Annotated in this window: 86 protein-coding genes and 3 tRNA genes; 48 read left to right on the top strand and 41 right to left on the bottom strand. The window is 62.0% G+C overall.

Annotated elements, in window-relative coordinates; genetic code table 11:
* Positions 1 to 831: 831 nt before the first annotated feature.
* Positions 832 to 1,755, bottom strand: coding sequence for a LysR family transcriptional regulator (locus ACT9T4_RS16585; RefSeq protein ID WP_042554708.1), 924 nt, complete (start codon positions 1,753 to 1,755; stop codon positions 832 to 834).
* Positions 1,756 to 2,073: 318 nt separating this feature from the next.
* Between ACT9T4_RS16585 and ACT9T4_RS16580 the strand changes: the two genes are divergently transcribed.
* Positions 2,074 to 3,126 carry a gamma-aminobutyric acid-binding protein gene (locus tag ACT9T4_RS16580; protein ID WP_179539858.1) on the top strand — a complete coding sequence of 351 codons (1,053 nt, stop codon included), beginning with the start codon at positions 2,074 to 2,076 and terminating at the stop codon, positions 3,124 to 3,126.
* Between the two features lie 70 nt (positions 3,127 to 3,196).
* Here ACT9T4_RS16580 and ACT9T4_RS16575 read toward each other — a convergent pair whose 3' ends face one another.
* Positions 3,197 to 4,609 carry an amino acid permease gene (locus tag ACT9T4_RS16575; RefSeq protein ID WP_042554706.1) on the bottom strand — a complete coding sequence of 471 codons (1,413 nt, stop codon included), beginning with the start codon at positions 4,607 to 4,609 and terminating at the stop codon, positions 3,197 to 3,199.
* Between the two features lie 695 nt (positions 4,610 to 5,304).
* Positions 5,305 to 7,257: a DNA topoisomerase III gene (locus ACT9T4_RS16570; protein WP_499118005.1), complete on the bottom strand. Its 1,953-nt coding sequence runs from the start codon at positions 7,255 to 7,257 to the stop codon at positions 5,305 to 5,307.
* A 140-nt stretch (positions 7,258 to 7,397) separates the two neighbouring features.
* Between ACT9T4_RS16570 and ACT9T4_RS16565 the strand changes: the two genes are divergently transcribed.
* The 4 genes from ACT9T4_RS16565 (at position 7,398) to ACT9T4_RS16550 (ending at position 12,872) form a co-directional block, all read left to right on the top strand.
* Positions 7,398 to 7,640 (top strand): exodeoxyribonuclease VII small subunit, encoded by a 243-nt coding sequence (locus tag ACT9T4_RS16565; RefSeq protein ID WP_042554704.1) that lies wholly within the window; start codon positions 7,398 to 7,400, stop codon positions 7,638 to 7,640.
* The gene (gene ispA / locus ACT9T4_RS16560) at positions 7,637 to 8,524 is read left to right on the top strand and encodes a (2E,6E)-farnesyl diphosphate synthase (protein ID WP_499118003.1); all 888 of its coding nucleotides are present in this window, start codon (positions 7,637 to 7,639) and stop codon (positions 8,522 to 8,524) included. The genes ACT9T4_RS16565 and ispA overlap by 4 nt, the downstream gene beginning before the upstream one ends.
* Before the next feature lie 125 nt (positions 8,525 to 8,649).
* Entirely contained in the window at positions 8,650 to 10,536 is a 1,887-nt protein-coding gene (gene dxs / locus ACT9T4_RS16555; protein WP_499118001.1) for a 1-deoxy-D-xylulose-5-phosphate synthase, read from the top strand.
* Positions 10,537 to 10,634: 98 nt separating this feature from the next.
* The gene (locus ACT9T4_RS16550; protein WP_499117999.1) at positions 10,635 to 12,872 is read left to right on the top strand and encodes a methyl-accepting chemotaxis protein; all 2,238 of its coding nucleotides are present in this window, start codon (positions 10,635 to 10,637) and stop codon (positions 12,870 to 12,872) included.
* 187 nt (positions 12,873 to 13,059) lie between these two features.
* Here ACT9T4_RS16550 and ACT9T4_RS16545 read toward each other — a convergent pair whose 3' ends face one another.
* The 5 genes from ACT9T4_RS16545 to ACT9T4_RS16525 all read right to left on the bottom strand — a co-directional run bounded on the left by ACT9T4_RS16545 (position 13,060) and on the right by ACT9T4_RS16525 (position 16,815).
* Positions 13,060 to 14,070 carry an AI-2E family transporter gene (locus tag ACT9T4_RS16545; protein WP_042554700.1) on the bottom strand — a complete coding sequence of 337 codons (1,011 nt, stop codon included), beginning with the start codon at positions 14,068 to 14,070 and terminating at the stop codon, positions 13,060 to 13,062.
* A gap of 97 nt (positions 14,071 to 14,167) precedes the next feature.
* On the bottom strand, positions 14,168 to 14,965 hold the full coding sequence (locus ACT9T4_RS16540) for a helical backbone metal receptor (RefSeq protein ID WP_499117997.1): 798 nt from the start codon (positions 14,963 to 14,965) through the stop codon (positions 14,168 to 14,170).
* Positions 14,965 to 15,381, bottom strand: a complete 417-nt coding sequence (locus ACT9T4_RS16535) for a hypothetical protein (protein ID WP_042554698.1) — start codon at positions 15,379 to 15,381, stop codon at positions 14,965 to 14,967. The genes ACT9T4_RS16540 and ACT9T4_RS16535 overlap by 1 nt, the downstream gene beginning before the upstream one ends.
* Positions 15,378 to 15,995: a GTP cyclohydrolase II gene (gene ribA / locus ACT9T4_RS16530; protein ID WP_499117995.1), complete on the bottom strand. Its 618-nt coding sequence runs from the start codon at positions 15,993 to 15,995 to the stop codon at positions 15,378 to 15,380. Before ribA ends, ACT9T4_RS16535 begins: the two co-directional genes overlap by 4 nt.
* A 382-nt stretch (positions 15,996 to 16,377) precedes the next feature.
* A complete protein-coding gene (locus tag ACT9T4_RS16525; RefSeq protein WP_499117993.1) occupies positions 16,378 to 16,815 on the bottom strand; it encodes a DUF192 domain-containing protein in 438 nt (145 codons plus the stop codon).
* A 176-nt stretch (positions 16,816 to 16,991) separates the two neighbouring features.
* Between ACT9T4_RS16525 and ACT9T4_RS16520 the strand changes: the two genes are divergently transcribed.
* On the top strand, positions 16,992 to 18,575 hold the full coding sequence (locus tag ACT9T4_RS16520; RefSeq protein WP_042554696.1) for a peptide chain release factor 3: 1,584 nt from the start codon (positions 16,992 to 16,994) through the stop codon (positions 18,573 to 18,575).
* A gap of 286 nt (positions 18,576 to 18,861) precedes the next feature.
* Here ACT9T4_RS16520 and ACT9T4_RS16515 read toward each other — a convergent pair whose 3' ends face one another.
* The 3 genes from ACT9T4_RS16515 to ACT9T4_RS16505 form a co-directional block, all read right to left on the bottom strand.
* On the bottom strand, positions 18,862 to 19,080 hold the full coding sequence (locus tag ACT9T4_RS16515) for a hypothetical protein (RefSeq protein WP_499117992.1): 219 nt from the start codon (positions 19,078 to 19,080) through the stop codon (positions 18,862 to 18,864).
* 607 nt (positions 19,081 to 19,687) lie between these two features.
* Positions 19,688 to 21,385, bottom strand: a complete 1,698-nt coding sequence (locus ACT9T4_RS16510; RefSeq protein WP_499117990.1) for an O-antigen ligase family protein — start codon at positions 21,383 to 21,385, stop codon at positions 19,688 to 19,690.
* A 99-nt stretch (positions 21,386 to 21,484) separates the two neighbouring features.
* Positions 21,485 to 21,952: a pilin gene (locus ACT9T4_RS16505; protein WP_499117988.1), complete on the bottom strand. Its 468-nt coding sequence runs from the start codon at positions 21,950 to 21,952 to the stop codon at positions 21,485 to 21,487.
* A 257-nt stretch (positions 21,953 to 22,209) separates the two neighbouring features.
* Here ACT9T4_RS16505 and pilB point away from each other — a divergent pair, with 257 nt between their 5' ends.
* The 8 genes from pilB to ACT9T4_RS16465 all read left to right on the top strand — a co-directional run bounded on the left by pilB (position 22,210) and on the right by ACT9T4_RS16465 (position 29,423).
* Entirely contained in the window at positions 22,210 to 23,913 is a 1,704-nt protein-coding gene (pilB, locus tag ACT9T4_RS16500; protein WP_499117986.1) for a type IV-A pilus assembly ATPase PilB, read from the top strand.
* Positions 23,914 to 23,915: 2 nt separating this feature from the next.
* Entirely contained in the window at positions 23,916 to 25,136 is a 1,221-nt protein-coding gene (locus ACT9T4_RS16495; protein ID WP_499117985.1) for a type II secretion system F family protein, read from the top strand.
* A gap of 2 nt (positions 25,137 to 25,138) precedes the next feature.
* Positions 25,139 to 26,011, top strand: coding sequence for a prepilin peptidase (locus ACT9T4_RS16490; protein WP_499117984.1), 873 nt, complete (start codon positions 25,139 to 25,141; stop codon positions 26,009 to 26,011).
* A 381-nt stretch (positions 26,012 to 26,392) separates the two neighbouring features.
* Positions 26,393 to 27,001 (top strand): dephospho-CoA kinase, encoded by a 609-nt coding sequence (gene coaE / locus ACT9T4_RS16485; RefSeq protein ID WP_499117983.1) that lies wholly within the window; start codon positions 26,393 to 26,395, stop codon positions 26,999 to 27,001.
* Positions 26,998 to 27,198 carry a DNA gyrase inhibitor YacG gene (yacG, locus tag ACT9T4_RS16480; protein ID WP_042554690.1) on the top strand — a complete coding sequence of 67 codons (201 nt, stop codon included), beginning with the start codon at positions 26,998 to 27,000 and terminating at the stop codon, positions 27,196 to 27,198. The genes coaE and yacG overlap by 4 nt, the downstream gene beginning before the upstream one ends.
* 164 nt (positions 27,199 to 27,362) lie before the next feature.
* Positions 27,363 to 27,857 carry an MOSC domain-containing protein gene (locus ACT9T4_RS16475; protein ID WP_499117981.1) on the top strand — a complete coding sequence of 165 codons (495 nt, stop codon included), beginning with the start codon at positions 27,363 to 27,365 and terminating at the stop codon, positions 27,855 to 27,857.
* Between the two features lie 85 nt (positions 27,858 to 27,942).
* Positions 27,943 to 28,041, top strand: coding sequence for a DUF3094 family protein (locus tag ACT9T4_RS16470; protein ID WP_082045823.1), 99 nt, complete (start codon positions 27,943 to 27,945; stop codon positions 28,039 to 28,041).
* A gap of 83 nt (positions 28,042 to 28,124) precedes the next feature.
* Positions 28,125 to 29,423 (top strand): NAD(P)/FAD-dependent oxidoreductase, encoded by a 1,299-nt coding sequence (locus tag ACT9T4_RS16465; protein WP_499117979.1) that lies wholly within the window; start codon positions 28,125 to 28,127, stop codon positions 29,421 to 29,423.
* A 182-nt stretch (positions 29,424 to 29,605) separates the two neighbouring features.
* Here ACT9T4_RS16465 and ACT9T4_RS16460 read toward each other — a convergent pair.
* The 3 genes from ACT9T4_RS16460 to ACT9T4_RS16450 form a co-directional block, all read right to left on the bottom strand.
* A tRNA-Lys gene (locus tag ACT9T4_RS16460) sits at positions 29,606 to 29,681 on the bottom strand.
* A 5-nt stretch (positions 29,682 to 29,686) separates the two neighbouring features.
* A tRNA-Pro gene (locus ACT9T4_RS16455) sits at positions 29,687 to 29,763 on the bottom strand.
* A gap of 9 nt (positions 29,764 to 29,772) precedes the next feature.
* Positions 29,773 to 29,848, bottom strand: a tRNA-Asn gene (locus tag ACT9T4_RS16450).
* A gap of 209 nt (positions 29,849 to 30,057) precedes the next feature.
* Here ACT9T4_RS16450 and ACT9T4_RS16445 point away from each other — a divergent pair.
* The 6 genes from ACT9T4_RS16445 (at position 30,058) to ACT9T4_RS16420 (ending at position 37,697) form a co-directional block, all read left to right on the top strand.
* Positions 30,058 to 32,352, top strand: a complete 2,295-nt coding sequence (locus tag ACT9T4_RS16445; RefSeq protein ID WP_499117977.1) for a DUF1631 domain-containing protein — start codon at positions 30,058 to 30,060, stop codon at positions 32,350 to 32,352.
* 9 nt (positions 32,353 to 32,361) lie between these two features.
* A complete protein-coding gene (locus ACT9T4_RS16440; protein WP_042554686.1) occupies positions 32,362 to 32,706 on the top strand; it encodes a PilZ domain-containing protein in 345 nt (114 codons plus the stop codon).
* Between the two features lie 150 nt (positions 32,707 to 32,856).
* Entirely contained in the window at positions 32,857 to 33,708 is an 852-nt protein-coding gene (gene fdhD, locus ACT9T4_RS16435; RefSeq protein WP_499117976.1) for a formate dehydrogenase accessory sulfurtransferase FdhD, read from the top strand.
* Positions 33,705 to 36,026 (top strand): FdhF/YdeP family oxidoreductase, encoded by a 2,322-nt coding sequence (locus ACT9T4_RS16430; RefSeq protein ID WP_042554684.1) that lies wholly within the window; start codon positions 33,705 to 33,707, stop codon positions 36,024 to 36,026. Before fdhD ends, ACT9T4_RS16430 begins: the two co-directional genes overlap by 4 nt.
* A 311-nt stretch (positions 36,027 to 36,337) precedes the next feature.
* Complete coding sequence (locus ACT9T4_RS16425; RefSeq protein WP_499117974.1) at positions 36,338 to 37,057, top strand: TorF family putative porin; 720 nt, start codon at positions 36,338 to 36,340, stop codon at positions 37,055 to 37,057.
* Between the two features lie 205 nt (positions 37,058 to 37,262).
* The gene (locus ACT9T4_RS16420; protein ID WP_042554682.1) at positions 37,263 to 37,697 is read left to right on the top strand and encodes a glycine zipper domain-containing protein; all 435 of its coding nucleotides are present in this window, start codon (positions 37,263 to 37,265) and stop codon (positions 37,695 to 37,697) included.
* Positions 37,698 to 37,737: 40 nt separating this feature from the next.
* Here the strand turns inward: ACT9T4_RS16420 and ACT9T4_RS16415 are convergent, their stop codons facing one another.
* Positions 37,738 to 38,172 carry an acyl-CoA thioesterase gene (locus tag ACT9T4_RS16415; RefSeq protein ID WP_179539840.1) on the bottom strand — a complete coding sequence of 145 codons (435 nt, stop codon included), beginning with the start codon at positions 38,170 to 38,172 and terminating at the stop codon, positions 37,738 to 37,740.
* Positions 38,173 to 38,253: 81 nt separating this feature from the next.
* Positions 38,254 to 39,417, bottom strand: coding sequence for an iron-containing alcohol dehydrogenase (locus ACT9T4_RS16410; RefSeq protein ID WP_499117972.1), 1,164 nt, complete (start codon positions 39,415 to 39,417; stop codon positions 38,254 to 38,256).
* 430 nt (positions 39,418 to 39,847) lie between these two features.
* On the opposite strand from ACT9T4_RS16410, the gene ACT9T4_RS16405 reads away from it, so the two are divergent.
* Positions 39,848 to 40,351 carry a hypothetical protein gene (locus ACT9T4_RS16405; protein ID WP_499117969.1) on the top strand — a complete coding sequence of 168 codons (504 nt, stop codon included), beginning with the start codon at positions 39,848 to 39,850 and terminating at the stop codon, positions 40,349 to 40,351.
* Between the two features lie 110 nt (positions 40,352 to 40,461).
* Here ACT9T4_RS16405 and ACT9T4_RS16400 read toward each other — a convergent pair whose 3' ends face one another.
* Positions 40,462 to 40,884: an HPF/RaiA family ribosome-associated protein gene (locus tag ACT9T4_RS16400; RefSeq protein ID WP_042554679.1), complete on the bottom strand. Its 423-nt coding sequence runs from the start codon at positions 40,882 to 40,884 to the stop codon at positions 40,462 to 40,464.
* Positions 40,885 to 41,000: 116 nt separating this feature from the next.
* Positions 41,001 to 41,603, bottom strand: a complete 603-nt coding sequence (locus ACT9T4_RS16395; RefSeq protein ID WP_042554678.1) for a nitroreductase family protein — start codon at positions 41,601 to 41,603, stop codon at positions 41,001 to 41,003.
* A gap of 265 nt (positions 41,604 to 41,868) precedes the next feature.
* Here ACT9T4_RS16395 and ACT9T4_RS16390 point away from each other — a divergent pair, with 265 nt between their 5' ends.
* The 4 genes from ACT9T4_RS16390 to ACT9T4_RS16375 are packed head-to-tail and all read left to right on the top strand — an operon-like array spanning position 41,869 to position 45,322.
* A complete protein-coding gene (locus ACT9T4_RS16390; RefSeq protein ID WP_042554677.1) occupies positions 41,869 to 42,999 on the top strand; it encodes an MlaE family ABC transporter permease in 1,131 nt (376 codons plus the stop codon).
* Entirely contained in the window at positions 42,996 to 43,778 is a 783-nt protein-coding gene (locus ACT9T4_RS16385) for an ABC transporter ATP-binding protein (RefSeq protein ID WP_042554676.1), read from the top strand. Before ACT9T4_RS16390 ends, ACT9T4_RS16385 begins: the two co-directional genes overlap by 4 nt.
* Positions 43,779 to 44,696, top strand: coding sequence for an MlaD family protein (locus ACT9T4_RS16380; RefSeq protein ID WP_042554675.1), 918 nt, complete (start codon positions 43,779 to 43,781; stop codon positions 44,694 to 44,696).
* Complete coding sequence (locus ACT9T4_RS16375; protein ID WP_042554674.1) at positions 44,693 to 45,322, top strand: ABC-type transport auxiliary lipoprotein family protein; 630 nt, start codon at positions 44,693 to 44,695, stop codon at positions 45,320 to 45,322. The genes ACT9T4_RS16380 and ACT9T4_RS16375 overlap by 4 nt, the downstream gene beginning before the upstream one ends.
* A 212-nt stretch (positions 45,323 to 45,534) precedes the next feature.
* Here ACT9T4_RS16375 and clpB read toward each other — a convergent pair whose 3' ends face one another.
* The 3 genes from clpB to rluD all read right to left on the bottom strand — a co-directional run bounded on the left by clpB (position 45,535) and on the right by rluD (position 50,135).
* The gene (gene clpB, locus ACT9T4_RS16370) at positions 45,535 to 48,099 is read right to left on the bottom strand and encodes an ATP-dependent chaperone ClpB (protein ID WP_042553346.1); all 2,565 of its coding nucleotides are present in this window, start codon (positions 48,097 to 48,099) and stop codon (positions 45,535 to 45,537) included.
* 324 nt (positions 48,100 to 48,423) lie between these two features.
* Positions 48,424 to 49,164: a peptidoglycan editing factor PgeF gene (gene pgeF, locus ACT9T4_RS16365; protein WP_179539835.1), complete on the bottom strand. Its 741-nt coding sequence runs from the start codon at positions 49,162 to 49,164 to the stop codon at positions 48,424 to 48,426.
* The gene (gene rluD, locus ACT9T4_RS16360; protein ID WP_499117964.1) at positions 49,161 to 50,135 is read right to left on the bottom strand and encodes a 23S rRNA pseudouridine(1911/1915/1917) synthase RluD; all 975 of its coding nucleotides are present in this window, start codon (positions 50,133 to 50,135) and stop codon (positions 49,161 to 49,163) included. The genes pgeF and rluD overlap by 4 nt, the downstream gene beginning before the upstream one ends.
* A 147-nt stretch (positions 50,136 to 50,282) precedes the next feature.
* Between rluD and ACT9T4_RS16355 the strand changes: the two genes are divergently transcribed.
* The 4 genes from ACT9T4_RS16355 to ACT9T4_RS16340 all read left to right on the top strand — a co-directional run bounded on the left by ACT9T4_RS16355 (position 50,283) and on the right by ACT9T4_RS16340 (position 54,588).
* Positions 50,283 to 51,284, top strand: coding sequence for an outer membrane protein assembly factor BamD (locus tag ACT9T4_RS16355; protein WP_042553343.1), 1,002 nt, complete (start codon positions 50,283 to 50,285; stop codon positions 51,282 to 51,284).
* A 138-nt stretch (positions 51,285 to 51,422) separates the two neighbouring features.
* The gene (locus tag ACT9T4_RS16350; protein WP_042553342.1) at positions 51,423 to 51,665 is read left to right on the top strand and encodes a PP0621 family protein; all 243 of its coding nucleotides are present in this window, start codon (positions 51,423 to 51,425) and stop codon (positions 51,663 to 51,665) included.
* The gene (locus ACT9T4_RS16345) at positions 51,655 to 53,247 is read left to right on the top strand and encodes a sensor histidine kinase (protein WP_042553341.1); all 1,593 of its coding nucleotides are present in this window, start codon (positions 51,655 to 51,657) and stop codon (positions 53,245 to 53,247) included. The genes ACT9T4_RS16350 and ACT9T4_RS16345 overlap by 11 nt, the downstream gene beginning before the upstream one ends.
* Before the next feature lie 3 nt (positions 53,248 to 53,250).
* Entirely contained in the window at positions 53,251 to 54,588 is a 1,338-nt protein-coding gene (locus ACT9T4_RS16340) for a sigma-54-dependent transcriptional regulator (protein ID WP_042553340.1), read from the top strand.
* 36 nt (positions 54,589 to 54,624) lie between these two features.
* On the opposite strand, the gene thiO is transcribed toward ACT9T4_RS16340, so the two are convergent.
* On the bottom strand, positions 54,625 to 55,722 hold the full coding sequence (thiO, locus tag ACT9T4_RS16335; RefSeq protein WP_499117961.1) for a glycine oxidase ThiO: 1,098 nt from the start codon (positions 55,720 to 55,722) through the stop codon (positions 54,625 to 54,627).
* 109 nt (positions 55,723 to 55,831) lie between these two features.
* Between thiO and ACT9T4_RS16330 the strand changes: the two genes are divergently transcribed.
* The 9 genes from ACT9T4_RS16330 (at position 55,832) to ACT9T4_RS16290 (ending at position 68,676) form a co-directional block, all read left to right on the top strand.
* The gene (locus tag ACT9T4_RS16330) at positions 55,832 to 56,323 is read left to right on the top strand and encodes a GspH/FimT family pseudopilin (protein WP_499117959.1); all 492 of its coding nucleotides are present in this window, start codon (positions 55,832 to 55,834) and stop codon (positions 56,321 to 56,323) included.
* Between the two features lie 102 nt (positions 56,324 to 56,425).
* Positions 56,426 to 56,932, top strand: a complete 507-nt coding sequence (locus ACT9T4_RS16325; protein WP_499117958.1) for a GspH/FimT family pseudopilin — start codon at positions 56,426 to 56,428, stop codon at positions 56,930 to 56,932.
* 14 nt (positions 56,933 to 56,946) lie between these two features.
* The gene (gene pilV, locus ACT9T4_RS16320) at positions 56,947 to 57,513 is read left to right on the top strand and encodes a type IV pilus modification protein PilV (protein ID WP_499118008.1); all 567 of its coding nucleotides are present in this window, start codon (positions 56,947 to 56,949) and stop codon (positions 57,511 to 57,513) included.
* A complete protein-coding gene (locus ACT9T4_RS16315) occupies positions 57,510 to 58,358 on the top strand; it encodes a PilW family protein (protein ID WP_499117956.1) in 849 nt (282 codons plus the stop codon). Before pilV ends, ACT9T4_RS16315 begins: the two co-directional genes overlap by 4 nt.
* Positions 58,355 to 58,999, top strand: coding sequence for a PilX N-terminal domain-containing pilus assembly protein (locus ACT9T4_RS16310; RefSeq protein WP_499117955.1), 645 nt, complete (start codon positions 58,355 to 58,357; stop codon positions 58,997 to 58,999). Before ACT9T4_RS16315 ends, ACT9T4_RS16310 begins: the two co-directional genes overlap by 4 nt.
* An 8-nt stretch (positions 59,000 to 59,007) precedes the next feature.
* On the top strand, positions 59,008 to 62,721 hold the full coding sequence (locus tag ACT9T4_RS16305) for a pilus assembly protein (protein WP_499117954.1): 3,714 nt from the start codon (positions 59,008 to 59,010) through the stop codon (positions 62,719 to 62,721).
* Complete coding sequence (locus ACT9T4_RS16300) at positions 62,718 to 63,173, top strand: type IV pilin protein (protein WP_042553333.1); 456 nt, start codon at positions 62,718 to 62,720, stop codon at positions 63,171 to 63,173. The genes ACT9T4_RS16305 and ACT9T4_RS16300 overlap by 4 nt, the downstream gene beginning before the upstream one ends.
* A gap of 697 nt (positions 63,174 to 63,870) precedes the next feature.
* Positions 63,871 to 67,650, top strand: coding sequence for a pilus assembly protein (locus ACT9T4_RS16295; protein ID WP_499117952.1), 3,780 nt, complete (start codon positions 63,871 to 63,873; stop codon positions 67,648 to 67,650).
* A 282-nt stretch (positions 67,651 to 67,932) separates the two neighbouring features.
* Positions 67,933 to 68,676, top strand: coding sequence for a FadR/GntR family transcriptional regulator (locus ACT9T4_RS16290; RefSeq protein ID WP_179539829.1), 744 nt, complete (start codon positions 67,933 to 67,935; stop codon positions 68,674 to 68,676).
* A gap of 219 nt (positions 68,677 to 68,895) precedes the next feature.
* Here ACT9T4_RS16290 and ACT9T4_RS16285 read toward each other — a convergent pair whose 3' ends face one another.
* The 9 genes from ACT9T4_RS16285 to ACT9T4_RS16245 form a co-directional block, all read right to left on the bottom strand.
* Entirely contained in the window at positions 68,896 to 69,630 is a 735-nt protein-coding gene (locus tag ACT9T4_RS16285; RefSeq protein ID WP_499117950.1) for an oligogalacturonate-specific porin KdgM family protein, read from the bottom strand.
* A 235-nt stretch (positions 69,631 to 69,865) separates the two neighbouring features.
* The gene (locus ACT9T4_RS16280; RefSeq protein ID WP_042553331.1) at positions 69,866 to 70,630 is read right to left on the bottom strand and encodes an ABC transporter ATP-binding protein; all 765 of its coding nucleotides are present in this window, start codon (positions 70,628 to 70,630) and stop codon (positions 69,866 to 69,868) included.
* A 10-nt stretch (positions 70,631 to 70,640) separates the two neighbouring features.
* Positions 70,641 to 71,480 carry an ABC transporter ATP-binding protein gene (locus ACT9T4_RS16275; protein WP_499117948.1) on the bottom strand — a complete coding sequence of 280 codons (840 nt, stop codon included), beginning with the start codon at positions 71,478 to 71,480 and terminating at the stop codon, positions 70,641 to 70,643.
* Between the two features lie 9 nt (positions 71,481 to 71,489).
* A complete protein-coding gene (locus tag ACT9T4_RS16270; RefSeq protein ID WP_499117946.1) occupies positions 71,490 to 72,404 on the bottom strand; it encodes an ABC transporter permease in 915 nt (304 codons plus the stop codon).
* A 58-nt stretch (positions 72,405 to 72,462) separates the two neighbouring features.
* Positions 72,463 to 74,073, bottom strand: coding sequence for an ABC transporter substrate-binding protein (locus tag ACT9T4_RS16265; protein ID WP_499117944.1), 1,611 nt, complete (start codon positions 74,071 to 74,073; stop codon positions 72,463 to 72,465).
* Between the two features lie 50 nt (positions 74,074 to 74,123).
* Positions 74,124 to 75,161, bottom strand: coding sequence for an ABC transporter permease (locus ACT9T4_RS16260; RefSeq protein WP_042553327.1), 1,038 nt, complete (start codon positions 75,159 to 75,161; stop codon positions 74,124 to 74,126).
* Positions 75,162 to 75,225: 64 nt separating this feature from the next.
* Positions 75,226 to 76,839, bottom strand: a complete 1,614-nt coding sequence (locus ACT9T4_RS16255) for an ABC transporter substrate-binding protein (RefSeq protein WP_218878531.1) — start codon at positions 76,837 to 76,839, stop codon at positions 75,226 to 75,228.
* A 69-nt stretch (positions 76,840 to 76,908) separates the two neighbouring features.
* Entirely contained in the window at positions 76,909 to 78,063 is a 1,155-nt protein-coding gene (locus tag ACT9T4_RS16250) for a mandelate racemase family protein (protein ID WP_042553325.1), read from the bottom strand.
* Between the two features lie 429 nt (positions 78,064 to 78,492).
* A complete protein-coding gene (locus tag ACT9T4_RS16245; RefSeq protein WP_042553324.1) occupies positions 78,493 to 78,651 on the bottom strand; it encodes a YqaE/Pmp3 family membrane protein in 159 nt (52 codons plus the stop codon).
* Positions 78,652 to 78,861: 210 nt separating this feature from the next.
* Here ACT9T4_RS16245 and ACT9T4_RS16240 point away from each other — a divergent pair, with 210 nt between their 5' ends.
* The 8 genes from ACT9T4_RS16240 to ACT9T4_RS16205 all read left to right on the top strand — a co-directional run bounded on the left by ACT9T4_RS16240 (position 78,862) and on the right by ACT9T4_RS16205 (position 86,926).
* Entirely contained in the window at positions 78,862 to 79,419 is a 558-nt protein-coding gene (locus tag ACT9T4_RS16240; RefSeq protein WP_499117941.1) for an NADPH-dependent FMN reductase, read from the top strand.
* Positions 79,420 to 79,542: 123 nt separating this feature from the next.
* Entirely contained in the window at positions 79,543 to 80,073 is a 531-nt protein-coding gene (locus ACT9T4_RS16235) for a sigma-70 family RNA polymerase sigma factor (protein WP_042553321.1), read from the top strand.
* Positions 80,066 to 81,019, top strand: coding sequence for a FecR family protein (locus ACT9T4_RS16230; protein WP_179539828.1), 954 nt, complete (start codon positions 80,066 to 80,068; stop codon positions 81,017 to 81,019). The genes ACT9T4_RS16235 and ACT9T4_RS16230 overlap by 8 nt, the downstream gene beginning before the upstream one ends.
* A gap of 115 nt (positions 81,020 to 81,134) precedes the next feature.
* Entirely contained in the window at positions 81,135 to 83,582 is a 2,448-nt protein-coding gene (locus ACT9T4_RS16225; RefSeq protein ID WP_499117938.1) for a TonB-dependent siderophore receptor, read from the top strand.
* A 2-nt stretch (positions 83,583 to 83,584) separates the two neighbouring features.
* Complete coding sequence (locus tag ACT9T4_RS16220) at positions 83,585 to 84,637, top strand: FecCD family ABC transporter permease (protein WP_042553319.1); 1,053 nt, start codon at positions 83,585 to 83,587, stop codon at positions 84,635 to 84,637.
* Positions 84,634 to 85,407, top strand: coding sequence for an ABC transporter ATP-binding protein (locus ACT9T4_RS16215; protein WP_499117936.1), 774 nt, complete (start codon positions 84,634 to 84,636; stop codon positions 85,405 to 85,407). Before ACT9T4_RS16220 ends, ACT9T4_RS16215 begins: the two co-directional genes overlap by 4 nt.
* Positions 85,404 to 86,540 (top strand): ABC transporter substrate-binding protein, encoded by a 1,137-nt coding sequence (locus ACT9T4_RS16210; RefSeq protein WP_499117934.1) that lies wholly within the window; start codon positions 85,404 to 85,406, stop codon positions 86,538 to 86,540. The genes ACT9T4_RS16215 and ACT9T4_RS16210 overlap by 4 nt, the downstream gene beginning before the upstream one ends.
* Positions 86,537 to 86,926 (top strand): YkvA family protein, encoded by a 390-nt coding sequence (locus tag ACT9T4_RS16205; protein ID WP_499117932.1) that lies wholly within the window; start codon positions 86,537 to 86,539, stop codon positions 86,924 to 86,926. Before ACT9T4_RS16210 ends, ACT9T4_RS16205 begins: the two co-directional genes overlap by 4 nt.
* 356 nt (positions 86,927 to 87,282) lie before the next feature.
* Here the strand turns inward: ACT9T4_RS16205 and ACT9T4_RS16200 are convergent, their stop codons facing one another.
* The 10 genes from ACT9T4_RS16200 to bioB form a co-directional block, all read right to left on the bottom strand.
* A complete protein-coding gene (locus ACT9T4_RS16200) occupies positions 87,283 to 89,061 on the bottom strand; it encodes an acyl-CoA dehydrogenase C-terminal domain-containing protein (protein WP_042553316.1) in 1,779 nt (592 codons plus the stop codon).
* Positions 89,062 to 89,167: 106 nt separating this feature from the next.
* On the bottom strand, positions 89,168 to 90,457 hold the full coding sequence (locus tag ACT9T4_RS16195) for a GGDEF domain-containing protein (RefSeq protein ID WP_042553315.1): 1,290 nt from the start codon (positions 90,455 to 90,457) through the stop codon (positions 89,168 to 89,170).
* Positions 90,458 to 90,639: 182 nt separating this feature from the next.
* Positions 90,640 to 92,445, bottom strand: a complete 1,806-nt coding sequence (locus ACT9T4_RS16190; protein ID WP_499117930.1) for a phenylacyl-CoA dehydrogenase — start codon at positions 92,443 to 92,445, stop codon at positions 90,640 to 90,642.
* A 160-nt stretch (positions 92,446 to 92,605) separates the two neighbouring features.
* Positions 92,606 to 93,349, bottom strand: coding sequence for a putative metalloprotease CJM1_0395 family protein (locus ACT9T4_RS16185; protein WP_179539822.1), 744 nt, complete (start codon positions 93,347 to 93,349; stop codon positions 92,606 to 92,608).
* Between the two features lie 42 nt (positions 93,350 to 93,391).
* Positions 93,392 to 93,658 carry a hypothetical protein gene (locus tag ACT9T4_RS16180; RefSeq protein ID WP_179539821.1) on the bottom strand — a complete coding sequence of 89 codons (267 nt, stop codon included), beginning with the start codon at positions 93,656 to 93,658 and terminating at the stop codon, positions 93,392 to 93,394.
* Between the two features lie 89 nt (positions 93,659 to 93,747).
* Positions 93,748 to 94,431 (bottom strand): dethiobiotin synthase, encoded by a 684-nt coding sequence (bioD, locus tag ACT9T4_RS16175; protein WP_499117928.1) that lies wholly within the window; start codon positions 94,429 to 94,431, stop codon positions 93,748 to 93,750.
* Positions 94,428 to 95,219: a malonyl-ACP O-methyltransferase BioC gene (gene bioC / locus ACT9T4_RS16170; protein ID WP_499117926.1), complete on the bottom strand. Its 792-nt coding sequence runs from the start codon at positions 95,217 to 95,219 to the stop codon at positions 94,428 to 94,430. The genes bioD and bioC overlap by 4 nt, the downstream gene beginning before the upstream one ends.
* Entirely contained in the window at positions 95,203 to 95,922 is a 720-nt protein-coding gene (locus ACT9T4_RS16165; RefSeq protein ID WP_042553309.1) for an alpha/beta fold hydrolase, read from the bottom strand. The genes bioC and ACT9T4_RS16165 overlap by 17 nt, the downstream gene beginning before the upstream one ends.
* Entirely contained in the window at positions 95,919 to 97,094 is a 1,176-nt protein-coding gene (bioF, locus tag ACT9T4_RS16160; RefSeq protein WP_499117924.1) for an 8-amino-7-oxononanoate synthase, read from the bottom strand. The genes ACT9T4_RS16165 and bioF overlap by 4 nt, the downstream gene beginning before the upstream one ends.
* Before the next feature lie 85 nt (positions 97,095 to 97,179).
* Positions 97,180 to 98,232, bottom strand: coding sequence for a biotin synthase BioB (bioB, locus tag ACT9T4_RS16155; RefSeq protein WP_042553307.1), 1,053 nt, complete (start codon positions 98,230 to 98,232; stop codon positions 97,180 to 97,182).
* An 83-nt stretch (positions 98,233 to 98,315) separates the two neighbouring features.
* On the opposite strand from bioB, the gene ACT9T4_RS16150 reads away from it, so the two are divergent.
* Together ACT9T4_RS16150 and ACT9T4_RS16145 are read left to right on the top strand one after the other, a co-directional pair.
* Positions 98,316 to 99,053 carry a ComFC family protein gene (locus ACT9T4_RS16150; RefSeq protein WP_499117922.1) on the top strand — a complete coding sequence of 246 codons (738 nt, stop codon included), beginning with the start codon at positions 98,316 to 98,318 and terminating at the stop codon, positions 99,051 to 99,053.
* A gap of 57 nt (positions 99,054 to 99,110) precedes the next feature.
* Complete coding sequence (locus ACT9T4_RS16145; protein WP_499117920.1) at positions 99,111 to 99,875, top strand: TOBE domain-containing protein; 765 nt, start codon at positions 99,111 to 99,113, stop codon at positions 99,873 to 99,875.
* Positions 99,876 to 100,235: the final 360 nt, after the last annotated feature.

The following is a 100,235-nucleotide window of genomic DNA, read 5'->3' as shown; positions in this document are numbered from 1 at the left end:
CCTTTTATGGGGGAGCGCGCCATGCGCGCGAAATCGCGGGCATGGCCCGCTCCCACAGAGGAGAGAGTGACTTCGTGGCATAGGGTGGGCTTCAGCCCACCAAAACCCCGCGAGTCCGCGCGAACCCAACCCCGCAACGGTGGGCTAAAGCGCCACCCTACGAGCGAATCGCAGGGTAACCGACGCCTCACCCATCCACCGTGCACTAACCACGATTGGCCCGCTCTCACAGAGGAGAGAGTGACTTCGTGGCGTAGGGTGGGCTTCAGCCCACCAGAATCCCGCGAGTCCGCGCGAACCCAATCCTGCAACGGTGGGCTGAAGCGCCACCCTACGAGCGAATCGCGGGTAACCGACGCCTCACACATCCACCGTGCATCAACCACGATTGGCCCTTTTATGTGGGAGCGCGCCATGCGCGCGAAATCGCGGGCATGGCCCGATCCCACAGAGGAGAGAGTGACATTGTGGCGTAGGGTGGGCTTCAGCCCACCAAAACCCCGCGAGTCAGCGTGAATCCAACCCTGCAACGGTGGGCTGAAGCACCACCCTACGAGCGAATCGCAGGGTAGCCGATGCCTCACCCATCCACCGTGCACCAACCACGATTGGCCCGCTCCCACAGGGGAGAGAGTGACTTCGTGGCGTAGGGTGGGCTTCAGCCCACCAAAACCCCGTAAGTCCGCGCGAACCCAACCCCGCAACGGTGGGCTAAAGCGCCACCCTACGAGCGAGTCGCAGGGTAGCCGACGCCTCACCCATCCACCGTGCACCAACCACGATTGGCCTGCTCCCACAGTGGCGAGGGCCAATATCCGCGTTTACCCGGCTCTACAGCCCGGCACTCTCGCTAAGCTGGCTCAACCGCTCCCGGCAGAAGTCGACGAACAGTTGCGCCGGTTTGGTGAGCTGGCCGCGTTTCAGGCGTGCTGCCACCAGGCCTGAGGTGGCGACGGGTTCAGTGATGTCCACGGTGACCACGCGCTTGCCGTCGTAGGTGCATTCCGAATGCGGGCGGGTGACCAGCAGCGAGAAGCCGAAGCCCTGCCCCACCATGCCGCGCACCATCTCGATCGACGGTGAGCTGAAGACGATATTGGGGGTCAGCCCCAGCTCGTGGAACAGGCTGACGAAATAGGTACGGCTCGGCTGCACGTCGAGCAGGATCATCGGTTCCAGGCACAGATCGCGCAGCGATACCTGGGCCTGGCCAGCGAAACGGTGGTGCTCGGGCAACAGCACGTAGGGCTTCTGCGGCGGCATCAACGGCTCGGTGGCGATGGTGCCATCGAGGTCGTGCTCATACAGAAAGGCCAGGTCGAAGGAGCCGGCGGTCAGGCCCTGTACCAGCTCCTGCTGCTCGCCATCACGGATGCGGATGTCCACCCCCGGATAGCGCTCGCGAAAGCCGGCAATCAGTTGCGGTAGGTAGAGCGGCGCCACGGTTTCGAAGCAGCCGATATCGATCTGTCCGGCGACGATGTCGTTGTCGGCCAGGGCGTTCTGCTCGAACTCCCGCGCCATGCGCAGCAGTTGCTGGGCCTTCTCGTAGAAGCGCGCGCCGCTGGGCGTGAGCGATACACCCTGGGCGTGATGGCGGATGAACAGTTGCACACCGAAGCTTTCTTCGAGGCCCTTGATCGCCGTGGAGATGGATGGCTGGGCGATGTACAGCTGCCGCGAGGCCTCGGCCACGCTGCCTGCTTCCACCGTGGTGACGAAGTACTTGAGTTGCCTGAGGGTGTAGGAAGCCACGTGTCGATCTCACCGCCATTACTCCCTGCACCTTACCCCAGTAATGCGCCGCTACGGGGCGTAGGCTTGCAAAGTTTTTTCGTATGTCTCGAGCATATTTTTAATAATTTTCCTCCTCGCCGGACTGACGCACCATGTCCCTCACTCGAACACCCCACGGGTCGCCACGACGGCCCGAACGGATTGCCGTTCACGCTCCCCACGGAGCGGACGCCCATAACAAGAGAGATTCCCTGACGCGTGGTACGACGCACAGGTTCGCCGATTCGGCCATTACTGCCTCAGACCTACAACGTAAAAAACAGCGAGGGAGTTTCCATGTTCAAGCACTTGCGTCCATGCATCCGGGCCGCCATCGGCCTGTCCATTCTGGCCGGGGCCAGCACCTCGGCCCTGGCCGAATCCAGCCTGACGGTGATTTCCTTCGGTGGCGCCACCAAGGTCGCGCAGACCGCTGCCTACTTCAAACCCTTCGAGCAGAGCGGTGCCGGCCAGGTAATCGCTGGCGAATACAACGGCGAACTGTCCAAGGTCAAAGCCATGGTCGACGTCGGTCAGGTGACCTGGGACGTGGTCGAACTGGAAAGCCCGGAGCTGCAACGCGGCTGCGAAGAGGGCCTGTTCGAGCGCCTGGATCCGGCCATTCTTGGCGACACCAGCCAGTACATTCCGGGCACCGTCAGTGAGTGCGGCGTGGCCACCTATGTGTGGTCGATGGTGATGGCCTACAACGGCGACAAGCTGAAAACCGCGCCGGCATCCTGGGCCGACTTCTGGGATCTGCAGAAATTTCCTGGCAAGCGTGGCCTGCGCAAAAGCGCCAAGTACACCCTGGAAGCGGCCTTGCTGGCCGATGGCGTAAGCCGCGACGAGCTCTACAAGGTGCTGGGCACGCCCGAAGGCGTCGACCGCGCCTTCAAGAAACTGGACACCATCAAATCCTCCATCCAGTGGTGGGAAGCCGGCGCCCAGCCGCCGCAATGGCTGCTGGCCGGTGATGTGGCCATGTCCGCCGCCTATAACGGCCGCATCGGCGTGGCTCAAAAGGAAGGCGCCAACCTGAAGATTTCCTGGAACGGCAGCCTGTACGACCCGGAGCACTGGGCCATCGTCAAAGGCAGCCCGAACAAGGCACTGGCCGAGCGTTTCATCAAGTTCGCCAGCCAGGCGGACACGCAAAAGGTGTTCTCCAGCCAGATTCCGTACGGCCCGGTGCACAAGCAGACCCTGCCGCAACTGCCCGCCGATGTGCAGGCGCAGTTGCCAACCGCCGAAGCCAACATGGCCGGCGCCCAACTGGTGAACGCCGAGTTCTGGATCGACCACGGCGAAGAACTCGAAGAGCGCTTCAATGGCTGGGCGGCGCGCTGATCGGTCAGCAGCAGAAATGAAAAGGGGCGCCCTCTCACGAGTGCGCCCCTTTTCGCTCATGCCGACGTGGTCAGCGTGCCAGTTTCTTCGCCGCGCGCAGGTGGACCATGACGCCCAGCGCCACGACCACGGCTGCAGCCGCGCCGGTGGAGATGACCAGTACCTGATACTCCTCGACGAAGGCCATGGTCACCAGGCAGCCGACGATGAACAGGATCACCAGGTAGGTCAGCCAGGGGAACAGCCACATTTTCAGGCGGATGTCCTTGCCTTCGGCTTCCAGCTTGCGGCGCATCTTGAGCTGCGAGAAGGCGATTACCAGGTAGACCAGCAGGGCGATCATGCCGGTGGTGTTCATCAGGGTGTCGAGCACGTCCTTAGGGCGCAGGGTTTCGCTGAAGTTGATCAGCGCCACGAAGATGGCCACCGAGCAGGAGGCGATGATCGCGAATACCGGTACGCCGGTCCCCGAACGGGTGATCTTCAGGAACCGCGGTGCATCACCCCGGGTGGACAGCGAGAACAGCATGCGCGAAGCGGTGTAGTGCGCCGAGATCATGCAGCTGCTCACCGAGGTCAGCACCACGAAATTCATCACCAGCTCGGCATACGGGATGCCCAACAGCTCCAGGGTGCGGCGATAGGAGCCGTAGCCCGATTGCGCCATCAGCGGGTCGTTCCATGGCACCAGGCAGACGATCAGGAAGATCGAGCCGATGTAGAACAGGCACACGCGCCAGACCACCGAGTTGGTCGCCTTGACGATCTGCGTCGACGGGTCCTTGGCCTCCGAAGCGGCGATGGTGACGATTTCCGCACCGAGGAAGGCGAACATCACCCCGAGGATGGCCACCACCACGGCTTCGATACCGTTGGGCATGAAGCCCTGGGCCGTCAGGTTGCTGAAACCACGCACCTCCCCGGTCGGCCACAGGCTGAGCACGGCCATGCTGCACACGACCAGGAAGCAGATGATCGCCACCACCTTGATCAGCGCGAACCAGAACTCGAACTCCCCGTAGTGCTTGACGTTGAAGAAGTTGATGCTGATCAGCAGCAGCGTGGTGGCCAGCACGAAGACGTTGACGCTGACTTCGGGGAACCAGCCATGCAGGATGGTGCCCGCCACGTAGGCCTCCCAGGCCATGAGGATCACCCAGAACCACCAGTACAGCCAGCCGATGGTGAAACCGGCCCAGCGGCCGATGGCGCGCTCGGCGTAGGTGGAGAAGGAGCCGGTGTCCGGCGAGGAGGTCGCCATTTCACCGAGCATGCGCATGATCAGCACCACCAGAATGCCACCGGCCAGATAGGCCAGTACGGCAGCTGGGCCAGCGCTGTGAATCACGCTGCCGGAGCCGACGAACAGTGCGCCGCCGATGACACCGGCGATCGACATCATGGTGAGGTGCCGGGGCTTCAATGATGCACTGAGCTTGCTCTCGTGCTCCTGCTTTGCCTTGTCGGCTGATACCGCATCCATAGAAGGACTACCTCTTGTTGATTTTGCTGGAAACAGTGAAGCCGGGCCGCTGTGCACGACGGCCATGCGGCGCGCCAGCAGGCTTCACTGTGTGATCGCTGTCCATGTGAGCGTTTCCGGATCCGGCGAACCGGTCTCGGGCAACAGTTCCTTGCCGAAATCCATCCGGTTCAATCAGAGAAAGGCCCCATCACCACCGTGACCGCCGAGCCATCTACCGCAGCGGTGCTGCCTGAAAAAGCGCCGGCACACCGAGCTGAATGTTCGTTTTACTCTACATACCGGTGCAAACCACCGGCGCCTGGCCAATGCTTTCGCCGTCGATCACGGCTCCGAAAGGCCCCCTGAAACCCTTTAAAACAAGCCGCAGACGGGCATTCCGGCACGAGCGAACAAGCAAATGAAACCCGTTCGTTAAATTCAACGCGCCGGATGGTAACGGAAAATTTCTATTTGGGAATACTCCACGTATGCAACGGGCGGATGGGCGGCACCGGGGGAATGCTGACCGAAAGATTAGGAATCTGTGGCGGAGAGCCAGCAAAACGGCGGCTGAGCCATAAGCGCGTAGGAGCCCCGACCCGGGGCGAAGGGTGGCCGTACCGCAATATCAGATCGTTCCCACGCGCCGCGTGGTAACGCCTGCGGGGACGCTTCGCGTCCCTTGCGAGTGCATCAGGTGAACAGCATTCGGCCTACTTCGGCTTGGCCTTTGCCGTACCCGTGCCGGCCCGTTTGGCAGGTGCACCTTTACGCGCGGCGGTCTTGCGCTTGTTCTTCCAAGGGGCACCGCGACCTTTGCTGGGCGCAGGACCGCTGATGTTCAGCTGCAGGCCAAGGCAGCGCTCGATCTGCTTGCCCATCCAGGTCGACTGCTTGGTGACGAACTCTTCCAGCGGCATCTCGCCGCTCTGCACCATGTCCAGCGCCTGCTCCCAGATGGCCGTGGTGCCAGGGTCGGCGATAGCCCGCGGCACTGCGTCGATCAGGCCAAAGGCCGCCGAGGTGGCGGCCAGGGTCTTGCCCTGCTTGATCAGGTAGCCGCGGTCGAGCAGCCCCTGGATGATGCCGGCGCGGGTGGCTTCGGTGCCGATGCCGGTGGTGTCCTTGAGTTTCTGCTTGAGGCGTGGGTCTTCGACCAGCCGTGCCACGTTCTTCATGGCCTGGATCAGGTCACCCTCGGTGAATGGCTTGGGCGGCTGGGTGTGCAGGTCCTTCAGCGACACCTCGCGCACCGCGCACTGCTGTCCTTCGCGCAGAGCCGGCAGTGCCTGGGGCGTCGGCGCTTCGCGCCCCTTGGCTGGCGCCAGGGCTTCGGGCAGCGCGCGTTTCCAGCCGGGCTCGACGATCTGCTTGCCGACCGCGCGCAGAGCGTGCCCGGCACAGTCGAAATCGGCCTGGGTGCGGTCGTATTCATGGTTGGGCAGAAACTGCGCCAGGTAGCGGGCGCGAATCAGCTCGTAGACGGCACGCGGGCGACCGCTCAAGCGCGCCAGCCCTGCAGCGGCCAGGGTCGGAATGATGCCGTGGTGCGCGCTGACCTTGGCATCGTTCCAGGCCCGTGAACGGCGTTGTGCCTGGGTATGCGCCAGCACCTCACGCAAGCCCGGATCCGCCTGCCCCAGGGCGGCCAGAATGGCTGGCGCCTCGGCGTGCTGGCTCAGCGGCAGATAGCCGCAGTCGCTACGTGGGTAGGTGATCAGCTTGTCGGTCTCATAGAGCTTCTGGGCGATATCCAGGGTTTCCTGAGCGCCGAGGCCGAGCTTCTTCGAGCAGACCTGCTGCAGCGTACCGAGGTCGAAGAGCAGCGGCGGCGCTTCGCGCATGCGCTCGGTCTTCAGTCGCTGCAACAGCGCCTGCTCGGCGCCCTGAATATCCGCGGCGGCGCGCTGCGCGACCTCCTGGCGAAGGCAGCGCCCCTGCTCGTCACACTGCGTTTCAGGGGCACGCCATTGGGCGGTGAAGGACGTGCCGTTGCCGTCGAGCAGTACATCGATCGCCCAGAACGGAACGGGGACGAAAGCGGCGATGCTGCGGTCGCGATCCACCACCAGGCGCAGGGTTGGTGTCTGCACGCGACCGACCGGCAGCACGCCCTGATAGCCGGATTTGCGCCCCAGCAGGGTGAACAGGCGGCTCATGTTCATGCCGATCAACCAGTCGGCCCTGGAACGGCCAAGTGCCGACTGATAAAGGTTGTAGGTACTGGCGCCAGGCCTGAGCGCAGCCAGCGCCTTGCGAATCGACGCATCATCCAGGGCCGATAACCACAGGCGCTGGATCGGCCCGCGGTAGCGACAATGGTCGAGCAACTCGCGGGCGATCATCTCGCCCTCACGGTCCGCATCGGTGGCGATCACCAGTTCGGCGGCCTCGCCGAGCAGCCGCTTGACCGCCTTGAACTGCGCGGCGGTCTTGGGTTTGACGCGCATCTTCCACTGCTGCGGCACGATGGGCAGATCGTCCAGCACCCAGCGCTTGTAGCGCGCGTCGTAGGCATCCGGCGGCGCGGTTTCCAGGAGGTGGCCGATGCACCAGGTCACCGTCACCCCATTGCCCAGCCAGCAGCCGTCGCCGCGCCGCGTGGCACCGAGCACACTGGCGATATCCTTGGCTTGAGAGGGCTTTTCGCAGAGAAACAGACGCATGGGCACGGCTACAAAAGTGGCTAACAGCCGACACGATACTGTATATCGATACAGCCACGCTACGCCGTAGTCGATTGCCCGCGAACCGGGGCTCTGCTAGTGTCCCGCCGAACCGCGAACCCCGCCTGAGAATTCCCGCCATGGCCCGTAAGAAAGCCGCGCTCGATTTCGAGCAATCCCTGACCGACCTGCAAACCATCGTCGAACGCCTGGAAAACGGCGAACTTTCGCTGGAAGAGTCGCTGAGCGCCTTCGAGCAAGGCATCAGCCTGACCCGCGACTGCCAGGCCTCGCTGACTCAGGCCGAGCAGAAAGTACAGATTCTTCTTGAGCGCGATGGCGAACTGGAAGCGGCGCCGTTCGAAACGGACGAACCGTTATGATCGCCAGCTACCAGGCCCGCTGCCAGAAGCAGGTCGACGCCGCCCTGGAGCCGCTGTTCACGGCACCGCGTGTCGAGCTCGAACGCCTGTATGCCGCCATGCGCTATAGCGTGTTCAACGGTGGCAAACGCGTTCGCCCGCTGCTCGCCTACGCCGCTTGCGAAGCACTCGGTGGCACGGCGCAGCAAGCCGACGGCGCAGCCTGCGCGGTGGAGCTGATCCACGCGTATTCCCTGGTGCATGACGACTTGCCGGCCATGGACGACGATGACTTGCGTCGCGGCCAGCCGACCACGCACAAGGCCTTCGACGAGGCCACGGCGATCCTCGCGGGCGATGGCCTGCAGAGCCTGGCTTTCGCCGTGCTCGCCAACGAAAAACGCAACCCGCACGATGCGCAAATCCGCCTGAGCATGTTCAGTGCACTGGCCGATGCGGCCGGGCCAGCGGGCATGGTCGGCGGCCAGGCCATCGATCTCGGTTCGGTGGGGCAACAACTGCAGCAGCCGGCGCTGGAAGTGATGCATCGCCACAAGACCGGTGCGCTGATCGAAGCCAGCGTGCGCCTCGGCGCCCTGGCCAGTGGCCGCGCCGACGAGCGCGCCCTGGCGGCGCTGAGCACCTACGCCCGGGCCATCGGCCTGGCCTTTCAGGTGCAGGACGATATCCTCGACGTGGAGAGCGATACCGCCACGCTGGGCAAGACCCAGGGCAAGGACCAGGCAAACGACAAACCCACCTACCCGGCCCTGCTGGGCCTGGATGCGGCGAAAAGTTATGCCCTCGAGTTGCGCGATCAGGCCCTGCATGCGTTGCGTCCGTTCGACAGTGCCGCCGAGCCGCTGCGCGAACTGGCCCGTTACATCGTAGAAAGGCGCAACTGAACGCACGGCCTCGCTGTCTCATTCAACACGACTGCTGCGGCGATCCGCACCATGCCCATCTTGGGCACGGCCAGCCGCATCAGGTAGACTGCCCCATTCTTTGAATTCTTATAACGACTCGCCTGATGCCGACGACTTTCCACGAGATTCCCCGCGAACGCCCGCTGACGCCGCTGCTCGACCGCGCCAATACGCCGGATGAATTGCGCCGCCTTGGCGAGGCCGAGCTGGAGACCCTGGCGGACGAACTGCGCCAGTACCTGCTCTACACGGTCGGCCAGACCGGCGGGCATTTCGGCGCCGGCCTCGGGGTGATCGAGCTGACCATCGCCCTGCACTACGTCTTCGACACGCCGGACGACCGCCTGGTGTGGGACGTGGGCCACCAGGCCTACCCGCACAAGATCCTCACCGGGCGCCGCGAGCGCATGGGCAGCTTGCGCCAGAAGGACGGCATCGCCGCTTTCCCGCGCCGCTCGGAGAGCGAGTACGACACCTTTGGCGTCGGCCACTCCAGCACCTCGATCAGCGCCGCACTGGGCATGGCCATCGCCGCCCAGCGCCAGGGCAGCAAGCGCAAGTCGGTCGCGGTGATCGGTGACGGCGCGCTGACTGCCGGCATGGCGTTCGAAGCGCTCAACCACGCGGCGGACGTCAAGGCCAACATGCTCGTCGTGCTCAACGACAACGACATGTCGATCTCCAAGAATGTCGGCGGCCTGTCCAATTACCTGGCCAAGATCCTCTCCAGCCGTACCTACGCCAACATGCGCGAAGGCAGCAAGAAAGTGCTGTCCAAGTTGCCCGGCGCCTGGGAAATCGCCCGCAAGACCGAAGAGCACGCCAAGGGCATGCTGGTCTCCGGCACGCTGTTCGAAGAGCTGGGCTGGAACTACATCGGCCCCATCGATGGCCATGACCTGCCGACCCTGCTGGCCACCCTGCGCAACATGCGCGATCTGGAGGGCTTGCAGTTCCTTCATGTGGTGACCAAGAAGGGCAAGGGTTTCGCCCCTGCCGAGGTCGACCCGATCGTCTACCACGCGATCACCAAGCTGGAGCCGATCAATGCGCCAGCCAAGGTTAAAAAACCGTCCGGGCCGAAGTACTCCAGCGTCTTCGGCCAGTGGCTGTGCGACATGGCGGCCAGCGACGAGCGCCTGATGGCGATCACCCCGGCCATGAAGGAAGGCTCCGACCTGGTGGCGTTCAGCGAACGCCACGGGGATCGTTACTTCGACGTGGCCATCGCCGAGCAACACGCGGTGACCCTCGCCGCCGGCATGGCCTGTGAAGGCGCCAAGCCGGTGGTGGCGATCTACTCGACGTTCCTGCAGCGCGCCTACGACCAACTGATCCATGATGTCGCGGTGCAGAACCTCGACGTGCTGTTCGCCATCGACCGCGCCGGCCTGGTCGGCGAAGACGGCCCCACCCACGCGGGCAGCTTCGACCTCTCCTATCTGCGCTGCATCCCCGGCATGCTGATCATGACGCCGAGCGACGAGAACGAGCTGCACCACATGCTGACGACCGGCTACCAGTTCGCTGGCCCGGCCGCGGTGCGCTACCCCCGTGGCAGCGGCCCGAACGCGACGATCGACCGTTCACTGAGCGCCTTGCCGATCGGCAAGGGCGTGATTCGTCGCCAGGGCAGCGGCGTCGCCCTGCTGGTGTTCGGCGTGCAACTGGCCGAGGCACTGCGCGTCGGCGATACGCTGAATGCCACGGTGGTCGACATGCGCTTCGTCAAACCACTGGACGAAGCACTGATCAGCGAACTGGCCGCCAGCCACGAGCTGCTGGTGACCGTCGAGGAAAACAGCGTGATGGGCGGCGCAGGCAGTGCGGTCAGCGAGTTCCTCGCGGGTAGCGGCGCTCTGACGCCGATGCTGCACCTGGGCCTGCCCGACAGCTATGTGGAGCACGCCCGCCCCGACCAGATGCTCGCCGAGTGCGGCCTGGACGAAGCCGGGATTGAAGCGGCCATACGAGCACGCCTGGCACGCTGACGCGCCCCCGACCGGCCTATATCGTCGGCCCATATATTGCAGTAATCTCGAGTTGGGATTGAGCATGTGTGGACCGCCAATAGCGGCCGGGAGCTCGTATGCAGTTGCGTAGCCATAAAATGGATTTCAAGGGCCGCGAGCGTCGCTGGCTGCCCTGGTTCGGCAAGGCAGGGAAGCTGGCCATGCGCTGGTCATGGCTACTCAACGCTGCTCAGGCCGAGCGGGTGGAGAAGACCTTTTCCGGCCTGGCGCTGACCCGCGTCGACCTGCTCACCAACTGGGCACGCCAGCACTGGCAGGAGCTCGAACTGCTGAGCGCTGCACTCACCCAGGGCTGGCCGAGCTTGCCGGATGCCGCGCTGCAGCGCGCGCGGGCGCACATGCCGGAAGTGTCCGAGCTGTTCGTGGTCGACACCGCCGGACGCATACTCACCTCGACACACGCGCCGCGTCAGGGCCAGCGTCACGATAGCGCGGCGCTGGCCGCCGGGCTCGAGGGGCAGTTTCTGCTTGGCCCCTATATCGATGAGCTGACCCAGCAACTGGGGCCGACCGCGTCGAAATTCCATGATGCCGTCACGCTGCTGTTTCACCAGCCACTCAGCCACGGCGGCCAGGTGGTCGGCTGCCTGTGCGCGCGGATTCCCAACGATGTGATGAGCGATCTGATTCAGCGCGAGGCGGGCCACGTCTACCGCGACTCCGGCGACAACTACCTGTTCATGGTGCAGAGCACCCATGACCCGAAGATCAGCCCGGGGACCGCCCTGTCGCGCTCACGCTTCGAGGATGGCGCCTTCACCGGTGGCGAGAACCTCAAACAGGGCGTGCGCACGCCCTTCGGCACCGTCAGGGTGCAGAAGCACACCGAATTCGAGTTGCGCTTCACCGCGCCTGCGAGCGGCGAACTGCACCCCGGCGTGCGTGAAACCATTCGCCATGGCAGCAACCTGTTCGTGCTCTACCCGGGCTACCCCGATTACCGCCATGTGCCGGTGATCGGCGCCGGCCTGACGCTGCGCCTGCCCGGTTCACCGGATACCTGGGGCATGATGTGCGAGGGCGATCTGGAGGAGGTTTACCGTCAGCGCAGCCTGAGCTATTCGCTGTCCAGCCAGTTGCTCGGCGGCCTGTTCCTGTTGGGCGGTCTGCAATGGGCGCTGGAACGGCATCTGCCAGGGCACGCAGCGCCGCTGACCTTCGCGGCAGCCGGCGTGCTGCTGTTCGCGTTCTGGGCGTTCAGCCTGCGCCGCCGCACCCGCACGCTGCAGTCGCTTTCGGACTTCTTCCTGGATACCGCGGAATGTGGCGCACCACTGAGCAACCGGCTGGCGCTGGAGCGTTTTTCCAGTGACGAGGCAGGGGCGCTGGCCGGCTGGGTGAACAGTTTCGTCGACAAGATGGATCACACCATGCAGGGCATCGTCACGGCCGGCAGCGCCCTGCAGCAGACCTCGACAGGGCTGTCCCGAACCTCCGCCAACGCCAGCCTGTGCGCGGCCCAGGGCCAGGCGGCGGCGGTATCCACAGCGCGCGCGATGCTCGACGTCAACCACAGCATCGGCGAGGCCACTCAACATATCGTCGACAGCGAAAGCGCCTCGCGCCAGGCGCTGGCCATGACCCGCAAAGGTGGCGCGGCCGTGCAGCAGAACGCCGAGGACGTCGCGCAACTGGCCAGCCGCATCGAACAGTCGAGCCAGGCCCTCGAGGCCCTGAGCCAGAAGACCGAGCAAATCCAGCACATCACCGAAGCGATCCGCAGCATTGCCGAGCAGACCAACCTGCTTGCCCTCAATGCCGCCATCGAGGCGGCCCGGGCAGGCGACAGCGGACGTGGCTTCGCGGTGGTTGCCGACGAAGTGCGCAACCTGGCCAGGCGGACCGCCCAGGCCACCGCAGAGATCGCCACCACCCTAGGCAGCGTGCGCCAGCAGACGCTCGATACTCAGGCCGCCATGCAGAGCTGCCAGGAAGCGGCGCAACGCAGCGTGACGCGCTCGAGCGAGGCCACGGATGCACTCGAACGCATTCAGCAGGAGGTGGCTGGCATGCAGGGGCGCCTCGACCAGATCAGCCAGGCCATGAAATCGCAACTCAATCAGGTGCAGGCCGTCAACGGGCAGGCTCAGGCAATCACCGGAGCCGCAGAGCGCAGCAGCCAGAGCGCCGACGAAACCCTGCAGGCGGCACAGTCACTGGCGCAACTGGTGCTCGACCTGCACAAGACCGCCAGCCGCCTCAGTCGTCAGGAAAGCCTCGGCAGCAATGCCTCCCACGGCGCGTCGAGCCTCGGCCAGGCCGGTGCGGTTGCGCTCAACGCGATTGCGCATTAGCGCTCTGGCTATCGAGCTAACTCACGAATCGCAGATTCGCCCGCAAGCGGGCTCCTACAACGTCATGCGAACGGTGGACGTGCCGGCTAATCGTTTCGAGAGGTCGCAGCCTGGGCTGTGCGAAGCGATACCCAGGGTGCTCTCCCGATATCTCCAGGCTCGAGCCGGGGCACCATCGACGGGCCAATCAGACCCAGCCCTGAGCCTTGAGCTCGCTCTTCAGGTAGGCGTAGTAGACCGGCGCGGCGACCAGACCGGCGATGCCGAAAGCGGCTTCGAACACCAGCATGACCAGCAGCAGTTCCCAGGCACGCGCCTTGATCTGGCCACCGACGATGCGGGCATTGAGGAAGTATTCGACCTTGTGGATGACGATCAGGTAGGCCAGTGCCCCCAGGGCCACCCAGATCGACAGCGACAGGCCGACCACGAAGATCGCCGCATTGGAGATCAGGTTGCCGACCACCGGTAGCAGACCGGCCACGAAGGTGATGAGGATCAGCGTCTTGGTCAGCGGCAGGTGCACGTCGAACAGCGGCAGCACGCCCATCAGGAAAATGCCGGTGAAGGTGGTGTTGAGCAGGGAGATCTTGATCTGCGCGAACACCACGTTGCGGAACGCATCGACGAAATGCCCCACACGGGTCAGCAACGCCCCGGCCAGCGGCCTCAGTTGACCGGGCTCGGGCACGTTCTGCAGGGCGATCACCGCGCCCAGGATCATGCCGATCAGGACGGTGACGAACATGTGCACCGCGCCCTTGCCGAGCAGTTGCAGTTCGCTGATGTGCCCGCGCAGCCAGTCGTGCAGGGCGATGCGGATATCGTCGACGTTGGCCGGCAGATACGCCACCAGCGCTTCCGGCAACTGGTCACGGGCCCGGTCGATCACTCCGAGCAACTTGCCCATCAGCCGCCCCGGGTTGTTCAGCTCGTGCATCACCAGAGAAAAACCACCGGCGAACACCATGCCGAGCACGCCGATCACCAGCACGCTGAGCAGGCCGACCGCCAGCAGCCGTCCGAGATGCCCGGCGAACAGCCGCTGCATATGGCGAGCCAGACGGTTGACCAGTTCGAACACCAGCAGACCGGCCAGCAGGCTCGGCAGCAGTTTCAACGGGAAGACCAGCAGTAGCGCGGCGCCAACGATCAATGCGCTGGCGGGGGAAAACCAGGGGGAGACAGGGGCTTTCATAACATCTGCAACAAACAGGAAGGCATCCAATCTGCCAGTTGCCGGCGCGCTTTACCAGCGTCATCGCTTGCCGGTGAGCGCTGCGCTGTGACGGCCATCACCGAGTGGGGGCCAGCAGCTCGCAGAGCCTGGCCGTGGCGTCGAGCATCTGGAAACTGGGGCGCTCCAGGCCTTTGTCCGGCAACACCAGCAATTGCTCGCGCTGCACGGCCGAGAGCTGCGGCCAGCGCTGCCAGGCCTGCAACTGCCTGCGGTCGCCGGCGATGATCACCGCCGGGTCGCGCTGCAATACGGCCTCGACGCTCACCTGCGGGGCCGGCAGTTGCAGATCGGCAAACACGTTGCGCGCACCACAGGCCTGCAGCGCATCGCTGATGATCTGCCCGCCCCCGAGGGTATACAGCGGCGCATCCCACACCTGATAGAACACTGACACGGGGCGCTCACGCTGGTAGCGCTCTCGCAGCTCGGCGAGCCCGGCGACGAAGCGTTGATGCAGACGCTGCCCCTGCTCCACCCGCCCCAGGCGCTCGCCGATCTGCACGAACTGCCGAGCCAGTTCGTCCAGCGAATGGGGCTCGAGCACCAGCATGGGGATGCCGAAGGTCTTCAGTTGCGCGCGCTGCGCGGCGCTGACACTGCCCGGCCACAACAGCAGCAGATCGGGTTGCAGGGCCAGCAGGGTTTCCAGTTCGAGTTGGCCATAGCGCCCTACGGAAGGCAGATGCGCCAGCGCTGCAGGGCGCTCGCCGCCGTCGAGCACGCCGACCAACAGGTCGGCGGAGTCCAGCTCGAGGACGATTTCACTCAGCGAGGGCGCCAGGCTGACCACGCGCTCGGCAGCCGACAGCGGCGCCATCTGCAGCACCAGCAGCGCCAACCAGAGACGTAGCATCAGCCCAGTTGCCGGGGGATTCGATAGAGGTAGAGCAGCACCACGCTGGCCAGCGCCAACAATACCAGCGGCACGGCCTCCAGCCCTGCGAATACCGCGAGGGCGGCGATCCAGGCCGGCAGCCCGGCGCCCAGAAAGGCGGCACGACGGCGCTCGGCCAGGGTCAGCCAGGCCGCGGGCTCGTCGGGCGTGTCCAGCGCCTTGGCGGCAGCGAACAGCGCGCGCTTGTAGCCACCGAACAGCGGCAGGCTGACGAACAGCGAAGCCAATCCCGCGACGAACAGCGGCATGGCCAGCACGCCAGGTTGGCGGCCCGCGCCGAAAACCAGATTGATCAGTAACAGCGGAGCCAGGGTCAGTGCCAGTTGCCGCCACCAGAGCAGGGCCAACCGGCGCTTGACCGCGGCACGGGTCAAGGCCGCTCGACCTCACCCTGGTGCAGCTTGCCGAGCATATGCCCGAGCTTGCCGGCCTTGGTGGCCAGGTATTTGCTGTTGTGCGGGTTCTGGCCCAGCTGCAGCGGCACGCGATTGGCCACTGGAATGCCCATGTCGCCGAGCGCCTTGACCTTGCGCGGGTTGTTGGTCATCAGCTTGAGCGAGGAGATCTTCAGGTGCTGCAGCATCGGCAGGCAGATCGCGTAGTCGCGCATGTCCGCGCCGAAACCCAGTCGCTCGTTGGCTTCGACGGTATCGGCGCCGGCGTCCTGCAGCTCGTAAGCACGGATCTTGTTGAGCAGCCCGATCCCGCGGCCTTCCTGGCGCAGGTAGAGCAACACGCCGCGGCCCTCTTCAGAGATGGCGCGCAGCGCACCTTCCAGCTGGAAGCCGCAATCACAGCGCAGGCTGAACAACGCATCGCCGGTCAGGCACTCGGAATGCAGGCGCCCCAGCACCGGCTCGCCATCGGCCACATCGCCGAAGGTCAGAGCGACATGCTCCTTGCCGGTGGCCTCTTCGAGAAAGCCATGCATGGTGAACACGCCGAACGGGGTCGGCAGTTGGGAGGCGGCGACGAACACGACAGGCACCGGATGCTCCTGGTATCGGAAAGGATGCGGATTTGCGAGGGGTGATAGTGTAACAGCAGCACCTACGGGACCGTCAGCCGAATTATCAGCGCGGCTCCTTGCACGGATCGCCTCCCTTCGAAGGCGCCCAATGGAATTGGCCTCCCGTGCAGGAGCGCGCCCTCGGCGCGAAACGATTGCAGCCTTGCCGCTACATCGGCGTTGCCCGCACGATTCGCCGCGGGGGCGCGGTTCCTACAACATTGAGAGCGCGAGATGGACGTGTGGCAGCGTTCACGTAGGAGCGTCGCCCTCGGCGCGAAACGATTGCAGCCCTGCCGCTACATCGACGTTGCCCGCACGATTCGCCGCGAGGGCGCGGTTCCTACACGTTAGGCTGCCTTTATTCAGAATCTGCGCAGTCGATCCTGACGCGACTCCCAACCACAACACCAAGTGCATCGAAGCCGCCCTTGCCCACCTCGACGATGTAGCGCACCGGCTCCTTCGAGCCATGCCGCTGCAGGCTGTAGGGCTGCATATCGACCACTCTGCGCACCACGCCGCGAGCATCGATGAAGGCCGCCGAGAGTGCCACGCGGGTGTCTTTCATCCACAGCTCGCGAATCCCTTCCTCCGGCCAGGCGAAGAGCATGCCGCTGCCGATGTCGTCACGGGCGGACAGCCCCAGCGTGCGCGCTTCGGCCGTGGCGGCCAGCGGCAAGCCCAGCGTGGAGCCATTGGGGAAGTCGACGCGACACTCGGGTAACTGCGCAAGGGCCGCCGAGGAGACAAGCACGAGGGCGCCAACCATGATGCTGCGCAAAAACAAGACGGCCATGAGAGACCTCTAACCTGAACAAGGGGTGTGATCCTACCGACAACGACTACCTCTCGACACCCGGGAGGCGATCCGTGGCTGACAGGAGATGCCCCAGCGCCGCAGCATTTACCGCTATAATCGCGCATTTTTCCGGGCCCACGGGCCCGCCAACGCTTTCAAGCAGGCACGCATCCATGACCACTCAGGCCGCCGAAGTCGCCAAGCGCCGTACTTTCGCCATCATCTCGCACCCCGACGCCGGTAAAACCACCATCACCGAGAAGTTGCTGCTGATGGGGCAGGCAATCGCCGTGGCCGGTACGGTCAAGTCGCGTAAATCGGACCGCCACGCGACCTCCGACTGGATGGAGATGGAGAAGCAGCGCGGGATTTCCATCACCACCTCGGTGATGCAGTTCCCCTACCGCGAGCACATGGTCAACCTGCTCGACACCCCCGGCCACGAAGACTTCTCCGAGGATACCTACCGTACCCTGACGGCGGTGGACTCGGCGCTGATGGTGCTCGACGGCGGTAAAGGCGTGGAGCCGCGCACCATCGCCCTGATGGACGTCTGCCGACTGCGCGACACGCCGATCGTCAGCTTCATCAACAAGCTGGACCGTGACATCCGTGATCCGATCGAGCTGCTCGACGAGATCGAGGCGGTGCTGAAGATCAAGGCTGCGCCGATTACCTGGCCGATCGGTTGCTACCGCGACTTCAAAGGCGTTTACCACCTCGCTGACGACTACATCATCGTCTACACGCCGGGCCATGGCCACGAGCGCACCGCGACCAAGATCATCGAAAAACTCGACTCCGACGAAGCCCGCGCTCATCTGGGTGACGAGTACGATCGCTTCGTCGAGCAACTCGAACTGGTGCAGGGCGCCTGTCACGAGTTCAACCAGGAAGAGTTCCTCAGCGGCCAGCTGACCCCGGTATTCTTCGGTACCGCGCTGGGCAACTTCGGCGTCGACCATGTGCTCGACGCCGTGGTCGACTGGGCGCCGCGCCCGCTGGCCCGCGTCGCCCACGAGCGCACGGTGGAGCCGGTGGAAGAGAAATTCACCGGTTTCGTGTTCAAGATCCAGGCGAACATGGACCCCAAGCACCGCGACCGCATCGCCTTCATGCGCATCTGCTCGGGCAAGTACGAGAAAGGCATGAAGATGCGCCACGTGCGCACCGGCAAGGACGTGCGCATCGGCGACGCCCTGACCTTCTTCTCTTCCGAGCGGGAAATGCTCGAAGAGGCCTGGGCTGGCGACATCATCGGCCTGCACAACCACGGCACCATCCAGATCGGCGACACCTTCAGCGAAGGCGAGGCACTGGGCTTCACCGGCATCCCGCACTTCGCTCCGGAACTGTTTCGCCGTGTGCGCCTGAAGGACCCACTCAAGTCCAAGCAACTGCGTCAGGGCCTGCAACAGCTCGCCGAAGAAGGCGCCACCCAGGTGTTCTTCCCCGAGCGCAGCAACGACATCATCCTCGGCGCCGTCGGTGTGCTGCAGTTCGACGTGGTCGCCAGCCGCCTGAAGGAGGAATACAAGGTCGAGTGCGGCTACGAGCCGATCACCGTCTGGTCTGCGCGCTGGATCGACTGCAGCGACAAGAAGAAGCTCGAGGAATTCTCCAACAAGGCCGTGGAAAACCTCGCCCTCGACGGCGGCGGCCACCTCACCTACCTGGCGCCGACTCGCGTCAACCTGAGCCTGATGGAAGAGCGCTGGCCGGATGTGAAATTCCGCGCGACACGCGAACATCATTGATTGGCGCGGATGTGAAGTCAGGATGAAAAGAACCGGCCAGTAGGCCGGTTCTTTTTTGCGCGTCAGACTTCGCCAAACGCCGGCCTATGGGTTCCGCAGCACCTGAGATGGACGAAAAAAGCGTCACCCACCCTACGCTCACCTCGCCGTACCGCTGCCATCGTCTATCGCTTATCCTCCGGCAAGCTCCAGGCGATGACCGAATCACCGATCCTGGTGCCGAACGAGCCGTGCCCGCCAGCCATCTGCACGACGAACTGCCTACCGGACTTCTCCGAGACGTAGGTCATGGGCGTGGCCTGACCGCCTGCGAGTAGGCCCAGGTTGGCGACTGACAAAGTAGCTCGCAGCGCGCTACAGGCGCTCTACAGCCGAAGAGCTTTTCGTGCCCTCGATAGGTAAGCCCACGGCAAATCATATGCGGGTAACACTCGCCATCACGACGGATGCTGGGATCGAAACGCCAGCGCTCCTCACCCGTGTAGGTATCCAGAGCGGTGGCCACGCGGTGAGGCGTGCAGATAAGCAATCTGTCACCAACCTTCAGTGGGGGAGATTTGGTTGGTCATCTCGCCGGAGTCGCCGGTCCCAGGCAGATCACCAATGTGAAACTCCAAGCCTTTTCCTGCTTGCCGGTGTTTTTCGGTGTGATCAGATCCGCTGTCGAGTAACGATCCCCGTACTTCGAACCACCGTAGGCCGGCCATTCGCTCTGCGAACACCCGGCTTGGCTTTACGGAGTGAGTCCCCACACCTGCGCTTCGCTGAATGCACCCTTGATGGCGTGGTAATCCTGCGTCAGCGAGTAGCTGGCCATCAACGCACGGCCGCACGCCAACGCCCTGAATCCCGCTGGCGCCATCAGGCGAGACTGGCTGAACACCCACACGGCAATTAATGAAGAAGCAGGAGTAGCCAGGGGCTCAGAATGCATTAGAGATCGATCTGCGGCGCCAACTACCACCAATCGAAGAGGACTTCGTAAACTCCGAGCTGGAGTCCTGAGAAGCAGTGCACCGGAAAGACCAGTCGCAGCCCAGCCAGTAACGGCGTCATTTCACCCGCCCTGACTGTTCGTAAAGATCTAGTTCGCTTTACTAGGCTGAAGTTATCTATTTATAAGCGTTGCAATACTCGGGCAGCGTTAAATCATATGCTTTGTCATCAGGAAATCCAGCCTGCTTTTCCGAGGAGATCTTCCCAAGATAGTCGGCTTCTCGATCAGGCCACATCCTCCGAATACTCTCAACCAGGTAGTCATCAGGTAATGACGGATAGACTGCATACCTTGCTTTTAAAACAGAAGAGGCAAATTCGAAATCTTGCCGAGCGAGAGCAAATAGCGCCACGCGCTCCAGATACATGTAAACAGGCTCCTTGGTGGCCATAAAAATGGACTTGCACATTTTATATTCCCATTCAGGACCATCCTCAACAACAAGATACTCCATCAAAACCCTATCAGCAGGCCAATCCAATACAGGACTGAGTGAGCGATCAATCAACTCCTGCATGCGCAGCAAATTCACCCGATAATCTTTCGCCGGATAAACATAACCTGGCAGGGCTGAATACCAGAAAACGACCCCCCCCCCAAGAACCACTCCACCTGCAGCAACCACTCTTATAATATTACCACCAACCCGTTTAGAGACCGGAATGTACATCGCCAAAAATGACAAAAAGAGAGCCAGGAAATTCATATACCACAGGGGATACTCAAGCAGACTGTGCACACACACGATCAACAGGATAGCGCCCACAACAAGACCATTAGCACCATGCCTCAAGCAGTTCCTGAGTACACTCTGCAGCACCCACATGGCAGATACCACTAATGGAAAAGCCCACACGCCAAACTCTACCAAGAATTGAAACACTATATTATGAGCATGAGACCATGTGATCTGCGCTGGCAAACCGGACTCAAGCTGATAGACAAAGCTATAGCGTGCATAGTTTCCAAAACCGACCCCCCAAGGGTGATCCAAAAATATATTCCAGGCTTTTTCCCACTCCCTCAAACGAGACACATCACCTGTGATGGAGATACGCGACGAAGCACCCAAATCGAAAAACCAAAGAACAATCAAGCATAGCGAAAAGAAAATTGCAAAGGCAGTATAATAATAAATAACAGCAGAGTCTTCAGCAGACCAATCGCGTAGCCTGCCAGCCACCAAAGCCAAGAACAGAAGAATCAGTACTGCAAGGACGGCCATGCGCGAAGCTGCATATGCCAGAAGAATAGCCGCGACCGCCAACATCACTACCCCAAACAGAGTATTGATACTTTTTTTACAGAGCAGCCCGCACAAGACAACAGAGAAAATTAAAAGGTATGTAGAGAAATTATTTCGCTGACCGAAATTACCATACACTTCATAGCCACCGCGAAAAACCAATAAAGAAACATGGTCGACCCAGCCAAGCAGCTGAATACACCCAACTAAAACACTGAAACAACCGCCTGCGACAACCCCCCACATACAACCAGCAATAAAGGCATTGCGTAAACCACCCTCAAGCGCAGAAATCGTGGAAAAATAAAAAACCAAACATATAAGTGCCGCAACAGGATAAAACCAGCCATGGTAATAATACCCTCTATCGCCGCCACCCAAGGAAATCAAAAGAAAAAAAGAAAATAGCCAAACAAGATTTGTAACAGCCATGCGCCGACCAAAACACACGACAACAAACAGCGAAAAAATCACCGCCATGGCATCCGAATAGAAGTCCCCATCAGGGTACCCCCTAAACGGAAGAACAAACGAAACACCGCAAATAAAAAACGCAAACATGAACATGATTATATTCAAGCACATACTCCCACTCACAATTCCCTCCCCCAAAAAAAACGCCCCTCGATAACGAGAGGCGTTGTTAACAACTAAACCCAATGGGGTTTAGCTGCCCTTACACCAGCCCTTGGTTACGCACTGACCGGACACGGTCCAAGTCACATTGCGCGTAGTAGTGTTGTAAGCTGGGGTAAGAACGTAGGTATCCGCGGCAACGAAACCATTGGTAGTCTTCGGTACTACGGTCACGACGCCGGCGTTACTAACAGCGATGGTGCTGTATTGAGCTGTTCCAGGAGCATCTGTTGATGCAAGGTCAACTGGAACCGAAGAAGCAGCACGCGAGGCAGTAGGAGGAACCGTAATACCGTCCGCTGTCGCATTCAGGCAGTTTCCGTTAGCCACACACTCAGTGACACCTAGTTTGTAAGGCGCCGTGGCCAAAACAATTTCAGCACCGCGAGCGCGTTTGGTGTAGTCCTGATAAGCGGGCAGAGCGATTGCAGCCAAAATACCGATAATCGCGACCACGATCATCAGTTCGATCAAGGTAAAGCCTTTTTGAGCTTTCATAGAATTCTCCAAAGTTGAGTGCAGGCATACAGGCCTACCCCTTACAAAGCAGAAACCATGCCAACTTAAGAACACGCCGTTTTCAGTAGAGTGAGTTAGCAGGCTCACCTTACAGCCCATCAACTAGGGTTGAGATAACGGCTAGCCGTAACGCAATTTTCCGTACCTTGTGACATTTTTCGTCAGATGAATGACGGTCGTTTGGCAGTCATCGCCATCTACGCTATAACGCACCCATTAGACGGCGCGAGGTGTACATGAGCGACAATATTTCCCTTTCGGGCTTGGCAAAGCAGGTGGTGCTCGCTGAGCTGCTAGATGAAAAGGCCGCTCAGCAAGCGCAGGCTCAGGCCAAGCGCAATAAGCTGTCGCTGGTTACCTACCTGGCACAGAACAAATTAGTTAAAAGCCGGGCCCTGGCAGAGCTAGCAGCGGACCAGTTTGGCGTGGCCTATTTCGACCTCAATGCGCTGGACAAGGAAAGCCAGCCCAGGGACTTGGTCAGCGAAAAGCTGGTGCGCCAACACCGCACCCTGCCGTTGTGGCGCCGCGGCAATAAACTGTTTGTGGGCATCTCCGACCCGTCCAACCACCAGGCGGTCACGGACATTCAGTTCAGCACCGGTCTTTCCACCGAAGCCCTGCTGGTCGAAGACGACAAGCTTGGCGATGCCATCGACAAGTTCTTCGATACGGGTCATAGCGGCCTAGAAGATCTGGCCGACGTTGACCTAGATGGCTTGGAAACGGAGTCAGTCGATGATGAAAAGAAAGGCGATAGCGGCGGTCAGGATGCCGACGACGCGCCGGTGGTGCGCTTCGTCAACAAGATGCTGCTCGATGCGATAAAAGGTGGCTCGTCCGACTTGCACTTCGAACCTTACGAAAAGTCGTACCGGGTACGCTTTCGTACCGACGGCATTCTGCACGAAACGGCACGCCCGCCAATTCAGTTGGCACCGCGTATCTCTGCACGCTTGAAGGTTATGGCCGGGCTGGATATTTCCGAGCGGCGCAAGCCGCAGGATGGCCGCATCAAGATGAAGATATCCAAGAGCAAGTCCATCGACTTCCGCGTCAACACCTTGCCTACCCTGTGGGGCGAGAAGATCGTGATGCGAATTCTCGACTCCTCCAGTGCACAGATGGGGATCGATGCCCTGGGCTATGAGGAAAGCCAGAAAAATCTGTATATGGCGGCGCTCAAGCAGCCGCAAGGGATGATTCTGGTAACCGGCCCAACTGGGTCGGGAAAAACAGTGTCTCTCTACACCGGCCTCAATATCCTCAATACCCCGGATGTGAATATTTCCACAGCGGAAGACCCAGTGGAAATAAACCTGGAGGGCATCAACCAAGTCAACGTCAATCCCAAGCAAGGCATGGACTTCACCCAGGCGCTACGGGCATTTCTACGCCAGGATCCGGATATCATCATGGTCGGGGAGATCCGCGACTTGGATACGGCCTCCATCGCCATCAAGGCCGCGCAGACCGGTCACATGGTCATGTCCACCCTGCATACCAACAGCGCGGCGGAAACCTTGACCCGCCTACGCAATATGGGTGTGCCCTCCTTCAACATCGCCACCTCGGTAAACCTGATCATTGCCCAGCGCCTCGCGCGCAAGCTCTGCAACACTTGCAAGAAGGAAATGCCGATCCCCAACGATGTATTGCTCGAGGAAGGCTTCCCCCAGGACAAGCTCGGCACATTCAAGATTTACGGCCCGGTGGGCTGTGAAAATTGCAAGAACGGTTACAAAGGCCGTGTCGGTATTTATGAAGTGGTTAAAAACACGCCAAGCCTGCAGCGGATTATCATGGAGGAAGGCAATTCCATCGATATTTCCATACAGATGCGAAAAGACGGCTTCAACGACCTGCGTACTTCGGCCCTGCTGAAGGCCATGCAAGGCGTGACCAGCCTTGAAGAAGTCAACCGCGTGACCAAGGATTAACCATGGCAGCAGCAAAGGCAGCGAAGACCAGCATATTCGTCTGGGAAGGCAAGGATCGAAAAGGCGCAGTGGTCAAGGGCGAGCTCAACGGGCAGAACCCAGCGCTGGTCAAGGCACAGCTACGCAAACAGGGTATCAATCCGACCAAGGTGCGCAAGAAGGGCATCAGCCTGTTCAGCGCGGGCAAGAAGATCAAGCCCATGGACATCGCCTTGTTTGCCCGGCAGATGGCTACGATGATGAAAGCTGGCGTTCCGCTGCTGCAGTCCTTCGACATCATTGCCGACGGTCTTGAAAACCCGAACATGCGCAAATTGGTCGATGAGGTTAAGCAGCATGTGGCTGCCGGTAATAGTTTTGCCGCTGCGCTGCGCACCAAGCCCCAGTACTTTGATGATTTGTTCTGCAACCTAGTTGATGCAGGCGAACAGTCAGGCGCCCTGGAAACCCTGCTGGATCGAGTCGCGACCTATAAGGAAAAGACCGAGGCCCTTAAAGCCAAGATTAAGAAAGCCATGAATTACCCACTTGCCGTGATTGCGGTAGCGGTAATCGTCTCATGCATCCTGCTGATCAAGGTAGTGCCGCAGTTCAAGGAAGTATTCTCCAGCTTTGGCGCGGAGCTTCCTGCCTTTACGCTTTTCGTCATATCTTTATCCGAAGGGCTTCAGGAATGGTGGTTTATTTTTCTGATCGCTTTGGTAGGAACCGGCTATGCATTCATGCAGGCCAAACAGCGCTCAGAGAAATTTCGTGACGGCCTTGATCGCACCATTCTCAAAACACCGATTGTTGGCAACATCGTCTACAAATCATCGGTAGCACGCTATGCCCGCACCCTGTCCACAACATTCGCAGCAGGCGTACCTCTTGTAGAAGCACTGGACTCTGTGGCTGGAGCGACTGGCAACGTCGTATTCCGCAATGCCGTTAATAAGGTCAAGCAGGACGTCACCAGCGGTATGCAGCTGAACTTCTCTATGCGTTCGACTAACGTATTCCCGGCAATGGCCGTGCAAATGACCGCCATCGGCGAGGAGTCTGGGGCACTCGATACGATGCTCGATAAAGTAGCCAGCTACTACGAAGCAGAAGTGGACAATGCGGTGGATGGCCTCACCTCGCTCATGGAGCCGCTAATCATGTCGGTTCTGGGCGTACTGGTCGGCGGCCTGATCATTGCCATGTACCTCCCCATCTTCCAGCTGGGCAACGTCGTCTAAAAATGACAGTCATCGACTTCCTGGCCGGCAATACGCCGGCCTTCGTTTTCTGCGCGCTCGTTGTCGGTTTGCTGGTCGGCAGCTTCCTCAACGTCGTGATTCACCGCCTGCCCAAGATGATGTTTCGCGACTGGCGCATTCAGGCGCGTGAGGTGCTGGAGCTACCGGCAGAGCCCGAGGGTGAGACTTACAATCTGGTACTTCCCCACTCCAGTTGCCCGCACTGCAAGCATGAAATCCGCCCGTGGGAGAACATCCCGGTTGTCAGCTACCTTTTTCTGCGTGGCAAGTGCTCTGGCTGCAAGGCGAAGATAAGCCTGCGCTATCCGCTGGTCGAGCTAAGCTGCGGGCTGTTGTCGGCGTATGTCGCCTGGCATTTCGGCTTCGGTTGGCAGGCGTCTGGCATGCTGGTGCTGGCCTGGGGGCTGCTGGCGATGAGCCTGATCGATGCTGATCACCAGCTATTGCCGGATTCGCTGGTGCTGCCGCTGTTGTGGTTGGGCCTGATCGCTAACCACTTCGGCTTGTTCACCAGCCTCGAAGAAGCCCTGTGGGGTGCGGTCGCCGGTTACCTGAGCCTCTGGTCGGTGTTCTGGCTGTTCAAGCTGGTCACCGGCAAGGAAGGCATGGGTTATGGCGACTTCAAGCTGCTGGCGATGCTCGGCGCCTGGGGCGGCTGGCAGATTCTGCCGCTGACCATCCTGCTGTCCTCGGTGGTCGGTGCGGTGCTCGGTGTGATCATGCTGCGAATGCGTGATGCCAATACCAGCACGCCGATTCCATTCGGGCCCTATCTGGCCATTGCAGGCTTTATCGCGCTGCTGTGGGGCAAGCAGATCACCGACGGTTATTTGCAGTTTGCAGGCTTCAACTAACGCCCGGGCATTGCTTCGAGCAAACCAGGCTGCGGGCCGCTGCGGTGAATGGCCTGGCCATCGCCGATAGCGCGGTGAACCTTCATACGCTTCGCGCCGAGGGCGGCGCTCCTACACTTCTGGTGGCGTGTTGCGATTCTGTGGGAGCCGCGCCCCCGCGGCGAATAGGACGGGCAAAATCGATGGTGCGGACAGCGATGCAATCGCCTCGCTTCGCAGCGAATGCCGTCTCGGATAGCGCGCCAAGCCTTCAATCGTTTCGCGCCAAGGGCAGCGCTCCTGCAATCGGGGCGCTTGCCAACACGCAGAGCTGATTCGCCACACACAGGGTCGCTCCTTTACAATTCGCCCCTGATTTCGAATGAGGGGCGCGCGCGCACCATGAAACCCTGGACGCTCGGCCTTACTGGCGGCATTGGCAGTGGCAAGAGCGCGGTTGCCGAGCATTTCGTCGCACTGGGCGTGGACCTGATCGATGCCGACCAGGCCGCACGCTGGGTGGTGGAGCCTGGCCGCCCCGCCCTGGCCGCCATTGCAGAGCACTTTGGTGCACAGGTTCTGCAGGCCGATGGCCAGTTGAACCGTTCGGCCCTGCGCGCACGGATCTTCGCGGATCCCGCGCAGCGCCGCTGGCTGGAGAGTCTGCTGCACCCGCTGATCGCTGAGGAGGTTGCGCAGTTCCTGGCCAATGCGAAATCGCCCTATGCGATCCTGGTGTCGCCACTGCTGATCGAATCCGGGCAGTACAAACTGACGCAACGCGTGCTGGTGATCGACGTCCCCGAGCAGCTGCAGATCGAGCGCACCATGCGCCGCGATCGGCTGTCAGCTGAACAGGTGCAGGCGATTCTGACCGTTCAGGCGACCCGAGAAGAGCGCTTGCGCCATGCCGATGACGTGCTGACCAATGATCGCGACCTGGCCTGGGCGCGAAGCGAAGTCGAGCGCCTGCATGCCTTTTACCTGACCTTGAATGGAGGCCAACCATGAGCACACCTACCCTCGTCGCCTGCCCGACCTGCGCCGCCCCCGTTGAATGGGGCCCGCAGAGCCCGAGCCGGCCGTTCTGCTCCGAGCGCTGCAAGCTGATCGATCTCGGCGCCTGGGCCTCGGAAGAGCACGCGATTCCCGGCAACGAACTGGAAGATGACCTTTTCTCCGAAGATCTGCCGCCTAGCCGGCACTGACAGGCTGCCGATTGCTTCGGACCACTTGCAAGCGCCTGCCAGATGAAGGGCGGTCCGACTTCCAGACCGGCGATTTTCGTCAGCGTGATCGATGATCGTTGCAGCGACCAGAGAGGCCCGCCCATCGGTTGAGGAATCCGCCAGTGAAACCACACGGGAACACCATGAGCCCTCTGCAAACCCTCCTCGCCACGGTGCCGCAGCAAGGGCAGGTGCGCTGGATCGGCGTGCGTCCGCAGTCACGTGGCGAGATGCTCGCTCTGGACGCAGTGGAAGCGCGCCGTGAAGCCGGCCTCACCGGAGATCATGCGCGCCCGGGGCCACGTAACGCGCGGCAGGTCACGCTGATCCAGTGGGAGCACCTGGCCGTGGTCAGCGCCCTGCTGGGGCGCGATCCCGAACGCGCGATAAGACCGGAAGATCTGCGGCGCAATATCGCCATCAGCGGCATCAACCTGTTCAGCCTCAAGGGTCGCCGCTTTCGGATCGGCCAGGCCATTCTGGAAACCACTGGCTGGTGCCAACCCTGCGCACGCCTCGAGGAGCGCCTGGGCCTGGGAACGTTTCAGGCAGTGCGCGGCCACGGCGGCATAACCGCACGAGTGCTGCAGGGCGGCGTCATCCGCCTGAGCGACTCGCTTGAGGTCGAGCCTCTGTAGCGACTCGAGTAGCGCCAGAGCACTCCATGTCGCGCTCCGTGCACAGTGGCACCCTGCTAGACTGAGCGCATTGTGGGAGCGGTGAATGCCCTGCCGATTGAACCTTGGTGATCAACGTCGAGTCGATGAATACCTGAGCGCCCCTCGGCATCGCTGCGCACGTCGGCTTGACCTGCCCTGCTGAGCCGCCCTCCCGAGTCGCCTGGTGCTATGAGCCTTCGCTCGCCCGGACTCGACACCGATTTTTTAGCCTTGTGAGAAGTATCGATGACCCATCGAATCGTAATTGTCGGCGGTGGTGCCGGCGGCCTGGAACTCGCCACCCGCCTGGGGAGAACCCTCGGCAAACGTGGCAAAGCGCATATCACGCTGGCCGACGCCAACCTGACCCACATCTGGAAACCGCTGCTGCATGAAGTGGCTGCTGGCTCGCTGAACTCCACGGAGAACGAGCTCAACTACGTTGCCCAGGCCAAATGGAACCAGTTCGAATTCCAGCTTGGCCGCATGAGCGGCCTGGATCGCGAACGCAAGACCATCCAGCTTGCGGCGACTCTGGATGAAGACAACCGCGAACTGGTGCCCGCACGCGAACTCGCCTACGACTCGCTGGTGATCGCGGTAGGCAGCACGACCAATGACTTCGGCACGGAGGGAGCGGCCAACCACTGCATCTTCCTGGATACCCGTGAACAGGCCGAGCGCTTCCACCGCAAGATGCTCAGCCATTATCTGCGCGCCCATGCAGGCAATGGCGACAACGACCAGATCAGCGTTGCCATCGTCGGCGCCGGTGCCACTGGCGTGGAGCTGGCTGCGGAGCTGCACCACGCCGCCCACGAGCTGGCGGCCTACGGCCTGGATCGTATCCGCCCCGAAAACATGCGCATCACCCTGATCGAGGCAGGCCCACGCGTGCTGCCAGCGCTGCCGGAGCGCATCAGCGCACCCGTGCACCGTACCCTGCAGAAGCTCGGCGTGAACGTGATGACCAATGCCGCGGTGAAGGAGGTCACGGCTGACGGCCTGCTGACCGCCAACGGCGAACAGATTCCGGCCAGCCTCAAGGTGTGGGCAGCGGGCATCCGTGCGCCAGCGTTTCTCAAGGATCTGGATGGCCTGGAGAGCAATCGCATCAATCAACTGGTCGTCACATCGACCCTGCAGACCACGCGCGACGAGAACATCTTCGCCTTCGGCGACTGCGCAGCCTGCCCGATGGGCGATGGCAGCGAACGCAATGTACCGCCTCGCGCGCAGGCCGCTCACCAGCAAGCCTCGTTGCTGGTCAAATCGCTTGCGCTGCGCCTTCAGAATCAGCCGCTGCCGACATACGCCTACAAGGATTACGGCTCGCTGATCTCGCTGTCGAGCTTTAGCGCCGTCGGCAATCTGATGGGTAACCTGATGGGCAGCGTGAAGCTGGAGGGGTGGCTTGCGCGGATGTTCTACGTGTCGCTGTATCGCATGCACCAGATGGCGCTTTATGGCCCATTCCGCACGTTGCTGCTGATGCTCAGCGACCGTATCGGCCGCAGCACCGATCCGCGACTCAAGCTGCACTGATTCCAAGGACAGCCTGTCGTAAGGTGGACGGCGCTTGACCCGTCCACCACTCTGCAAGCGCAATGGTGGATGGAAAAAGCGTCAGCTACGCCCCCATCCACCATACGGGGAGCAGGACGCTGCCGCCAGAAAGCAAAAAACCCGCTCTAGGCGGGTTTTTTACTCTCAAGCAGTGCTTGAAATGGTGGGTCGTGTAGGATTCGAACCTACGACCAATTGGTTAAAAGCCAACTGCTCTACCAACTGAGCTAACGACCCAAAAATGGTCGGGGTGAGGGGATTCGAACTCCTGACATCCTGCTCCCAAAGCAGGCGCGCTACCGGACTGCGCTACACCCCGAAGAAAGATTGGCTCCGCGACCTGGACTCGAACCAGGGACCCAATGATTAACAGTCATTTGCTCTACCGACTGAGCTATCGCGGAACTATGCTTCTTTCAGTCTCTGTTACTAGCTTTTGGCTTTCGCCATTTGCCGCTGCAGAGGCGCGCCATTTTACGGTTCCGCGAACACATGTCAACCCCCTAAATTGCTTTTATGACAATGCTTTGCGAAAGAATGGCCAATTGCTATACCTTCACCGCATACCTGCACTGTTCGAAGCACCACGGTGAGGTTTCAATCAGGATTACAGATGACCACTCAGGGCACGCCGCGGACACCACCAAACGGCTCGCGCACACTGGCAAGCCGAGGCATCCAACCCCGCTTCAGTGAGCTGGGGCAGAGCTGCCGCAAGATGGTGCTCAATCATCTGGCGGATAATCTGCAGCGCACCTTCGCCCAGGTCGATGACACCCTTTTCCAGTGCGCGGAGAAAGCCGAGAACAATCAGGTGCAGGCATTGTTCTTCGACAACATGCGCAGCATCCGCAAATTGCGCCCGCAGATCGAACGCCACTATCACCTCAGCATCTCTCAGGGCATTGCCGACTTTCTCGACGGCAAGCGGGTAGCAACCACGACATCGCCCACTGATATGCATGCCGAGGACATGGCCCTGGTACAGACCGAGGATTACGAAGAGATCCTTCAGGTGACCAATATGGCCAGCCGCGTTCAGGCCCGCTGCGCCCAGGCATTGTTCGCGCTGGAGCAGCGCCTGGCCCTGCTCAATAACGGCCAGCCGCTGCCGGAAGGCAGCAACCCGATCGCGCCGAAAACCATCGCCCAGGCTTTTCTAGGCGCACTGGCTCCCTGTGGGCTGACGCTACAGATAAAGCTGGTGCTGTATGGCCTGTTCGATAAACAGCTCATGCACGAACTGGACAAGCTGTATGACGCGCTCAATCAGCGCCTCATAGATGCCGGCGTGCTGCCCAACCTGAAATACACCGCCACACGCTCGGCGCAGACAGCTCGTGCGCCTGCGCAGCCCGAGGCGGCACGGCAGCAGACCCGCAGCAACGTGACCGATGAGCCCGCGCTGCCCGATCTGGATGCCGCGCCGCCTGCCGACCTGAATCAGCTGGTCGACGGTGTCAGCGCCCTGCTCGCCGAGTACCGCAAGCACCAGAGCGCACTCAGCCTGCTCAGCGGCACGCCCAGCATGGCCAGTTTCGCGCCAGAGGGGGCGAGGCGTACCTACGATGCGGGTGAGTTACTGGCGGCGCTCAATCGCATGCAGCAGACCTCCGCCAGCGAACTGGCCCTGCGCCTGGAACACCCCCTGCAGGTCGCCGGGCTGAAGGCTGACCTGCAACGACAACTGGCCAGCCACAGCGAGGATCCGCAGCAGCACCGCCTGGGCAATCGTGAAACCGATGTCATCGACCTGGTCGGCATGCTGTTCGATTTCATTCTCGATGACGACAATCTGCCTCAGCCCTACAAGGTCGCGCTCTCCCACCTGCATACGCCGTACTTGAAAGTGGCATTGCTGGACAAGGCACTGTTCACCCGCCAGCACCACCCGGCGCGCAAGCTGATCAACGCCATGGCCAAGGCTGGCGTGCTCTACGGCGCAGTGGATGAAACCCATGGCCTGCTGGCCAAGGTGCACTGGGTGGTGAAGCAGGTGATTCAGCACTTCACGGGCGACCTGCACCTGTTCGACGAGTTGTTCAGCGAGTTCAGCGAGTTCACGGGCACGCTCAAGCAACGCGTCGACCTGCAGGAACGCCGTGCCGTGGAAACCGCCAAGGGCCGCGACAAGCTACTTGGCGCACGACACACCGCCGCTCAGGTCATCGCGCAAAGCCTGGCCAAACGCTCGCCGCCGCCGATCATTCGCCACTTCCTCGAACGCACCTGGATCGACGTGCTGGTATTCATTCAACTGCGCCACGGCCCAACCAGCAGCGAGTGGCAGCGCGCCAGCGAAGCCGCCGAGCAACTGGCCTGGAGCGGTACGCCACTCGATGCGGCGCAACGGGACCACCTGCAGCGGGTACGCGTCGAGATGCTCGAAGCGCTACGCAAAGGCCTGATGCTGCTGGGCGGCTATCACGAAGACGATATCCGCCGCCTGTTGCAGGACCTGGTCGCCTGCCAGCACGCCGTGCAAGCGGGCCAACCGGGAATCGCCTCAGGGCTTGCGTTGCCGCCCAGCCCAAGTCAGTTAGGCGCGATGCTGGGAGACGATTCCGCGCTCCTCGACCCGACCCTGGCCAACGCACCACTGTCGAAGGGTGGCATGCGCCTGGTGGGTGATCTGGAAAAAATCGAGTTCGGCACCTGGTTCGAATTCATCGAAGGCGATAGACGGCAGACGCTGAAGCTGTCCTGGTACAGCCCCACGACCCACAACTACATGTTCGTCGACCTCAACGGACAGCGTGCCGCGGTCAAGTCGATCAGCCAGTTGGCCCTGGAAATGGAACAGGGTACGGCACGCCTCAGCAAACCGGACCGCGCGGCGCCCATGGTCGATCGTGCGTTGACCGCCGTTTATCGCGTTCTGCAGCAACTCACCGGCCGCAATCAATGAGGTTCGTGTATGGATGATCGTCGTCAGCATGCCCGTTACCAGGCCACGTCACTGCTTGAAGTTTTCGAACAGCACAGCGGTCGCTACCTCGGCCGTGTCGCCGATATTTCCAGCGATGGGCTCATGCTCTGCAGCCCAACGTCTCAGCCTGCCGATACCCTGGTGGAATGCCAACTGGTGTGCCAGACGCCGCTCAACGGCGTGGGCGAGCTGCACTTCATCGGCGACTGCCTGTGGAGCCGCGAGGGCGAGCCAGGCCAGCAATGCTGGGCGGGTTACCGCATCATCGATATCGATCAGCACAACACCGAGGCGCTGAACGCCGTCCTGCGGCACTTCCAGGCTCATACCTGATCTGCCGACCCGGGCCGGAAAGCCCGATTGCAGAGCCCGACCCGCCTGACCGATAGACAGCATCGATCAAGACATCGGCAACAGCGATTAGACGCATACTGGCCAAGGGCCTACGCTTCTCTGTGTCAATCCGCCGCAGGGGAGCTTGCCGTGCCCCGGTCAGCCGAGATATCCAGCACTTCCGACGTTACCGCACCAGCTGCCGCGCAGCCGGAGAGCTACGCCTACGCGGAGCTCGGCAACCCAGAGACCGGCGACTGCGCCGTCCTGGCTCAGGAGAGTGCGCTGGCCATCAGCTACAACGGCATCAGTTATGCCGTGATGATGGTGTCGCCCACAGCAGTGGAGGACTTCATCGCCGGTTTCAGCCTCAGCAGTGCAGTGGTCGACTCCATCGACGATATTTATGACATTCGTTTGCGTCATATCGGCGCGGCGATCAATGCCGAAGTCGAAATAAGCAGCCGCGCCTTCTGGGCAATGAAGCAACAGCGTCGGCAGCTGGCCGGAAGCAGTGGCTGCGGCCTGTGCGGCGTGGAAGCCCTCGACCAGGCCCTGCCGCAATTGACCACCCTGGCCAAGGCCGAGCTGCCCGACCCCGCTCACCTGGTCAACCTGCGCGAGCGGATCGCCGCCGTTCAGGACCTGGCCCGCCGCAGTGGTGCCCTGCATGCCGCCCTGTATGTCGATGGCAGTGGCGAGATACGCGCCTGCCGTGAAGACATCGGCCGGCACAACGCGCTGGACAAGCTGATCGGCGCCCTGCTGCGCGAACACCTCGATGTTCGCCAGGGCTTTGCGGTGGTAACCAGCCGTTGCAGCCTGGAATTGATTCACAAGGCGGTCAGAGCCGGCCTCGGCAATCTGGTCAGCCTTTCGGCACCGACCGCCCTCACCGTGCAGTGGGCGCGCCGGCACAACCTCAACCTGATCCATCTGCCCCACCACAGCGCGCCCCGGGTCTACAGCCCCGCGCCGCCTGCAAGAGAAGAACAGCCATGAGCCTGCAACCCGTTAACCCGCGTTACAAACCCTATAAAGGCGCTGCCGCCGGTTGGGGTGCGCTGATCAGCGTCACCCAGTTCTGGCTGGACAGCAAACAGCCGTTCAAGAACCTGCGTGCGCTGCTCAAGACCAACCAGAACGGCGGCTTCGACTGCCCGGGCTGTGCCTGGGGCGACTCCCCGGAAGACGGCCGCATCAAGTTCTGCGAGAACGGTGCCAAGGCAGTCAACTGGGAAGCCACCAAACGCCGCGTCGACGCGAAGTTCTTCGCCAAGTACAGCGTCAGCCAGTTGCGTGAACAGAGCGACTACTGGCTCGAGTATCAGGGCCGACTGACCGAGCCGATGCGTTACGACGCAAGCACCGATCGCTACGTGCCGACCTCCTGGGACGACGCTTTCAGCCTGATCGCCAAACACCTGAAGAACCTCGAAAGCCCGAACCAGGCCGAGTTCTACACCTCCGGCCGGGCCAGCAACGAAGCGGCGTTCCTGTATCAGTTGTTCGTTCGCGCGTTCGGCACCAACAACTTCCCCGACTGCTCGAACATGTGCCACGAAGCCAGCGGTGTCGCGCTGATCCAGAGCGTCGGCATTGGCAAGGGCAGCGTGACCTTCGCGGACTTCGAACACGCCGATGCCATCTTCGTGCTCGGCCAGAATCCGGGCACCAACCACCCGCGCATGCTCGAGCCGCTGCGTGAGGCGGTGAAACGTGGCGCCCAGGTGGTGGCCTTCAACCCGCTGAAAGAGCGTGGCCTGGAGCGTTTCCAGCACCCACAACATGCCCTGGAAATGCTTACCAACGGTTCCGAGCCGCTGAACACCGCATTCTTCCGCCCGGCTCTCGGCGGCGACATGGCGGCGCTGCGGGGTATCGCCAAATTCCTGCTGCAGTGGGAGCGCGAAGCGGTCGCCAAGGGTGACAAGCCGGTCTTCGACCACGCCTTCATCGCCGAACATACCGATGGCGTCGACGCCTACCTGGCGGTGCTTGATGAAACCTCCTGGGAATCGCTGGTCGAGCAGTCCGGCCTGACCCTGGAAGACATCGAGCAGGCCGCCCTGATGTACCGCCGTGCCGACAAGGTGATCATGTGCTGGGCGATGGGTATCACCCAGCACTTGCACTCGGTGGCGACCATCCAGGAAATCGTCAACCTGCAACTGCTGCGCGGCAACCTTGGCCGCCCTGGCGCGGGCCTGTGCCCGGTACGTGGCCACAGCAACGTGCAGGGTGACCGCACCATGGGCATCAATGATCGCCCACCGGTGCTGCTGCTCGACAACATCGAGAAGCGCTTCCAGTTCAAGGTGCCCCGCGAAAACGGCCACAATACCGTGGAAGCGATCAACGCCATGGTCGATGGCCAGGCCAAGGTGTTCATCGCCCTGGGTGGCAACTTCGCCCAGGCCACGCCTGACAGCCCACGCACGCATCAGGCACTGCAGAACTGCGAGCTGACCGTGCAGATCAGCACCAAGCTCAACCGCAGCCACCTGACCACCGGTACCGACGCACTGATCCTGCCGTGCCTCGGCCGTACCGACATCGACGTTCAGGCCAACGGCCCGCAAGCGGTGACCGTGGAGGATTCGTTCAGCATGATCCACGCCTCCAACGGCCAGCTCGATCCGCTGTCGAAGGAAATGCGTTCCGAACCGGCCATCGTTGCCGGTATCGCCAAGGCCACCCTGGGCAATCACCCGGTGGACTGGGATGCGATGATCGCCGACTACAGCCGCATCCGTGAGCTGATTGCCGACACCATCCCCGGCTTCCAGGACTTCAACAACCGCGTACAGCACCCGGGCGGCTTCTACCTGGGTAACTCGGCTGGGGCCCGCCAGTGGAAAACCACCACCGGCAAGGCCAACTTCAAGGCCAACGCCCTGCTCGCCGATCTGCTGCCAGCACAGGTCCGCAACAGCGGCCAGACGCCGGATCTGATCCTGCAGACCATGCGCTCTCACGATCAGTACAACACCACCATCTATGGCCTCGACGACCGCTACCGCGGCGTCCGTGGTCAGCGTGACGTGCTGTTCGTCAACGAGGCCGACCTGACGCGACTGGGCTACAAGCACGGCCAGAAAGTCGACATCACGTCGCTATGGGACGATGGCATCGAGCGCAAGGTCGTCGGCTTCACGCTGCTGGCATTCGACATCCCGGCAGGCCAGGCGGCCGCCTACTACCCGGAAGCCAACCCGTTGGTGCCGCTGGAAAGCGTCGGCCTGGGCAGCCACACGCCGACCTCCAAGTTCGTCGCCATTCGCCTGCACGCGGCGCAGGAAACCGCGCGTATTCTGTAAGCCTTGGCACCGCCCTCCCGCTCCGGCGCATGGCTGGAGCGGGAGGGTGACTGGCTGCGTACGGCATGCCCGATGCATGCAGCTCGTCGGAAACCGTGGCACTTATCGCCAAAAATAAGCTCTGATGTCCCTTTGCCGTTACCGCCCTCGGTTAACGTGCCCGCTTGAGCGCTCGACCGAAGCGCGTAGTTTCCAACCCAAGCCACGATGTGGCCCTTCGGGTTTCTGCCAGACGAGCGACAACCGTGCGAATGACCACCAGGCCGACTGCTTGGCACTTGGGTCATTGGCCTGCAACGGGAGGGAATACCATGCGGTTTTCATCTGCCGTCCTGCTTGGGGCGGCTCTGCTGAGCATCCACGCCCAGGCGGCGATCATGGAGCGCGAGCTGGGTGACTACGAGCTCAACCTGGGGACTACGCCGAGCCGCAGCATGGCGCAGGGGCTGGTCAAACCAGAGAGCGGCGGCGCCTTTCACGGTGGCCTCGACTTGAGCCATCCAAGCGGCTGGTATCTGGGACAGTGGTCGCCCAATCTGGGTATCAGTCCAGGCAGTCGCATGGAGCTCAACAGCTATGTCGGCTATCGCCAGCAATTCGTCGACTCGCTTGGCTATGAAGTCGGCACCATTCGTTACAGCCATCCGGGTTACACCTACCTCGACAGTCAGGACGTCTACGCGGGCCTGACCTATGACACACGACGCTTCGGCTTCTCCTTCAGCAATGACCCCAGCCGCCTCAACAGTACGGTTCTGGCCGACCTGGGCCGCATCCACTTGCTGGGCATGGCCGTCGTGGTGCGCTACGGCAATCACTTGCTCGACAACCCCAAGACGGTTTCCGGCGGCGGCCAGGTGAGTTCGTTCAACGACTGGTCCCTGAGCCTGTCTCGGCCCTGGAAAGGCATCGACTTCGATTTTTCCTATTCGGACTCCAGCCTGAGCGGCGACGCCTGTTCGGCCTATTCGGGCCACAATACCGAGTGCGAGGGCTGGTTCCTGATCAAGGCCTCCCGTTCGCTGTTCTGAATACGGGCAAAGCCACGCGCCGCCTGGGCAAGCCCAACGTCGCACACATTTAGATACATTCATTCGTGTATCTTTAATCCCCCCTCTCGGGAATTTCCTTGCAGATCAGGCTCTAAGCTTGTGTCGCCGGTACAGCACCGCCGACCGCATGATCCATGGCCATGCCATGACTACGCCCGCAAGGGTATTTTTCGAGGGTTGCGCGATGCGTACATTCCTTACCGCATTGGCTTTCAGTGCACTGGTTTCTCCCCTGGCCAACGCCGATACCACCAAGACCGCCATTGGCAGCGGCGTCGGTGGCGCACTCGGCAATATCGTCGGTCAGCATCTGGGTGGCAGCACAGGCGCCGCGATCGGCGCTGGCCTGGGTGGCGCAGCAGGTGGCGCCATCAGCTCACGCAACAAAACGGAAGCCGCATTGGGCGGCGGCCTGGGTGCAGCAGGCGGGTCGGTACTGGGCAGCCAGTTCGGTGGCAGCACCGCATCGACCATTGGCGCAGGTCTGGGTGGCGCTGCCGGCGGCGCTCTGGCCAACGAGGTGGCCGACAGCAACCGTAACGAATCCCGCTACCGCGATAACGGCCATCGCCATGGCAAGAAGCACTACAAACGCCATCACAAACATCGCCATCGCTAATATCCATACAACCAAGGGCGCCGTCAGCGCCCTTGGTCGTTCAAGGGACTCGCAACGCGTCCATCGCCAGTCGTAGCGTTTGCGGAATGGCAACCGGTCGGTTGCTCGACCGGTCCACGAACACATGCACGAAGCGCCCAGCCGCACAGGCCTGCTGCTCTCCTTCCTTGAACACCGCCAGCTCGTACTGCACCGAGCTATTGCCCAGATTGCCGACACGCAAGCCGATTTCGATGCGCTCGGGAAAGGCAATCGAAGCGAAGTAGTCGCAACTGGAGCTGACCACGAAGCCGACGACCTCGCCACGGTGGATGTCCAGGCCGCCCACCTCGATGAGATAGGTATTCACCGCACTATCGAAATAGCTGTAGTAGGTGACGTTATTGACGTGCCCGTACAGGTCGTTGTCATGCCAGCGCGTAGTGATCGGCAGGAAATGACGGTAGTGCTCGCGCAGATGCTGCGGCTGCTGCATGGGGACGACACCTTGCGTGGAGGATAAGCCGGCATGGTGCCGGCCTCCGCCACCACTGACAACCCGCGAGCAGCCGTTCGATCAGTAGGCGACCTGATAGATCGCCAGCGCATGGGCCTGGGTCATCTCCCGAGGATTATTGGCCAGCAGACGCTCGTGCAGCATGGCATCGGTAGCCAGACGTGGCAGCAGCGCCTGGTCGACACCGATGTCACGCAGGCGCCCAGGCAGGCCGCTACGCTCGCTGAGGTCGGCCAGTTCGATGATGAACTGCTCGGTATGATCCGTGGCATCGCCCGCGCGCAAACGCTCGCCGAGCAACAGCGGCGCCAGCTCTTCATAAAGCGGTGCGGCGACGGCTGCATTGAAGCCCAATACATGCGGCAACAGCACCGCCGTACTCACCCCGTGAGGCACCTGACAATGCCCGCCGAGGGGATAGGCCAGGGCATGCACTGCCGCCAGAGGCGCGTTGGCATAGGCCTGACCGGCGAGACAGGCGCCAAGCAGCATGGCCTGACGTGCCTCGCGATTACTGCCGTTGTGCACCGCTTCGTCCAGATTGGCGCCGAGCAAGCGCAACGCCTCGCGAGCGAGCATGTCGGACAGCGGATTCTTGCGCCGCGCGCCGGTGTACGCCTCGACAGCGTGGCCCATGGCGAGCATGCCGCAGGCGGCGGTTACAGGCGCTGGCAATTGCAGGGTGAGATCAGCATCCAGCAGCGCCAGGTCCGGCAGCAAACGAGCCGACACCACCGCGATACGCGTCGCATGAGCCGTAGTGACCACCGCAATGGGCGTGACTTCGGAGCCACTGCCTGCAGTGGTCGGTACCTGAATCAACGGCAGGCGCTGCCCCATGGCCTTGTCGAGCCCATACAGATCATCAAGCGATTGCCTGCATTGCGGGTGGGCCAGCAAGGCAACCAGCTTGGCAACGTCCAGAGAGCTTCCGCCGCCGAATCCAATGATCAAGCTGGCCTGCACGTTCTTCGCGAAGTGTGCCGCGGCGTTTACCACGCTCTCGGGTGCTCCCGCCGTTACCCCATCGAATAGGTGCAGGGCGATATCACCGGCAGCAAAGGCAGCCCGTACTTCTTCGACAAAATCGAGCCGAGCGACACCGGCATCGGTGACCAACACCACCGAGCGCGCTCCCCATGCTCGGCACAAGGGCACGAGCCGCTGCACGGCTCCCGGTTCGCAGATGAGATGGGCGGCCGTAGCGAAACTGAATGGCTGCATGACGCTTTCCTCTTCCAGTGGAGCGCTTGGATGATTGCGCGGCAGGCCATGCTCTTTTTACGAATCGTACGACTCGCAGATCACCACGATCAGGCAACGGCCCCTGCTGTTCATAGTAGGCCGTGAAACGACATCTGCCCGGAAAAGCCGATAACTCCTGCCATTCGTCGCGTTCTTGGGGACATACAGCATGCTCCGCAACGCCCTTCCCCGCCGCCAGGCGCTTCGCTCGGGCATTTGGCCTCTGACCGCGCAGGCGAGCAACCATGCACCTTTGCGCGCAGATGACGCAGATCGACGCGACTGCCGGACATTCAGCCACCGAAAAAGTGCTAGTCCATCCGGTTCTTGGGTTTATGACACATCCGCCTAAGGGGTGCGTGATACCAGGCTTAGACTGAAAGCATCGAAGCGAAAGATGAGGTGACTCATGCCCCTTTCTATCGACGGCATGAATATCGGCCAGTACAGCTACCGCCCCGTTACGTCGTCGGGCAATGGCCTGCAGACCAACCAACTGGAGCGGGTGACGCCATCCGCTCAGCGTCTCAATGAAGCGCAGGAGCGCCTGCTCGAACGTCAGCGTCTGGAGCAGGATCGCCAGGAGCAGCTGCGTGAGGCACGTGAGCAGCGCATCGCCTTGCAGGAGGAGAGAGAAGAGCGAGCGCTGCAGTTGCGTCTCGAACGTGAAGATGCGGCGAACGCTTTCGATGAGCAATTGCGTGAGCAGCGCCTGGAGACCTTGCAGGAGCAGCGTCAGGACAACCTCAACCCGCTGTCGGCGGAGAACCTGGCAAGGCAGCGGGTACAGCTGGAAACCAATCCAGCGGCCACCAATGCCTACCAGGTCAGCCCGCGATTGGCCGAGCAAGCTATCTCGACGTATCGGCAGACCGAGTCACCGGACTTCATAGGACGCAGCCTGGTGGCCTGACAAACGAACCGGCCGCCATGGGACGTCGCGATAACGACGCCCCATGGCGGCCGGTTTCATGCACGAGTTGGGAACATGCGCTCACTCGAACGAGTAAGCGCATCGAGAAATCATTCCTTGCCGAGCGCCTCCTGACGTTCCAGAAACTCTTCTTGCAGCAGCGCATCTGAATTTTCCGGCTCGCTGACATCCAGTTCCTGCTCGAGATGTCCGGTACCGACCGCTTTGCTTTCCAGCTTGCCGACCAGATGCTCCAGCGCGTGGCGCATCTTCTCGGCAGCGCCCTCCACCGCCTGATCCAGTGACTCGGCTTTGTGAGTGACCGAAAGCGGCTGATGGCCCTTGGGCCTGGCTTCGATCTGGCAGCGCTTGTCATCGGCACCGCTCTTGCTGCCATTCTCGTCGCTGATGTGCACTTCGACACGCGACAGGAACTCCTCGTAACGCTCCAGACGATCCGCCACCGATGCGCCGACCCATTCCTGGAGTCGGGCACTGCCTTCGATATGGTTGCTGTTCACTTGAACTTGCATGGTATTCCTCGCTTTTGACGGGTCTACAAGCTTGGAGGCAACGGATCAGGACTAGGTTCCTGCTGATTACCCCCTCGGCCAAGATACGCAGCACGCGCCAAGAAAGCGAAGGATGATCAGAACCGGTCGCGGATCACCACCTCGTCGAATGGCAGCTTGCCGATCCTCGGCTTGGCATCGACAGCTTTCCTGCCCACCGCGACCATCAGGCCGATCACGTGATTTTCCGGCAGATTGATCAGCTTGGCCACGGCATCGAAATCGAAACCATCCATGGGACAGGAGTCCAGGCCCTTGCCACGAGCGGCCAGCATCAGGGTCTGCGCCATCAGGCCACAACTGCGCATGGTCTCGTCGCGCTGCACCTGAGGCTTGTCACGGTAGTAGGTGTCGATGGCACCCGCCATGTACTGTTGCACTTCAACCGGCGCCCCCTCCCACACTCGCCCGACATTCTGCTCCCAGCTATCGACCTGCGCACAGATCACCACGAGCATCGAGGCATCGGTCATCTGCGCCTGCCCCCAGCCAGCTTCGCGAATCTGCTGACGCAAGGCCGGATCACTGACCTCGACCAGCCGCACATGCTGCAGGTTGAACGCTGACGGCGCGAGCAGTGCCAATTGCAGCAACTCGTTCTTCTCTTCACTGCTGAGGGTGAACCCTGCGTCGTAACCCTTGATGGCGCGGCGGCTGCGAATGGCTTCGTCGATATGCATGGGAAACTCCTGAATCGCTGACGGAAAGAATCAATGCTAGGGTCTGTTGCCTGGCAAAACCATCGGGCTTTTGCGATTCGATTCATCGCCTGCAACGATTTATTCGAACCCCGTCCGCCCTGGTCAGTCGATTACCCATAGCCCGCACCAGCGCGGGTTTGCCACGCGCCTTGCGAATCGTGCATGCAAGCCAGGGTTTACAAGGGAACCTCGAGGCTCTATTACGGATGTCCCACACGAACGTTCGAGCGTTAAGCTGTCGACCATGACCAACCCGCCCTACATCTCCCTTGCCACTGCCGACGCCGCTGCGCTGAAGGTGGGTGGAGACTGGACGCTCGCACACTATGGTGCCCTGCTCCCTCAGGTGGATGCGATCAGGCGCGAGCGCACCGATGATCTGCATGCCGACATCAGCGAACTGGACGCGCTGGATACCGCTGGCGCCAGCCTGCTGGTCGAGTTGCTCGGTGCCGAACGGCTGATGGAGCTACTGCTCACGGCAACGCTCAGCGACGAACGCCGCGCCTTGCTGCAGACCGTCGCCGCCGCCATGCAGACGGATCAGCAGGCCGCCGAGCATCCCGCCCGCTCGACCTACCGGGAGTTCTTCGGCCATATCGGTGAAGTGGTGGAAGGGGTCTGGCACAAGGCGGTCGGCCTGCTGGGCTTCGTCGGCCTCACCCTCAGCAGCATGCTGCTGATTCTGTTCAACCCGCGCCGCTGGCGGCTGACGTCCCTGGCTTCACACCTGGAACAGATCGGCCTCAACGCGGTGCCCATCGTTGCCTTGCTGACCTTTCTGGTCGGCGCCGTGGTGGCCTTCCTCGGCGCGACCATCCTCGCCGACTTCGGGGCGACCATCTACACGGTCGACCTCGTGGCGTTCTCATTCCTGCGTGAATTCGGCGTACTGCTCACCGCCATTCTCATGGCCGGCCGCACTGCCAGTGCCTTCACCGCGCAGATCGGCTCGATGAAGGCCAACGAGGAAATCGACGCGATCCGCACTTTGGGTCTCAACCCGATGGAGCTGCTGGTGCTGCCGCGGGTGTTCGCCATGCTCATCGCCCTGCCGCTGCTGACGTTCGTCGCCATGGTATGTGGCATGGTTGGTGGCGCCATGGTGTGCATGCTGACGCTGGATATCTCGCCGCCGATGTTCCTCTACCTGCTGCAGGAGAACATCCCGATCAATCACTTCCTGGTGGGCATGCTCAAGGCACCTATCTTCGCTTTTCTGATTGCCGTGATCGGTTGCCTGGAGGGCTTCAAGGTCACCGGCAGCGCCCGCTCGGTGGGGGAACGCACCACCTCCAGCGTGGTGCAATCGATCTTCGTGGTGATCGTGGTGGACGCCGTGGCCGCCCTGTTTCTGATGGAGATGGGCTGGTGAGCGAGAGAGCGATCATCCAGGTACGCGACCTGACCAATCAGTTCGGCCCGCAGGTGGTTCACCAGCATCTGGATCTCGATCTGTACCGCGGCGAAGTGCTTGGCGTGGTGGGCGGTTCGGGTACCGGCAAGTCCGTGCTGCTGCGCACCATCGTCGGCCTGCGTCAGCCCAACGCGGGCACGGTGCGGGTATTCGGCGAAGACCTGCTGACGCTGTCGGCACAGCGTCGCTCCGAACTGGAGCGGCGCTTCGGCGTGCTCTATCAGCGTGGCGCGCTGTTTTCCTCGCTCACCGTCCTGGAGAACATCGCCCTGCCGCTGATCGAACATGCCGGGCTCACCCGTGCCAGTGCCGAGCGCCTGGCCGAATCCAAGGTGGCGCTGGTTGGCCTGCCCAGCCATGCGGGCGACAAATACCCGACCGAGTTGTCGGGCGGCATGATCAAGCGTGCAGCCCTGGCCCGCGCCCTGGCACTGGAGCCGGACATTCTGTTTCTCGATGAACCGACGGCGGGCCTCGACCCGATTGGCGCCGCGGCTTTCGACCAGTTGATACGCACCCTGCGTGATGCCCTGGGCCTCAGCGTTTTTCTGGTTACCCACGATCTGGATACGCTCTACACCCTCTGTGACCGGGTGGCGGTGCTGTCGCAGAAACGCGTGCTGGTGGCTGACAGACTGGAAGTGGTCGCCGCCACCGACGATGCCTGGATTCACGACTATTTTCACGGACCGCGCGGACGCGCCGCCGAGCAGGCCGCTGTGCCTAGGAGTGTTTGAATGGAACCGCGTGCCCACCACGTATTGATAGGCATGTTCACGGTGGCGATCGTCAGCGCCATCCTGCTGTTCGCCCTATGGCTGGGCAAGTCCAGCGCGGACAAGCAGTTCAATTACTACGAAGTGGTTTTCACCGAGGCGGTCAGCGGCCTGTCTCAGGGCAGCGCCGTGCAATACAGCGGCATTCGCGTAGGTGACGTCACCAGCCTGACCCTCGACCCGCAGGATCCGCGCAAGGTGCACGCGAACATCCGCATCACCAGTTCCACACCGATCAAGGAAGACACCCGCGCGCGCTTGACCATCACCAATATCACCGGTGGCGCGGTGATCCAGCTGCATGGTGGCTCACCCGAAAGCCCGCCGTTGAAAGCCGGCAATGGTGCAACGCCGGTGATCATCGCCGACCGCTCGCCGCTGTCACGGCTGATGGCCAATGGCGAAGACCTGATGGTCAGCGTCACTCGCCTGCTCGACCGCGCCAACGCCATGTTCTCCCGCGAGAATACCCAGAACATCGCCAAGACCCTGCGCAATCTCGAGCAGATCACCGCCAGCGTTTCCGAACAGCGTGACGAACTGCGCGAGGCACTGACTCAGATGAGCGCCGCCGGACGCGAAGCCGCAGCCCTGATGAACAACGCCAACCAGCTGTTCTCCGGCCCGGCGCAGAACACCCTGGACAGTGCCGAACGCCTGGTGACCTCGCTCGAGCGCACCAGCAACAACATCGAGCAGTTACTGCAGGATAACCGTGCCGCACTCGACGGCGGCATGCAGGGCATCGGTGAGCTGGGCCCGGCCATCAACGAACTGCGTGACACGCTCGGCTCTCTGCGCTCGTTCTCACGGCGCCTGGAAGAGGATCCCGCCGGCTACCTGCTGCGCAGCGACAGCATCAAGGAGTTCCAACCATGAAAGCACTCGCCACCGCTGGCGCTCTGTTGCTGACCGGTCTGCTCAGCGCCTGCTCGATTCTTCCCGCGGGCGAGACGCTGAGCGTTTACCTGCTGCCCAGCAATCTGCCCGTACGCGCCGCGGATGTGCCGCGAGAAAACTGGTCGCTACGGGTCAACCGACCGCAGAGCAGCCAGTTGCTCGACAGCCCACGAATTGCCGTGCTGCCGGACGGCGACCTGATCAGCGCCTACCAGGGGGCGCGCTGGAGCGATCGTGCTCCCGCCCTGTTTCGCGATCGGCTGATCGGTGCGTTTCTCGATGACGGTCGTATCGGTGCCGTCAGCAGCGACGACAGCCGCCTGCAGGCCGACCTTGAACTGAGTAGCGACCTGCGCGCCTTCCAGAGCGAGTACCGCAACGGTCGGCCGGAAGTGCACATCCTGCTCGACGCCCGCCTGGTGCAGGCAGGCAATCAGCGCATCCTCGCCAGCCGCCGCTTCGAAGTACGGCATATCGCCAACGACACCGCCGTGCCATCGGTGGTGAAGACATTCGGCGCCGCCAACGACCAGCTCTCGCAGCAGGTCATCGACTGGGTGGTGGAACAAGGGCGGCGCAATGCGCCAGGTAGCGGCAAGCCCTGAATGGAGCGGCTCTACTACCTTATGTGATCGTTCTATTGTGGGAACGGACCATGCCCGTGACTTTTTCGCGGGCATGGCCCGCTCCCACAGGGATCTGCACATTCCGCTACAGCTTTGTTAGCACCGACCTTCCCCTGGCCACAAGAGAGCCGAAATAGAACGGCCGGTGTGATCGCTCACACCGGCCGTTTTTATTTCCGCTAGCACGGGCCTCAGGTAAAGACGATTTCGTCACCCTCGACCTTGCCGATCACTGTGCTGCCGGGGTTGAACTTGCCAGCCAGGATCATCTGCGCCAGCGGGTTCTCGATCCAGCGCTGGATCGCCCGCTTCAATGGCCGTGCGCCGTACACCGGGTCGTAACCCACGGCAATCAGCTTGTCCATCGCCTCGTCGGACAATTCCAGGCTGAGCTCGCGCTCGGCCAGGCGCTGCAGCAGGCGCGACAGCTGGATACGGGCAATGCCGGCGATCTGCTCGCGGGCAAGTGGTTCGAACACCACCACCTCGTCGATACGGTTGACGAACTCCGGGCGGAAGTGATTGCCCACCGCGTCCATGACCGCCGCGCGCTGCGCCTCGCGATCACCGACCAGCTCCTGAATCTGCGCGGATCCCAGGTTGGAGGTCATCACGATCACGGTGTTCTTGAAGTCCACGGTACGGCCATGGCTATCGGTCAGGCGACCATCCTCGAGCACTTGCAGCAGCACGTTGAAGACGTCCGGGTGAGCCTTCTCGACCTCGTCGAGCAGCACCACCGAATAGGGTTTACGGCGTACTGCCTCGGTCAGGTAGCCGCCCTCCTCGTAACCGACATAGCCCGGTGGAGCGCCGATCAGACGAGCGACGGAATGCTTCTCCATGAACTCGGACATGTCGATGCGCACCAGAGCGTCTTCCGTATCGAAGAGGAACTCGGCCAGCGCCTTGCACAGTTCGGTCTTGCCGACACCGGTCGGGCCAAGGAACAGGAACGAGCCGCTGGGCCGGTTAGGGTCCGACAGGCCTGCCCGGGAACGACGCACGGCATTGGCGACGGCCACCACGGCCTCGTCCTGACCGATGACCCGCTGGTGCAGCAGCCCTTCCATCTTCAGCAGCTTGTCGCGCTCACCCTCGAGCATCTTAGACACCGGAATGCCGGTCCACTTGGAGACGACCTCGGCAATCTCTTCCTCGGTGACCTTGCTGCGCAGCAACTGGTTTTCGGTCTTGCCGTGCTGATCGACCATCTGCAGGCTGCGCTCCAGGTCGGGGATGATCCCGTACTGCAATTCGGCCATGCGGTTCAGGTCGCCCTTGCGGCGAGCCGCTTCGAGTTCGGTACGCGACTGTTCGATCTTCTGCTGGATCTGCGCCGAGCCCTGAACTTCGGCCTTTTCCGATTTCCAGATTTCATCGAGATCGGAGTACTCCTTCTCGAGCTTGGCGATGTCTTCCTGCAGTTTGACGAAGCGTTTCTTGGCCGCCTCGTCTTCTTCCTTCTTGAGCGCCTGGGCTTCCACCTTGAGCTGGATCAGACGACGGTCCAGTCGATCGAGCACCTCCGGCTTGGAGTCGATTTCCATGCGGATGCGGCTGGCGGCTTCGTCGATCAGGTCGATGGCCTTGTCCGGCAACTGGCGATCGGTGATGTAGCGATGGCTGAGCTTGGCCGCGGCGATGATCGCACCGTCGGTGATGGCCACCTTGTGGTGCACCTCGTAACGCTCCTTGAGGCCGCGCAGGATGGCAATGGTGTCTTCTTCGCTCGGTTCGTCGACCAGCACCTTCTGGAAGCGACGCTCCAGCGCGGCATCCTTCTCGATGAACTGGCGATACTCGTTCAGGGTGGTGGCGCCCACGCAGTGCAGTTCACCACGAGCCAGGGACGGCTTGAGCATGTTGCCGGCGTCCATGGCGCCCTCGGCCTTGCCGGCTCCGACCATGGTATGCAGTTCGTCGATGAACAGAATGATGCGGCCTTCCTGCTTGGACAGTTCGTTGAGTACGGCCTTGAGGCGCTCCTCGAACTCGCCGCGGAACTTGGCACCGGCGATCAGCGAGCCCATATCCAATGACAGCAGGCGTTTGTCCTTGAGGCCGTCCGGCACTTCACCATTGACGATCCGCTGGGCCAGCCCTTCGGCAATGGCGGTCTTGCCCACGCCGGGCTCGCCGATTAGCACCGGATTGTTCTTGGTGCGGCGCTGCAGGACCTGGATGGTCCGGCGGATTTCATCGTCACGGCCGATCACCGGATCGAGCTTGCCCTCTTCGGCACGCTTGGTGAGGTCGACGGTGTACTTGTCCAGCGCCTGACGGGATTCCTCGATGTTGGGGTCATTCACCGCATCGCCGCCGCGCAGGTTGTTCACGGCGTTTTCCAGAGCCTTGCGGCTCACGCCCTGGCCGAGCAGAAGCTTGCCCAGCTTGGTGTTCTCGTCCATGGCGGCAAGCAGCACCAGTTCGCTGGAGATGAACTGGTCACCCTTCTGCTGCGACAGGCGATCGGCCTGGTTGAGCAGACGCGCCAGATCCTGGGACAGGCTCACATCGCCAGTCGGGTTCTGGATCTTGCCGAGGTGATCGAGCTCTTTGCTCAGGGCCTGGCGCAGGCCATTCACATCGAAGCCCACCTGCATCAGCAGCGGGCGAATGGAGCCGCCCTGCTGGTCGAGCAGCGCCAGCATCAGGTGCAGCGGCTCGATGGCGGAATGGTCGTGGCCGACGGCCAGGGACTGGGCGTCGGAAAGGGCAAGTTGCAACTTGCTGGTCAAACGGTCGATTCGCATGGCGTCATCCTTCCTCTTGGAGGCAGGCCGGCGCGATGGATGCGCCTAAATGAAGAACCTGCCGAGATGGAGCATAGATGAGGCCGATTGCGCGGGTTTCAAGCGGAGACGGTTTTGATAGGTGTCAGTGCAGTGACCGGCAACGCAACCGTCGTAGCATTTTGGCCCTGGAGCGAAGGTTGGCGGACGTTAACGCCAACGCATCGCGCCGAGGGCGACGCTCCCACGCAATCGTGAGCTAACACCGATCCGTGGGAGCCGCGACCTCGCGGCGATTGAGTCTGATAACGCCATTATTGCGGCATAACGCTGCCGAAATTGCGCTCAGCGATCCGCCAACCAGATCAGCGAAGCGAACCGGCCGGTCTGCGCGGCACTGCGGTAGGAGTAGAAGCGCGGGTCATTGACGGTGCAGAACCCGCCGCCATACACGGCGTTGATACCCCGGGCAGCGAGACGGATGCGCGCCAACTGATAGATGTCCGCCATGAAGCGGCCAGCATTGGCGCTGGGCACGAAGGCGCTGGCGGCCTGGGCATGCACACTGACGAACGCCTCACGTACCTCGGGCCCGACCTCGAAAGCCTGGGGACCGATGGCCGGGCCGAGCCATACCAGGGTGTCGTCAGGCTCGATGGCCAGCGCATCCAGAGTGGCCTCCAGCACACCGTTCGCCAAGCCACGCCAACCCGCATGGGCGGCGGCGACGCGGGTGCCGGCGCGGTCACAAAACAGCGCGGGCAGGCAATCGGCGGTCATCACCGTACAGGCAACGCCCGGCGTCGATGTCCAACTGGCATCGGCTTGCGCGACCGTTTCCGGGTCAGCCTGGGCGACGGCAATACCATGCACCTGCTGCAGCCAGGCCGGACGGCAACCCAGCTGACTCAGCAGACGCTGACGATTCTTGGCCACGGCTACCGGGTCATCCTCGACATGCTCGGCGAGGTTGAAGCTGTCGTAAGGTGCCGTGCTCACACCGCCAGCGCGGGTGGTCACGCAGGCCCGCACCCAACCTGGCGCGGGCCAATTGGGCGTCAACCAGTCATGGGCCTTGCCACTCATCCGATGAAAGCCTCGCGATCCTGACGCAGCAGCGTCAGCAACCAGACGAAGTCATCGGGCAGCGGTGACTGCCATTTCATCCGCTCACCGGTGATCGGATGATCCAGCTCGAGGAACCGAGCATGCAGGGCCTGACGCGGAAACTCCTTGAGGCTCTGCACCATGGTCTGGCTGGCGGCCGGGGGAATACGGAAGCGCCCGGCATACACCGGGTCACCCACCAGCGGATAGCCGATGTGGCTCATGTGCACGCGAATCTGGTGCGTGCGCCCGGTTTCCAGTTTGACCCGGCTGTGGGTATGCGAACGGAAACGCTCGAGTACGCGGTAATGACTGACCGCGGGCTTGCCGCCGTCGGTCACGGCCATGCGCTGGCGCTGCGAGGAGCTACGCCCGATGGGAGCGTTGATCTTGCCGCCGGCGGTGATCACGCCGATCACGATGCATTCATAGATACGGCTGACCGTACGCTTCTGCAACTGATCGACCAGGCGGGTCTGCGCCTCGATAGTCTTGGCCACCACCATCAGACCGGTGGTGTCCTTGTCGAGACGATGGACGATGCCCGCCCGCGGCACGTTGACGATATCCGGCACGTGATGCAGCAGCGCATTGAGCAGGGTGCCGTCGGCGTGCCCGGCAGCCGGATGCACGACCAGGCCAGCCGGCTTGTCGATCACCAGAATCTGCTCGTCTTCGTAGACGATGTTGAGCTCGATGTCCTGGGCGATCCATTCACCCTGGGCTTCCTGCTCGGCGGAGAGGACCAGCACGGAGCCGCCGTGAACGATGTCACGGGGGCGCAGCACCTGACCGTCGACGGTCAGATTGCCCTCCTTGATCCAGCCGGACAGGCGCGAGCGCGAGTGCTCGGCGAACAGCTGGGCGGCGACTTGGTCGAGGCGTTGACCGCCCAGATCGTAGGGCACCTCGGCGGATAACTGAATGGCCTGCTTATTAATAGATGACATGCTCGGCAACGGCGGGGGCATAGCCTTTGGTTTCAGCTACACGCTTGTGGTTAAATACGGCGTCTTTGCCCCAGGGGTACCGGGGGCGCTCATCATAACAGGACGGCCCTGCCCAAGACAGCCGCCGTCCCAGGGACGCAAGCCGCCATGCAAGTGAAACACCTGCTGCTGATCGCCATCCTCGCACTCACCGCCGCCTGTTCGTCCAAGGAAGTCCTGGATGAAAACCTCAGCGAGGCAGAACTCTACCAGCAGGCTCAGCAAGATCTGGACAACGGTAGCTATACCAGCGCCGTTACCAAGCTCAAGGCTTTGGAGTCGCGCTACCCGTTCGGCCGCTACGCCGAGCAGTCGCAGCTCGAGCTGATCTACGCCAACTACAAGAACGCCGAGCCGGAAGCCGCGCGCTCCTCCGCCGAGCGTTTCATCCGTCTGCATCCGCAGCACCCGAACGTCGACTACGCCTACTACCTGAAAGGCCTGGCCTCGTTCGACCAGGACCGTGGCCTGCTGGCGCGCTTCCTGCCGCTGGACATGACCAAGCGTGACCCGGGCGCTGCCCGCGACTCGTACAACGAGTTCGCCCAGCTGACCAGCCGCTACCCGAACAGCCGCTACGCGCCGGACGCCAAGCAGCGCATGATCTACCTGCGCAACCTGCTGGCGTCCTACGAAATTCACGTCGCCCACTACTACCTGACTCGTCAGGCCTACGTCGCCGCAGCCAATCGTGGCCGCTACGTGGTGGAAAACTTCCAGGAAACGCCGTCCGTCGGCGACGGCCTGGCCGTGATGGTCGAGGCGTATCAGCGCCTGACCCTGGACGACCTGGCCGCGACCAGCCTGGAAACCCTGAAACTCAACTACCCGGATCACCCGAGCCTGGTCAACGGCGAGTTCGTGCCCCGCGAAGAGGAAGCCGACAGCCGCTCCTGGCTGGCCAAGGCCACACTGGGCCTGATCGAGAGCGATGTACCGCCTCCGCCTAGCCAGACCCAGGCTAGCCAGGATGTGATTCGTCAGTACGAAGAAGCCTCGGATCAGATCCCGGCCGAACTCAAGCCGGAAAACCAGACCGAGCAAAGCGATGAGCCGCAAGGCAGCAAACGCTCCTGGTTCAGCTACGCAACGTTCGGTCTGTTCGACTGATCAGCACCGCAACACACGAAATGCCAGTCGATCGACTGGCATTTTGCATTCCGGTCGAGCAAAAACGCTGACCAGGCAACTGTCCGCACACCCCTTCCTTGGCTAAACTGGCGCATTCCTCTATATGAAGAGAGCGTCATGGGCCTGTTCCGCCTGCTGTTCTGGATTGCCATCATCTTCGCCGTCATCTGGGTATGGCGCCGCTACGTCGGTGCGGCTCGCCGACGCCAGACGCCGCCACCGGCAGACACGCCGGCACCGATGGTGCGCTGCGCCCACTGCGGCGTGCACACGCCACAGCAGCATGCCGTACAGTTGGCAGAGCGCTGGTACTGCAGCCAGGCGCATCTCGAACAAGGCCGCAAGCCCGGTGCCCGATAAAGCCCTCGCACTGAGCGGCCTCCAGGGCCGGCGTATTTTCAGGCTGTACCACCTGTACCGCCTGCTCATCGGCGTCTTGCTGGTCCTGCTGGTCTCCGCCGACCTGGATGCAGAGCTGCTCCAACTGGCGCACGTGCCGATGTTCCGCGGCGCCAGCTGGCTGTACCTGATCCTCAATATCTTCGTCGCAGTGCTCATTCACAACCCGCGCAGCCTCATTCAAGTGTTCGGCGTGGCGCTGGTCGACGTCATTTTGCTGTCTGCACTGTTCTATGCCGGTGGTGGTACGCCCAGCGGTATCGGCAACCTGCTGATCGTTGCAGTGGCGATCGCCAATATCCTGCTGCGTGGCCGAGTGGGCGTATTGATCGCTGCGAGCGCGGCGATCGGCCTGATCTACCTGACGTTCTACCTCAGCCTCAACCATCCACAAGCCAGCAGTCAGTACGTGCAGGCCGCGGCCCTGGGCGCGTTGTGCTTCACCGCCGCCCTGTTCGTACAGGGTGTGACGCGGCGCCTGCAGGCCAGTGAAATCCTCGCCGAGCAGCGTGCCGCCGACGTGGCGGATCTGGAAGCCCTGAACAACCTGATCCTGCAGCGCATGCGTACCGGCATTCTGGTGGTCGACGAGCAGCATCGCGTGCTGCTGGCCAACCAGGGGGCCTTGAGCCTGCTGGGGCAAGAGCATCTGGCCGGCAAGATTCTCGATCCACACTGCACAGAGCTGGTCAAGCGCCTGCAGTACTGGCAGGAAAATACCAGCCTGCGCCCAACCAGCTTGCAGGCACGTGTCGATGGCCCGACCCTGCAACCCAGCTTCATCGCCCTGCAACGCGGCGGCCAGCGCCACACGCTGATCCTGCTCGACGATATCTCGCAGATTGCCCAACAGGCCCAGCAACTCAAGCTGGTCGCCCTCGGCCGACTGACCGCAGGCATCGCCCACGAGATTCGCAATCCGCTGGGCGCCATCAGCCACGCGGCGCAACTGCTTCAGGAGTCCGAGGACCTGCATGGGCCGGACAAGCGTCTGGCGCAGATCATTCAGGATCACTCGCGCCGCATGAACCTGATAATCGAAAACGTGCTGCAGCTGTCTCGACGCCGTCAGGCGGAGCCGCAGCTGCTCGACCTCAAGTACTGGCTGCACCGTTTCGCCGCAGAATTTCGCAGCACCGCCCCGACCACGAAAATCCTGCACCTGGCCATCGAAGGCAGCAGCATTCAGACGCGCATGGACCCCAACCAGCTGACCCAGGTGATCACCAACCTCGTGCAGAACGGCCTGCGCTACAGCGCTCAGCTCAATCCGCAGGGCCAGGTGTGGCTGAAACTGTTCCGCGACCCGCGCAGCGATCTGCCGGTACTCGAGGTGCTCGATGACGGCCCCGGCGTTCCTGCGGACCAACTGCATCACATCTTCGAGCCTTTCTACACCACGGAAAACAAAGGCACCGGCCTGGGCCTGTATATTTCCCGCGAGCTTTGCGAAAGCAACCAGGCTCATCTTCACTACAAACCACGCGAAGGCGGCGGCGCATGCTTCCGTATCACCTTCGCTCATCCGCGCAAAATGAGCTGAACGATGAATCGCCAGAGAGCCCTGATCGTCGACGACGAACCCGATATCCGCGAGCTGCTGGAGATCACCCTCGGACGCATGAAGCTCGACACGCGCAGCGCGCGCAACGTCAAGGAAGCGCGTGACTGGCTGGCCAAGGAGCCATTCGATCTGTGCCTCACCGACATGCGCCTGCCCGACGGCACCGGCCTGGATATCGTGCAGCACATCCAGCAGCGCTATCCGCAGACCCCGGTGGCCATGATCACTGCGTTCGGCAGCGTGGATACCGCGATCAACGCGCTCAAGGCAGGTGCCTTCGACTTCCTCACCAAGCCGGTCGACCTCGGCCGCCTGCGTGAACTGGTCGCCACCGCTCTGCGCCTGGGGGGCACGGACGATGAAGGGGCACCAGGCGCCAGCCGTCTGCTCGGTGAGTCGCCACCGATGCGCGCGCTGCGTGCACAGATCCAGAAACTGGCGCGCAGCCAGGCGCCGGTCTACATCAGCGGCGAGTCTGGCAGTGGCAAGGAGCTGGTAGCGCGCCTGATCCACGAACAGGGGCCGCGCCGGGAGCGCGCCTTCGTGCCGGTCAACTGTGGCGCCATTCCATCGGAGCTGATGGAAAGCGAGTTCTTCGGCCACAAGAAAGGCAGCTTCACCGGCGCCATCGAAGACAAGCAGGGCCTGTTTCAGGCGGCCAACGGCGGCAGCCTGTTCCTCGACGAAGTGGCCGATCTGCCGCTCGCCATGCAGGTCAAGCTGCTGCGGGCGATCCAGGAGAAGGCCGTGCGCAGTGTCGGCGGCCAGCAGGAGGTGGTGGTGGATACCCGCATCCTCTGCGCCACCCACAAGGATCTCGCCGCCGAAGTGGCTGCCGGACGCTTTCGCCAAGACCTGTACTACCGCCTCAACGTCATCGAACTGCGCGTACCGCCACTGCGTGAACGCCGCGAAGACATCCCACTGCTCGCCGACGTCATGCTCAAGCGCCTCAACGAGGGCATCGGCCTGCCACCCGTGAAGCTTGATGGCCCGGCCCTGGACAAGCTGAAGAGCTACCGCTTCCCGGGTAACGTGCGCGAACTGGAAAACATGCTGGAGCGCGCCTACACGCTGTGTGAAGGCGATGTGATCTGTGCCAACGACCTGCGCCTGGCCGACGCCTCATCTGCCGGCGAGAACGGCGATGCCAGCCTGGCACAGATCGACAACATCGAGGACTACCTGGAAGACGTCGAGCGCAAACTGATCATGCAGGCCCTCGAAGAAACCCGCTGGAACCGCACCGCCGCAGCCCAGCGCCTGGGCCTGAGTTTCCGCTCGATGCGCTATCGACTGAAGAAGCTCGGGATCGACTGACCGCAGCGCTACTCAGGACGATCGTGCCTGACGGCGCTACGCCAACCGCCCCGATGGTGCATAAGGAGCAGGATCGATGATCGGCTCCCGCCCCAGCATCAGGTCCACCAGCAACTGGCAGGACGCTGGTGCCAGCACCAGGCCATTGCGGTAATGCCCGCAGTTCAACCACAGGCCCTCGTGGCCGGGCACCTCGCCAATGAACGGAATGCCCTCGGGCGAACCGGGCCGCAACCCAGCCCAGTGCCCAACCACTTGGGCATCCTTCAGCGCCGGCAGCAAGGCTTCGGCCGACGCGCGCAAGCTGCTCAGGGCATCGACGGTGGGGGTCTTGTCGAAGCCGGCGTGCTCAAGCGTACTGCCCACCAGGATATGACCGTCACGGCGAGGAATCGCGTAGCGCCCACGGGCCAGCACCATGCTCGGCAGAAAATCTTCGGCGCATTTGAACAGGATCATCTGCCCCTTCACCGGCTCTACCGGTAATGCCAGCCCGAGACTACGCAGCACTTCGCCGCTCCAGGCCCCCGCCGCCACTACCACCTGCTCGCCCAACGACTCTCCGTCGGCGGTACGCACGCCGACAACCCGATCGACATCGCGCACGAAACCTTCAACCGGACTGTTTTCGATCAGCGTGACGGCAGGCATTGCCTGCAGTGCCATACGCAGCGCTTTCACCAGGCGCGGATTGCGGACATTGGCCACGCCCGACATGTAAATGGCGCGTTGAAACCCCTCGCCCAATGGCGCAACGGCGGCGTAAGCGGAGTCGACGGAAACTTCATGCAAGGGTCGCCCTTCACGCTGCGCCCAGGCCAGCGCCTCGGCCTGATCTTCCAGATCCAGCCAGTACAGCCCGGTGACATGCACCTCGGGATCCAGACCCGTCTGGGCCAGCAACCGCTGACCAAGCCCGGGGTAGAAATCCTGAGACCAGTGGGCCAGCGCCGTCACCGCCTGGCTGTAACGCCAGGGATACAGCGGCGAAACGATTCCGCCACCCGCCCAGGATGCCTCGCCACCCAAGGGCCCTCGGTCGAGCAGCGTCACCCGCTTGCCTGCCGCAGCCAGCTGATAGGCCGACAACAACCCGATGACCCCGCCGCCAACAACGATCACATCCGCACGCACAACTCACCCCATCGCATGAACGGCAAACCTTGACAGCGACACCTCAGGGTCTAAACAGAAAAGGCAGGCCAGGAAGGCCGCCAATGATACGCGCAAAGGGATTTGCATCATGAACGGAGATCAACAGAAGGCGTTCAGCCTTGTGGAATGGCTGGCTACGCTTGCCCTTGTTCTGACCCTGGTTAACCTCGCCATGCCATCGTTCGCGAGCTGGATGGAAAGCAGGCGCCAGGCAATCGCCCTCGACCTGCTCACCCAGTACATCCAGAAAACCCGCGCCAAGGCCGTTCTCTTCGGACGCCCCCATCGGCTGTGCGGCTCCAGCGACGGAGAGGCCTGCGACGGTGATTGGGCCGGCTACTGGCTGATTACCACGACAGGTAGCGACGCCACCCTGCTGCGCCAGCAACAGGCACCCACGAAGAACCTCTGCTGGTCCGGTTTCAGCAGTGACAGCATTCACTTCCACCCCAACGGCACCAGCTGGAAAAGCAACGGCACCTTCTCCTTCTGCAATGCGAACGGCCCCCATCGGCAGCTGATCCTCAACCGCCAGGGTCGCCTGAAACATGACAGCGGCCACAAATCGAAATGTTGCTAGACCGGCCATCCGCGCCGCGGAACCGATCATCTCCAGCCGCAAGACAGGCAACAACGGAGCCGTCAGGATTCGCTTGCCCTCCTGTATTCAGACTGGACAACCATGCCAAGACTCTCGGATAGCCAGCCATCGGCGTACTCGCATACGCAACGTGGCTTCACCCTGATTGAGCTAATGATCATCATCGCTCTGGTCGGCATTTTTGCAGCCATCGCAGTGCCAAATTTCACTCAGTTCATCAACAAGAGTCGTACTCAGTCGTTCAACAACGAGCTGCTGGAGTTGCTGCAATTCGCCCGCGCCAGCGCAGTCGAGCGGCGCACCTTCGTCAGAGCCTGCAAGGAAGACACTGCCTGGACAGTGAAGAAGGCCTGTACCGATACCAATGTCATCCGCCGGCTGGACATTCCGTCCACCATCACGGCAACCACGACAACCACCCCGATCAGCTTTCGCTACAACGGGAGCGGCACAGAGGCAACGCTCGTGACTTGTCAGGGAACAGATTCAGCGAATGGCTTCACCATCAACGTCAAGCCTAGCGGCAGCATCCAGGCTTGGCCACGGGGCAAGAATGGGACCAGCAGCGATATGAGCAAGTGCCAGTGAAGGGGCGAATGGCGATGAGCAAACACAATCGGGGATTCAGCCTGATCGAGGTACTGGTGGCGCTGGTGCTGACCACGGTCGGCGTGCTGGGCATGGTCGCTCTGCAAGGACGTAGCGTGCAGTACTCGCAAGACTCCGTGCAGCGTAACGTGGCCGTGGATCTGGCCAGCGAACTGATCGAGATCGTCCGCACCAATCCAGGGGAAATGTTCAGCAATACCGCACCGAAGTCCCCAATGAATACAGGATTTAAATCGAGTTCGATTTTCTACAAAGCCAAAGCTGCCGATTTTTCCGATACCGCCGCATGCGTGTCCAGCGCCACCGTCATCGCCAAGACCGCAAAAGAGCAGCGCGACTGCTGGGCCAGCAAAGCCAAGGCTTTACTGCCGGGTGGCTCGACGGTATTCGTCAGCGATTCGTATATCTGTCGTAGTAGTAGCGCAGGCAATTGCAACGGTCAGGGCTCGATGATCGAAATTCGCCTCGCCTGGCAGGTTCGTGAAGGCACCTGCCTGGACGCGGCAGATACCAACAACTCTTCCACCATCTGTACCTACACCGTGCGAGTGCAGCCATGAGCGATATCAAGCGCCAGTATGGCCTATCGATGATCGAACTGCTGATTGCACTGGCGATCAGCAGTTTCCTGATCCTCGGCATTACTCAGGTCTATATCGATAACCAGCGTAATTACCTGTTCCAGCAGAGCCAAAGCGGCAATCTGGATGGTGGCCGCTTCGCGTCACTGCTAATAGATCAGTATCTGGGCAAGGCCGGCTATCGCCGTACACCGTCGAGTTTGCAGGAGCTGGCCTTTCCTCAGCGTGAAGCATCGGGGGGCTGCATGAGCTTCGCTGCGGGGGCCTCGGTTACCGGCCTGGACGCTTCGGAAGGAACAGGGTTCTGCCTGCGCTATCAACCTCAGGTAAGTGGCGATCTCGATTGCCAGGGCGTGGCCAGCAGCACCACTTTCACACAGGCCTTCCCGTCCAATCTGGCGGCGACTGACCTTATCGTGCTGGCGTTCAAGTATGAACCGGGCGCAACCACTGAACTGCAGAATGGCAGGCTGCTGTGCAAAAGCCTGAATGTCACCTCCCCACAATTCACCGAGCAGCTCACCGGCATCGCAGATATGCGTGTGGACTTCGGTATCGGCAGTACCGATGCCATGGATAAGGAAGTTACCTCTTTCGTTCAACAAAGTGCCTGGACAACGAGCTCTGGCGCCATCCGCAGCGTGCGCTATTCCCTGCTGATGACCAGCCGGACAGGCCAGCGTGATAGCGACGACTCAAAAATACTCACCGACTGGCTGGTCTCTGCCCCAACAGCCACCAAAACACGCCTGCAGAACGGTGACAGCAAACGTATCTACCAAGTTGTGGGAAGCACCCAGACCGTCAGGAATCTAATGCCATGACCAAATTTTCTGATCGCCATTCGCAAAGCGGGGCCGTTCTGGTCGTCGCACTTGTGATGTTGCTCGTGCTGACGCTGATGGCTGTGGGCAGCATGCGTGGCACCACGCTGGAGAGTCGCATCACAGCCAATCGTGCCCATGACACGCAACAACAGAATGCTGCGGATGCAGCGCTGCGTGAGGCCGAGTTTCGTTATTACGGCCCTGCCAATCTGGCGGACAAGCTCGAAGGGAAGACGGCCAACTGTAAAATAACAAATACGCTAAATGCCAATGGCCTCAACAAACCTTGTCTCCTAGCAATCAATGATGCTGACCTACTCAACTTCGTGGATAAGCCCTGGCTGACCGAAGAAAGCTTCCTCAAGAGCGAGTCTGCTGAAAGCCTGCTATGGATGCCTTATCGCGGCACGGATGCAGCCAATCAGACGGTAGCCGGTAACCGCGAAGCAAGCTCCAGTCTAACGACACGCTGGAACAGCACACGAGCGACAACCGTCGGTAACAACGCAGTCAATGCAGAGTACGGCATGGTGGCCGAAGGGCAAGGCACCTACTACTACCTCAACAATGCCAAGGCGGACGATCAGGTTTACCTGCAATCGACTCACGCCAATATCTATCTGGGGCTGAACAATTGAGAGCCGGCATGATGAAATATTCAAAACACGCCTTTTATGTCAAGTCGCTTTCCTGCGCCCTATTCGGCATCACGTTGCTACATGGTGCGACCAGTTATGCGGCAGTATCGCAAACCCCGCTTAGCCTGACCATTGGAGTTCCTCCAAACCTCCTTTTCACCTTGGATGAATCAGGCAGCATGTCTTGGGGGTACGTTCCAGACGCAGTGGAAGACGATGTAATCAGCGGCTCAAACATCACACGCCTCTATGCCGCGAATACATTCAACGCGATGTACTACAACCCCAAAACCAAGTATGTAATCCCGCCATTTTTTAATGAAAATGGCACTGAAGTTCAGCTCTCGACCCAATTCACTAACGCGCCCATCAATGGTTTCAGACCAGGAGATGGGCGTCTCGACCTGTCCGATTATTATCGACCTACGGGTAAAGAATATCGCATGCCTACTGGCGCGCACAATCGGCTCAACGGCCCGGCAAATGACTTCCGAGTCACTGTAGCCTTCTCATCAAATGAGACAAAAAGACAAACCAGCGCGGCCGGAATCCAATTTGAAGTAACTCGTTCAGGATCCAATTCGAATCGCAACTACACGTGTAAAATAATACAATCTGGCCCGGTACTAGACGCCAGCAACTTCTCCTGCACAAGAAGTAACGACGAATACACAGCCAGAACGCCGGCATACTACTACACGTTTGACAACACCCTCAACTCTTGCAACGACTCAAAATCAAACACAAGTTGCTACAAGCTCGTTTTTGTGGGAAATGACGAGAAAGAGAATTTTGCAACCTGGTATTCCTTCTACAGGACTCGGGCCTTGGCGACATTGTCAGCCACCAGTATGGCTTTCGCACAACTATCACCTGCGGTTCGCCTGGGCTGGCAAAATCTCTCGCTATGCGCCGAACTCAATGGTGGCAATGCAGATAGTTGTAAAGATAATAAGTTTCGGCAGTATGATTCACTGCATAAGGGCCAATTCTACAGCTGGCTCAAGGACATATACTTCAATAGTGGGACCCCACTTCCAGCGGCAATGAAACGGGCCGGAGAGTTTCTCAAGGGGGATGTTGCCTGGCAACAGTACCCAAATAGCAGAGACACCTCAAAAAAGAACACGACTAACAACACCTATTCCTGCCGAGCGAGCTATCACATCCTCATGACTGATGGCATGTGGAATGCCACAGCCCCTGACCCCAACCCATTTAACCATGACAACACCACCATTGATCTACCTGACGGCAAAAGGTATACAGGTCAGACCCCCTACAAAGATAGCCAATCCAGCACACTTGCCGATTTGGCTATGCACTACTGGGCGACAGACCTGAACTCTAAACTAACGAATAAACTTCCAACCTACATTCCGTTCAAGAGTGGTAACAGCACCACCGATTACTGGGACCCCCGGAACGACCCAGCTACGTGGCAACACATGACCAACTTCATCATGGGTCTTGGCCTAACCAACTCTCTGAATAGTTCCGGTATTCCTTGGGCAGGCAGCACCCACGTGGGCACAGGCTATGGCGCGCTTGTGGCTGGGACAAAAAATTGGCCTGCTGCTGCCAGCAATAGTGCCAACAACGTCTATGATCTTTGGCACGCCGCGATTAACTCACGCGGAGAATTCTTCAGTGTCGACAGCCCGGAAGCGATGGTTCAAGCGTTTGACGACATCCTTTCACGTATCGCGGACCGTAAATCGACCGCAGCCCGGCCAGCAATCAACTCTGGCCAGGTCAGTGTCGACGAAAACAATAACGGTACGGTCAAGACGGTTTCTTACCAAACCTCTTACGCCAGTGATGACAACTGGTCAGGCGACGTCAAACGCTTTGAAAAAAGCTGGAATGCCCAGACTAAAGCAATGGAAACCAACGAGGTCTGGAGTGCCAAAGCCATGGTTCCGGGCACCCGTACCATCAAAATAGCAAGCACAGATAACACGGGATTGGCAGAGTTCAATTCTGAAAATGCTGCGCTCACCAGCTATTCGGGCACCACACTGCTTTCCTACCTGAATCGTGACCCAGAAAATGCCAACACGGCAGACACGAAGGGCGCGGACCGGATCAGCTATCTGCGTGGTAACCGCGCAGGCGAAGGTACTACCTTCCGGCAACGTAGTGGCGTGCTGGGCGACTTTTACTCCTCAACACCAGCCGTAGTCCTCAACACCCCTCGCTACCTGGAGCAGTTCACTAACCGCTTGGAAGGCAATAACGCCTACACCAAATTTAAAACCGATATCGCGAACCGCACCCCGCGCCTCTACGTTGGCGGCAATGACGGCATGCTGCATGGCTTCAACGCCAAGACGGGGGCCGAAGAGTTCGCCTTCATCCCCTCTGCAGTCTTCCCCAAGCTGAATAAGCTGACAGGTGCCAACTACAGCCATGAGTTCTATGTAGATGGTTCGCCTGTAGTAGCCGATGTTTATACAGGCAGCGAATGGAAAACCATATTGGTGGGCACGTTGAAAGCCGGCGGCAAGTCCATTTTTGCCTTGGACATCACCACTCCCGGTCAAGAAAAACTGCTCTGGCAATTCGACGAAAACAGCATTGCCGATACGAATGCAGTAAAGATGGGTTATAGCTTTTCCCAGCCGACGATCGCTCGCCTGCATACCGGAAAATGGGCCGTGGTATTTGGCAATGGTTACGAAAGTGCCAACAATAATGGCAAAGCCGCGTTGTTCATCCTGGATGCTATGAACGGCACACTGTTGAGGAGCCTGGAAGTTCAGGGCACTACAGGTGTCGCTAACGGCCTCTCGACGCCAAAGCTGGGAGACTTCAACGCTGACGGCACCGCAGATTACGCCTATGCCGGCGACCTACAGGGCAACATGTGGCGTTTTGATCTGATGCGAGCGAATCAAGATGCAAGCAATCCGTTCAAAGTCACGAACAATGTTCCCGTTAGCGATTTCAAGGTCGGTTTTGATGGTAATCCGCTGTTCAAAGCCGCTGCGGATAATGGAGGCACACAGCGACAAGCCATTACCTCCGCCCCTAGCCTGGTGACCCACCCGACCGGCACCGGTTATCTGGTTGTCTTCGGCACCGGTCGTTTCTACGACACAGGTGACAAGGCTGGCGACAAGAGCATGCCTCAAAGCGTTTATGGCATCTGGGACAAACAGACGCTGGGGGAAACGGCAAGCAACCCCAATATCTCGCGTTCGAGTTTGCAGGAGCAAACCATCGTCACAACGACCAACGTAGCGGCCGACGGCAGCACGGCCCGAGGGAGGGTGATAAGCAACAATACCGTACGCTGGCAACAGACCTCTCAAGGAGGCAATACGCTGTCAGCCCAAAATGGCTGGTACCTGAACCTTGTACAGAGCGACGGTGAGATGGTGGTAGAAAACATGTCGCAGTTGGGCCGCACCATCTTCCTCCAGTCGCTGGTTCCCAATGACGATCCATGTGGCGACGGTGCAGCCAACTGGACCTATGCCATCAACCCCTACACTGGCGGAAGAACTACCCAAAAAGCATTTGACTACACCCCGACCACGGATGTCGGCACAACGGTCGTTTCGGCCATTCGTCAGGACGGTGAAGGCGGTGGCACACTGTCGCAAAACTCTGACAGCAGCTACCAGTACTGCACAGGCCAGTCGTGCATCAACATCTACCCGGACCCAACCAGCATCGGCCGTCAAGCCTGGCGCCGTACGGAGGACAAGGAATGAATCGCCTCAGAAGTAGCGCAGGGTTGTCAGGTCGCCGTAACGGCCAAGCCGGCTTCACCCTGATCGAAATGATGGTCGTGGTTGTCATTGTCGGCATCCTGGCGGCCATCGCCTACCCGAGCTACACCCAGTACGTGCAGCGCGGCCACCGTACCGAAGGCCAGGCGCTGTTGAATGATGCGGCGGCCAGGCAGGAGCGCTACTTCAATCAGAATAACGCGTACGTCACCGCTGCCGCCGATATCGGCAAGCTTGGGATGAACCTCTCGAGCAACAGGTCGGCTACTGGGAAATACGTCTTCTCGGTGAGCAAGGCTGATGGTGATGGCGGTTATACCCTTACGGCCACCCAGCAGTTCAACGACACCAAGTGCGGCAACCTGACGTTGACGGCTAGCGGTACGCGCGGCGTAAGCGCCTCAGGAGCCAGCGTGAGCGACTGCTGGCGTTGAGGCCACGGCTGTATCGCTCGATGAAAACCGCGCCTGGCGCGGTTTTTTTTGGTCCGGATTTCGCTACACCACGATCAACCAGCAGCCTCCCGCTGGAATATCCAGAAGCACACTGCACCGCCCCCGAGCCGAGCGCATCAGAGATCCCTGTCTATAGTTAAGGAAATAGGCCGATCACGGCGCCACGAGCTCTCGCCATGAAGCACACCCACAGCGTTGACAGTGCCCCCATCCAGGCTTTCGCCTGGAACAGGGGCCGGCCATGTCGGCAATCGATGTTCGAGCGGCACCGGCACCTTCCGCGCCTCGCCAGCGTTGAGCGCAGACCGGCCCGGATATTCTTGCCTGCCCCCTGTGAATGCAGTCATGACCGTCTATAAAGCGCCGAAGGCCGCCATGAGTTGCCCTCCACCCCCAAGCATCCTCAGGGGGCGCGTCTGTGATAGACCCTCCCCCGTCCCGTGGCAGCACACCAGCAGCGATAGCCGCGTCATCGATTCACCCTCCTCACGGCCGGATAACGATCCGAGCTTCTACTTGCCGCGCCATCACGTGCCGGCGAAGCCTCACGCCATTCGTCATCGACACGCCAGCAGTGACGCTGGCGAGCGACGAGAGGTACCTGATTCAGGAAGAACTATCTGCAGTTGGCGCAAGCCTATACCTGAAGACGTTCGAGCGATGGAGAGCCGGCAGGATGAAATCTCTTACAGCCATCTTGGGCGTTAAGACGCTTTTCCACACCGTTGCCGGTATTGCCTTGCTGAGTGCTGCGAACAGTTACGCAGCCGTCTCGCAGAGCCCGCTGAGCCTAACCACGGGCGTTCCGCCCAACATGCTGCTGACGCTCGATGACTCGGGAAGCATGCGCTGGGGATTCGCGCCAGACGGGCTGAGTACCGAATCAGCTACTCGCCGCGCCAAGTCGAGCGCCTACAACCCGATCTACTACAACCCTTCTGCGACTTACGATGCACCGGTGGTCTTCGATGCAGCCGGCAACGAACAGCAATTGGCGACCTCGTTCACCCAGGCCTGGCATAACGGTTTCAGAACGACAGTGGGTTCGACCAATCTGAGTGGTGCGGGCTATCGAGTCGCCTGGGACGTACCCATTACCACGGTCCCTGGGAGTACCAGCTACAACTATGGCGACGTCAGCAACTACGCTCAACCGACAGGCACCGTCTCCAGGCTGGCCGATAACCCGAGCGCCGACTTCTCCGCCACGGTCGGCCTTGGCACGCTGTTCGCCACCCAGGTGACATCGCCCGGAGGCATCCAATTCACCATTACGCCGATCCTGATCGGCGTACTCGGCTGTACGGCAGTGGCCAGCTATCCCGGTGTTTTTTCCGGGCTCACGGCCGATTGCAGCAGAACGGCCACCGGTTACACAGCAACGCTGGTCAGGCGAGCGGTTCCCGCCTACTACTACATCTACGATTCGAGCAGAGCCAGCAATTGCAACGCCGGCAACGACAGTTGTTATGCCTTGCGATTCGTCGGTAGCGGTGAGCAGGCGAACTTCGCGAACTGGTACTCCTTCTATCGCAATCGTGCACTTTCGACCATCTCAGCAGCAGCTCTGGCGTTCTACAATCTCTCGCCATCCGTGCGACTGAGCTGGCAGGGTCTGGGCCGCTGCACCACGTTCGACGGCAGCGATACCACCTACTGCAGAAACAACGCCTTCAAGGCATATACACCCGCCCACAAGGGTCAGCTATACGCCTGGCTGCAAAACATCGCCTTCGATCAAAGCACCTACCTTCCGGCGGCGATGAAACGGGCTGGAGAGTTCTACAGAACGACCACTCCCTGGCAGGCATTTCCCAATGCCGCCGGCACCAACACCACCCAGAACACTTACGCCTGTCGCGCCAGCTATCACATCATGATGACCGATGGGCAATGGAACGAAGCGGCCAGTGCGCCCAGTAACTTCCGCCATGATGCGGCGACCTTCACGCTCCCCGATGGCAGGGCATTCACTCAGCGTGCGCCCTACTACGACAGTACCGCCAACACGCTGGCCGACCTGGCGATGCATTATTGGGCAAGCGACCTGAACCCCAATCTGAGCAACGACATCACGGCCTACATCCCCTACAAGACGGGTGATACCACCACCGACTACTGGGACCCGCGTAACGATCCGGCGACCTGGCAACATATGACCAACTTCACCATGGGCCTGGGGCTGACCCAATCACTGACGCAGAGCAACATCCCCTGGGGGGGCAGTACATTTGCCGGCAGCGGATATGCCGCGTTGGCAGCGGGTACGGCCTGGCCAGCTGCAGCGGCCAACGCCACGGACGCCAACGTCTACGATCTGTGGCATGCCGCGATCAATTCACGGGGCGAATTCTTCAGCGTGGACAGCCCCGATGCCATGGTTCAGGCCTTCGCGGACATTCTTTCGCGCATTGCCGACCGTAAATCCAGTGCAGCCCGTCCCGCCATCAATTCGGGACAGGTCAGCTCGGATGAAAGCAGCACACAAACCGTGTCCTATCAAACCTCCTACGCCAGCGATGACAACTGGTCAGGCGATGTGAAACGCTTCGAGAAACGCTGGAATTCGGTGACCAATACCATCGACACCGTCGAAGTCTGGAGCGCGAAAACCAAGGTACCGGCATGGTCCCAACGCAGGATAAAAATCGCCAGCCCAGCGTCGATCAACACGAGCGGTCTGCAGGATTTCAATGCCACCAATGCGGCACTCAGCCTGTATTCAGGCAGCACCCTGCTCGCCTATCTGACAAGAAACCCGGAAAACGGCCTAACGGATACCCTGGCTGCCTCGCGGGTCGACTACCTGCGTGGCAACCGAACGGGAGAAGGCACCACGTTCCGCCGCCGTAGCGGACTGCTGGGCGACTTCTACTCCTCCAGCCCAGCCGTGGTCTCGGGCGCTCGTTATCTGGAGCAATTCTCCAATCGCCTGGAGGGCAATACGGCCTACACCACCTTCAAGGCCAGCATCGCCAATCGCACACCTCGCATCTACGTAGGCGGCAACGCAGGAATGTTGCACGGCTTCAATGCCCTGACGGGTGTCGAGGAGTTCGCCTTCATCCCGTCCTCGGTGTTCCCGAAACTGAACAAGTTGACCGGTTCCAATTACTCCCACGAATTCTACGTAGACGGCTCGCCAGTGGTCGCTGACGTATACGACGGCACCACCAGGCAATGGCGGACCATTCTGGTCGGTACATTGAAGGGCGGAGGGAAATCCATCTTCGCACTGGACGTCACCACGCCAGGCAGTGAAAAACTGCTCTGGCAATTCGACGAGAACAGCATCACAGCCGCCAACGCCGTGAAAATGGGCTACAGCTTTTCCCAGCCGACCATTGCCCGCCTGCACAACGGCAAATGGGCGGTGGTGTTCGGCAACGGCTACGAAAGCGCGGGCAACACCAACGGCAAGGCAGCGCTGTTCGTTCTCGACGCCATGCAGGGTACGGTGCTCAGGAGCCTGGAGGTACAGGGCACCAGTGGCATAGCCAATGGCCTCTCGACGCCCAAGCTGGCTGACTACAACGCGGATGGGGTAGCCGACTACGCCTATGCTGGCGACCTGCAGGGCAACATGTGGCGCTTCGATCTGCTGCGCAGCAATCGCAACAACACAAGCCCCTTCACAACCGCTGATGACGCAGCTGCAGCAGCCAGCGAATTCAAGGTTGGCTTCGGCGGCAACCCATTGTTCAAGGCGAGTGCGGACAATGCCGGCACGCAACGCCAGCCGATCACCTCGGCGCCAAGCCTGGTCGCTCACCCAACCGGTACCGGCTATATGGTGGTGTTCGGCACCGGCCGCTTCTTCGACAGTGACGACAAGGACGGAGACAAGAGCATGCCGCAGAGCGTCTACGGAATCTGGGACAAGCAGACCCTCGGAGAAGTGGCGAACAACCCGTCCATCAACCGCAACAACCTGCAGCAACAGAGCATTACCAACACGGTTACGGCAACGACCACCGACGGCGCAAACCGTCAGGCCCGGGTGATCAGTAACAACAGCGTCCGCTGGCAGGCCAGCACCTCTGGCGGCTCGACACTGCCGGCACAAAACGGCTGGTACCTGAATCTGGTGCAGAGCGATGGCGAGATGGTGGTGGAGAACATGTCGCAGCTCGGTCGCACCCTGTTCTTCCAGTCACTGACGCCGAACAGCGACCCTTGCGGTGACGGCGCCAGCAGTTGGACCTACGCCATTAACCCGTTCACCGGGGGCAGAACCTCCCAACGCGCATTCAACTACACCCCGTCGAGCCTCAACAGCGGCACCGGCACCTCCATCGTTTCGGCGGTTCGTCAGGATGGCGAAGGGGGTGGCACCCTTGCGCAGAATCCTGACAACAGTTACCAGTACTGCACTGGGCAGGAGTGCATCACGGTCTACCCGGATCCCTCGAGCATTGGCCGGCAGAGCTGGCGCCGTGTCGAGGAAAGGGAATGAAGTACGTCGGTAAATTGCCAGGCATGCGTATCGGGTGAGTCACGCAATCTGCCCGTACGGATCAGGGTGACGACTAACAGTCCATGCAGTGATCAGCCGCCTGCAAATGACGTGGCCGTTGTGTGCGCAACTGAGGCACCTTGCGGGCTGCCTTCACAACACGATCGTCCATCGTCAACCACACCTCCCCCGCTACTGCTACTATCTCCCTCTGTCATTCGATGCGACCAAATCGCCAGTATTGGGGTCGTATGCCGATAACGAAACAACAACGGATCGATGATGCAGGACAACCCGATTTGGACGCTTCCACCGCGCAAGCAGCGTAGCCGCCTGGCTGAAGACCTGGTGGCGAAGATTTCCCAGCACATGCGTGACGGCACGCTCAAGCGTGGCGAGAAGCTGCCGGCCGAGCTGGATATCATGAGGGCCGAGGGAGTGAGCCGGACGGTGGTGCGTGACGCGCTGTCACGCCTGCAGGTGGCGGGCCTGGTGGAGACGCGCCGGGGTGTCGGAACTTTCGTGTGCGACATGCCTGCAGCACCGGAGCTGCAGCTTGGGCCGGCGACCATCAGCACCGCGCAGGATGTGCTGGAACTGCTGGAACTGCGCATGAGCCTGGAGGTGGCTACCGTGGGCCTGGCAGCACAAAGGCGCACACCCGAATCACTGAAGGAGATCCGCGTTGCGCTGGATGCCCTGCAGCAGGGCGCCGTGCAGTTGCCAGCCGGCCTGCCGATCAGTGCGGACTTCCAGTTCCATATCAAGATCGCCAAGGCAGCGCAGAACGCTCACCTGCTCGACATCATGAAGCACCTGGGTGCCAAGCAGATCCCGCGCAACAAGTTCAACTCGGCCTACAAGGCACACGAGGACGGCGAGGCCTACAAGGAAAACCTCAGCCTCGAGCACGAGATGATTTACGAGTCCATCGCCCGTGGCGATGTCGACTGCGCCCGTGCCGCCATGCAATTGCACCTGATCAACAGCCGTGAGCGTCTGCTCAAGGCTCAGCGTCGGGGCTGATACGCCGCGACTGCTGTACAAAACGGCGGCCTGCCTGTGAATCAAGGCGCCGCACCCCACGGCGAATAAACCGGCAACCTCGATAGCAGGGCGCGGCCACCATCGCCTCGCCCGCAAGCGGGCTCCTACACTGGCGAACGAAACGGACGCCTGCGGACTCTTCACCTTGCGATGTCGAGCCCTCGGGCGTCCGTTATTGGCACCTGCGTGCGCTCTTGATTACATGAAGTTGTACTGAACCCCGATGCGCCAGCGCATCTGGCGATCATCCTCGGTGGGGCTCACGCGTACGTCACCGATTTCGATGAAGGGCGCCCAGGACTTGTCCAGCTTGTATTTGACGATCAGGTTCTGCTCGTAGTCGCTCTTCTTGTTGTCGTAACGGATGTAGTCGGTATCGAAGTAGATGTACTGGTACTCGTAGGACAGCTTGCCGGCCGGGGTGTAGCCGATCCAGCCCTCGTAGCGCTGGGTATTGCGGTTGTCGGAGCCGCGATCCGGGACATCTTCATCGATCCGGTCGCGGTTCAGCTTCAGCGCATCGAAGCGGTAGCGGGCGGCGACATAGAACTGGTCACTCAGCTTGCGGGTGTACTTGAGGCCGAACTTGTAGGTCGTGCCGTTCTCGTTGCTGTCCAGCTGGATCGCCGGTTGCCAGGTCGACACCGCGCTGTACTTGTACTGGTAGCTGGTGGTCAGTTCGTGGCCGCTCGACACGGTGTTGTCGAAAGCGACGTCCTTGCGGTCCCCGGCGGTGCGGTACTTCAGCTCGCCTTCGAATCCCCAGCCATTGTCCATGCGGTAGGACAGTTTGACCCGGTCGGCGTGCATGCTGTCGTCGTCGAGAAACTGGTGGCGATAGTTGATCGAGGCACTGTCGGCCAATGCACTGCCCGCAGCGGCAGTGGACAGCAGGCAAACGAGTAGACGCAGTGTGAGAGTTTTCTTGTTCATGATGATCTTCTTGTTGTTTTCTATGGGTTGAGTGTGTGTTGCCCGGTTTTCAGGCAAAGCGCCGCCCTGCAGCGCTTTGTCCGCATGTTCGAATCGCTGTGTGGGCCATCGCGCAGGCGAGTCCGTGCCGCGGGCCTGCAAGCCCGTGTTGGAAAATCGGCAGGGGAACTCGCGCTAATGCGCGGTGCAGAGCGCTCAGGTGCTGGCGGGCCCCCGAGGCCTGCGGGTTATGCTGTCAAGGCGGTGCAACGGCACCGATGTCACGGCTGGCATCGACCAGCAGTTGGGTGTAGGCGTGCTCAGCACGGTTCTGCGCCAGCAAGCCGGTGTCGAGTGTTTCCACGATGCGCCCGTGCTGCATCACGGCAACCCGGTCACAGAGGTGGGCGACCACGCCCAGGTCATGGGTCACCAGCAGGTAGGTCAGGCCTTCCTGCTCGCGCAGGTCGGAGAGCAGGTTGAGGATCTCCGCCTGCACCGACACGTCGAGCGCCGAGGTCGGCTCGTCGAGCAACAGCACCCGCGGCTCTAGGATCAGCGCCCGGGCGATGGCCACCCGCTGCCGCTGGCCACCGGACAACTGGTGGGGGTAGCGATAGCGGAAGCTGTCGTTGAGGCCGACCTTGTTGAGGATCGAGGTGACCCGGTCCCCCCGATCACCGATGCCGTGCACGCTGAGCGGCTCGCTCAGTGCCGAGTCGATGGTGTGGCGCGGGTGCAGCGAGCCGTAGGGGTCCTGGAAGACCATCTGCACCTGGCGAAAGTGCGCCAGATCCAGCTTGTGGCGCAGGCCCCGACCAGCAACGCTCAGGTGCCCTTCCCAATGTCGGTACTGCCCGGCCAGGCAGCGCAGCACCGTGGTCTTGCCCGAGCCGGACTCGCCGACCAGGCCAAACGATTCGCCCTCTTCGACGCGCAGGGCAACGTCGTAGAGCACCTGATTGCGCGCCGCACTGACGCCGAAACTGAGATTGAGTGAATCCACTTCGATCATGGCCATGGGTGCGTACTCAATGGGTCAGCCAGAGGGGATCGCGCTGCAGGTTGGGCAGGCGCGGACGAGGTCGGTCGATGTTCGGCAAAGCGGCCAGCAGGCCCTGGGTGTAGGGATGCTTGGCGTTGTCCAGGTCGGCGGCATCGAGTGCCTCGACCACGCGGCCGGCGTACATCACCAGCACCCGATCGCAGAAACTGCGCACCATGTTGAGATCGTGGCTGATCAGGATCAGGCCCAGATCACGCTGCCCGACCAGTTCATCGAGCACGCTGAGCACCTGGCGGCGAACCGAGACGTCCAGCGCCGAGGTGGGCTCGTCGGCGACGATGATTTCCGGGTCGGTGATCACCATCATGGCGATCATGATGCGCTGCGCCATGCCGCCGGAGACTTCGTGCGGGTAGAGGCCGTAGACCCGTTTGGGATCACGGATGTGCACCTTGTCGAGCATGTCCAGCACCCGCTCGCGGGCGTCGGCGCGGCTGGCGCGGTGATGCGCCAGGTAAGCTTCGGCGATCTGCTCGCCGACACGCACCACGGGGTTCAGCGAGTACTTGGGGTCTTGCATGATCATCGAGATGCGCTTGCCGCGAATCGCCTGAATCTGCTTGTCGCTGGCACCGAGCAGGTCGACCTCGCCGAGCGTCATGGTCTTCGCGGTGATACGCGCGCTGGCCGGATGCAGGCGCAACAGGCTGCGCCCCACGGTGGACTTGCCAGAGCCGGACTCACCGACGATGGCCAGCTTTTCGCGGCCCAGGCTGAAGGACACGTTGCGAACCGCGTCGACCTCCTTGCGGCCGCTGGTGAAGCGTACGCAGAGGTCGTTTACTTCCAGTTTGATAGCGGACATGGGGCCTCCTTATTCGCTGCGCGGATCGAGAACGTCGCGCAGACCGTCCCCCAACAGATTGAACGCCAGGCTGACCAGCATGATGGTCGCCCCCGGCACGGCTACCAGCCACCAGCACTCGAGCATGTAGCGACGCCCGGTGGAAATCATCGCGCCCCACTCCGGCAGCGGTGCCTGGGCACCAAGGCCGAGGAAGCCCAGCGCAGCGGCGGTGAGAATGATGCTGGCCATGTTCATGGTCAGGCGGATGATCACCGACGACATGCACATCGGCATGATGTGGCGAAAGATGATGCGCGACGACGAGGCGCCCTGCAGCTGCACCGCCACCACGAAATCGGCGTTGCGCAGCGACAGGGTTTCCGCCCGGGCCAGACGCGCGATGGGCGGCCAGGAAGTCAGCGCGATGGCGATGACCGCGTGTTCCAGGCCTGGGCCCAGTGCAGCGATGAAGGCCAGCGCCAGCACCAGGCTGGGGAACGAGATGAAGATGTCGGTGATGCGCATGAACAACGCATCCACGAAGCCACCGAAGTAGCCGGAAATGGTGCCGACCAGCAAGCCGATGGGGCCGACGATGATGGTCACCAGACCGATGATGTACAGGGTGATGCGCGAGCCGTAGACCAGCCGGCTGAACACGTCGCGGCCGTACTCGTCGGTGCCGAACCAGTGCGCGGCGCTCGGCGCCTGCAGGGCGTTGCCGAGGTTCTGCACGATCGGGTCGTGGGTGGCGATCCACGGCGCGAAGGCTGCCACCAGGATCAGCAGCAGGACCACGCTGGAACCCATCAGCGTCATGGGGTTGCGCAGCAGATGCTGCAACACGCGCACGCTGCTGTGGCAGAACGCCTGGAACGCCGAGACTGGCGTCTGTTCGCCCGTGCGCTTGATGGATGAAGATGAAGAGATGTTGGCAATCATCGTATGCCTCCGGAACTCGGTTCGGGTCGGTAACGGGCGCGCTGCCGCGCCCGTTCACTCAACGCTGCTTGTACACACCCAGGTAACGCGTCGCCTCGGCGTCGGCACCCTGGAATCCTTTGACGTCAGCCGCGCTGACCACCGGATCGGTCATCTGCGAAATCATCATGATCGGCCCCACCAGCTCGTCGTAACGCTGCTGCACGCGGTGATACATGCTCAGCTTGGCGGCTTCGTCGCGCTCCACGCCGAGCTTGTCGATCAGGCTGTTGAGCTCGTCGTCCTGGAACGCCGCGCGCCAGCCCTGGAAGTTGGCGATACCGGCGTCATCGCGGTTGTCCGGGTTGTAGACGAAGGTGCGCAGGCTGAAGTAAGGGTGCGGATAGCGCTCGGCGCCGCGGGCCACGATGATCTCGAAGTTGCGCGCACGCATGGCGCCATACACCTGATTGCCGGTACCGGTGACGATGCTCGCCTGGATGCCGGCCTGGGCCAGGGTCGACTGCAGGTTCGAGGCGATGTTGACGAAGGGCGGCTCGGCCAGGGTGCGGATGGTGGTCTTGAACCCCTGCGGGTGGCCGGCCTCGGCGAGCAGCGCCTTGGCGGCGTCGACGTCCAGCGTGTAGCCAGGATCTGGCAGGCGCGCCGTCAGCCCCAGTTGCATGGGCTGCTGGTTGAGCTTGCCGTAATAAGGCATGACCACCTTGTCCAGGCCCTGATAGTCGATCAGCGAACGCACGGCCTTGCGCACACGGATGTCGTCGAACGGCGCCTGCTTCATGCTCATGGCGACGTAGTACATGGTGCCGCGCTGCAGCGTCTGGATCTGCATGTTGCCCTTGGCGGCCAGCGCCTGGACGTCGGATGCGGCCATGCCGTAGCCCATGTCCAGGTCACCGCGTTCGAGCATCAGGCGCAGCGACTGCGATTCGGTGATATGACGGATCAGCACGCGCTTGAGCTTGCTCGCGCCGCCCCAGTAATCGGCGAACGCGGTCATCACCAGGGTGTCGTTGGCACGCCAGGAGCTGAGGGTGAACGGGCCGCTGCCCGCTTCGTTGGTGACCAGCCAGGCAGCGCCCAGATCGCCGTCCTTTTCATGTTCGAGCACGGTCTTGCGATCCAGCACCACGGCGCTTGGCGAAGTGGCCAGGGTGTCGATCACCAGCAGCGGGTCGGTCGGCTGCGGCAGTTCGATGACCAGCGTCGAATCGTTCTCGGCGCGGATCAGTTGCTCAATGTTGTCCAGGGTGTAGCCGTAGGCCTTCCAGGTGGTGGCCAGGCCGAAGTTGAGTTTCAGCACGCGGTACAGCGACCAGGCGACGTCCTCGGCGGTCAGCGCATTGCCGGAATGGAAGCGCACGTCATCGCGCAGGTGGAAGGTCAGCCGGCGACCGTCTTCGCTGACGTCCCAGCGCTCGGCCAATTGCGGGATGTGCGCGTCGGGGCTGCCGTCCTTGCGCAACACCAGGGTGTCGTACAGGTTGGCGTTGATGCCCGAGGCATCGAGCCCCGGCGCATTGGCCGGGTCGATGGAAAACAGGTTGGCCATGCTCATGCCGACGATCAGTTGATCGTCCGGGGTCTTGGCCTGGGCGGTCAGCAGCGGAGCGCTACACAGCAGCGCACCGAGCACGCCGCAGAGCAGCGTGGAGCGAAACGATTTCATGCGGATGTCCCTATTGTAATTATTGAAGGGCTGCAATCGAGTGGGTCGGGTCAGCGGGTGCGCGGGTCGAACACCTTGTACAGCGCATCGCTGAGCAGATTGAGACCGACGAAGATGAAGCCGATCACCAACACGCAGCCCATCACCGCGTTCATGTCACCGAGCAGCAGGCTGCTGGTCAGGTACTGGCCAAAGCCGGGCCAGGCGAACACCGTCTCGATCAGCACCGCTCCTTCGAGCAACGAGCCATAGGCCAGCGCCACCACGGTGAGCAGTTGCACGAGGATGTTGCGGAAGGCATGGCCCCAGATCACCTTGCGCCGCGACAGGCCCTTGACCCGAGCGGTGAGGATGTACTCCTGGGAAAGCTGCTCGAGCATGAAGCTGCGGGTCATCCGGCTGATGTAGGCCACCGAGTTGAGGCCCAGGATCAGCGCCGGCAGGAGGATGTGCTTGAGGGCACTGGAAAAGGCATCCCAGTCGCCAGCGATGGCACTGTCGATCAGCAGCATGCCGGTCACCGAGGGCACCATGCCGTCGTAGGCCAGATCGATACGCCCGGCACCACCCGCCCAGCCGAGCCAGGCATAGAACACCAGCAGGCCCATCATGCCGAGCCAGAAGATCGGCGTGGAATAACCGAACAGGGTCACCACACGCGCCAGGTGATCACCGATACGGCCCTGGTTGGCCGCCGCGAATACGCCCAGCGGCAGGCCGAGCACCACACCGAAGATGATCGCCAGCGTGGCCAGCTCGATGGTCGCCGGGAACACCCGGGCGATGTCCTCGATCACCGGGTGGCCGGTGAGCAGCGCATTGCCGAAATTGCCCTGGGCAAGATCGCGCAGGTAGTAGCCGAACTGCACCAGCAGCGGCCGGTCCAGGCCCATGGCCTGATAGACCTGGTCGTAGGTGGAACTGTCGGCATCCGGGCCGACCACCGCCAGCACCGGATCGAGTGGCATCACTCGGCCGATGAAGAAAGTCATCGCCAACAAGCCCAGCAGGGTCATCAGCACCGCGCCGAAACGGCGTGAAGTGCCGCCCATCCGCGTGCCGAAGAAAGACGCAGTCGAAGCAAACATAACAGGCTCCCGATTGATCGCGCTCGTTCGTCTAAGCAGGGGCGGCGCTACGCCGCCCGGGGGCTCAACGATCCTTGTGCACATCCTTGTAGCGCGTGGTCGCCGCGCTGTGACCGATATAGCCGACCACGTCGTGGTAGATCACCACCGTGTCGGTCATCTGCGAAATCGGCATGATGGCGCCGACCTGCTCGTCGTAGAGGTTTTGAAACTGGTGATACAGATCCATCTGGGTCTGCTTGTCCGGCTCTACCTCGGCCTTTTCGATCAGCGCATTGAGCTCGGGGCTGTAGAACGAGGTACGCCAGCCCTGGAAGTTGCTCAGCTTGGCTTCGTCACGGTTGTCCGGGTTGTAGACCAGGGTGCGCAGGCTGGAATGCGGGTGACGCTCAGCGCCGCCACCGCCACGACCGACGATGATGTCGAAGGTGCGTTCACGCATGGAGCCGTACACCTGAGTGCCGGTGCCGGTGACGATGCGCGCCTTGATGCCGGCCTGAGCCAGGGTCGATTGCACGCTGGAGGCGATGTTGATGAACGGTGGCTCCGCAAGTACACGGATAGTTGTCTGGAAACCGTCCGGGTAGCCGGCTTCGGCCAGCAGCTTCTTGGCCTCCTCGACGTTCAGGCGATAGCCGGGATCATCCAGACGCGCGGGCAGGCCGAGCGGCATCGGGCGCTGGTTGAGGGTGCCGTAATGCGGCATCACCACCTCATTGATGCCCTGATAATCGATCAACGAACGGACCGCCTTGCGCACGCGGGCGTCAGCGAACATCGGCTGCTTGGTGCTCAGCGCCACGTAGTAGAGCGTGCCGCGCTGCACGGTCTGGGTCTTGACCTTGTCCGAACTGCTCAGGGCCGTGATGTCCGGTGCCGACATGCCACGGGCGATATCCAGGTCGCCCCGCTCGACCATCAGGCGCAGCGACTGCGACTCGGTCATGTTGCGCATCACCACGCGCTTGAGCTTGGCCGGGCCGCCCCAATAGTCCTCGAAACGGGTCATCAGAATCACGTCATTGGCGCGCCATGCGTTGAGCACGAATGGTCCGCTGCCCGCCGCATTGGTGGTCAGCCAGGCACCGCCCATATCGCCATTCTTGTCGTGCTTGAGCACCTCTTTCTTGTCGAGGATGAATGCACTGGGCGAGGTGGCCAGGGTATTGAGCACCAGCATCGGATCGGTCGGGCGAGCCAGCTCGACCACCACGGTGTGGTCGTCAGGGGCGCGGATCTGCTGCTCGACGTTATCGGCGGTGAAGCCGTAAGCCTTCCAGGTCGAGGCCAACGCCAGGTTGAGCTTGAGCACGCGCTGCAACGACCAGATCACATCCTGGGCGGTCAGCTCGTTGCCGGAGTGGAACTTGACGCCGCTGCGCAGGTGGAAGGTCAGCGTCTTGTGGTCATCGCTGACTTCCCAGCGTTCGGCCAGGGCCGGTACCAGGTTGTCCGGCGCGGCAGCGTCCTGCACCAGCAGCATGTCGTACAGGTTGGCGTTCACCTCGGACACGTCCAGGCCAGTAGCGGCAGCCGGATCGAGGGACAGCAGGTTGATCATGCTCATGCCGACGATGAGCTGATCGGCAGGGGTCTTGGCCTGCACCGTGGTCACGGAGCCCAGGGCCAGGGTAGCGGCCAGCAGGCCCGCGACCAGATGCGGAATTGGTTTGATCATGAGATAGCCTTCTTATAGTTATTCGACTCTCAGAAACAGCGCAGCCGCGTGCGGCTGCGCACCGGTGCATCAGTACCGGTTGACGGTGTTCGTCTCGATGTAGGCGAAGTTGATGTCTTCGCCCAGACCCGGACGATCCGGCAGGTGCACGTAGCCATCGCTGTCCATCGGGTCGACGATGCTGTTCAGATAGGCAGGCACGTCGTCGTAGTTGAGGAACGGGTGCAGCAGGCCGCGCTCGTACCAGTCACAGTTCTTGATCGCACCGACCACCGCCAGGTTGGCGGCGCCGTTGCCGTGAATCTCGCAGTGCATGCCATAGGATTCGGCCAGGTGCGCGACCTTCAGGCACGGCGCGATACCGCCGACCCCGGCCACGCCGGCGCGCAGGATGTCACAGGCGCCCTGCCCGACCCAACTGGCACGGCTCATGTACTTGCCCCCAAGGGATTCCGGCCCCAGCACCGGGATGTCCAGGTTGGCCGCCAGCCAGGCATAGGACTCGGCGGACTCCTCCATCATCGGCTCTTCGAACCAGGCGAAGTCGAGCTTTTCCAGTTCGCGGCCGATGTACAGCGCGTCGGTGCGGCTATACCAGTGATAACCGTCGAGCATCAGGGCGATATCCGGGCCGACCGCCTCACGCACAGCGGCGCAGGCACGCACGTCCATCTTCGGATCCGGCGCGAAGGAGATCGGTGGCATCCAGGTGTGCAGCTTGATCGCCTTGTAGCCACGGGCGACCAGTTGCTCGGCGAAGCGGCCGTACTCCTCGGGAGTCGACAGGCCGCCCGGCAGGTCATCGCCGCACATGGTCGACCCATAGGCCAACACCTTGTCGCGATAGCCACCAATCAGCTTGTGCACCGGCTGCTTGAATTTGCGCCCCGCCCAATCCCACAGCGCCTGCTCGACGAGCGCCAGTGCGCGGTCGGTCAACTGACTGGCACTGCCGCGCTGCCAGTGAGCGAGGTCCTGCCAGATCTTCTCGCGATCCATGACGTTCTGCCCAATCAGCACCTTGCGTACGAAGCTGTCGATGATGTGCGGACGAATCAGCTCGGGCGCGCCAAAGGCATAGCCTTCCACGCCGTCTTCGGTGGCGATGCGCAACAGCGCCATCTTGGCCAGGGATTCGTCGCCCGGATGGGCATGACCGGCAGCATCGACGCTGCGACGAGTGGGGTAGGTGAAAACCTCGACATTGACCTGAGTGATCTTCATTGAACGCGCCTTGGATCTTGTGATTATTTGATTGGCCCGATGTATGTTGTCATACAGCGAATAACCCGATAATTGCGCCAATCCCAAACGCTGTCAAGAACCTGTAAAGAAGAAAATCATCCCCAGCAAAGATGTGAAATGGCCATCACTCACTCCGGTCAACGCCAAATTAAATCAATTAAAAACCTGTAAATTCATATAGTTATTTAAAAATAACCACAAATTCAAAGCGGGCAATGAAAAATACGAGCCCTCTCTTGAATGCCAGAAACTTTCACAACCGCGGGGCCGCGCGTCAAAAAGATGAGCGGGGTCCAGTCCGCCGAAAAAGGACAACTCAGGCAGGTTGTCGTACAGCTCAATTTCACATGGTGGGAACCGCAGGCACAAAAAAACCGCGCATTGCGCGGTTTCTGAGCCAGCCTGGAATCAGCGTTTGGCGATGATATACACGGCGTGAATGATGCCCGGGAAATAGCCGCACAGGGTCAGCAGGATATTCAGCCAGAAAGCGCCGCCGAAGCCGACCTGCAGGAAAACGCCCAGAGGCGGAAGAAGAATGGCGATCAGAATACGGATCAGGTCCATGGTGTACGTCCTATTGAAGTGGGCCCGGCTGGGCTATACCCCACAATCGACTGGCGCCACCGGCATCCGGTTCAAGGAAAATCACATCGCCATCAACCTCATGCAACGCGGTGCAGTGCCTATCCGCGCAAGCGCCACGTGCGATCGGGAGACAGCTATAGTGTTCTGGCTTGCCAACACCCCCTTCCACTCCTGATCAAGGGAACCCCCATGAGCAAGACCTACGTCGCCGTACTGGTCGGTAGCCTGCGCAAAGCATCGATCAACCGCAAACTCGCCTTGGCACTGGCCGACCTGGCACCGCATAACCTGAGTCTGAAAATCGTCGAAATTGGTGATCTGCCCTTGTATAACGAAGACATCGACGTCGATCCGGCACCCGCTGCTTACAGCCACTTCCGCGCCCAGGTGAAGGCGGCGGATGCCGTGCTGTTCATCACCCCGGAGTACAATCGCTCGATCCCCGCCCCTCTCAAGAATGCCGTCGACGTAGGTTCGCGTCCCTACGGCCAGAGCGCGTTCAGCGGCAAACCGGCTGGCGTGGTCAGCGCCTCCCCTGGTGCTTTGGGCGGTTTCGGTGCCAACCATCAACTGCGCCAGGCGCTGGTGTTTCTCGACATGCCCCTGCTGCAACAGCCGGAAGCCTACCTGGGCGGCGCCGGCAACTTCTTCGATGAAAGCGGCAAGCTGAGCGACGGTATCCGGCCGTTCCTGCAGAAATTCATCGACACCTATGCCGCCTGGGTCGAGACGACCGCCAAGGGTTGAGCCCTGCCGACAGGGAGCCCAACTGCCGGGCTCCTTCCAATTGAAAAAGCCTCTCAATCAGGTCTAGAGTACCGCCTTTGCCGGCCCAGACGATTTGCGTCTGCAGTACGACGAGGCGCAACCATGAACGATTCGGCCGAGAAGCTGGATATCTTCCTGTCCTGCCGCAGGGCATTGGTCAACTATGCGGCGCAGATCACCCAGGACCGGGATCGTGCCGAGGATGTCGTTCAGGAAGCCTATCTGCGCCTGCATCCCCTGCAGCGCCCCGAGCTGCAAGCCATCGAACAGCCCGTCGCTTACCTCTATCGCATCGTGCGCAACCTTGCCCTCGACATGCGCCTGAGCGAGGCCCGCGAGCAGCGCCGCCACGCCATGCCGCCGGACTGGCTGCTGCCGACCCTGGTCGCCAGCCCCGAAGAGGCCTGCCTGCACAGCGATGAGCTGGAGCACCTGTCCAGTGCCCTGGCGGACCTGCCGGAGCAAAGCCGCCGCGCGCTCGAGATGCATCGCCTGGGCGGCAAGACCCTGGCGCAGATCGCCGAACAGCTGGGCGTGTCCCTGGCCACGGCTCATCGCCTGGTACGCGATGCGCTGGTACGCCTGGCCCGCGCCCTGCCCGGTGATGACACGCGGGACCAGCAGCGTGACTGACTCTGCGGGCAACACGGACGACCTGCTCGAACAGGCCGCCGACTGGCACCTGCGCCTCAGCGAAACGCCGAGCGCACGCAAGGATTTCGAACGCTGGCTGGCGCAGGGCCCGGAGCATCTGCATGCCTGGCAACAGATCGAGCGAGTGTGGGGAGGCATCGCGCAACTGCGCGAACCCCCGACACAAACCGCTCGCCCGGCCAGCCCCCCGCCGCGACGCAAACGTCGCTGGCTGCCCGCGGCACTGGCGGCCGGCATCGCTGCGCTGGCGATCCTCACTTATCCCCAGGCCGCACTGCACTGGCAGGCCGACTACATCACCGCAGCGGGGGAAACCCGCACGGTGACCCTGGCCGACGGCTCGCTGGTCACCCTCGGCCCGCGCAGTGCCTTGCGCAGCGAATATCGCAGCGAGCGCCGTGATCTGCAGCTACTGGCCGGCCAGGCGTTCTTCGATGTACAGCGCGATGTCGAGCGGCCCTTCGTGGTCCAGGCCGGCAGCAGCGCAGTGCGGGTACTCGGCACCGCGTTCGAAGTCGACCTGAGCGAACGTTATCTGGACGTCGCCGTAGAGCGCGGCCTGGTGCGCGTAAGCAGCCAGGTCGATGGCGCCAGCAGCGAAGATGACCTCCACCCTGGTGAAGGCCTGCGCCAGGACAGATTCAGCGGAACCCTGCAGCATCTGCGGGTCGACAGTGAGCGCGTGGCCATCTGGCGGCGTGGCCAGTTGTTCGTGGAAAACGCCAGCGTCAGCGAAATTCTCGAGCAGATGCGCCGCTACACACCGGGCTGGATCGTGCTCGCCGACCCGGCTCTGGCGCAGCGCCGCCTCACTGGCATCTACGACATGCGCGACCCGGATCGCGCCCTCGGCGCCCTGGCTCAATCGCTGGCGGTACCCAGCCGGCGCATGACGCCCTGGATCCGCGTGCTGGGAACGCCTTGATCGCACCGCGCGGCGGACCATCAGAAAAAAATCCCTCGGCGATGAAAAAAATCGCCGAGGGTGTCGTCTTTACAATCGTAAATTTGAGAATCCCTCTCAAACGTTAACGATATGTATGAAGGACGACAGCATGCTGGTGCCGCGTTTGCGCTTTTCTCCTCGACTCGTCTTGCGTTTCGGCATCGGCTGCTTCGCCGCCCCCTGCCTGCTGCTCGGCTCGCCTCTGGGCATGGCACAGAGCGCCTTGCAGGCGCCAGGCAGCGGCGAAGACCAGCAACGCCATGCCTTCTCCATCAGCAGCCAACCGCTGGCCTCGGCGCTCGCCACCTTCGGCAGCCAACGGGGCATCCAGGTCAGTTTCGACGCGCGCCTTGCCGATGGCCTGAGCGCACCGGCGGTACAGGGCAACTACAGTGAGCGACAGGCGCTCACCCTGTTGCTGCAAGGCTCCGGCCTGGGCTGGACGCTCACCCCGGAGCGCACCCTGCTACTGTTCCCGCAGGACAGCAGCGGCTCACTGTCCCTGGCGCCGTCGACCATCAGTGCCAGCGGCGAGCACGAGTATGCCGATGGCCCGGTCAGCGGTTACCGCGCCACCCGCAGTGCCACGGGCAGCAAGACCGACAGCGCCCTGCGTGACATTCCACAGTCCATTCAGGTGGTGCCTCGTCAGGTTCTCGAGGACCAGCAGCTCAACCAGTTGGCCGACGCTCTGGTCAACGTCAGCAGCGTGCAACGCGGCAACTCCCACGGAGGTTCCACCGAGAGCTTCGTGGTGCGTGGTTTCCACTCTCGCACCTACGCGGTCGACGGCATGCTGATGAACCCGCTGGTGTCGCGCCCTGAGGTGATCAGCGATCTGGTCAACGTCGAGCGCGTGGAAGTGCTCAAGGGCCCGGCCTCGGTGCTTTACGGCCAGGGCGACCCCGGCGGGCTGATCAACCTGGTGACCCGCAAACCGACGTTCACGCCGGAGACCCGGATCAAGGCCCAGGCTGGCAGCGAAGACTTCTATCGCCTGGAGGTCAACGCCAGCGGCCCGCTGGACGAAGCGAAAACCCTCGCCGGGCGCATCGCCATCGCCGGGCAGACCGAAAGCAGCTTCCGCGATACCTTTCGCGACAACCGCCATACCTACATATCCCCCACGTTGCGCTGGGAGCTAACCGAATACACCCGGGTCGATGGCGGTCTGGAATACACCAACCAAACCAGCCAGTTCGACCGCGGCGTGATTCCGCAAAACGGCCGCATCAGCATGAAGCCGGAGCGCTTCCTGCACGAGCCCTGGTCCCACGACGACGCCAAGAAGGTCGCCGCCTGGTGGCGTGTCGAGCATGACGTCAATGACTGGCTGACCCTGCGCCAGGCGACCCGCTGGGACGAGTCGGATAAACAGCGCTACGTCGTCGACCTGCGCGACATGCGCGCCGACGGCCGTACCCTGCGCCGCCGTGCCACCGACGGCAAGGAAGCCGTACGCACTCTGGACATGCAGTTCGAGGCCATCGCTCGTTTCGCCACGGGCGGCCTGCAGCATACGGCCCTGGTCGGCTTCGAATACCTCGAAGGTGATCGCCATGCCGGCAGCGACCGCGCCCCGCTGGCCGATATCGATATCTACGAGCCGATCTACGGCGCGGTACCCGGCGCGTTCACCTATGGCGGCGGCTCGGAGTACGAGCTGGAAACCCAAAGCCTGTATCTGCAGGATCAGATCGACCTGAGCAGCCAGTGGAAACTGCTGGTCGGGGCACGCTACGACAGCACACGGCAGAAAAACCTGACCATCGAAGACGACTACAGCGAGGTTCCTACCAACCTCGATCCGGAAAAGGTCTCCCCGCGCGTCGGGCTGGTCTACCAGCCCAACGATCAATTGTCGCTCTATGCCAGCTACAGCACCTCGTTCGTCCCCCAGGGCGATATCGATCGCTCAGGGCGGCCGCTGGATCCAGAGGAAGGCAAGCAGTTCGAAGTGGGCGCCAAGGTCGAGCTGATTCCACAACGATTGAGCGCCACACTGGCAGTGTTCCAGCTAACCCGCGAAAACGTCGCCAGTACCGATCCGGAAAATGAAGATCGCTCCATCCAGACCGGCGAACAGCGCGTGCGCGGCGTAGAACTGGATATCGTCGGCGAACCGCTGGACGGCTGGCACATCATTGCCAACGCCAGTGTGCTCAACGCCGAGCTGACCAAGCACACCCCCACCGCTGACTCACTGGTGCGAGAAGGCAACAAGCTGCAGGGCGTACCGACCCTGAGCGGCTCGCTGTGGAGCAGCTACCAGTTGCAATCGGGCAACCTGAAGGGGTTGGGCTTCGGTGCGGGAGTAATCGCCGTTGGCGCCCGCGAGGGCAATCTGGAGAACAGCTACGACGTCTCCGGCTACACGCGCTTCGACGCCAGCCTGTTCTACGACCTCAGCGAAGAGGTTCGCGTCTCGCTCAATGGACGCAACCTCACCGACCGCGAGTATCTGGAAACCGTCGCCTCCACCGATGGCAACTACTACGGCGAGCCGGCCTCGCTGCTGGCCACCATCAGCGCGAAATTCTAGCCATGCACGACACCTTCACGGCCCGGGAGCTGGCCGCGGCGTACGGGCGGGTGCTGCACAAGCGTCTGCTGATCTGCGCGGCACTGCTGGTGGCGGTGTTCATCAGCCTGGTGCTGGATATCGCCATCGGCTCCACGCTGTTTTCGCCAGGTGAAGTGCTGGGTGCGCTGTTCACACCCCAGATGGTGGATATCGACACGCAGGTGATCGTCCGCGAACTGCGGCTGCCCTTCGCGTTGATGGCGGTGCTGGTCGGCGTGGCCCTCTCGCTGGCCGGTGCGGAAATGCAGACCGTGTTGGGTAATCCCCTGGCCGATCCCTTCACCCTCGGTCTGTCCTCCGCCGCCTCGCTCGGAGCGGCGCTGGCCATCGTCCTCAACCTGGGCATTCCCGGTGTACCGGATAGCGCCCTGGTGACCCTGAACGCCTTCTTCTTCGCCTTCGCCTCGGTGCTCCTGCTACAGGGCGTCGCGCGCCTGGCTGGCGGCGTGCAGACCCTGCTGCTGTTCGGTATCGCCCTGGTGTTCTGCTACAACGCGCTGGTCGCTCTGCTGCAATACATCGCCTCACCCGACGCCCTGCAACAACTGGTGTTCTGGAGCCTCGGCAGCCTGACCCGCTCCAGTTGGCCTGCCGTGCAGACCCTGGCGCTGGTGGTGGTGCTGACCATTCCCTTCAGCCTGCGCGCGGCCTGGCCACTGACCGCCCTGCGCCTCGGCGAGGAGCGTGCGCTGACCCTGGGTATCGATGTCGGCCGCCTGCGTTTCGGCTCGCTGCTGCGCATCAGCCTGCTGGCCGCCACGGCGGTGGCCTTCGTCGGCACCATCGGTTTCATCGGCTTGGTCGGCCCGCATATCGCACGCCTGCTGATCGGCGAGGATCACCGCTTCTTCCTGCCGGTCAGCGCGCTGGTCGGTGCACTGGTGATGTCCCTCGCCTCGATCGCCAGCAAGCTGGTGATTCCTGGCGTGATCCTGCCGGTGGGTATCGTCACCGCACTGATCGGCGTGCCGCTGTTCATGACGCTGCTGCTGCGCCAGGGGCGGCGCCCATGACTGCGCCGGCCCTGACGATTGCCGGGCTGCAGGTGCACTGCCGTGGCACGCAGATTCTCCATGGCATCGATCTGCCCGCCATCGAGCCGGGGACACTGGTGGAGCTGGTCGGCCCCAATGGCGCAGGCAAGTCCACGCTGCTACGCAGCCTGGCAGGGCTGTTGCCCACGACCGGCAGCCTGCGCCTGGGCGACTTCGACCTGCTGCGCTGCTCGCGCCGCGAGCGCGCGCAGCAGATGGGTTTCATGCCCCAGCAATTGCCCGATGGTATCGCCATGAGCGTACTGGAAACCCTGCTCGGCGCTCTGCATGCCGGCCAGACTGGCCAAACGCCGGGCGCCATACAGCGAGCCCATGGCGTGCTGGAGCAGCTTGGCATCGTGCACCTGGCCATGCGCCCGCTCGAGCAGTTGTCCGGAGGCCAGCGGCAATTGGTGAGCCTGGCCCAGGCGATGATTCGCGAGCCATCGCTGCTGCTGCTCGACGAACCCACCAGCGCCCTCGACCTGCACCACCAGAACCGGGTGATGGGAACGGTGCGCAGTCTCGCCGACCAGGGCCGCATCGTCGTCGTGGTGCTGCATGACCTGGCCCTCGCCGCGCGCTGGGCGGATCGCCTGGTGGTGCTCGCCAACGGCCGCATGCAGGCCACCGGCAGCCCACAGGAGACGCTCACCCCATCGCTGCTGGCGAACGTCTACAAGGTCGATGCTCGGGTCGAAACCTGCAGCCGTGGGCACCTGCAAATTGCCGTGGATGCTTCGCTGTGACGCTTCGTGCTGCGCTGGCGGTGATCCTGCTGCTGACGGGTGCTGCCGTCCAGGCCGATGACTATCCACGCACCGTGATCGACCTCGCCGGCCGAGAGGTGCGCATCGAGGCACCGCCGCAGCGGATCCTGCTGCAGGACAGCAATGACCTGCTGGCCCTGGCCATTCTCGAACGTGAAGCGCCACTGGCCCGTGTGGTGGCCTTCAACAACAACCTGCGCGGCTCGGATCCCAGCCTCTGGCAACTGCTGATGGAACGCTGGCCAGCTGCCGCCCAGATACCGACACTGGGCTTTTCCTCCGCCGGGGATGTGGATATCGAGCGCGTCATTCGCCTTCACCCGGACTTGCTGGTGGTGCGTCTGGAGGCCCGGCCGGCCGTGGAAAACAGCGTGCTTGGCAGCCTGCTCGAACGCCTGGGCATCCCGTTGATCTACGTCGACAGCCAGGATGACCCGCTACGCAACGTACCGCGCAGCCTGTTGCTGCTCGGTGACGTACTGAATCGCCAGGCTCGCGCGCGGGCCTACGTCGACGCCTATCAGGCAAAACTCCACGACTTGCAGCGACGCAGCCGTGACCTCCCCAAACCCCGGGTGTTCATCGAAGCCCGAGCGGGCCAGGCCGGCAGCGGTAGCTGTTGCCATACCCAGGGCGACAAGGGCTGGGGGGCGATGGTCAAGGCGCTCGGCGCGACCAATCTGGGCTCGCGGCTGCTGCTTGGCGACTCCGGAGACGTCGCCCTGGAGATGCTTATCCGCAGCAAACCGGATCATTACGTGATGACCGGCACTCAGCGCCTGCGTGAAGGCGTGGGTGCTTTGCCATTCGGCTATCGTGCCGACCCAGGCGCCGTGCAGGATCATCTTCACCGCCTGCTGCAACGGCCGGGCTTCGAGCGCGTCCGCAAGGCGCCGAACCACTGCGTCCATGGCCTTTACCATCAGTTCTACAACAGCGTGTTCAACGTCATCGGCGTCGAATACCTGGCCAGCATGCTCTGGCCGCAAGCCTTCGCCGACCTCGATGCGCAGGCCAGCTATCGCGCCTGGATCGCTCGCTTCACCGAACTACCCGACGCGCCACTGGTATTCTCCGCCCGCCACTGCGGCATCGATGAGGCAACCCCATGAAAACCCTGCTAAGCACCCTGCGCACATGGGCCAAGGCGCTCAAACGTCAGATCATCCTGCTCTGGCTCTGCTGCCGTCAGCCCGACATGCCCTGGCCAGCCAAGCTGGTGGGCATCGCCGTGGTGTTGTATGCCGTCAGCCCGGTGGACCTGATCCCGGATTTCATTCCGCTGCTCGGCCTGCTCGACGACTTGCTGCTGTTGCCGCTGGGCATCGCTCTGGCCGTGCGCCTGACGCCTGCCGAGTTGATCCAGCGTTGTCGCCCGCAAGCCGAACGCCTGGCCGACACGCGCATCGGCGGGCGTGGTCGCTGGGTGGCGGCGGCAATCATCGTGGCGCTCTGGGTGCTGCTCGCAGCACTGGTCTGGCGCGGGCTTCGAGGATGACAACGATCAGATGAAGAGCAGGGCCGACGCCTCGGCAGGCGGGCTGGCAGTTGGACGATAGGCAATGCATTGGCAGCGGCCATGAAACACGTCATCGGGTGAGACTGACTTTATTCGCCCCAAAAAGAAAACCCCGCCGAGGCGGGGTTTTTCAGTCTGTATCCTGACATCCTTGATCAGCGCGCCATCCTGGCAGCGTCCCACGTATCCCTGTCTGTTTCAGTGCGCTTCCTGCGCTAAGTCCTTGAAGTGAAGATTACGCTTCGCCTGCAAATGCCAATAGTGGCTAAAGGCAGAACTGCGTGTAAGCATTGGCCTACACGCTGCAGGCCAACGACAGCGCGGACCACACCCCGTCAGAACTGCTCGGCATCGAGCAGGTACAGGCTCTCGCTGCCAGCGCTCACCGACGCACTCAGGGAATGGATGCGTGGCAGCAGGCGAGCGAAGTAGAAACGCGCGGTGCCCAGCTTGCTGGCGTAGAAATCCTCCTGCCCTTCCTTGCCCAGTGCCGCCTTGGCCATCATTGCCCACATGTAGGCGTAGGCGGTGTAACCGAACAGGTGCAGGTACTCCACCGAGGCCGCGCCGATCTCGTTGGGGTTGCTCCGTGCGCGCTCGAGCAGTGCCGTGGTTTGCGCCTCCAGGATGGCGACCGCGGCCAGCAGCGGCTCGCTGAACTCGGCAGGAGGAGCATCCGCGGCGCTGGCGAAGGCACGAATCTCATCGGTGAAATGCTGGGAGAAGGCGCCACCACTGCCAACCACCTTGCGACCGACCAGATCCAGCGCCTGGATACCATTGGTGCCTTCGTAGATCTGCGTGATGCGGCAGTCGCGAACCAGTTGTTCCTGGCCCCACTCCCGCACGTAGCCATGCCCACCGAACACCTGCTGGCCGTGAAGGGTGGTTTCCAGGCCGAGATCGGTCAGGAACGCCTTGGCTACCGGAGTCAGCAGCGCCACCAGTTCTTCGGCGCGCTTGCGGGTGATCGCATCTTCGCTGAACTTGGCGGTGTCGAGTTGCATGGCGACGTAGCTGGAGAAGGCACGTCCACCCTCGTTGAGGGCCTTCATGGTCAGCAACATACGGCGCACGTCCGGATGAACGATGATCGGGTCGGCCGCCTTGTCCTTGGCCACGGCACCAGTTGGCGCACGGCTCTGGATACGCTCGCGGGCATATTCGATGGCGCTCTGGTAGGAACGCTCACCGGTCGACAGCCCCTGGATGCCGACCCCCAGTCGCTCGTAATTCATCATGGTGAACATGGCGGCCAGGCCGCGGTTCGGCGCGTCGATGATGTAACCGGTGGCACCATCGAAGTTCATTACACAGGTACTCGATGCCTTGATGCCCATCTTGTGCTCGATGGAGCCACAGGACAGCGCGTTGCGCTCACCCAGCGAGCCATCGGCATTGACCATGAACTTGGGCACCAGGAACAGCGAAATGCCCTTGGGGCCAGCCGGTGCATCGGGCAGCTTGGCCAGCACCAGGTGAATGATGTTCTCGGTCAGATCGTGCTCACCACCGGTGATGAAGATCTTGGTGCCGCTGACCTTGTAGCTGCCATCGGCCTGAGGCTCGGCCTTGGTACGGATGATGCCCAGATCGGTACCGGCATGGGGCTCGGTCAGGCACATGGAACCGGCCCAGACGCCAGCATACATGTTCGGCAGATAAGCCTGCTTCAGCTCTTCGCTGGCGTGTGCATTGATCGACAGACAGGCTCCGGCCGTGAGCATCGGGTAGAGGCCGAACGACAGGCTGGACGAGTTGACCATTTCCTCGACCTGGGCAGATATCACCTTGGGCATGCCCATGCCGCCGAACTGCGGATCGCCACCGACACCGACCCAGCCACCCTCGGCATACGCCCTGTAGGCCTCGATGAATCCGGCTGGCGTGGTGACCACGCCATCGGCCCACGAACAGCCCTCTTCGTCACTCGCCCGGTTCAAGGGCGCGATCATGCCTGCGGTGATCTTGCCCGCTTCTTCGAGGATCGCGTTGGCGGTCTCCTCATCGACGACCTCGGCCAGGGCTGGCAACTGCGCCCACAATGTTGAGACCTGTAAAACCTCGTTGAGCACGAAGCGCATGTCACGCAGGGGAGCTTTGTAATCGGCCATGGGAAGTCCTCGGTAGCACGTTCAGAAGCCGAGTCTAGCCCAACAACTTTTCAGACACATAGGGTCGTGTCGTGACCGGTCAGCCACTGATCGATCACACAGACGATCAGCCGCGCTCGGCCTTCAACTTGACCGCGCCACGCCGCTGAACCTGACTGCTCACGCAGTTGCGCCCTGCGCTCTTGGCACCATAGAGGGCCTTGTCGGCGGCCTTGAGAACCTCCTCCACGCTGCGCTGCTCCTCGCCACGCTGAGCCACCCCGATACTCACCGTCACGGAGACATGGGTGGCAGCGGAGCCCCGGCGGCGCTGACGCCCCAACTGGTCGTCGTTCGGGCGCTGCTGGCCATCGCGCAACTGAATCCGGTAGCGTTCGACGGTCTGGCGTATCGCTTCCAGATGCGGCAGGCACTGTTCGATGGTCTTGCCGGGAAACACCAGGGTGAATTCCTCGCCGCCGTAGCGGTAGACCTTGCCACCGCCGCCGACCTTGCGCAGCTGGCTGGCGACCACACGCAGCACCTGATCGCCAACATCGTGACCATGGGTATCGTTGAATTTCTTGAAGTGATCGACATCCGCCATGGCGAGCACGTAGCTGCGCCCCAAGCGCTGCAGCCGCTCGTTAAGCGCCCGACGCCCGGGCAACCCGGTGAGCTCGTCTCGGAAGGCCATCTGGTAGGCCTCGTGCGCCACGCCGACGACGATCATCAGCATCACCACGCTGGACATCACCTGCAGCGCATGAGGCTGGATGAAGGTATTGGGCAGCATCCATAACAGAGCAATCACCCCGACGCACTGCACCGCGTGTACCGGGCGAGGCGTGCGCAGGTACTGCACCAGCAGTGCGACGATGACCAGCAGGAACAGCGGATAGGCCAGTTGCACGAGGCTCATCCACTCGGCATGCAGGGCAGGCCAGCGGATCACCGACAACCACTGCTCGAGCGCTTGCGGATAGCGTCGCGCAAGCGCAGCGGCCACGGCACAAACCGCCAGCAGCACCGCAAGGCGGGCGACCAGATCCTGGATCAGGTGGGTGCGCTCTCGCCACAGAGCGAACAACCCATAGAGCATCGGCAACAGCAGGCTGCAGAGGTGAAAGACCAGGGCCGCATCATCGCGCACCTGACCGAAATCGCGGTAATGATCGGCCTGCTCGTCGAGCACGAAGTAACCCAGATAGAGCACCAGCAGCAGGAACAGCTCGCGTTGCCGGCCGTAGACCACGCAGAAGGTGCCACCGAGCAGCAGCAACAGGGTAGGCAACACATTGAAGAGGGAGGTGAAGAAGTCGGTCAGCGTTGGCAGAGTCGCGGCCAGCAAGCCGCCGCCGAGCAGCAGCAACGCTGGCAGGAAGTGTCCCAAGCGCAAGGCGGTTAGGCGCGACAAGACGAGCTCCGCAATGACCAGAAAGAGACTGGCATTCTGCCTGTATTTGGTCAGCTACGCACGAGGTCCTAGCATCTCACCAGTGCAGGTCGGGCCGCAGTACCTCAGCCGATGCCAGCCCGAAAGACAGCCATAAAAAAACCGCGACCCACCGGGTCGCGGTTCTTGCATCGCATGGGCAATCAGTAACCCAGAGCGAAGTCTTCTTCGTTCATGTCCATCAGGCTGCTTGCGCCAGACAGCATGGTCGCAACGTGGGTGCGGGTACGCGGCAGGATGCGTGCATAGTAGAACTGCGCGGTCTGCAGCTTGGCCTTGTAGAAGGCCTGGTCACCCTCGCCCGAAGCGATCTTCTCGGCGGCGACACGCGCCATGTCAGCCCAGAAGTAAGCCAGGCAGGCGTAGCCGGAGTACATCAGGTAATCCACCGACGCGGCACCGACTTCCTCGCGGTCCTTCATGGCGGCCATGCCGATCTTCATGGTCAGCTCGCCCCACTCCTTGTTCAGCTTGGCCAGCGGCTCGACGAACGCCTTGATCGCTTCGTTGCCTTCGTTGGCCTGGCAGAACTTGTGGACGATCTTGGTGAAGCCCTTGAGCGCTTCGCCCTGAGTCATCAGCACCTTGCGACCGAGCAGGTCGAGGGCCTGAACACCGGTAGTACCTTCGTACATCATCGAGATGCGGCAGTCGCGCAGGTTCTGCTCCATGCCCCACTCGCTGATGAAACCGTGGCCACCGTAGATCTGCATGCCGTGGGATGCGGACTCGAAGCCGACCTCGGTCATGAACGCCTTGGCGATCGGGGTCAGGAAAGCCATCAGGCCATCAGCGGCTTTCTTCTGTTCCTCGTCCTGGGCGTACTTGAGGATATCCACCTGCTTGGCGGTGAAGTAAACCATCGCCCGGTTACCCTCGGCGAAGGCCTTCATGGTCAGCAGCATGCGGCGAACATCGGGGTGCACGATGATCGGATCGGCGGCTTTTTCCGGCGATTTCGGGCCAGTCAACGAGCGCATTTGCAGGCGATCACGGGCGTACTTGATGCCACCCTGGAAGCCCAGTTCGGCATGCGCCAGACCTTGCAGAGCAGTGCCCAGGCGGGCGGTGTTCATGAAGGTGAACATGCAGTTCAGGCCCTTGTTCGGCGGGCCGATCAGGAAGCCGGTGGCAGCATCGAAGTTCATCACGCAGGTGGCGTTGCCGTGAATGCCCATCTTGTGCTCGAGGGAGCCACAGTTCACCGCGTTGCGCTCACCGACGCCGCCTTCGGCGCCAGGCAGGAACTTCGGCACGATGAACAGGGAAATACCCTTGGTACCAGCCGGTGCATCCGGCAGGCGAGCCAGTACGATGTGCACGATGTTATCGGCCATGTCGTGCTCACCGGCCGAGATGAAGATCTTGGTGCCGGAGATTTTGTAGGAACCGTCGGCCTGAGGTTCGGCACGGGTGCGCAGCATACCCAGGTCGGTACCGCAGTGGGCTTCGGTCAGGCACATGGTGCCGGTCCATTCGCCGGAGACCAGCTTGGTCAGGTAGGTGTGTTGCTGCTCGGGCGTGCCGTGTGCGGAGATGGTGTTCATCGCGCCATGGGACAAGCCGGGGTACATGCCCCACGACCAGTTGGCGGTACCGACCATTTCACTGACAGCCAGGCCAAGCGACTCGGGCAGGCCCTGGCCGCCATGTTCGACGTCATGGGCCAGGCTGGGCCAGCCGCCTTCGACGAACTGCTTGTAGGCTTCCTTGAAGCCGGTCGGCGTTTTCACACCGGATTCGCTCCAGGTGCAGCCTTCGGTATCGCCTACGCGGTTCAGCGGAGAGAGCACCTGCTCGCAGAACTTGGCGCCTTCCTCGAGGATGGCATCGACCATGTCTGGCGTGGCGTCCTGGCAGCCGGGCAGGCTCTGATAGTGCGCTTCATAGCCGAGCAGTTCGTCACGAACGAAACGGATATCACGCAAGGGGGCCTTGTATTCAGGCATAGCGGGTACCTCTGCGGGTGGTCTCTTATGTTTGGGATGACCGATGGGCGGTCGTTTGCAGAATGGCCATATATGGAGTCGGCTGCCAGCGCAGCGACTCAAACACATGTTTGAAACATACGTTTACGCCCTGGCACTGTCAAGGCCCGACACCGTTCGCTCAAGCGCGCAGATCGAGCGATCCAGAGGGCTTCTGATCGGCCGCGAACGCGGCGTAGAGGCTGATCCCGGCGGGCTCCGGGCGGGCCTGCTGATCGGCGGACGTGACTGACGGGTCGTCGCTTTCCTGATCCGTTTCGTCGGCAGGTGCCTTCGCCTCCTCGGCTTCGCTGCGCTGCTGTGCGGCGAGCTCGGCACGGGCTACCGCCATTTGTGCCTGCGCCTGGCTGGCCACGCTGCGATCCTGGGCAGAGGGTTCGGCCGGCGCCAGCGCGGCACGGATCACGATCTCCATCTTGCTCAGCGTGGCCTGAGGATCATTGGCTACCGCCCCCACGTCGATGCTCACCTCACCCCCGGAAGCATAGCGCTTGCCATCCGGGCCACGGGTATAGGTGTAGGTGGGTGCGCCAGCGTGCACGCCGCCAACCGCCGCGTGCGCCTGCTCGTGGGTTCGCACCTCACGATCCCGGTTGACCAACTCGGAAATGACCAACTGCAACTCCTGCTCTTCCTGAGGAGTGCGGGGCTCGCCTGGTTTGGCGGTAGCAGAGGAGTCTTCTGACTTGTCCTGTTCCTCCTGCCCGGTTGCAGCTTTTGAGGAATCGGACTCAGCACTAGACGCCACAGGCGCAAAAGCGGCGCGGGCCAAATCAGGGGAGCTGGAAGAATCGACGGGGCGTGGAACGGCGGTCGCGGCAGGAAGTACAGGATAGTAAGAGGGAGAGAAGCCAGAAACTTGCATGTCATCCTCCCTCCTGGAACCGAGCGCCCGAAGGCGCGGCGATTAGGCGGTGACGTCGATCAAGGTGCCCAGCACCTTGTCCGCCGTCTGAACGACACGAGCGCCAGCCTGAGCTTCATATTGACCGACGCGCATCTCGACCATGTTATCGGCGATATCGGAGCGGGCAGCAGAGGGCTCGTTGGCCTGCGCGCGCTCGGCAATCACCGGCGCACTGGCGATTTCACCGGCAGCCTGATCGACGCGACGCTGGCCGGATTGAATGGTATTGATGCCAGCGTTGAATGCGCTGGTGGATGAGATCTGCATGGACGTCTCCTGGTGCAGGGACCTATGGCATGTATTTAAGCAGAAGCCGCTTAAAAAATGTACAGCCAAAAATAATGCATGAGCTGGCTTTATAGCATCATTCGCGATAAATCGAGGTATTGCGCCACGCGCTCCGGCAAAGCCGCTGACAAGTGCGGCACCTCGCCGATGCAAGGTGCGGGCAAACGCTCGCTCAGGGTATCGAGGTTGTCCTGCAGCCGCGCCGCATGCGGGTCGACGATATTGGCCACCCAGCCAGCGAGCGGCAAGCCATCGCCCAGGATCGCCTCGGCGGTCAGTAGCGCATGGTTGATGCAGCCCAGGCGTACGCCGACCACCAGAATCACCGGAAGCTTCAGTGCCCGAGCCAGGTCCGACAGGTTGGCCGCGCCGGTCAGTGGTACGCGCCAGCCACCGGCACCTTCGACCAGCGTGAAGTCCGCACCTTTGCCCAGAATCGCCCGAACCGCTGCGCTCAATGCCGGCACCTCAAGCTGCACGCCCTCGTCGCGCGCCGCCAGATGGGGGGCGATGGCCGGTGCGAAGGCATTGGGGTTCACCTCGTCATAGCGCAGCGGCAGGCTGCATTGAGCGAGCAGTGCCAACGCGTCGTCGTTGCGCAGCCCTTCTGCGGTAAGCACACAGCCGGAGGCGACCGGCTTGGCCGCAGCCGTCGACAGCCCGGCGGCGCGGGCCGCATACAACAGGCCGGCAGCGATGGTGGTCTTGCCGATTTCGGTGTCGGTGCCCGTGATGAAATAGGCTGCACTCATGAGCGCTGCTCCTTTCGCAGTACGCCATAGATGACCTGATAGGTGCAGGGCAGTCCCTCGGGCTGGCGCCGTTGTTCGTAAGCCTCGGCGAGCGCGCGCAAGCGTGCGCGCCCAGTCAGCCCGGCCGGGCGGCCATCGTTGAGATTATGCGCCCCCAACGCCTTGAGGCCGTGGGTGAGGCTGCGCAGATCCGGGTAGTGGAGGCGATGCGCCTGAAGCTGCAGCGCCTGCACCTGCATACCGCTGGCAGCGCACAGCGCCTCATAGTCCTCGACGCGGCGGAAGCGGTTGACGTGCACGAAACCGTCCACGGCCTGCCAGCTGTCACGCAGCTCCTGCAAGGTGCCAACGCACAGGCTGCTGAACGCCAGCACACCACCCGGTCGCAATACCCTGCGCGCCTCGCTGAGCACGGTCTGGAAGTCGGCACACCACTGCAAGGCCAGGCTCGAGAAAATCAGATCACAGCTCTGATCACGCAGTGGCAGCTGCTCGGCGTCTCCAGCCACGTGGCACTGCGCGCCGCCCTGTTGCCGAGCGTGCTGCAGCATGCCTTCGGCGATGTCCAGGGAGATGCCCTGTGCAAGGGGGAACCATTCTCCCAGCGCCCGGCTGAAGTGGCCAGTACCACAGCCAAGGTCGAGCCATCGCCCCGGCTGCGTGGACAACGGCAGCCGCCACAACAACCGCCGCCCCACATCGCGCTGCAATTCGGCAACGCTGTCATAACTGCCAGCGGCCCTGGAAAAGGACGCCGCCACCCGGCGCTTGTCAGGCCGCTCGTTCACCGTGCGCCTCCATGAAACCGAGCAGCATGGCCGCTACGTGCTCGGCCTGTTCCACAGCGAACCCATGGCTCGCGCCCTCGACACTGCGCACCTGGGCAGCAGGCTGCACGGCCTGAACAGCAGCAGCGGCAGCCGCCGGTACCAACGCATCGGCGGTGCCGAACAGGTGAAGTTGCGGCCCCTGGAACTGCAGCAGTGCGGGTCGGGTATCGAGGGTAGCAAGCAGGTCGAGCCCGGCCAGCGAGTCGACGCCGCCAGCCTGCGCCAGCAATGCACGGGACAGCCCCCGAGCATCGGCAGCACCCTGGCTGCAGAGCATCGCGAAGCGCTTGAGGGTTGCGCTCGGGTTCTGGCGGTAGGAATCGTGAAACGCCTCGAAGGTAGCCGTCGGCATCGCTGCCGACCAACCCTCGCGGGCAATGAAAGAGGCATTGCTGGCCAGCGTCAGCAGACCAGGACAATCCTCTGCCCGCCGTGCTGCCAACAGGCTGGCGAGCATGCCGCCCAGTGACCAGCCACCCAGCCAGGCACCCCGGGGCAGGCGCTCGTCCAGTTGGTCGAGCCACAGCTCCAGTTGCCCATGTTCGAGCGGCGGTAGCGGCTCGATATCGACCTGCAACTGCGAGCCGAGGGCATCGACGAGCGGCTGCAGCGGCGCACTGCCGAGCCCCCAGCCGGGTAACAGAATCAGGCGCTCGGTCATCGTTCCGACTCTCCCGGCAGTTGCAGCCAGCAATGGGCGAGCACTTCAAGCAGCCGATCGACCTGGGCGAGTTCGTGGGCAGCCGACAGGGTGACCCGCAACCGCGCGCTGCCTGCCGGCACGGTCGGCGGGCGAATCGCCGTGACCAACATGCCGTGCTCGCGCAGCGCCTGAGACAAGGCGACGGCGCGGCCGCTATCGCCGACCAGGATCGGCTGGATCGGCGTATCACTGTCCATCAGTTGCAGACCGATGCTCGCGGCGCCCTCGCGGAATCGACGGATCAGTGCGGCCAGGTGCTCACGTCGCCAGTGCTCGCTGCGCAGCAGTTCGAGACTCTTCAGGGTGGCACAGGCCAACGCCGGCGGCTGACTGGTGGTGTAGATGTATGGCCTGGCGAACTGCACCAGGGTATCGATCAGATCGTCGCTGCCAGCGACGAAGGCGCCAGCGGTACCGAACGCCTTGCCCAGGGTGCCGACCAGTACCGGCACGTCGCTGATGCCGAGGCCGAAATGCTCGACCACACCACCGCCCGTTGCGCCCAGGGTGCCGAAGCCATGGGCGTCATCGACCATCAGCCAGGCATCCCTGCGACGTGCCTCGGCGCACAGTGCAGGCAGGTCCGCCATATCGCCGTCCATGCTGAAGACGCCGTCGCAAACCACCAGGGTATTGCCCTCGGCCTTGTCCAGGCGCGTAGCGAGGCTGCCACGGTCGTTATGCAGGTAGCGTGAGAAGCGCGCGCCGCTGAGCAAGCCGGCATCCAGCAATGAAGCATGGTTGAGACGATCTTCGAGTACCGTATCGCCTTTGCCGACCAGCGCGGTGACGGCGCCGAGGTTGGCCATGTAGCCGGTGGAAAACAGCAATGCACGGGGGCGGCCGGTGAAATCGGCCAGGGCTTCTTCCAGTTCATGGTGCGGCGTGCTGTGGCCGATCACCAGATGCGAAGCGCCACCACCGACCCCCCAACGTTGGGCGCCGGCCCGCCAGGCCTCGACCACCAGCGGATGGTTGGCCAGGCCGAGATAATCGTTGGAACAGAACGCCAGCAACTGGCGACCGTCCACCTCCACCAGCGGCCCTTGCGGGCTGCCTAGCAGCGGGCGCTGTCGATAGAGATCGGCGGCACGCCGCTCGGCCAGGCGAGCGGCAAGATCGAAAGGCATGCAAAAGCTCCAGGCTGCAAGCCACAAGCTTCAAGCGGCGCAACCATTCAGATCGCGCCGCGATGCTCGTCGCTTGTGGCTGTTCTCAGACCGCGTTGTAGAACAGCCGCGAGTCGCGCTGCTCGACCAGCGCCTGCTCGATGGCCGCCTGGTGCACCTCGTCGGCGTGCTCCTCGCGCGCTTCGGGCTGAATGCCCAGGCGTGCGAACAGCTGCATGTCCTTGTCAGCCTGAGGGTTGGCAGTGGTCAGCAGTTTTTCGCCGTAGAAAATCGAGTTGGCGCCGGCGAAGAACGCCAGGGCCTGCATCTGCTCGTTCATCGCCTCACGCCCGGCGGACAGGCGCACATGGGATTTCGGCATCATGATGCGCGCCACCGCCAGCATGCGGATGAAGTCGAAGGGGTCGACATCTTCCTCATTGGCCAGCGGCGTGCCCTCGACCTTGACCAGCATGTTGATGGGCACCGACTCCGGGTGCTCCGGCAGGTTGGCCAGCTGGATCAGCAGGCCGGCGCGGTCATCCAGCGACTCGCCCATGCCGAGAATGCCCCCGGAGCAGATCTTCATGCCGGCGTCACGCACGTAAGCCAGCGTCTGCAGGCGCTCGGAGTAGGTGCGGGTGGTGATGATGCTGCCGTAGAACTCCGGCGAGGTATCGAGGTTGTGGTTGTAGTAGTCGAGGCCCGCCTCGGCCAGGGCAGCGGTTTGTTCCTTGTCGAGCTTGCCCAGGGTCATGCAGGTTTCCAGGCCCAGGGCCTTCACGCCTTCGACCATCTTCAGCACGTAGGGCATGTCCTTGGCGGACGGGTGCTTCCAGGCCGCGCCCATGCAGAACCGGGTCGAACCGATAGCCTTGGCCTCGGCGGCTGCCTCCAGCACCTTCTGCACTTCCATCAGCTTCTGCTTGTCCAGACCGGTGTTGTAGTGGCCGGACTGCGGACAGTACTTGCAGTCTTCGGGACAGGCCCCGGTCTTGATCGACAGCAGCGTCGAGACCTGCACACGGTTGGCATCGAAATGCGCGCGGTGCACGGTCTGGGCATGGAACAGCAGGTCGTTGAACGGTTGCTCGAACAGCGCCCGAACTTCCTTCAGGCTCCAATCGTGACGCAGGGTGGCGGCGGTACTAGCGCTCATGGGGGCAAGTCCTTATCTACAGGCGGCCTGCTACAGTCGAAAGCAGACCCTACACGGATGTGCGGCATAGTTAAGGAAGCATCATGCACTGTCAACCATATGCATTTATCAAGGTTTACAACTGGTTAAAAATAAAACAAACCTGCTCGCTCTGTGATGAGCGGGTGGATACGCCTTTGCCGCTGTGCGCCGAGTGCGATGCGGAGCTCCCATGGCTGGGGCCGCGCTGCCAGATCTGCGCCCTGCCGCTTGCTGTCGACGGCCTTGTCTGCGGCAACTGCCTGAAGCGCCCGCCTGCATTCAGCAGGGTCGAGGCCCCGTGGCGCTATGCGTTTCCGGTGGACGCCCTGATCAATCGCTTCAAGCATCAGGCTCGCTGGCCCATCGGCCGGTTACTCGGTGATCTGCTCGCTCGCCATCTGGTGCACGCCTTCGGCGAGGGGCTGCCCAGGCCGGACGTATTGTTGCCCGTGCCGCTTTCCCCCAAACGCCAGCGCCAACGCGGTTTCAACCAGGCGCAGATGCTCGCTCAGGTGATAGGCCAAGCCGTGCAGATTCCTCAGCGCAGCGACTGGCTGCAGCGCATTGGCGATACACCGGCCCAACAGAAACTCGATGCCGTCGCCCGTCGGCGCAATCTGCGTGGCGCCTTTGCGGTCAGCCCCCGGGCGCAGGTGAAGACGCGGCACGTTGCATTGATCGATGACGTGCTGACCACCGGCGCCACGGCGCAGCAGCTTGCCCGCCTGCTGATTCGCGCCGGGGCGGCGCGCGTGGATGTCTATTGCCTGGCCCGTACGCCCGCGCCCGGGGATCATTGACGAGGGCTGGAGCGTCACGCACAGTGGCCAGCCGTCGTGATTACCGCTGCCCTGCCCATGACCACCCTCTCGCTGCTCGCCCAACACGTTACCCGCCGCCCGCAACGCATCGCGCTGCTCGAACAGATCGCCGCGCAGGGCTCGATCACCCGCGCGGCCAAGGCCGCCGGCATGAGCTACAAGGCGGCCTGGGACGCCATCGACGAGCTGAACAACCTGGCCGATCAACCCCTGGTCGCTCGCAGCGTAGGCGGCAAGGGCGGTGGGGGTGCTCGGCTGACGCCAGCCGGGGAGCGTCTGCTGCAGTTGCACCAGCGCCTGCAGGCCATTCAGGCCGAAGTGCTGCAGGCCGCCGAAGACGACGCCGACCTGCAAGTGCTCGGCCGGCTGATGCTGCGTACCAGCGCACGCAACCAGCTCAGCGGTCGGGTACAGGCGATCCAGCGCCAAGGCGGCAACGACCTGATCGAGATCGAACTGCCCGGAGGCTCGTCGATCCAGGCGCAGATTACCCACAGCAGCACCGCTCACCTGCAACTGCAGGATGGGGTGCCCTTGATGGTGCTGATCAAGGCCGGCTGGCTGCAGCTCAGCGGGCTGGACCAGGAAGCCGACCCGAGCCTCAACGCGCTAGTGGGGACCATCGAACAGATCCTGCCCGAGGCCGATGGCCCCTGCGAGGTGCGCATCGCCCTGCCCAACGGGCAAACGCTGTGCGCCCAGGCCTGCGCCGAACAGCTCACCCGGCAGGGGCTGGGTGCGGGCAGCCCGGTACGCGCCCAGTTTGCAGCCAGCCATGTGTTGCTGGGGACGCAGGTCTGATGCGATTGGCGGGCTGAAACCCACCCTACTCCCCAGGCGCATCAACCGTAGGGTGGCGCTTTAGCCCACCGAAGCCATTCAACGCCGATGGTGGCTGACTGTTCAAAGCATGCGCTTCGAAGCTCCGGGCCGTGGGGGTATTGGTGGTGGGCTGAAGCCCATCCTACTCCCAAGGCGCATGAACCGTAGGGTGGCGCTTTGGCCCACCGAAGCCATTCAAAGCCGATGGTGGCCGACTGTTCACAGCATGCGCTTCGAAGCTCCGGGCCGTGGGGGTTATTGATGGTGGGCTGAAGCCCACCCTACTCCCCAGGCGCATCAACCGTAGGGTGGCGCTTTAGCCCACCGAAGCCATTCAAC

The sequence above is a fragment of the Pseudomonas sp. SZ40 genome, from assembly GCF_052958135.1.
The sequence above is the reverse complement of the archived record's forward strand: the minus strand, read 5'-3'. Positions and strand labels throughout refer to the sequence as shown.

What these genes read in the sequence shown, in the direction of transcription:
- ACT9T4_RS16580 (WP_179539858.1), top strand. Translation starts at nt 2,074, where the DNA reads ATGTTCAAGCACTTGCGTCCATGCATCCGGGCCGCCATCGGCCTGTCC.
- ACT9T4_RS16575 (WP_042554706.1), bottom strand. Translation starts at nt 4,609, where the DNA reads ATGGATGCGGTATCAGCCGACAAGGCAAAGCAGGAGCACGAGAGCAAG.
- ACT9T4_RS16570 (WP_499118005.1), bottom strand. Translation starts at nt 7,257, where the DNA reads ATGCGTCTGTTTCTCTGCGAAAAGCCCTCTCAAGCCAAGGATATCGCC.
- ACT9T4_RS16565 (WP_042554704.1), top strand. Translation starts at nt 7,398, where the DNA reads ATGGCCCGTAAGAAAGCCGCGCTCGATTTCGAGCAATCCCTGACCGAC.
- ispA (WP_499118003.1), top strand. Translation starts at nt 7,637, where the DNA reads ATGATCGCCAGCTACCAGGCCCGCTGCCAGAAGCAGGTCGACGCCGCC.
- dxs (WP_499118001.1), top strand. Translation starts at nt 8,650, where the DNA reads ATGCCGACGACTTTCCACGAGATTCCCCGCGAACGCCCGCTGACGCCG.
- ACT9T4_RS16550 (WP_499117999.1), top strand. Translation starts at nt 10,635, where the DNA reads ATGCAGTTGCGTAGCCATAAAATGGATTTCAAGGGCCGCGAGCGTCGC.
- ACT9T4_RS16545 (WP_042554700.1), bottom strand. Translation starts at nt 14,070, where the DNA reads ATGAAAGCCCCTGTCTCCCCCTGGTTTTCCCCCGCCAGCGCATTGATC.
- ACT9T4_RS16540 (WP_499117997.1), bottom strand. Translation starts at nt 14,965, where the DNA reads ATGCTACGTCTCTGGTTGGCGCTGCTGGTGCTGCAGATGGCGCCGCTG.
- ACT9T4_RS16525 (WP_499117993.1), bottom strand. Translation starts at nt 16,815, where the DNA reads ATGGCCGTCTTGTTTTTGCGCAGCATCATGGTTGGCGCCCTCGTGCTT.
- ACT9T4_RS16520 (WP_042554696.1), top strand. Translation starts at nt 16,992, where the DNA reads ATGACCACTCAGGCCGCCGAAGTCGCCAAGCGCCGTACTTTCGCCATC.
- ACT9T4_RS16510 (WP_499117990.1), bottom strand. Translation starts at nt 21,385, where the DNA reads ATGTTCATGTTTGCGTTTTTTATTTGCGGTGTTTCGTTTGTTCTTCCG.
- ACT9T4_RS16505 (WP_499117988.1), bottom strand. Translation starts at nt 21,952, where the DNA reads ATGAAAGCTCAAAAAGGCTTTACCTTGATCGAACTGATGATCGTGGTC.
- pilB (WP_499117986.1), top strand. Translation starts at nt 22,210, where the DNA reads ATGAGCGACAATATTTCCCTTTCGGGCTTGGCAAAGCAGGTGGTGCTC.
- ACT9T4_RS16495 (WP_499117985.1), top strand. Translation starts at nt 23,916, where the DNA reads ATGGCAGCAGCAAAGGCAGCGAAGACCAGCATATTCGTCTGGGAAGGC.
- ACT9T4_RS16490 (WP_499117984.1), top strand. Translation starts at nt 25,139, where the DNA reads ATGACAGTCATCGACTTCCTGGCCGGCAATACGCCGGCCTTCGTTTTC.
- coaE (WP_499117983.1), top strand. Translation starts at nt 26,393, where the DNA reads ATGAAACCCTGGACGCTCGGCCTTACTGGCGGCATTGGCAGTGGCAAG.
- yacG (WP_042554690.1), top strand. Translation starts at nt 26,998, where the DNA reads ATGAGCACACCTACCCTCGTCGCCTGCCCGACCTGCGCCGCCCCCGTT.
- ACT9T4_RS16475 (WP_499117981.1), top strand. Translation starts at nt 27,363, where the DNA reads ATGAGCCCTCTGCAAACCCTCCTCGCCACGGTGCCGCAGCAAGGGCAG.
- ACT9T4_RS16470 (WP_082045823.1), top strand. Translation starts at nt 27,943, where the DNA reads ATGCCCTGCCGATTGAACCTTGGTGATCAACGTCGAGTCGATGAATAC.
- ACT9T4_RS16465 (WP_499117979.1), top strand. Translation starts at nt 28,125, where the DNA reads ATGACCCATCGAATCGTAATTGTCGGCGGTGGTGCCGGCGGCCTGGAA.
- ACT9T4_RS16445 (WP_499117977.1), top strand. Translation starts at nt 30,058, where the DNA reads ATGACCACTCAGGGCACGCCGCGGACACCACCAAACGGCTCGCGCACA.
- ACT9T4_RS16440 (WP_042554686.1), top strand. Translation starts at nt 32,362, where the DNA reads ATGGATGATCGTCGTCAGCATGCCCGTTACCAGGCCACGTCACTGCTT.
- ACT9T4_RS16430 (WP_042554684.1), top strand. Translation starts at nt 33,705, where the DNA reads ATGAGCCTGCAACCCGTTAACCCGCGTTACAAACCCTATAAAGGCGCT.
- ACT9T4_RS16425 (WP_499117974.1), top strand. Translation starts at nt 36,338, where the DNA reads ATGCGGTTTTCATCTGCCGTCCTGCTTGGGGCGGCTCTGCTGAGCATC.
- ACT9T4_RS16420 (WP_042554682.1), top strand. Translation starts at nt 37,263, where the DNA reads ATGCGTACATTCCTTACCGCATTGGCTTTCAGTGCACTGGTTTCTCCC.
- ACT9T4_RS16415 (WP_179539840.1), bottom strand. Translation starts at nt 38,172, where the DNA reads ATGCAGCAGCCGCAGCATCTGCGCGAGCACTACCGTCATTTCCTGCCG.
- ACT9T4_RS16410 (WP_499117972.1), bottom strand. Translation starts at nt 39,417, where the DNA reads ATGCAGCCATTCAGTTTCGCTACGGCCGCCCATCTCATCTGCGAACCG.
- ACT9T4_RS16405 (WP_499117969.1), top strand. Translation starts at nt 39,848, where the DNA reads ATGCCCCTTTCTATCGACGGCATGAATATCGGCCAGTACAGCTACCGC.
- ACT9T4_RS16400 (WP_042554679.1), bottom strand. Translation starts at nt 40,884, where the DNA reads ATGCAAGTTCAAGTGAACAGCAACCATATCGAAGGCAGTGCCCGACTC.
- ACT9T4_RS16395 (WP_042554678.1), bottom strand. Translation starts at nt 41,603, where the DNA reads ATGCATATCGACGAAGCCATTCGCAGCCGCCGCGCCATCAAGGGTTAC.
- ACT9T4_RS16390 (WP_042554677.1), top strand. Translation starts at nt 41,869, where the DNA reads ATGACCAACCCGCCCTACATCTCCCTTGCCACTGCCGACGCCGCTGCG.
- ACT9T4_RS16380 (WP_042554675.1), top strand. Translation starts at nt 43,779, where the DNA reads ATGGAACCGCGTGCCCACCACGTATTGATAGGCATGTTCACGGTGGCG.
- ACT9T4_RS16375 (WP_042554674.1), top strand. Translation starts at nt 44,693, where the DNA reads ATGAAAGCACTCGCCACCGCTGGCGCTCTGTTGCTGACCGGTCTGCTC.
- clpB (WP_042553346.1), bottom strand. Translation starts at nt 48,099, where the DNA reads ATGCGAATCGACCGTTTGACCAGCAAGTTGCAACTTGCCCTTTCCGAC.
- pgeF (WP_179539835.1), bottom strand. Translation starts at nt 49,164, where the DNA reads ATGAGTGGCAAGGCCCATGACTGGTTGACGCCCAATTGGCCCGCGCCA.
- rluD (WP_499117964.1), bottom strand. Translation starts at nt 50,135, where the DNA reads ATGTCATCTATTAATAAGCAGGCCATTCAGTTATCCGCCGAGGTGCCC.
- ACT9T4_RS16355 (WP_042553343.1), top strand. Translation starts at nt 50,283, where the DNA reads ATGCAAGTGAAACACCTGCTGCTGATCGCCATCCTCGCACTCACCGCC.
- ACT9T4_RS16350 (WP_042553342.1), top strand. Translation starts at nt 51,423, where the DNA reads ATGGGCCTGTTCCGCCTGCTGTTCTGGATTGCCATCATCTTCGCCGTC.
- ACT9T4_RS16340 (WP_042553340.1), top strand. Translation starts at nt 53,251, where the DNA reads ATGAATCGCCAGAGAGCCCTGATCGTCGACGACGAACCCGATATCCGC.
- ACT9T4_RS16330 (WP_499117959.1), top strand. Translation starts at nt 55,832, where the DNA reads ATGAACGGAGATCAACAGAAGGCGTTCAGCCTTGTGGAATGGCTGGCT.
- ACT9T4_RS16325 (WP_499117958.1), top strand. Translation starts at nt 56,426, where the DNA reads ATGCCAAGACTCTCGGATAGCCAGCCATCGGCGTACTCGCATACGCAA.
- pilV (WP_499118008.1), top strand. Translation starts at nt 56,947, where the DNA reads ATGAGCAAACACAATCGGGGATTCAGCCTGATCGAGGTACTGGTGGCG.
- ACT9T4_RS16315 (WP_499117956.1), top strand. Translation starts at nt 57,510, where the DNA reads ATGAGCGATATCAAGCGCCAGTATGGCCTATCGATGATCGAACTGCTG.
- ACT9T4_RS16310 (WP_499117955.1), top strand. Translation starts at nt 58,355, where the DNA reads ATGACCAAATTTTCTGATCGCCATTCGCAAAGCGGGGCCGTTCTGGTC.
- ACT9T4_RS16305 (WP_499117954.1), top strand. Translation starts at nt 59,008, where the DNA reads ATGATGAAATATTCAAAACACGCCTTTTATGTCAAGTCGCTTTCCTGC.
- ACT9T4_RS16300 (WP_042553333.1), top strand. Translation starts at nt 62,718, where the DNA reads ATGAATCGCCTCAGAAGTAGCGCAGGGTTGTCAGGTCGCCGTAACGGC.
- ACT9T4_RS16295 (WP_499117952.1), top strand. Translation starts at nt 63,871, where the DNA reads ATGAAATCTCTTACAGCCATCTTGGGCGTTAAGACGCTTTTCCACACC.
- ACT9T4_RS16290 (WP_179539829.1), top strand. Translation starts at nt 67,933, where the DNA reads ATGCAGGACAACCCGATTTGGACGCTTCCACCGCGCAAGCAGCGTAGC.
- ACT9T4_RS16285 (WP_499117950.1), bottom strand. Translation starts at nt 69,630, where the DNA reads ATGAACAAGAAAACTCTCACACTGCGTCTACTCGTTTGCCTGCTGTCC.
- ACT9T4_RS16280 (WP_042553331.1), bottom strand. Translation starts at nt 70,630, where the DNA reads ATGGCCATGATCGAAGTGGATTCACTCAATCTCAGTTTCGGCGTCAGT.
- ACT9T4_RS16275 (WP_499117948.1), bottom strand. Translation starts at nt 71,480, where the DNA reads ATGTCCGCTATCAAACTGGAAGTAAACGACCTCTGCGTACGCTTCACC.
- ACT9T4_RS16270 (WP_499117946.1), bottom strand. Translation starts at nt 72,404, where the DNA reads ATGATTGCCAACATCTCTTCATCTTCATCCATCAAGCGCACGGGCGAA.
- ACT9T4_RS16265 (WP_499117944.1), bottom strand. Translation starts at nt 74,073, where the DNA reads ATGAAATCGTTTCGCTCCACGCTGCTCTGCGGCGTGCTCGGTGCGCTG.
- ACT9T4_RS16260 (WP_042553327.1), bottom strand. Translation starts at nt 75,161, where the DNA reads ATGTTTGCTTCGACTGCGTCTTTCTTCGGCACGCGGATGGGCGGCACT.
- ACT9T4_RS16255 (WP_218878531.1), bottom strand. Translation starts at nt 76,839, where the DNA reads ATGATCAAACCAATTCCGCATCTGGTCGCGGGCCTGCTGGCCGCTACC.
- ACT9T4_RS16250 (WP_042553325.1), bottom strand. Translation starts at nt 78,063, where the DNA reads ATGAAGATCACTCAGGTCAATGTCGAGGTTTTCACCTACCCCACTCGT.
- ACT9T4_RS16245 (WP_042553324.1), bottom strand. Translation starts at nt 78,651, where the DNA reads ATGGACCTGATCCGTATTCTGATCGCCATTCTTCTTCCGCCTCTGGGC.
- ACT9T4_RS16240 (WP_499117941.1), top strand. Translation starts at nt 78,862, where the DNA reads ATGAGCAAGACCTACGTCGCCGTACTGGTCGGTAGCCTGCGCAAAGCA.
- ACT9T4_RS16235 (WP_042553321.1), top strand. Translation starts at nt 79,543, where the DNA reads ATGAACGATTCGGCCGAGAAGCTGGATATCTTCCTGTCCTGCCGCAGG.
- ACT9T4_RS16225 (WP_499117938.1), top strand. Translation starts at nt 81,135, where the DNA reads ATGAAGGACGACAGCATGCTGGTGCCGCGTTTGCGCTTTTCTCCTCGA.
- ACT9T4_RS16220 (WP_042553319.1), top strand. Translation starts at nt 83,585, where the DNA reads ATGCACGACACCTTCACGGCCCGGGAGCTGGCCGCGGCGTACGGGCGG.
- ACT9T4_RS16215 (WP_499117936.1), top strand. Translation starts at nt 84,634, where the DNA reads ATGACTGCGCCGGCCCTGACGATTGCCGGGCTGCAGGTGCACTGCCGT.
- ACT9T4_RS16205 (WP_499117932.1), top strand. Translation starts at nt 86,537, where the DNA reads ATGAAAACCCTGCTAAGCACCCTGCGCACATGGGCCAAGGCGCTCAAA.
- ACT9T4_RS16200 (WP_042553316.1), bottom strand. Translation starts at nt 89,061, where the DNA reads ATGGCCGATTACAAAGCTCCCCTGCGTGACATGCGCTTCGTGCTCAAC.
- ACT9T4_RS16190 (WP_499117930.1), bottom strand. Translation starts at nt 92,445, where the DNA reads ATGCCTGAATACAAGGCCCCCTTGCGTGATATCCGTTTCGTTCGTGAC.
- ACT9T4_RS16185 (WP_179539822.1), bottom strand. Translation starts at nt 93,349, where the DNA reads ATGCAAGTTTCTGGCTTCTCTCCCTCTTACTATCCTGTACTTCCTGCC.
- ACT9T4_RS16180 (WP_179539821.1), bottom strand. Translation starts at nt 93,658, where the DNA reads ATGCAGATCTCATCCACCAGCGCATTCAACGCTGGCATCAATACCATT.
- bioD (WP_499117928.1), bottom strand. Translation starts at nt 94,431, where the DNA reads ATGAGTGCAGCCTATTTCATCACGGGCACCGACACCGAAATCGGCAAG.
- ACT9T4_RS16165 (WP_042553309.1), bottom strand. Translation starts at nt 95,922, where the DNA reads ATGACCGAGCGCCTGATTCTGTTACCCGGCTGGGGGCTCGGCAGTGCG.
- bioF (WP_499117924.1), bottom strand. Translation starts at nt 97,094, where the DNA reads ATGCCTTTCGATCTTGCCGCTCGCCTGGCCGAGCGGCGTGCCGCCGAT.
- bioB (WP_042553307.1), bottom strand. Translation starts at nt 98,232, where the DNA reads ATGAGCGCTAGTACCGCCGCCACCCTGCGTCACGATTGGAGCCTGAAG.
- ACT9T4_RS16150 (WP_499117922.1), top strand. Translation starts at nt 98,316, where the DNA reads ATGCACTGTCAACCATATGCATTTATCAAGGTTTACAACTGGTTAAAA.
- ACT9T4_RS16145 (WP_499117920.1), top strand. Translation starts at nt 99,111, where the DNA reads ATGACCACCCTCTCGCTGCTCGCCCAACACGTTACCCGCCGCCCGCAA.